The organism is Pseudalkalibacillus sp. R45 (assembly GCF_052246725.1).
GTDB lineage: Bacteria > Bacillota > Bacilli > Bacillales > Fictibacillaceae > Pseudalkalibacillus.
This window is the reverse complement of sequence record NZ_JBQQCL010000009.1, coordinates 57672-169811: the sequence shown is the minus strand read 5'-3', so window position 1 is coordinate 169811 and position 112140 is coordinate 57672. Positions and strand designations below refer to the sequence as shown.

Genomic DNA, 112140 nt, shown 5'->3' with positions numbered 1-112140 from the left:
GAGCAGCCTTCCAAGCAAGTGAATCGTTTTGGGTGTTCTTTCCTCTCGTCCAAGCTGGTTTATTGATTTTTTCGCTTATAAAAGGAAAAGCCAGCTGGAAGAACCTCAATAAAAAATATGCGATGGTTGCTGTTGGAAGCGGAATTTTCATCTATGGCTTTTTTGCGGTCGGAAAGTTGCTGGTGACAATCTTCATCCCTTCCTTATTCATACAACTGGAAAATTTGTACAGGGTGATTTCACCTGAAACATGGTGGCACACCCTCCTCGTATTTGTGATCATCATACCAGCCGAAGAATGGTTTTGGAGAGGATATGTACAAAATCGATTGCACGGGACTGTAAGGTTTCGGGTAATTCTATCTGTTCTGTTGTACGGAGGGGCGCACCTAGCATCTGGGAGTATCTTGCTTGTATTAGCGGCGCTGTTTGCAGGATTTTCATGGGCAATCCTTTATGAAAAGACGAAAAACATCTGGGTGCCTTTGGGATCCCATCTTGTATTCGATTTGCTGTTGTTTGTGCTCTTCCCATTGTTGTAGGCTCAGTTGTATTTTCTAGTTTTTTTGTTTGGCTCTTTTCTAAAAGATTGTTGCTTTTGAGTCATTTTAAAAAACTCACCTTGTGCAAGTTGATTGGAGAGCAAGGTGCGAGACTCCTCGAAAATGAAAATCGCATTTTCTTCGTGCGATGTAACGCTGCCGAAGCTTTCCTTGTCCTGCGGGATCAGCGTGCCTACTACCTGAATAATCTCCTCGCAAGGCATGCGACGAGGAAGCTCGCTTCGACAGGACTTTCTTGTAGACGCAGGAGCACAAATGCTTCCTTGATAAGGAGACTCCTGAGGTCGCAAGGCAACGAGTGGGCTCCCCGCACGCCCCGCGGAAAGCGAGCATCCTGGAGCGTAAATCAACGACTTTTAAAGAAAACTTGGCGAGACCAAGCCTTTTGTAGGTCGAGCCTTAGTTGCCCTTATACTGAAGAAAGCATTTTATACTTTCTTTAAGTGCAAGAGCAACAAAGTTTGCGAAAACAGCCTTTTGTTAAAATCATCCCTTTCTACGGGGCAAACGACAAACGGACGCTCTAATGATCCTTGGCAATTCAAGGGGGCAAACCCGGTAACGGACACAGGAGACCTTATTTGGTCAATTTAATGGAAATTTACAAACTTAACGGACACCAGGGACCTTATTTCGCAAATATCATGGAAAATCAGCTACTTTGTTCACAAATAACGGCTCTGGTGTCCGTTAGAATCCAGAAACAGTGATTTTGTCTAAAATAACGGCTCTGGTGTCCGTTAACTATAAAAATAGCTGCTTGGTCTCGCCTGGCTCGATTTTCCCGCTGGAGTGTCGCAAATTTCGCTTGCAACAAAAAAAGGAGTGATCGTTAGAAGGTGGTTTCCCTTCGATCATTCCTTTCTTCTTTGTATTCGTAACGATAATCTTGTTCCCATTATTGCTGGATGGTAAGAGGTAAGTACTTGTTGATTTCACGAATGGTGCCATCTTTTCGGTAAATGACATGTTCGTACCCTTTTTGCTGCGCACGGTGTTTAGCAACTTCAATTGCGTCCTGCTGTGTAAGGTGCGTACTAGAGGATCGGTAATTCCCGTCTAAAATATTTGCCCACTTCTTCCCTCTTTTTACGGTTACAATCATTCTAGACATATTCCCACATCCTTTTCCAATTATTTTTAAGGTACTTTTATCCTACCACAGCATAGAGCACCCTTGTATTGGGAAAGTATGATGAATTTCATGCCGAAAAACCGTGTATTTCATCATGGATTTTCCCAATTTATTTTGGTTGTCGAGGTCTAAAGTTGCATTTTACCAGCACAAAGAGAGCTTAATGTTAAAACACGCATCAATGTGATCCGGTTGAAAAGTGATTTGGATACCCTCTGGGTTTAACTTTGTGGAGAATTCGGTTACGACTCCAGTGGACTTGATCAAGTCGTGGACTTTCTTATTCTGACTCAGCTCTGCTGCTTTTTTCAGTTGTTCAGCAAATCCTTTCCTTTCTGCCACTGTTTCAAGAAACCCCTGAAGTTCCTTGGCGGGAAGTAGAAAACTTTTTGCTGAGTACTTCAATTGGGTGACATCATTGGAATTGGTTGTGATCGGCAATCGCGGCACCCATTTCCCCCAGCCTGAATAACCGCCATAATAATCCCACTCTGAATCCGACATACGACTCACCGTCCTTTAACCCAATCTATTCAATTGAGGTTATCCATGTTTATGGCTCCAGTCAGTATTGGTAGATGCTCAGATTGGGACTTTCATTGATATATTTTGAGTTTGAACCGATATCCCCGTACTTTGCACCGATATATTCTGAGTTTGCACCGTTAACGCCCCACCACAAGAAAAGAAACCGCCCTGCTGGACGGTTTCCTCATCTCTATTTTACATCATATCCTTGATCTTCAATTGCTTCTTTCATTTGTTCTTCTGTAACCTTGCCTTCTGCGTAATCAACGTGTGCTTTCCCTTTATCAAGATCAACTTCAACACGCGTTACTCCCTCCAACTCTTGCAACGCATTCGTTACAGCCTGTTTACAATGATTGCATGTCATCCCTTTTACATCAAGTGTCTTTTCCATGTTATTACCTCCTATAATAGTGGTGTTTATAGTTTCACTCTCTTCAATCGAAGGGAGTTACTTACGACTGAAACTGAACTGAAGGCCATCGCAGCTCCTGCAACCCATGGTGCCAACAGACCGAGGGCTGCAACGGGAATGCCTGCTGAATTATAAAACAGTGCCCAGAACAAGTTTTGACGGATATTCCTCATCGTCTTTTTACTTAAGACAATCGCTTTCGTAAGAAGTTTCAAATCCCCTCCGACAAGGGTGATATCCGCTGTTTCAATTGCAACATCCGTACCTGTTCCGATTGCCACTCCGATGTCGGCTAGTGCAAGGGCAGGCGCATCGTTGATTCCATCGCCCACCATCATCACCTTTTTACCCTGTGATTGCAATTCACGTACTTTTTCCGACTTATCTTCCGGCAGCACTTCAGCAAAGACTCCTTCAATTCCGATTTGATCTGCAATCGCTTTGGCAGTGCGTTCATTATCACCGGTTATCATATAGACGTCTATACCCATGCTTTTCAATTGTTCGATAGCTGTTTCAGATGTTTCTTTGATTGTATCAGCGACAGCAACCAGAGAAACTAGCTCATTATTGATCGCCATCAGCATGACCGTCTTCCCCTCATGCTCCAATTGTTTGATTCTGTTTTCATGCTCAGAGGTCGGGATGAGATGTTGTTCCATCAACTTCCGGGTTCCCACCAGCACCTTCCGATTTGAAAGATCAGCTATGATTCCATGGCCGGGCACAGCCTCAAAGTTATCTGCTTCAAGCATGTCAACCTGTTGTTCTTCACCATAAGCAACAATCGCACCTGCAAGAGGATGCTCTGAGCCTTTTTCAGCTGAAACAATCAGGCTTAACAAATCATCGTCCTCTTTCAATGGGATCCAGTCTGTCACTTCAGGTTTCCCTTTTGTAATCGTACCTGTCTTGTCAAACAAAACCGTATCGATCCGATGAGTCCCTTCTAAAAACTCTCCACCTTTAAACAAAATCCCCTGTTCCGCCCCTTTTCCCGTTCCAACCATAATGGAAGTCGGGGTTGCGAGACCAAGCGCACAAGGACACGCGATGACAAGTACTGCAATTGCTGCCTCCAGGGCAGTTGTCACTTCTCCTGGTGCTGCGAAAACAAACCAGATGAAAAATACAATGACACTGATCGCAACGACGATCGGCACGAATATTCCAGAGATGACATCAGCCATCCGCTGAATCGGAGCCTTGGATCCCTGGGCTTCCTCAACGACCTTGATGATGCCGGCAAGTGCTGTATCTTTTCCGACTTTCGTAGCTTTTATTGTCAAGGTGCCATTTTTATTGATGGTCGATCCAATCACTTTATCCCCGCTGTTTTTTTCAACAGGGATCGACTCTCCTGTAATCATTGATTCATCAATCGAAGAATGTCCTTTGACGATTTCACCATCTACTGGAATCTTTTCTCCAGGCTTTACAAGTAAATGGTCACCTACCCGGACCTGATCAACTGCAACTTTCCTTTCAACGCCGTTTTCAATGATCGTAGCGTCTTTCGCCTGAAGATTCAGCAATGATTTGATTGCGAGAGTCGTACGTCCTTTCGCAAGGAATTCGAAATATTTCCCTACTAGAATCAACGTGATCAGGATGGCACTTGTTTCAAAATACAATTGAGGTTCATATCCTGGCAAATAAGCCGAACGCAAAGCCTCAAGCAAACTATAAAAGTAAGCGGCGGAGGTTCCCAATGCAACAAGCACATCCATATTCGCGCTTTTGTTTTTGAGTGCCCGGTATGCTCCGACATAAAACGGACCGCCGATATAAAACTGGACCGGTGTTGCTAATGCAAATTGCAGCCAGGGGTTCATCAAGATATGAGGGACAGGAATTCCTATATCAATCGGTAGATGCCCCGCCATCGTATACAATAATGGTGCTGAAAGAAGAATCGAAAGTATTAACATTCGTTGCTTTTTCTTCAGTTCCTTGTCTTTTTTCTCCTCTTTCGCTTCTCTGTCTTGTTTAACTTCAGCACTGTAGCCCAGATTTTCGATTTTCTCAACGATATCTTGTTGGGTAACGAGACCAGGTTGGAATTCAACTTTTCCTGTTTCTGTCGTCAAATTGACATGGATGCTTTTTACCCCATCCATTTTACCGACCACTTTTTCGATACGGTTTGAACAAGCAGCGCATGTCATACCATAGATGTCTAGGTCAAGTCCTTCTGTCGGTACATCATAACCAAGCTTTTGAATACGCTCAATGATATCTGTCGTTTGCACAGCATCCTGATCGTATTTGACTGTAGCTTCTTCAGTGGTCAGGTTGACGGAAGCCTCTACACCGTCCATCTTATTCAGAACTTTCTCGATACGGCTTGAACACGCAGCACATGTCATACCCGTGATCGGTATCTTTTCGTCCTTCATAGGTTTTTGTCTTTCAAGTGCTTCACTCATGTGTACACCTTCTTTTTGTTATGACTTCGAAAACTGCCTTACGACTTTCATCAATTCCTCCATATATTCATCGCCATTACCCGATTCGATCGAATGCTTGACACAGGTATTCGCATGTCGCTCCATTAACGAAAAACCAACCTGCTTCAGAGCGGAATTGATAGCAGAAATCTGTACGAGGATATCCATACAATAACGATCGTCTTCTACCATCTTGTGCAAACCACGAACCTGGCCTTCAATCCGCTTCAGTCGATTTAAAATCCGGTTCCGTTCATCTTCTGTTCTTGGAATGATCGGGGAATCATGATCCATCATCGTGCCACCTCTTTCATTTGAATTTTTTATTAATTGTTGTATTTGAATACTGATTGAAAACTTCTTTGTATTTACTATACCCCCCTATAGTATGATAATGCAACCATTTTGTTTATAGCATCTGGATATTTATGTCTGAATTGGGAAGGTTAATAATTAGCTTATCTACACAGATGGAGTGATCATCGTGAGAAGGAAACGGAATCGGAAGTATATTGGTAAGAACAGTAGCAACCAAGAAATGAAATCCTATGAAACAAATTTGAATGGAACAACAAAAATCATGTTCGAGGATAAAGACCAGAATATAGAATACTTGAAAAATGCATTCTTCAAAACAGATGATTTTGGTTCACGAACGATCACTTTCAACAATCAGAAGTATACGCTCCTTTTCATTTCGTCATTAGTAGACAAAAATATGATCAATGAACTGATTGTCAAACCAATGTTAGAAGCACATGAAGGTTCTATCCCTGATATCGTGACGACTGCCCATATAGAAGAAACAGATGATCTGACAGATGCTGAAAGGGGCCTTATTAAAGGGCAATGTGTCATTCTTTCGGACAAAGAACCAAAGATTTACCTCGTCAATGTATTTTTGACTAAGTTTCGAAATATCAGGGAACCGACTAATGAATATGTCATCCGTGGAGCGCACGAAGGTTTTATTGAAAGTTTAGAGATTAATATCTATCTCATGAGAAAGCGTATTGAAAATCCAAATTTGATTGTGGAATATATTACTATAGGAAAAGTAACCAATACCAAGTTAGCCATGATGTATCTGAAAGATATGGCAGATCCCGATCTTGTAGAAAGAATTAAAGGGAGACTAAAACAAATCAATACCGATTCAATCCAAACACCTGGTTATATTGAAGAGTTCATTGAAGAATATCCATGGTCACCATTCCCCCAATCCCTTAATACTGAACGTCCAGACAGGGCTACCGGTAACATCATGGAGGGAAGGGTAGCTTTATTGATGGAAGGGAGTCCAACTGCCCTGATCATGCCTGTAACATTTTTCAGTTTCTACCAATCTCCAGACGATTACAACAGCAGATGGATTGTCGGAACATTTTTAAGAGCACTTCGCCTCGCCAGTTTCATAATTGCAATTGGACTTCCGGCACTATATATCGCACTTGTCTCATTCAATATGGAAGTCATCCCGATTGAACTGATTTTTTCTGTAAAAGAATCCTTGGAGTTTATCCCTTTTCCTCCATTGATTGAGGCTTTCATCATGCAATTGACATTGGAATTACTTCGTGAAGCAGCAGTTAGACTTCCAAGTCCAATTTCCCAAACAATCGGTATCGTTGGTGGATTAGTCATCGGAACTGCTGTCGTTCAAGCCAACTTGATCTCGAACGTCATGTTGATTGTCGTTGCCATTACCGGAATAGCCTCGTTTGTAGTACCTTCTAATGAAATGACGACAACGTTACGGTTGCTAGGTTTCCCACTTATGATATTAGCCTCTTTATTCGGGGTCGTCGGGATTGTATTCGGGATGATGGTCTTACTGATTCATTTATGCCGAATGGAACCATTTGGGCATCCATACTTTGCTCCATTTGCTCCATTTCACCTTAAAGATATTAAGGATACAGTCATACGGTTGCCAAGATGGGTACTGAATACCAGGCCATATGATGCTCGTCCACAGCATTATCGTCAGGTATGGGAATCTAGGAGATGGAAAAAGGATGAAGAATAAATCAGAAACGATTACAAGATTTCAGTTGACTTACATGATCATACAGACGCAAGTCGGGGTAGGTTTGTTAAGCTTGCCGTATTCTGTCAATCAAGCAGCTGGTAGTGATGGTTGGATTTCTGTCATCATAGCAGGTGTGATCATCCAAGTCCTCATCCTAATGTTATGGGGGTTAGGAAGACGTTTTCCGGATAAAACCATTTTCGGAATCGCCGAATTGGTAGCTGGCAAAACTATAGGTAAGCTAATCGGCTTTGCGTATGTGGTATATGGTATCGCCGTATGTACACTCATTCTGATCTTATATCTATACATCCTTCAACATTGGGTACTGAATTCAACACCTCGTTGGGTCCTATTGATAATAATGATTTCTACCTGTTGGTTTCTAGTGAAGGACCGCGTAAGAATCATCGCTAGATTTTATATGTTTGTCATGGTTCTAGTTCCCTTTTTGATTTTTTTTACGATCATGGCCTTCCCTAATGTCATGGAATATCGTTACTTACTTCCGGTTGGCGCCTCTGGAATAATGAGTATATTGAAGGGAGCACATGCGGTATTGATTTCAATGCTTGGTTTTGAAATGCTGCTCTTATTATTCCCTTATGTACAGGCGAATGACCGGCAAATACTTAAATCCGTTTGTATTGCAAGTGGTTTTACAACAATCCTGTACTTATATCTCGTCTTTATAAGCTTTGTGGTCTTTTCACCAAGAGAAATCAAATTAGTACCGGAACCTATTTTGTATATGTTAAAAGCAATCACTTTCCAAATTGTAGAACGAATTGACTTACTGTTCATCGCTATATGGATTGTTGTTGTGGGGACTTCTTTCATCAGTTATGTCCTATTTGCAGCAAAGGGGATGCAGCACATCCTAAAAAAGAAAAACCACAGTAAAATGCTATATATCATTTTTCCGATTGCTTTTGTTGGATCACTTATTCCCCAAACAGATTTTCAGATTGCATCATTCAGTAAAATAGTGGAGTATTCGAGTTATTTTTTTATAGTGGTGGTACCTGTAATTTTATTGCTTCTTTCTATGGTACAGTCTAAATTGAGGAATAGGAGAGCACGATAATGAAGAAATATTTACTTTGTATCATTCTGATGTTACTTCTCCTTACTGGCTGCTGGGATCAACGGATGATAAAAGATTCACGCCTTGTCTACGCTACCGCTTTTGATCTTACAGAGGATGATAAAATAAAAGCTACATCCGTCATGAGAGGATTCATAGCCGCTGGTGAAAGTGGCGGTGGTACACCCCGGAATGAACTCGTAAAGGCCACAGGTGTTAATTTAAGGCAAACACGAATGAATATAGACCATAAAATTGCCAATACATTCAACCCTTCTAAAAATAGGGTTTTCTTGTATAGTGATGAAATTGCAAAACAAGGTCTTTATCCTTACTTGGATATTTTTTATCGTGATCCAGAAAGCCCATTAAACTCTAAACTGGCGATTACGGAAGGAGAAGCAGGAAGAATTCTAGACTTGCGTCAAAAAGAAAATACATTGATTGGTGAATTCATTGAAGAATTGATCATCAGTGGAGAAGAACATACAGTCGTCCCGAAAATTGATGTCCAAACTGTATGTCCTGTATTCTTTGATGAAGGAAAAGATCCATATATACCTTTTATACAATTAAATGAAGACACTGAGAATGTAAGCCTTAAAGGAGTCGCTCTATTTGATGATGACAAGATGACTGGGTCACTTGATGATGATGAATCTAAGCTGTTACTAATCCTCCATAATAAAACACGAAAAATCACGAGAATTATTCAAAAAGTGCATGAAAACGAAGAACAGGAAATTGAAAACTATGCAAGCCTCCATGTGAGTGAAAGCAAATCGAAAATGACTGTCACACCATTATCAGATGGTTCAATAACAGCCTCCTTCCTTGTAAATATGTCAGTTGATTTAGTTGAATACCCACTCGACAAATTGACGTCCCACAAAAAAGTCGAACAATTGAACAAAAAGTTGTCTGAAGGTATCACGAAAGATGCTAATGAAGTTTTAGACAAATTGAAGGAAGCCAATAGCGATCCATTTGGTATCGGCCGTGAATTGATGGCTTTCCACCCTGAAGTATGGAGAAAACTGGATTGGAAAAAAGAATATCCTGAAATAAAAATGGACGCAAAAGTCAATGTAGAGATCACAAGTCATGGAATCATCAACTAGAGGATCATCCAGAAAAAAACACTCTATCGTGGTTTTGCAACGATTCCATTATGGACTTTCATGTAGCCATGCCGCAATATATCAAAGCCTGACTGATAAAGGTATAATCCCATTTGCCGGATGTCCATCAATTCCCGATATGTATGGTTCATCACATCGGACATGACGTGATAATACATTCTGGACTTCCATTGGTTACGAGGGGTTGTCATGATCACATATCCCCCAGGTTTCAAAAAACGGCGATGGAAATCAAGAATTTCTTCTTTATAGGCATCGGGTACGTGCTCTAATAATCCAACACTGATGACGATATCGAATTCCTTTCCATATTTGAGGTTCCGGATATCCTCAACCACATATTCGATGTCCATTTGGTGTTTATACCATACCCGTGGGCTTCCGGTCTCAGGGTTTTCTCCTAAGAAAGGGTATGTATCAGGGAATTCAGCAAACCGATTCGTCTTGCAATAGTCATCATAATCAACCATGACCACTTGACCGCCTGGATACATCGCTTGCAGCTGCATCGCTTCGTATCCTTCAGCTGCACCGAGAAATAGAATGTTCGGTTTTTCGACATCAAGTCCTTCGAATAGAGCTCTTTTCCCTCTCGGATCCCAAATACCGTCCTCGATCCGATGGGCATAATTCCAAAGAGATAAGCGTACTAGATCTCCGATTCCATGTTTTACTTCATGGAGTTTAAACTGTTTCAGATGATTTTTCAGGTTTTCTTTTGCTTCGTTTCGTTTTTTCGGAACATCCTTCACAAACCATTCATGAAATGACCGGTTGAAATATTCCCACGACGTTTTTACCGGCATCGTCTGCTTGTGTTCTTTTTCCCAATCCGTACGATCAACAGACATTTTCTTTACTTCATAGGGTTTTCCGATCTCTTTCCATGTCAACTTCGACCAATCTTTAACGACGTTCGCATTGAAAAATCGGTCTGTCCTCTCATTTCGAGGATTCCTGAGATCGATACGATAGCTGGCTAGCACATCAGTAAAATCAAAATCGTTTTCATCATAAGGTGTAATTCTCGGACGCTTTTCTGTATGAATGATGGTCATACTCGTTCCTCCGTCCCTTTTGTTTCTTATCTTCCATATTACACGCACAAGAGAAAACGAGTCAATCTATAATTTGGAATCTTCTGACTATTAACGTTTGTATCGAATGATAAGGTGGAATAAAACGAAACTTATCAACAGGATCCCCAAAGCCAGGGTTGTATTTTTAACAAGTGGAACATCAAACTGCTCGACCGCAATTCCAAAATAAGCCCATACAAAAACAAGCGGATAGACAATGTCCTCATTCTTGAGGGAAAAGATCAATGCAATCAATGCACCAACAACTAGCATGGTGACTGACCATGTTGCATCAGATAATCCCCACCTGCTCCAGTTATTATAATCCAGAACGATACTTGCATTGGATATCGTGGCGACAGATACCCATCCTAGGTATACCGAGAAAGGTAACCAATCCATCAAGCGCCGTCCGGAGGATCGCTTAATCAGCGAGTAAAGGATGATCAGTGATACCAGCAGCCCTACCATGACAGCAAATGTCCAATTGAAGTATTCATAATGCCAGAGTAAGATCCAGCTCGTATTCAACAACGAACTGATGATAAACCATAATCCTGTTTTCTGAAAAACATTGTGGTTTACACTTTTTGGAAACAGCAGATAGACGAGCCAAATTGCCAATAAAATATATATGACTGACCAGATGGAAAACACATACCCTGCAGGCGTGAATAAGACATCGAAACGGTCAGAGATCTCCTCCGTCGTCTGACCGTTTAAAGGCAGGATGTTGGCATAAGCATTCATACCCACCATTAATAGATAAGAAAGTACAGAAAGAATGTACAAGACGATGACCTTTTTATTCATTTCTTTCACCTCTACCACTTTACATACCTCTTATCAGTATGTCTTATTCTCACTTTTTCTCCACACCGTGTAAAATCATTTGGATTGTCTCTTCGATCGCCTGTACCTCATCCCATTCACTTTCTGGAAATAGGATGAACTTGCCGAACAAAAGACCGATGATTGAGGAAGCAGTAAAACGGATGATCGACTTTGGCGGTAAATCGATGATCTCCCCTTTTTCTTGAAAAGGAATAATGACAGATTCAATTCTCGATACCACTTGTTCCATGACTGTTTCACTGAAATGCTGCCTCAATTCAGGATGAAATGGGATTTCCTGCAGCAAGATCTTCACAACTGATAAATGCTCCTTGATGAACGTCAACCGATTCAGTAATAAAGCCCTAACAAATTCCTCGTAGGATTGGAAGTTCTGTTTAAAGACCTTTTGAAAGTCTTTTATAAGCAAAGGCGCTATCAATTTGGCCATCACCGGGGCTACGATTGACATGAGCAGATCCTTTTTCGTTTTATAATGACGAAAGATCGTCCCTTCAGCAACACCAGCCTTTTTTGCGATCTCTGACGTAGAAGAGGCAGCATAGCCTTTTTCAGCAAACACCTCAATCGATGCCAGCAAAATCTTCTTCTGTTTCTCTGTCATCTTTTCTTCATCCATCAGGTTAAAAAAATCATCCACCCAATTGTTCACATCCATACACGTTACTCCTTTGAAAGATAGTCAGTGTTGTTTCGTTTATTTCATCCATTCAATTTTAAAAGCTTCGGTATTTCCGTAAAGCGAAGATATTCGCAATTGAAAAGAATAACGAAAAGCCAAGTAAGACAGCTAGATCCGTTGCAATCTCTTCGAATCCCAGCCCTCTAATCATAACATCCCGTAACGCATCTGCCGCATAATAAAGCGGAGTGATTGGACCGATCCAGCTCACCCAATCCGAAATCGCTTCTAGATCGAACAGACCCGAAAAGAAAACCTGCGGCACAATCACAATCGGAATGAATTGGATCATCTGTAATTCATTTTGCGCGAAGGCTGACAGCAGCGTTCCGAGTGACAAAGCCGTGAAAGCACATAGCAACGTGACAGCTAACACCCAAATGAAGTCACCGATCATGAGCAGATCAAGGACATAGATGGAATAGAAAACGATCAGCGTCGATTGGATAAGTGTAAAGAATCCGAATCCTAACAGATAGCCGATGACCACCTCTGTTTTTTTCACTGGACTTGCCATCAATCGTTCCAATGTTCCACCCGTACGTTCTCGTAAAAATGATACTCCTGATAGCAAAAAAACGAAAAAGAATGCAAAGAACCCGATCAGAACCGGTCCGAAATTATCAAAGCTCGTCATATCCTCAGAACCATAGTAGTATTCAACTTCTGGTTCCATCACATGATTTTGTGGCTGCATGGAACGCTGCATGACCGACAGTGCCATTTGGTTCTTGCCTGGGTCGCTTCCTTCAAGGATGATCCTGGGTTGTTGATTCTCTATTGTAATCCAAGCATCGAGACTGCCATCTTCGAATTTTTGTTCTGCATCCCTTTCATTCATTTCTTCAATCGTAATATCCTGCTTTTCCATCAGATTTTTAATCGGTTCCGGAACGTGTTCAACCCCGATCGCAGGGACAACTTCCTCACCATTGAACACAAGTGAAATGATCGTCAAAATCAGTAAAGGTGCAACCAGCATCATCGCCAGCGTTCTTTTATCATGTACAAACTGCTTGATGATCCGGACCGTGAGCGCTCTAACCCTCATGTTTTCCACCTCCGTAATGTAAGAAAGCTTCCTCGATTGATTCAGATTCCGTTTCCTCTTTTAACGTATCTGGTTTTCCGGCTGCAATGATGGAACCATCCCGCATCATCGCCAGGCGGTCACACTTTTCGGCTTCATCCATTACATGTGTGGTCACTAGGATCGTCATCCCCTTTTCCTTCAGCTTATAAAACTCATTCCAAATCGATTGCCTGAGGACTGGATCGATGCCGACGGTCGGTTCATCCAAGACGATCAATTTCGGTTCATGAAGCAAAGCGACTGCCAATGAAAGTCTGCGTTTCATTCCGCCTGAATAATTTCGGACAAGCTTCTTCTTATGTTCTGTAAGATCCACCAGCTCAAGAACTTCTATAATCCGCTCCTTTTGTTTCTTACCTTTCAAACCATACATCGCTGAAAAGAACTTGAGATTTTCATTCCCGGTGAGGTCATGATAGAGCCCATCGGTCTGTGCCATATAGCCGATCTGTCGGATCAGCTTATGGGAAGGCATTTTTTCGTTGAACAAGGAAAACGCTCCACTTGTTGGTTTTTCGATACCCGCAATCATTTTAACAAGGGTCGTCTTCCCTGCCCCGGATGGCCCTAACATTCCAAAAATCTCTCCACTTTCCACACGTAATGACGTATCCTTTATGACAACTGTTTTCCCGAACGCTTTCGTCAAGCCCTTCAGTTCAATCACTGTTGACTCGTTCATGATTTTCACCTCTCTAGATTAAATATGAGTGATTACTCACTTTATTTTATTCGATATCCATCTGATGTTTCCTCTTTCTTTTATCAAAAAAAGATACGGGTTTTTCATACTGATTTCTGGAATTTTGGTCCATTTTCCTGAATTAGTAAAAAGTTCCTACTCCACACCTATACGAAAACGTCAAAACGCAAAAAAAGCACCCGCTCTCACGGATGCATTCCAAATTATCTTATTGATTTTCTACTGCAGTGTCTAAAGCCACCTCAATCATTTCATTGAACGTTTTTTGGCGTTCTTCAGAAGATGTGGTCGCTCCTGTAAAGACGTGATCGCTTACTGTTAGGATAGACAGGGCATTGACACCGAATTTGTTTGCCAAAGTGTAGAGTGCAGATGTCTCCATTTCTACAGCAAGAACTTGATAATCTGCTAATTTTTTCGCAAGATCCAACGTGTCGTTGTAGAAAGTGTCACTTGTGAATACATTACCGACTTTAACTTCCAGCCCTCGTTCCACTGCGTTTCCATATGCGCGATGAAGGAGATCAAAGTTCGCAGTCGGAGCAAAATCGATTCCGAAACGTTGCTGATTGGATGAAGAATCTGTAGATGCAGACATCGCAATGATCACGTCACGGACTTTCACATCCTTTTGATACGCGCCGCACGTCCCAACCCGGATCAGATTTTTCACGCCGTAGTTTTCAATCAACTCATGCGCATAGATTGAAATCGAAGGTACGCCCATTCCTGTACCCTGTACAGAAATGCGTTTTCCTTTATAAGTTCCCGTGAAGCCCAGCATTCCACGAACTTCGTTATAACACGTTACGTCTTCCAAGAAAGTTTCTGCAATGTACTTCGCTCTGAGCGGATCTCCTGGCAGCAGAATCGTTTCTGCAATTTCGCCTTCTTTGGCCCCGATATGAATACTCATTGAATCATTCCTCCTAAAAAATCTCATTCATTGGTGTCGTCACTGTTCATTAGGGTAACCGTTCTGAATCAATGCAATCCTACATTATTATAGTGCTTGGTCATCGACAGAATCAAGCCACTGCTCGATGTCAGCCACAACAGATTCTACACAAGTGCTTTCGAACGGTGCTTGAAGGTTAGCCATTTCAACGAGTTCTGTGAATGATCTGCTTCCACCTTGTTTGCATAGATGAAGGTACTCCGCCCATGCCTGCTCTTTATCTTCATTCGCTTTTCTCCAAAATTGCAACGCACAAATCTGAGCGAGGGTATAATCGATATAATAAAACGGCGTTCGGAAAATATGTCCTTGTTGATGCCAAAAGCCGCCCCGCTCCAAAAATTCATTCTCGGCATAATCTCGGTGAGGCAGATAGTTCCGTTCAATTTCCCTCCAGGCCGATTTACGTTCCTCAGGCGTTGCTTCAGGATGTTCATATACGTAGTGCTGGAATTCATCAACAGCTACCCCGTATGGAATGAACGTCAATGCCCCGCTCAAATGACTGAACTTGTATTTTTCCGTATCCTCTTCAAAAAACAGCTCCATCCATGGCCAAGTGAAAAACTCCATGCTCATCGAATGGATCTCTGCAGCTTCATAGGTTGGAAAGCTATATTCAGGAACGGATAGATGGCGGCTCGAATAGACCTGGAAGGCGTGTCCTGCTTCATGGGTCAATACATCGATGTCATGAGAAGTCCCAACGAAATTGGAAAAGATGAATGGAGCTTTATATTGGCTGATATACGTGCAGTATCCCCCAGAACGTTTTCCCCGTTTGCTTACGAGATCCATCAATTCATTGTCGTTCATGAAAGTAAAGAATTCATCCGTTTCAGGTGACAGCTCGGCATACATCTTTTTGCCGTTCTCGATGATCCACTCAGGATTCCCTTTCGGTGTCGGATTACCTGATTTGAAACTGAACGGAAGGTCATAGTATGCGAGACGATCAAGACCGATACGCATCTTTTGCCGTTCAAATAATTTCTGTGTGATTGGAACAATATGATCTTTCACCTGATTTCGGAATACACTCACTTCTTTTCCCGTGTAATCTGTACGGGTCAGTCGATCATACCCTAGCTCCACGAAGTTTTCATATCCGAGTTTCTTCGCGATTTCTGTTCTGACTTTTACGAGTTGGTCATAAAGATCATCTATTTTATCTTCATTTTCCACAAAAAATCCATATCGGGCTTTACTGGCACGTTTCCGCATCTCCCTGTCCTTCGATTGGACAAACGGACTCATTTGCGCCAGCGTCCGCTCTTCACCTTCAAACTCGATTTTTGCTGATGCGATCAACTTCGAATACTCAGATGCCAATTTGTTTTCTTTTTTCAAATCGTCTACGATTTCATCTGAGAAGGTTTTCAGGGTCAACTCTGCAATCTTGAACAGCTGAGGTCCCCATTCGTCTTCTAACTGAATGCGGAATTTGGAGTCCACAAGCTTTTTATAGAATTTTGATATGTATCCTTCATAAACTGGTGAATTGTCATCAAAGAAATCATGCTCCTCTTTGTAAAACTCATCGTTCGTGTCGATCGTATGGCGGACATGGCAAATATTCATCATCGACTCGAATTCATTTCGCATTTCCACGATGTTATCCAGCTGCTTCGACTGTTCTTGGAAGCTTCCAGCTTGTTCGAATTTTTCCAATAACGAAAAGAAATCTTTTTCAAACCTTTTCATATCGGGTCTTACATACTTATAATCTGAAAATCTCATATCCAAATCTCCTTTTTTCAAAATACTGGTCCATACGTCTTTCTACATATCGATATGGGAATCCTTCATTCCTCCTTTTCCCCTTCTCTCTGTTTGGAATGGAATACATCATAATAATAGAGCTTCGGGAGCCTTGAGTATACCCAATGGTCGTGCAAAAGAGATACTGTAACGAATGCAATCAACTGCCAATCTATATCCTTCATCAGTCCCTCCACCCTTCAGATCCAGTTCTTTCATTCTATGATTCCAACAGGATGTCTCATAATTGTATTTTTAATATAGGTTTTAATGTATAATAAGGGGACAATGTAGATTTTTTACAATTAATGGGGGATACGTTATATGAGCGGAAATTTGAATTTGATAGGTGAAAAAATAATTGAAAACCGGTTAGATATATTGAAAGAATCTACTGCACTACGGATGGAAGAGGAACCAGAACTTGTAGAAAAAATGATGTCCAGAAGATTGGTCTCTATGACGCAAGAAGAATCACAGGAGTTTGCTGCAACCTTCATTACATATTTGGGGGAGTCATTATTCAGTGACGAAAACGTTTATTTCAACCTCATAACAGAATGGGGTAAAAAAGCTGGACAGTTAGGGGTAAATGAAGGAATACCTTTAGAAGAATCTCTTGATGGATTACGCTTTTTCCGAAAAGCGATCCTAAATACAATCAAGAAGCAAGCAAATGGTACCGACGTTTTAACCATTGATGATGTACTTGATGCATGCGCTATCATCGATCCGTTGATTGATCGTTGTATCTACTGCTTCAGTCTCGCCCATCTTGATAACCATTACGAAACACTTTCTAAAGCACATGCGAAAGTCCAGGAACTTCAGATGCCGATCGTTCCAATTTCAGATGGTATTGCGGTGTTACCGATTATTGGAGAGCTTGATGAAGATCGCTCTCAATATATTCTCGAAAAAGCGTTGGAAGAAAGCAGCCGGTTGAAATTGCGCCACTTGATCATCGACCTGTCAGGTATTGTCATCATTGACACAATGGTAGCAAACAACATGTTCCGTGTCGTCAATGCTCTTAAACTACTAGGTGTCGATTCGATCATCACGGGTATGCGCGCGGAATTGACGCAGACGGTCGTATCATTAGGTATCGACTTCAAAGATATCTCTACATTCAGTAATCTTCAAAAAGCACTGGAATCAATCGGATTTTCACAGCATGTAGTAAAAAATTGATAGACAAGATGACCGGTATCATACTCGGTCATCTTTTTTACTTATGATGATGAAGCGGTGTTCAAGCGTTTCGATATAGTTTTCGTTTTCAATTGTTATTTCAATGTCAGCCAGCTTCTTCAAATGAGACTCGATTGTGAAGTTCGGAACCTGCCACGGGGATGCTTTCAAATAATAAAGGATTGCCCCTATATCGTAAAAACGGGAATAGGGGTGCGCCTCCTCTGCTGTTTCAATCGTAAAACCCGCCTTTTGGAGCTCCTCCCTTGCGTAGTCCAGGGACCAATAGCCAAAACCGAAATCCAGATTCTCGCCTAATAGGTCGTTCAACTTGTTATTGTCATTGCCACCGACCTGCTGGGTGATGAAAGTGCCTCCTGGTTTCAAGACACGAAAAACCTCTTCTACTGAATACGATTCATGTTTGTTGATGATCAAGTCGAACTGTTGGTCGTTAAATGGGAGCTGATCGTCTTCTCCCACTTCAAACACTTCTACACCAATCGGATTCAAGCGCCCTTTTGCAATCGGAAAATTAGGTGGATACCCTTCTGTCGCATAGGTCATTTCAGGCAGTGGCTGTAACTTGGATAGCAGCTCTCCTCCACCGGTCCCCATATCCAGCATACATTCAGCTTTTCTTATGAAAGGTAAAACTGTACTTCCATAGCTCCATGGCAGGGGTTCTGAACTGACCCTCCCAGTTTCGGAAAGGAAAGAAAAGTCCCAACCCGAAAAAGGCATCTCAGATAATTCCTTGTAATAGTCCAGTTTTTCTTTTGTACGCATGATTCACCTACTCTCTATGGCACGTTTGTTTTCAGGCTGTTTCAGCCAATATCGCAATCCTTTACCAGCGTGTGGTTCATCCGCATAGCGAGGAATGATATGGAAATGGGCATGGAAGATGAATTGATTGGAAACTTCACCGACGTTCCATCCTAACGTATACCCGTCTGGTCGGTACTTTTCGTCTATGTATCGTTTCGCTTTCTGAAGTAGATCGTTCGTAGCCTCCCATTCTTCTTTGGTGAGTGCAAATGCGTCTTTCTGATGGGCTTTCGGAACGATGACACCTGCTCCTAGTAAAACGTCCTGATGTTTTGGATGAAGTAAAAAGTAACAATGCTCATTCTCAAAGACAATTTGTTGTTCAGGATCTTTTCCTGGATTACAAAATGGACAATCTTTCATGTCAGCCTCCTCAATTGATGTCATTTTTCTTGGACTTACACATCATTAGTTCTGTTTCTGGTTCCAGAATCCCTCTTTTTAGTGGTGATCGAGCATTTTTGGAGGAGGTTGAGCGTTTTTGGGAGTGCTTCACTCAATTTTTTTGGGATCTTGAGCAATTTTCACGTGATCTTGAGCAAATTTATACCCTTCTTGAGCAATTTAGTAAAATAGAACTACCCCACTCATAACTGCAACGTACCTTGCTCAACTATAAAATAAAAATAAAAAAGTCTGGCATTTGAGCAGCTTCCTAGTCTAAAGCTACAATCAATGTCAGACTTCATCATCTTTATATTATTTTGTTTTTTGCCATTTCAGTTGTTTTTGCCTCGACTCGATAGTGCTCGAACCAGCCGACGATTTGTTCTAGTCTCGCCACTCTCATTGCTGGATCTCCTGAGCGTGAAAGATTGTGATCCGCACTTGGGAAACGAACAAAACGTGTCGTCTTATTCTGTTGCTTCAAAGCGACGAATAACTGCTCTGCTTGTTCGATCGGGCATCGATAATCCCTCTCTCCATGCAGAATGAGAAGTGGTGTCTCAATCTGCTTGACAAGCCGTATCGGCGAATGATACCACAACTTTTCAGGATCTTCTTCCATATGGGCGCCAATTTCACCCTCTGTAAAGAAATAGCCGATATCACTGACACCATAAAAGCTATGCCAGTTACAAATAGATCGTTGAGTGACAGCAGCCTTGAAACGATTTGTATTACCGACGATCCAGTTGGTCATGAACCCGCCGTAACTGCCACCGGTAACGAATAGCTGTTCCGGATCAATCCATTCGTAACTTTCAAGTGCATGATCCACACCAGCCATGAGATCTTCATAATCTCCGCCACCGTAATCGCTTCTGCAAGCATCAACAAAGGATTGTCCATAACCATGGCTTCCGCGCGGGTTCAGGTATAAGACACCGTATCCTTTCGAGGTCAACACCTGGAACTCATGGAAAAAAGTATTTCCATACATCATATGCGGTCCGCCATGTATTTCAAGTATGAGAGGATAAGTCTCTCCTTTTTTAAAATTATTCGGCTTGAGAAGCCAACCGTGGATGACCGTTCCATCCTGACTTGGAAATTGGACCGACTCCGGGACGGAAACTTTGATGTCATTCAAGAAAGATTCGTTATGGTAAGTGATCGGTTCTTCCATCAAACTATTGATGTCGTGGCGGACGATGTCACCTGGATGCGTAGGGGAACTGACAGCAAGATACACATCCTTCGTGCTATCATCTAAAGCATAATGGAAGATGTGCCTGTCCCCTTCCACAATTTTATCAACATTTCCGAATAGATCAATCGAGTACAACTCTGTATTTCCAAATTCACTCGCCAGGAAGTAGAGCGATTCGCTATTGCTGCTCCAGGTCAAGTGCGGAGATGGTTCCACAGCATGAAGGTCACTGATCATCATGTCCCCGACTTGGATATCAAGTTTTTCAGTCAAACATTGGGTTGTGGAATTTTCCCTGTCATAAAGGAAAATCTCACTGTACGTCGCCCCGCCAAATGTTTGATCATGCCCGACATAAGCAACGTACCTGCCATCTGGTGAACAGATCGGATGCGCAACTGTCCCATCCAGCTCTGAAATTCTGACGGGTGTGCCTCCGAATTCGTGATAATAAATATGCGAACGGCGATATGAGCCTGGTACGTCCTCATCGAACCTCGCGTAAACAATTCCCTTACCATCGTTTGTATAGCGGGCATTCACATGATCATGATCACCTTCGGACAAGTTTCTTACTTCCCGATCCTTTAGTGAAATTTCACCGATATGTAGGTAAGATTGATAGGTCAGTGCAGCTTTTCCATCTGCTTTATACTTCAATTTATCGACTACAATCGGCTTTTCTTCTTCATTATCCGTAATTGTGTAATGATAAAGAATCGAGTTTCCTTCTGGATGCCACACAGGATTGGAAACTCCATTTTCAACATTTGTCAGTTGCTCTGGTTCCCCCCCCTCAGATGAAATGAGCCATAATTGGTTTTTCCCGGTGCGGTTTGACAAAAAGAGCAACGACAAACCATCAGGTGACCATCTCGGAGAAGTTTCAATTGAACTGCCGCTCGTCCAACGTACAGACTTTTTCGTACCGACATCCAGCAAATGAATGTGCGATTGATACTTCTTTTCCCCATTAATTTCTTTTACGACATAGGCAAGGCGGTTTCCATCAGGAGATAATTGTGGATCACTGACAAATTTCAAGTTGAAAAGATCTTCAATGTTTATTCCATTTAACTGATCCATCTTCAAAAGCCTCCTTTTAACTCGTTGGTTATGATTTCATTTTTGGATCGAAAGCATCTCGCAAACCATCACCGACAAAGTTGAATGCCAGTACTGTAATCAATATCATCACTCCTGGGAAGATCGGATACCAAGGAGCGGTATACATGATCGTTATGTTTTGTGCATCCTGAAGCATGTTCCCCCAGCTTGGTGTCGGCGGCTGCACTCCGAGACCTAAGTAACTTAAGGCTGACTCAGCCAATATGATGATACCGACATAGAGAGTTGCCGTAACGATTACCGGTCCCATTGCGTTCGGTAAAATGTGCGAAAAGATGATTTTTGAGCTTCTTACGCCCATCGTTTTCGCTGCTAAAACGAATTCCCTTGATCTCAACGTCAAAAATTCTCCTCGGACTAGTCGGGCTGTCGTTGTCCAACCAAATAAAGCAAATGCAAGTATCAACATTGTAAGGCTTGGTTCAAAGATCGTAACGACTGTGATCAAAAAGAATAAGCTTGGAATCGATAGGAACACATCGACGACACGCATAAGAAACGCGTCAACGACACCACCATAGTAACCGGCAATTGCCCCGACAATGGTCCCTATGAAAATAGAGACAGTTACGGAAGCAAAACCGACGAGTAATGATACCCTTGCCCCATAAAGCATCCTCGTGTACATATCTCTACCGAGTGTATCTACACCGAGCCAATGTTCACCATTCGGCGGTGTCAACCTCTTCAATAATTCCTGATTACTTGGTTCATAGGGTGTCAAATAAGGCGCGAATATGGCTGCTAAGATAATCAACATTAAAGTGATCAATCCGATTACGGCCAATTTATTTTTCATGAATTTTTCAATTGTAAGTCTTGTCAAGGTTTCAGGCTTTGGAAGTGGTTCTGGTGGAAGTGGCTCTGGGTGGACAGGTACACCAGGGCGTATTTGTTTTTCAGGCTGTGACATGTTTATCCCCCTTAATACTCAATTCTTGGATCGAATACCGCATAGAGAATATCTGCGACCAAATTACCTATCACAGTCAAGGTAGCAGCGATTACAGTAATCGCCATGATCACAGGATAATCACGCTGGAATGCAGCATCCACGAACAACAATCCAATACCAGGCCAGTTAAAGATTTTTTCTACGATTACAGTCCCCGCAAAGAACGAAGGCAGCAAAAGACCAAAAATCGTAATGATCGGAATCAATCCATTTCGCAGACCGTGCTTATAAACCACTTTCTTCTCTTTAAAACCTTTAGCACGGGCTGTCCGTATATAATCCTGCTTCAACACTTCCAACATACTTGTCCTTGTATAACGAGTAAGAGCGGCCATATCAGCTGTGGCCAGTACAAAGGCAGGCATGATCAGATGAAGAATCCGATCCCAAAGACTGAAAGGTTGATTGAGTGTAGCTATACCACCCGTCGGTAACCATCCTAATTGAACAGCAAAAAACATGATCAATACTAATCCTAGCCAAAAGTTTGGTGTAGCAAGTCCCAAGAAGGACGTGAACGTAACCGAATAATCCGTCAATGAATAGGGTTTACGTGCTGATAATATTCCGAATGGGACAGATATCAGTATTGCGAGAAATGTTGAAACCAGCATCAGGAAAAGGGTATTTGGGAGGCGTTCCATAATTAGATAAGAGACATCTGTCCCTCGTCTGATAAGGGATTGACCAAAATCACCTTGCACCATATTCCCTACCCACTTCAAATATTGAATATGAACTGGATCATCCAAACCATACTTTTCGATGAATGCTTGTTTATCGGAAGGCTTGATTTTTGGATCCATCAAAAGCGTGGTCGGGTCACCTGGTGCTAATTGGATGATTGCAAAAGATAAAATCGAAATACCAATTAATAATGGGATCGCCATCAGTACACGGCGAATGATATATGAGAGCATTTACACATCCCCCTTCATCTAAGTTCTAGGAAGCTAAACATTGATTCGCCCAGCATTATGTATAGGCGGAAGTTTTCTATTTAAAGAAAGCTTTGCAAAGCCAAGCCTTTGGCGCAGGCTGAGCTTTAGCTGCACTTATATTGAAGAAAGTATTTTATACTTTCTTTAAATGTAAAAGAAGAGATGGATAAAGCACATCAATATGAGGCTCTATCCATCCTCTTTCAAACAATCAAATGATTATTGTTCCAACCACCATTTTTCAATCTGATAGAACTCGCTTGACGGATGATGTACATGACCTTTCAAGTTTGCAGCTAATGCATAGTGGTCATTTGGATAGTACAAGAAGGTATATGGTTGTTGCTCTGCGATACCTGCCTGGATTTGACCAATGATATCTTTACGCTCTTCTTGATCAAGCACTTTCGTATTCTCTTCCATCAACTTGTCCAAGTCTGGATCAGAGAAAGCAACAAAGTTAAGTCCTGCTTCAATTTCTTTTGAGTGCCATAGAGCTGTCGGGTCTGGATCAGTTGACAGGCTCCATCCTAGAATGACAGCGTCAAAATCCTTTTTCTCGGTAACTTCTTCAATGAAAGCACTCCATTCCATGATGGTAGGCTTCACTTCAATACCGACTTCCTTCAATTGTTCTTGCGTAACTTGAGCAATCTGTTCACGTGCTTTGTTACCCTGGTTTGTCTTCAATTCAAAAGAGAATTTCTTTCCATCTTTTTGTAAAATACCGTCGTCACCTGGCGTCCAACCTGCTTCTTCGAGAAGTTTCTTCGCTTCTTCAACGTTATAATCGAATTTAGGTACATCTTCATTGTATGCCCAGCTCAAAGGACTTTCTGGAATATGAGCGATTTCACCGTCGCCTCCAAGTACCGCTTCGATGATCGATTCACGATCGATTGCCATTGTCAAAGCTTGACGGACTTTTTCATCCTTGAACATGTCATTTGCCATGTTCCAGCCAATGTATGTGTATGCAAGTGAAAGTTCTGTTGATAAATTGATATTTCCTTCATCAGCTAACTTTTGTGCTGTTGCAAGATCTTGTGACTGGACTGCAGCTTCATGTACATCCCCAGCTTGCACCTGAGTCATCAAGGCATTTGCATCTGGTACGATCTTGTAAGTGATCGTGTCTAAGTATGGACGTCCTTGGAAATAATCTTCAAAAGCTTCAACTTTGACGTATTGTCCTTCTTTCCATTCCACAAATTTGAAAGGACCAGATCCTACTGGGTTTTTCGTATTGAATTCATGTTCTCCAAGCTCAGCGATTGGTACGTCCTTCAAAATGTGCTCAGGCAGTATTCCATAACTTAATGTTCCAAGGAACGGAGCATACGGTTCACTAAGTTTGATCTTGACCGTAGTATCTCCTTCGGCTTCGATAGATTCAATTTTTTCAAAATCAGAAGCACGTGCGCCTGAATAATCCTCACTTAGCGGGATGCTGTACGTGAACACGACATCATCAGCAGTCAATGGTTCACCATCATGGAACGTAATCCCTTCATTCAACGTGATCGTCCACTCTGTACCATCTTCAGAAGTTTCCCAATCCTTCGCGATGACACCTTTAGGCTCCAAGTTTTCATCATATGTGATCAATCCGTCGTAAAGCCAACCGGAAATATCCGAACTGGAAATATCAGTTGAGTAGAGGTCATTGAAAAGGGTCGGAGCACCAATGGATCCGACTATGATGTCACCGCCTTGTTGTGGTTCACCAGTAGCCTCTTCAGTTGCTTCACCATCATCGGTGCCATTGTTTCCTTCATTGCCCTCCTCAGAATCCGGATTTGCATTACAAGCAGCCAGGAACAGTGAAAACACAAACGTCAATACTAATAGTAGATGGAATTTCTTATTACCCTTCATTAACTAAACCCCCCTTAATTTTTAAAAGACTCAGACTTACAAAACACGAAAACGATTCTGCTCTCCCCCCTTCACGTAGTAAAAATGTCTACACTCTATTCATAGAGATGACAAGCAACATAGTGATTCGGGTGTACCTCTTGGAACTTCGGAACTTCCTGCTTGCAAATATCCATCGCTGCAGGACAACGTGTATGGAATACGCATCCCTTTGGCGGATTCGATGGGCTTGGCAAGTCTCCTGATAGGATGATCCGTTCCCTTTTGACCTGTCCTTTTTTCCTTGGCACTGGTACAGCTGACATCAGGGCCTGTGTATATGGATGTAATGGCTCCCTGTACAAATCATGTTTATCAGCCAATTCCATCATATTTCCTAAATACATCACACCCACACGGTCGGATATATGACGGACGACACTTAGATCATGAGAGATGAAGAGATATGTAAGGTTGAATTCATCTTGTAAATCTTCCATCAAGTTGATGATTTGTGCTTGAATGGAAACATCCAATGCCGATACGGGTTCATCTGCAATCATCAAGTCTGGATTGAGCGCAAGAGCCCTTGCGATTCCGATCCGTTGACGCTGACCACCTGAAAACTCATGGGGATAACGATTTGCAAACGAAGGATTCAAACCGACAGTATCAAGTAACCGATCGACCTTCTCCTTCCTTTCCGCCGCATAACCGGATTTATGAGTTTTAAGCGGTTCCATGATGCTCGTCCCAAGCGTTTTCCTTGGGTTCAATGATGCAAATGGATCCTGGAAGATCATCTGCATTTGCCTTCTGACGGATTTTCGAAGATCTCCTTCCGATAATGAAGAGATATCTTGATTATTGAAAAAGATCTTTCCACTGCTAGGTTTATAAAGCCGGATGATTGCTCTTCCCAATGTAGACTTTCCACACCCAGATTCACCTACTATTCCCAGTGTCTCACCTCTTCTAAGCTTGAAAGAGATTCCATCGACAGCTTTCACATGACCGACTGTCTTTTGCATGAGCCCTGCCTTTATTGGAAAATGCATCTTTAAGTTATCTACTTCAAGAATGGTTTCATTTGTTTGGTCTGAATTCGGATTAACGGTGAGTGTATTGCTCATTCCCTGCATTTCCAGCCCCCTTTTCATCCTCGTACAAGAAACAGCGTACTGCTCTTGTTCCATATTTTTTCTCTAGTAATTGAGGTTGTTCTGAAAAGCAACGATCGAATGCATGTTCACATCTAGGTGCGAAGCGACACCCTTTTGGCATCTCCTCAGGAGTTGGTACATTTCCTTTGATTGGATTAAGCCTTCCGATTTCACCATCGATGTCAGGTACTGATGCTACAAGCCCCTGGGTATAGGGGTGCAATGGTTCTTCAAAGATGTCATCAACAGTTGCTTGTTCGACGATTTGTCCAGCATACATGACAATGACTCGCTCCGCTAATTCGGATACGACACCCAAATCATGCGTGATAAGGAGTATGGAAGTATTCACTTTTTTGGATAAATCTTTCATGATGTCTAGGATTTGTGCTTGGATGGTAACATCGAGTGCTGTGGTAGGTTCATCAGCAATGAGAAGCTTAGGATCGCAGCTCATGGCCATGGCGATCATTACACGTTGTCTCATTCCACCTGAGAGTCGATGAGGATAGTCTGATATGATAGATTCTGCTCGTGGAATACCGACTAGTTTCAATAGTTCGATAGCTTGTTGTACTGCTTTCTTCCGCGGTAATCGTTTGTGGTATGTAATGACTTCTACAATCTGTTCACCAATTGTCAAAACCGGGTTGAGAGAGGTCATCGGCTCCTGAAAGATCATCGAGATATCGTTCCCGCGTACTTTACACATCTCATTTTCAGAGAGGTCAACTAAATTCTTTCCTTCGAGATAAACATCGCCCTCTACGATTTTCCCGTGAGGTTCCGGTACAAGGCGCATGATCGAAAGGGAAGTCATGCTTTTTCCACAACCGGATTCTCCAACAAGTGCCAGGGTTTCTCCCTTATGTATTTTAAAATCAATTCCATCTACTGCTTTTACCGTTTTCCTTTTGTCGAAAAAATAGGTCTTTAGATTTGAGACTTGTAATAGTTCCTCCAAACAGCCAAACCCCCTTTAAGTAGTACCTTCGACGTGTTTTTTGTCTAATGTGAAAATTTTCAAACTTTTTGAATTATTTTAAAACATTATAAAATTATCCAATGGAACATTCAAGATGTTTTTTAAAGAAAACGTAATCATTTGTAATTTTTGTCAAAAAAAGCTCTTCCTTTTTCAAGGTCAAAAGAACTAAATTCCCTTTAATATCAACATTTTTTCGAGGCATATAAAAAGATGCAAAAAATAATTTTTGCACCTTAAAAATCGTTCGACATTTATCTTGGTAAAGCGACAGATTTCCCTTTCTTTCGGGTTGTCGTTGTCAAATGACGTACCATTATGATGGTCACGAAAAGGAAAGAAATGGCTCCAAACCCGATGACCATATATTTGAATCCGATTGTATCTAAGAACAGTCCAGTCAAAAGCATCAATGCCTGGAAAATGATATTATCAACCATTCCTTTGATCGAGAAGAAGCGGCCGTGGTAATCCGATGGAACTTCTGTTTGGAAAATGGTCGTCACTACTGGAAAAAGTGTCCCTGCCGCCAGACCGAAGAGACCGAAGGAAAAGATGGACATCATAGGATGATCTGCTAAAAATAACGTTGTCTGCGCTGTAGCAATGATGAAAGTGATTGCAAACATATACGTCAGTTTCGGATTATCTTTGAAAAATTTGCTGGCCAAGAAAGTACCGATGAACACGCAAAACCCTTCTGTCGTGTAAAGGATCCCTTTTATACCAGGGTTATCTTGAAGCTCACTGATTTCGATTACCATCAGGTTGAATCCTGCTAAAAACAAGAATGCAGGCATTAACAGGAAGATGCCATACACCACCATCGGTTGTTTCCTGACAATCGGATACAATTCCCGTATCGTAGTGATGAAGTTTTCCTTTTTCGCTTTTTTGTCCACTTTCTTTGGCTCTTCATCCACTTTGATGAAAAAGGTACTGATCAGAAGAAGCACGTAGGAAATGAGAGTAACCGTATAAAGAGAAAAAAGGGACATCCCAACGAGCATCACACCACCAAGTGCCGTTCCTACGATCCTTGCCCCTGTGAAAATATTGACGTTCACACTGTTCGCTTCAAGAAGCTGCTTTTTTGGAACAATCAACGGGATCATGGTTTGCATGGCAGGATTGGAAAACGTGCCGGATATCCCGATCACGAACGTGTATGCTAACATCCACCATACCGAGTTTTCCGAAATCGCCATGTACATGAATAGAATTGCGATACACCTGGCGATACCAGCGTAAATCAAAATGTTCCTCTTGATGCTTCGGTCGATCACCCGTCCAGCCATCGGAGCAAGAAATATACCCACTAAAAATCCAGATAAAATGATGAGTGCTTGTAAAAATGATGATTCTACATTCTTCTGTAAGAACTCCAGATTTCCAATGATTCCAACCCAAAGTCCTGTACTTGAAACCGCTAAACCGAACATGAGCAATATGAAATTACGGTTTCTCCACACGGTCGTCTATCTCCTCTCACACGATCGAAAAATATTTCGAGTCTCTAAATATATAATCCTATTATAAAACGGGATCAATAATTTTGCACCACTTTTATTGGTCAATTCGATATTTCAGATTGTTCAGTTTTTCCTTGCGGGCCATGCATTTCTCCAAATTAATATCATAGACGTTTGCGAGCGCATTCACATAATCCAGTACGTCATATAATTCTTCTTCGAATGTCCCTTTGATCGAATCCCCCATTTGTCTTTACGAATGACTTCGGATCATTCACCGACCTCTTCGACCAATTTGAGATAATAGCCGATTTTATTTTCAGGGTTGAAATCTTTTTCCCTTATGTATGCCTGTACTTCTTTAAGTGAAAGATTCACTATAAAATCGCTCCTTCTTTATGCTCCAAGATGATAGCGGTTTATGAATTCAATGAATTGTTGGATTTCCTCATTTGTGTCCTTCTGGATCAGATAGGTATGAGCAATCGGAAGTTGTAGCGCATCTGTATGTATTTCCAGGATTCGCCCTTCTAGCAGTTCCCTTTTTACAGATGATCGGGGCAAAAACGAGAAACCGATCCCTTCTTCAATGAACCGTTTCGCCACATTCACCTGCGTCACGACCATTGTTCTGACAGACGGTTGAAGCATCCTGACCCTGGAAACCAGGTCATCCCAATACAATGGGTGATTGTGTGTAAGGAGCACATCTTGACTCAGTAATTCCTGCAATTCTATCGGCGGACTCGTTTCACTGTCCCCTCCGTCATGTGCTGCAACTGTGATGACGGGATCCTCATATAAAGTGACACAATGTAACCCTGGGTGGATCGCCTTTGTTCTCGAGATACCGAGATCCGCCTTTTGCTCATAGACGAGTGAACTGATTTCATTTGATTCGGCAACTTGGATCCCAACCTCTATGTGTGGATGTTCATTCATGAATTCCTTTACTACATATGAAAGTATTGAAGCTGCAATCAATGGTGAGACTGCAAGGGTCAATTTCCGCTCATAGCCTTGCTGCCAGCTGGACAGTGACTCCATTCCATCATTAAATGAACGTAACATAGCATGCGCAAAGGGCAGGTAGTGCTTGCCAGATTCGGTTAAAGAGATATTCCTTCCATTCTTCTTGAATAATTTACACCCTAATCCCTCTTCAAGATGGTGTATATGAACGGTAATCGTGGGTTGTGAGATGAATAGTTTCTCAGAAGCGACCCGATAGTTTTCATATTTTGCTGCGATGACAAATGTCTGTAACCACCGTATTTGCATGCGTCCCTTCCCTCCTGATTCATTATGATACTTAATCGATCATAGATTAATTGTTTATTAGTATTAATCGTATGCTCATTTTACAATAGAATCAAGAAACATTTACCAAAGGAGTGATCTAGATGATCAAAGAAGGTTTGGATGGTATTGTTACAGCTCAGTCAACCATCAGCTTAGTGGATGGTGAAAAAGGTTTACTGGTTTATCGGGGGCATTGGGCTGAAGAGATTGCTAAAACAAAATCATTTGAAGAAACAGCCTATCTCTTATGGAATCAACAGCTCCCCACAAACCAACAACTCGTTGATTTTAAAGCAAAAATGAAAGCCCAGCGGTCATTGACTTCTACAGATGAAACAATCCTGAACAGCCTGCCAATGGATATGGATATGATGAGCGTCATCAGAACGATTTTATCTTCTAAGGGTACGACGGATTTTGGGTGGCCATCAACCATTGGGCAAGGCACTCGGATCACCTCTATAATCCCTACGATCATCGCGTATCGGCACCGATCCTTACAAGGACTTGATCCGGTAGAGCCTGATCAAAAACTTGATCATGTGGCCAACTATCTGTACATGCTAGAAGATAAAGAACCGAAAGAATCTCATGTTAAAGCGCTGACTGCATACCTTATTCTAACCATGGAGCATGGTATGAATGCTTCGACATTTGCAGCGAGGGTCATCTCATCCACACAATCCGATCTCGTTTCATCCATAGCCGGTGCGATTGGTGCGATGAAAGGACCTCTTCATGGCGGCGCTCCCTCAGGCGTGATTGATCTCCTCCAAAATATCGGCACTGTCGATCATGCAGAGAATCATTTAAGACTATTATTAGAGCAAGGTGAAAAATTAATGGGATTCGGTCATCGGGTGTATAAGACCCAGGATCCTCGCGCAAGGGCACTTAGAGCAATCACTTCAGAGCTTGCAGAAGATGACCCGTGGTTTGACCTGGCCAATCAGGTGGAGAGGATCGCGATCAAGCTGCTTGAAGAATACAAACCAGGTAGAAAACTGTATACGAACGTAGAATTTTATGCAGCCGCAATTTTGAAAGCACTAGCTTTACCGACAGAGCTATTCACGGCAACGTTTACGATGAGCAGGGTGGTCGGCTGGATCGCCAACGTGTATGAACAAAATGAAAACAATCGCATCATCCGTCCTTCGTCCCTGTATATCGGACAGATGCCGAAGTGAAAATGATGCAGAAGCCCCTCAAAACTTTTTAGAGGACACCAGAGACGTTATTTGTAAAAAAAGGATCTAAAACTGCTCGGATATACCCGAATAACGGACCAGTTGTCCTCTAATTTTTGAGAAAACCACTTTTTGTCACACATAACGGAACAGATGTCCTCTAATTTTTCCGTATCCCTCTGGCAGATGGAACATCAACTTTGTTTTAACGCAAAAATTTCACTTACCCAAAACAGCTTTTCAGAATAAAGAATGGACTCAAACTTCAATTTCATCGATGTTTTGGGTCTTCCTACTCTTAAAATCATTTTGCCTCAGGATCGTTATGCATGTACCCGAATAGATAACCATTTACATCATGCGCATACGCGACATATCCCACCCCAGGATAGGCATTTTCGGAACGACAATTCTCCCGCCTTCCGCTTCTATTTTAGATGTATACTCGTCTACTGAATCTACATGGATCACATTGACGGTACGTGTTTCTCCGTCTGGTGACTTCATCAATCCTCCATCGATCCCATCCGCCTCTTCTCCTGTTTGGACAAGCCAATAATCATCCGGCCCATCCCATTTTTCCACTTTCCAACCGAAAACGTTTTCTAAAAAATTCTGCAGACTTCTCCGGTTCCGGGACTTGAATTTCAAAATGTACGACTCCATTCATTTTACACCCTCCTGCACCGCGTTAGAACATATGTTCGATATAGTATTTAGACATCTACCTGATTAGTTCCTGCAAAATGCTTATCTTTTTTTCTGTAAAATGTTAATCTTTATTAAAATCACGTTTACATTAAGAGAGGAGCAACTGTATTGACTACGAAAACGTATCATCGCTCCGTCTGTCCATTGGACTGCCCCGATACATGCAGTCTTCTAGTAGAGAAAGAAAATGGAAAAATAACGAAAGTGGATGGAAATCCGGATCACCCTGTCACAAAAGGGACGATCTGTCATAAAGTACGGAAGATGCCTGAACGGACCCATCATTCAGATCGCCTTCTCTATCCGATGAAACGAACAGGAAAAAAGGGTGACTTTTCGTTTGAACGGATTACATGGGACCAAGCGTATGAAGAGATCACCTCACGTTTCAAGAGAATCGTCGAGAAATACGGAATTCAAGCGATCCTTCCGTACAGCTTTTTCGGGAATATGGGGATTATCAATAGTGAAGGCATGGACCGACGATTCTTCAACCGTCTGGGAGCACGTAACCTTGAACGTACCATCTGCAATACGGCAGGAGCTGAAGGATATAAAGTTACAATGGGGAAAGCGGTTGGAATCGATCCTGAAGAAACGATCCATTCCAAATTGATCATCGTCTGGGGATGCAATTTGATCAGTACGAACCTCCATCAAGTGATATACGCAAATAAAGCGCGGAAAAATGGGGCTAAGATTGTCGTCATCGATGTGCATCGGAACCGTACTGCCAAATGGGCGGATCACTTTTACCAAATCAAACCTGGTACAGATGATGCACTCGCACTCGGCCTCATTCATCTTCTCATAAAAAACGAATGGATTGACCGCCCGTTCATCGACCGCTATACGAGTGGATATGAGAATTTGAAGAAACGCGCAGAGGAATACCCCCCTGAGAAGGTTGCTGCGCTGACAGGCTTGAAGATCGAGCAATTGCATGAATTGGCCGAAATGTATGGCACGATTTCACCTTCGTTCTTACGGATCGGGAATGGACTTCAGCATCATAAAAATGGCGGTCGGAGTACAAGGTTGATATCCTGTCTCCCTGCTTTGACCGGTCAATGGGGAAAGACTGGCGGAGGGGCATTGAAAGGGAATGCAGGATACGCCGAGTGGAATACCTACAAACTCCAACGGCCTGACCTTCATCCGAACCCTGCAGGTCCATCGACGAATATGAATCAAATCGGCCTAGCGCTCCAAGATATGGCCAATCCGATCAAAGCCCTATTCATTTATAACAGCAATCCTGCTCAAGTCGCGCCAAACCAGAAACTCGTCCGGAAAGGATTGATGAGAGAAGATCTATTCACCGTGGTGCACGATCTGTTTTTGACAGATAGCTGCCGTTATGCTGATATCGTGCTTCCCGCGACGAGTCACTTTGAGAACCTGGATATATACAAGTCATACTGGCATCTATATCTCCAGTTGAATGAACCTGTCATGGCACCATTAGGAGAATGCAAATCGAATTTCACTCTCTTCAAAGAGCTAGCTGTACGGATGGGCTTTGAGGAGGAATGCTTTCAAGATACCGAGGAAGATATGATCCGTGACGCGTTGGACAACAGCAGTAGTCCATACTTGAACGGCATCACCTTTGAACAGTTGAAAAAGGATGGCTGGGCGAAATTGAAGCTGGATGAGACAACGACCTTTCCTGAAAAAATTCCAACAGCGTCTGGAAAGATTGAGCTGACGTCTTCAGTGGATCGGCTGCTCGATCAAAGGAAACAGCCTGAAAACAAAGGGAAGCCTTTCCAACTTATTTCAGGTCCGAATCATCAGTTTCTCAATTCAACATTTTCAAATCAGAAAAGCTTACAGGCACTTGAGAAACCTGTCGTTTATATCCATCCATCAGATGCAAAGCCTCGTAACATTCAATCTGGTGATTTCATTGAACTGTTTAATGATTTAGGCTCTGTCTGCATGCATGCAGAGGTGACAGAGGATGTTTCAGAGGGTGTTTTGGTCACGCAAGGATTATGGTGGGATGATGAGGGAAAAGAACGGTACTCCATCAATTTCCTTACCTCAGATGAACTATCTGATCTCGGTAAAGGAGCGACCTTTTTCAGCTGTTACGTAGATATAACCAAAGCCTAAACATATGGGGTTGACCAGAATGAGTGGCAGACACTTCATTTTTGGTTCAACCCCATTCATTTTTTCTTATATTCATACGTGTATTTAAAAGTTCCCTTTTCTTTCAACAATGAAAGTTCATGAATCACTTTGTGTTTTATAAGTGGGTATTTTTGAAGCAATACTTCGCTTAAACTGTCCTGAAAATCAATTTTGTACGGTTCAATTCCAATCAGCAGACCTTCGACATCCATGTGCTCAAGCATATGGAAAAAATGAAAGTTGTGCGCCGAATATCCCAAACTCATCGCATGCATATCTTTCAAATCGAATAAACTGATATCTCCAGGCTTTCGATCATTCCCAACTGCATCGATCACGATGAGAAACGGACATTCTTCAATGACCTGTAAACAATATTCAACATCCGTTTCCCCAACGAAAAACTGAAAAGATGAAGCTAGATTTTCACGTTGGAGATCTTCTACCAGATAGATTCCGATTCCATCATCCATCATCAGTCGGTTACCCAACCCTAATACAACGCGTTTTTCCATCTTACAACACCTTTATCGTTTTCGTTTCTTTACCTGGTCTGTAGACATGGGTCGCACAAGACATACATGGGTCGAAAGACCGCAGGATCCTGCCAAGTTCAACCGGGTGATCCGCATCCATGACAGGGGTGCCGATCACGGCCTGTTCTGCTGTCCCTTTAGTGGATTTATCAGTTGCAGAAAAATCCCATGCAGATGGTGTGATGATTTGATAAAAAGAGAGCATCTTCTGATCGATTTTGACCCAATGTCCAAGTGAACCTCTCGTTGTTTCAACAAGACCGGTCCCCTCCGCACTGTCGGGCACCTGCCATTGTTCTTGAACGGATACATTCGGTATGATCTGATTGAGCAGCTCTGTCATGATTTCAGCTACTTTTTTCGCTTCGAAAGACCTTGCAATCGTGCGATCCATCGCTGATATGCCATTCCGGTATTCTCCGCTCAGCCACAGTCTGGCCAATGGCCCTACTTCAAAAGGGCGATTTTTATATCGAGGGGCTTTCACCCATGTGTAGGCATTTGATTTTTCCATATCAGGATCCGATATAGTTTCAAGGGGTCTGTATGACTCTTTCCCCTCATACCAGGAATGATCGATTTTTTCAGTTATATGTGCTTCATTGAAAGGTTCGATTTTTCCATCCATGTAGACAAGAGGTTTCGTATACAAGGTCCCTAAATCTTCGTAATCATTGAAAGCACCAACCGACATCAGGTTACCCGGACCTTTTCCAAGCTGGAAGAGTTCAGGATAATGATCAGCAATGATATAAGTGTCTGGAATCAGCACAGTTTCGATGAATTCTTTCACTTGTTTCAGTATCGATTTCGCCTTGATGATTTTGTCAGTCGAAGCAGGGGTCGAAAACCCCCCTACAAAAATCCCGTGATTATGAGGAGCTTTCCCGCCGAAAACCGCCAGCATCTGATGGGCAAGCCTGCTGATCGGCAGCGACTTGAAATAGTGGTCCACAAGCTGATTGTTCAGTTCCTTCGATAATCTGTAATCCTCATGATCATTTGAATACAACGGGTGATCTGCTGGCATCTTCACATAATCCGGAAGAGAATATTGATAAAAATGACGCAGATGGTTTTGCAGGAACTCACAACCATGGATGAAGTCCCTTAAGTAGCGTCCCTGTTCTGATGGCTGAACATCGAGCGCATCTTCTAAAGCAAGAGAGGATGCTACAGAATGCGCACAGGAACAAATGCCACAAATCCGCTGTGTAAGATAGATGGCATCAAAAGGATTCCTTCCTACCATCATCTGTTCAAATCCTCGGAAAAACATACCCTTCGTCAGCGCATCCACGACTTTATCCTTCTCTACTTTCACATCTATTTCAAGAAAGCCGCTGATCCGAGTCAAAGGATTGATCACGATTCTTCTCGCCATGTAATATTACTCCCTTGTCGTGTCATAGGTTACGAACGGTGCCATCTGATCTGGAAAACCGAATTGCGAGCATCCGATACAGGTGCTGGCTCCGATCGGCCAATTCACATATCCGTTCCATTTCCTTGTCGGACAATCCACTCGTGTCACAGGCCCCCTGCATCCAAGCTTGAACAGGCAATAAGGTTCACCGAGAGTCTTTGAGAAGATTCCCTTTTTGAAATAATCAAGTCGAGGGCAACGATCATGAATCAACGTACTGTAAAACAACTTCGGACGATCTCGGTTATCAAGTTCAGGTTCGCCATACATCAGCAGGTGTGCCAAAGTGCCAAGAAACCAGTCTGGATGGCAAGGGCAGCCAGGTAGTTTGATCACTTTCCGGTTCAAAACACTCTGCAACCCGACAGACTGCGATAGATTCGGTTTCGCGGCAGAAGGTCCGCCATCGACGGCACAGGCCCCGATTGCTATGACATGCTTCGCTTTTGCACCAAGCATTTGTACGGCTTCCAATCCGGTCAACGGCTTTCCTTTCCATCTTCCGACGATGTGATAAAGTCCATTATTCTTCAATGCAACCGCACCCTCTACTCCGAGGATGAATTCTTCATCTCCTTCGGCAAGCTCCATGAGCCGGTCGATCGCATTGCTCCCTTCTGCCACCATGAGGCTGTTGCTGTAAACCAGATCAACCATCGACGTGATCATATATTCGAAATCCGGATTCGTGCCATTCAATAAAGAGATGATGTTTCCGGAGCACCCGTTCAATTCCAGCCACACGATTTTTTGCTTTTTTATCTTATCCTCGTTCAACTGTCTGTTTGCTTCTTTTACAAGGCGCTCAGCGATCGCTTCATTTGACATCGGCTCCGGTGGCAGCACAATATTCTCATCACTCAATCTACTAACCTCCCTATTGGTTTCATAGTGCTTAGAATCCATTGTTGTCCCGCATGGCAGGAGGCGAATTCTTGTGTAAGATCTTTTCCAGCTGTCAGGCCGAAATGGCTGGCAGCTGACCAGGCTGCATTATTGGTGACATCATAAACGATACCGTTCACCGCCACATAAGCCGGTTTTCCGTTTTTTCCTGTGAACTGTGCAAGTTGAGCCCTTGTAAAAGTCTGGTCAGGAGCCGATTGTTGATTAGGGAGGGCTGCAGGTGGGTGTTGATTCGGCACAGTTGGTTGAGTAGGTAAAGTTGTATTTTGATAGTTTGGTGTTATTGTCATTGCTGGTTGAGCCAATAGCCCGACTAAGAATTGAAGATTGCTTGTTTTGTTCCATAACTGATTCAACAACAGATTTTTCATATAAGGATCCTGAGTCGAATAAAGCATCCGGATCAAATAATTCACTTCAGAAAAGATCGCATTGATCTGAGATTGGATAAGCTGATCATTGGGCATACGTGTCCCCCTCCACATGTGGATATGGGCTATTTTATTCAGCCGAAATCTTCTTCGTGTCACACGATATCCCATGCGCTCATGAAGTTGTCGGTCAAACGGTCAAAATTCAGTGACAGAGACCGTTGTTGCTGAAACCCTGCTCTTTTCCAATTTAGCCTGGATCGTCTGAAGCTGTCCTGACAAATCTGCTGCGTGGATCTCTGCCTGTTTGAATTCTGAAATAAGTTCATCCAATTCTTTTTGTTCGATCAGCTTATTCCATTGAGTGAGACTATCATAAATACAGTGTGTCATTGCCTCGAGCTGTTGGAGCGATAAGCTCATTTCTTCATGGTTGATCGTCGTTTTACACATCTGTACGCCTCCTTATCAACAGATCCTTGGTAAAGGCTCCCCTGAAAGCATGCCGAGTGATCTTGTGCCTCCAATTACCGTCTTCAAATAAATGTCGCCATCTCCTTCACTGACAAACCCGATGTCCTCTGCATCCTGACAGCCGGGCTGTGATTTCAAGAAACGGACCAATTGCTCGGCTTCATTTTCTGAAACAAAGGTCAGGACTTTCCCTTCATTTGCCAAATAATAAGGATCCATCCCGATCAATTCCAATGCTCCCCTGACTGCTGGCTGCATCGGAATCTTCTCTTCAAATAGAGTCAGATTCACATGACGTTTCACAGCAATTTCTTTTAATGTCGTGGCGATCCCGCCTCGGGTCGGGTCCCTCATGAAACGGATCGATTCAAATTCGTTCAGCATCTTAGTGATCAGATGGTTCAATGGTCTGCAATCACTTTCGATCGAATTGGATATCGGAATGTCCAATCGATCGATTAACACGGATACCGCGTGCTCAGCAATCCCTCCATTAATGATGATATGGTCACCCGGCTGGATTGATTCATAACCCAGTCGTCCAGGTTTTGAAATCGATCCGATACCTGTTGTATTAATGTAAAGTTGATCACATTTTCCTCTCTCAACCACCTTTGTGTCACCAGTAACGATTCTCACACCTGCTTCTTTAGCTGTTTTGGCAAGGGAATGGACCACTTTTTTCAATGTATTCATTCCGAGACCCTCTTCCAGGATGAACCCGACTGATAGATACTCAGGCTTCGCACCACTCACAGCCAAATCATTAACAGTACCACAAACTGCGAGTTTTCCGATATCACCACCAGAAAATTCAATTGGATTGATCACGAATGTATCTGTACTGAACGCTAAATGATCGGCTGCGATATTCAAGATCGCGGCATCTTCTTGCTTTTGTAATTCCTGATCGCCGAAGGTACTCATGAATAATTCCTCAATCAGCTCATGTGTGAGCGTTCCACCGTCTCCATGTGATAACAAGATCGTTTTCATTTACATTCTCCTAGCTGTTACAGTCGATTCTTTATCCCGTTCAAATTGATAATAGGTCGAACATGTCCCTTCAGACGAAACCATGCATGGACCGATCGGATTGTCAGGACGGCAAGCTTTATTGAACAATTTACAATCAAAAGGACTTTCTTTCCCCTTGACGATCTCTCCGCATCTGCATCCTTTGGTCGTCCGAGTCTTCGGTTTCTCTACATGAAGTTTGGCATTCGCATCAAACTCACTATACGCTGCCGAAATCCCGAGACCGCTTGCTGGTATTTCACCAAATCCACGCCACATCGTTGAACGTATGGCAAACACATCCTCAAGCATTTGTTGTGCTTTCTGATTCCCCTGGTCTTTGACACTCCGTTCATAATTATTGGCAACCATTCTTTTTGGTTTTTGCAACTCCTTCGTCAACAGAAAAACCGAGGTCAATAGATCGACCGCATCAAATCCACCAATCACTGCAGGCACATTCGCTTTTTCCAGATTACGCCACCCGATTCGCCCAACAATCACAGAAACATGACCCGGTAAAAAGAACCCATCGATTTTATGGTCGGGATCTCCGATGAGGACTTCGACTGCTGGCGGAGTCAATTTATGTGCAGAGTGGACAAAATAGTTATCTATCCCTTCTGCTTTTGCTTTTTTGATACTTACCGCTATACTAGGGGCAGTCGTTTCAAAACCAACTCCGAGGAACACCACTCTTTTTTCAGGATTCCGTTTTGCAATGTCAACGGCTTGTGACGGTGAATAGACAACTCTCACATCAGCTCCAGCCGCACGCTCCTGATAGAGTGTTGATTTTGTGCCAGGCACCTTCATCATATCGCCAAAGGTAGTGACGATTACGTCTACCAGTGCTGCATATGCAATCATTTGATCGATATCACTTTGATCCGTTACACAAACCGGACAGCCTGGGCCACTGATGAGCTCAACATAAGGACGGAGGACTTCTCTGACACCAGTTTTCGAAAAGGAGACTGTGTGAGTCCCGCATACCTCCATGATCCGGATTTTCCTGCCCAATATTCCGACCGTATGTTGCAGTTGCGGTTCAATCGTTTCAAAAAGTTCTTTGAACAACTTTCCATCTCGGTACTCCAAAAGATTCATCCGTCAATCATCTCCCGCCATAACTGTAAAGCATCCTCTGCTTTCATCTGATCAATGACCTGGATTGCTTCTCCTGCATGGACGAGTATATACTCGCCCACCTCCACTTTTTCCAATAAAGATGTTCCAATCACCATTTGGCTGCCTAAATAATCGACAGTCGCTTGCCATTTTGATTGGTTGATAGAAATAACTTTAGCTGGTATGGATAGACACATGATTCAGCTTCCACCTCCATAAGGCCGAGACTGCTTGGCCAAGCGCGATGCCACCATCGCCGCAGGGTATTTTTTGATGCGTATGGACGATAAAACCAGATTGTTGCAACCGTTTTTTTGTATACAGCAAGAGATATCGGTTATTCCAGACTCCCCCGCTCAAAACCACCTCCGAGATTCCCGATTTTTCATAAGCGTTCCTGACCCCGTCAAGAACCATTTCCCCGATCGTATGATGAAACTTAAGGATGATTTCTGACTTCGGGATGCCAACTTCCAGATCTTCGATTAAAGTTCTAATCATGTCACTGATGTACCATTTACCGTTCTCGGAAACGAATGGATAACTGTTAATAGATGTATGGGGAAAATGATGATCTATGCCAACGGCTTCAATTACTTCACTTAAAAGCACAGCCGCTTCTCCTTCGTATGCCGCTTCTTCACATAAACCGAGTATCGAGGAGATCCCATCAAAGATCCGTCCCGCACTGCTCACCTTTGGAGATTTGATGGATCCTTCCAGCTGAGCACGTATGAATGGCAGCTTATCTGCATGCTGTGGGAACAATCGTTTTACTGTCTCATTGAAATATCGTTCATTCTCACTTGCTTCGTAAACTAACGAAATACCCACCATCCATGGGTTTTTGATGCCATGTTCACCACCTGGCAGAGTTAGTGGATTTAAATGATGAATTCTATCGAAATCGAGATAATCTCCGGTAAGGATTTCGAACCCCCACATCGTTCCGTCCCTGCCATAGCCAGTTCCATCCAGTATGCAACCGATGACTGGCCCCTCGAGCATATTTTCTGCCATACACGAGGTCATATGGGCATGGTGATGATAGACAGGGGCAACTCTCCTATTAGAGGTCTCTATTATCCTGTTTGAGATGTCATAATCGGGGTGCGGATCATAAGCGATAATGTCCGTTTTTATATCCAATAGTTCCGAAAGATGCTGGACCGCTTCTTCATACGCATCCATCTGTTCGAGATTGTCGATATCACCAATATGTTGACTAAACAGAGCCTTCCCCTTGAATAAAAAACAGAATGTATTTTTCATTTCTGCGCCAGCACCAAAAACGATCGGCTGGTTCCATTCGAACTCATTCAATGGAAGAGGAAATGCGATTGCTTCAGGGACGATACCTCTTGAACGCCTTATCGGAACAAATTTTCCGTCAAATACTTGGCCGACTGAATCATCAATACGGGTAGCGATCTCCCGGTCATGCAATAGAAAGAAATCCGCAATACCCTTCAATTGACTAAGTGCCTCTCCATTCGTATGAGCAATCGGATGCCCGCTTTTATTTCCACTTGTAGCGACAATGAAATCAACGGATTGTGTAAGCATGGCATGTAACGGCGTATACGGCAGCATGATTCCGATCCTATGCAGACCAGGAGCAATCAAGTGAAGCGGGAGTTTGTTAGAAGCGCAAGGTTTCGGTTTCAATAACAGGATCGGCGCTGCCGGAGCTGTCAGCGCTTCTTCCTCCTCGTTTGAGACATGGAAAAACGCATTGATGGTATCGATGTTTGCCGCCATCAATGCGAGAGGTTTCCGGGGTCTTTGCTTTCGTTGCCTTAACCGTCCGATTGCTTGCTCCTCCATGGCGTCACATAGTAAATGGAAGCCGCCGATCCCTTTCATAGCGATGATTTTTCCTTTTAAGAGTTGATTTATTGTGAAATCGAACCAATCCTCAACGACCACACCGTCATGTTCACAGATCGAAACTGAAGGTCCGCATTCTGGACAAGCGATCGTCTGCGCATGAAAGCGACGATCGTCAGGAGAATCGTACTTCCGCTGACACTGTGGACACATTGGAAAAGGATCCATTGTCGTATGAATACGATCGTAAGGGAGCGACCGGATCGCACTGTATCTGGGGCCACAATAGGTACAGCTTGTGAATGGGTAACGATAGAACCGACTTGTTTCATCCACAAGAACTTCGCGGGTACATGCCTGACAGCTTTTTAAATCAGGTGGGAATATGAGAGGTGCGTGTGCGGATGTCTCACTTGGCAATATCGAAAACGTTTCATCTGCCTGAACAGTTAATTGAATGCCCTCTATATTTGAAATTGAAGCAGGTCGATTGATCGTGTATAAATCTTGAGTGAATTCAGTGATCATTTGAGGAAGACCTTCAATTTCAATGATGACTTCACCCGATCTATTCTGTACAAATCCTGTCAGTTGATGTTTGACAGCAAGATTATAAACAGATGGCCTGAAACCGACACCCTGGACAATTCCGTTTACTATCAACCTTTTCCGTTCAGGCAGGCATTGCTCTTGATCTTTTCCTCGAGCCAGTTCACCCATTTGTCGATCCCTTCCCCTTCTAAAGCTGACATTTTAAAAAGTTGTGCCTTCCCATTGATTTTTTCCAAATCAGCTGAAAATTTGTTTTGATTGAATGGAATATAAGGAAGCAAATCGGTTTTGTTCAAAAGGACCGCATCTGCCTGTTTGAAAACTGATGGATATTTGTTGACCTTATCTTCGCCTTCAGTCGTACTTGCCACAGCAATACGATAGTGTTCACCAAGATCGAAATCACTCGGGCATACGAGATTTCCGACATTTTCAATGATCAATAGATCCAAATCATCCAATTGAAAATTCGATAGGACGTTTTGGATCATATCTGCATCAAGGTGACAAGCCCCATGTGTATTGATTTGTACGGACTTCACATTGTGGGCAGCAATCCTTTCAGCGTCTAATGTCGTAGCGATATCCCCTTCAATTACGCCTAGCTTAATATTTTTATCGCTGAGGAAATCGATTGTTTTTTCGAGGATTGTAGTTTTTCCTGCTCCTGGCGAACTGATCAAATTAATAGCCACAATTTGATGCTGTCTAAAAATTGTACGGATTTGACTGGCGATTTTCTGGTTTCCTGCAAATATTGAGCGATGGATATGATGTTGTTGCTGCATAGATCATTCTCCTTCAAAGTAATCGATTTGAAGATCCCTTCCTTCTACCTCCACTAAAGTTAGAGAGGCGGATTCTGCAATACTCCCTTCTTTTAGATACTCAAAAGCAAATTGCATCGCATCCGGTAGCACCACCAATTCTTTCCCCACATTAACTTTGATTTCTGTTATTTTAGTTATCTTTTCTTCTTCTGCTGCTTGTCTTATGATAGAGAGAATTTCCATCATCAATGACACTTCATGCATACTTTTCACCTGAATTCGGTTAAATTCTATAGTTATTCACTTCATTTTATGAGGAAATTCACTTGATAATGACAAGCCTCCACTTCTCAATAAAAATGAGCATGCGATTTTTTACCATTAATTTCCTTGAATGGTTTTCCTATTTTCTCAAATACTTAGATTGAAAGGTACATAATTACCTTTTCGCAATCTAGAACGACAATTGAAGGAGGCTATTCAAATGGCACAGCAAGGAAACAATAACCAATTGGTAGTTCAAGGTGCAAGAGCAGCAATCGACGCTATGAAGAGCGAAATTGCTGGAGAGTTCGGTGTACAACTTGGGCCAGACACTACTTCTCGCGCTAACGGTTCTGTTGGTGGAGAAATCACTAAGCGTCTTGTACAAATGGCTCAACAACAAATGGGCGGAAGATACTAATCAACCCCGGGAAGAGCATCCAGCTTCATGCTGGATGCTTTTTATTTGGCTTTACTTTCCTTAATTGTTTTAGAGTCTATTTTTATAATGTTGGAGGGAACACAGATGAAAGCGGTCAAACGGGAATATAATGAGTTCAGTCGGTCAATTGACAAGATGTCAGAAGGCCTTGATGCCATCATCGAACTTTTTAACGATATTGAAGAAGATAAACCGATCATCCAGCTAGATGATCGGGTCCTATCCGATTTAGAAGAAGCGAAAGAAAAATACGGAGAGGAATTCATCAACAAAAAAATGAACAACTTGATCAGAGAAGCATTATCCTGGCTTGCTGCAGAAGAAACAGATGAAGAAGAGGAATAAGAACGTCCTCTTGCGCTGAAATCGAGGTGAAAACCTGGCAAAGCCAAGCCTTAGCGCAGGCTGAGCCTTAGTGCCCCTTATATTGAAAAAAGTATTTATACTTTCATTAAATGTTAAGGCTGTTTTCGCAAACTTTGTAGCTCTTGAAAGTCGTTGATTTCCACTCCAGGATGCTCTCTTTCCGCGAGGCGTGCGGTGAGCCCGCAGGACAAGGAAAGCTTCGGCAGCGTTACATCGCACGAAGAAAATGCGATTTTTATTTTCGAGGAGTCTCGCACCTTGCTCTCCAATCAACTTAGGTGAGTTTTTAAAATTGACCCAAAAGCAACAATCTTTTAGAAAAGAGCCAATGTTAAAAAGGTGACCCCGCACAGGATCACCTCATCATAATAGATCGTTACACAGTTTTAGATTTTTTCAGAATGCCAGTCAAGAAGGCTGTAAGCAGCGCTCCTGCTAGAATTGCGATGATATAAAGGATAGCGTTCTCCACGGTCAAGATGACGAACAGCCCTCCGTGTGGTGCCGGCGTTGCGTTGCCGAAAAGCATCGCAAGTCCCCCGGCTAAGGCTGAGCCAGCAACCGAAGCTGAAATCACCCGAACAGGATCCGCTGCTGCAAATGGAATCGCAGCTTCTGTTATGAATGAAGCTCCGAGAATATATGCCGTTTTTCCTGCTTCCCGCTCTTGTTTGTTGAAGCGGCTTTTGAAGATTGTAGTCGCAATGGCCATCCCGAGCGGCGGAACCATCCCACCTGCCATGATTGCAGCCATCGGTCCATACGTCCCAGCTTCAACGAGTGCAATTCCAAATGTATAGGCGGCCTTATTGATCGGACCTCCCATATCAATTGCCATCATACCGCCAATTATGATGCCCAGTAAGACGGCATTGCCTGTTCCTAAACTGCTGAGTGAATCCTTCAACCATTCATTGAATCCGCCAAGTGGTCCAATTATAACGTTCATCACTACTCCTGTGATCAAAATACCGAATAACGGATAGAGCAAAACCGGTTTCAAGCCTTCAAGGGATTGAGGCAGGTTCTGGAACAGCTTTTTCAACAGTACAACTGCATAACCCGCAAGAAAGCCGGAAATCAACCCACCGAGGAAGCCTGCACCCCCATTGGCTGCCATCAGTCCACCTACTAGACCAGGAGCTAAGCCGGGACGATCTGCGATACTCATTGCAATGAATCCAGAGAGGACAGGAACTAGTAAGAAGAATGCATTATCCCCACCGATTGTCATGAACAATTTTGCAATAGGATTGTTTCCATCGATATCAATCAGAAAAGATAGCGCGATCAAGATTCCGCCTCCGACAACAAGAGGAAGCATGTTTGAAACACCGTTCATCAAGTGCTTGTAAAAACCGCTTCTCCCTTCGGAGCCTTCAGAATCCTTCGCTTCTCGGCTTGAAGAAGAATCTCCTTGATAAATGGATGCATCGCCTTCAGCAGCTTTTTTCAACAAGCGTTCCGGTTCACGGATTCCATCAGTGACAGGTGCTTGAACGAGTGGCTTTCCTACGAATGGTGCAAGATCGACCTTCGTACTCGCAGCTACAATGACGCCTTCTGCTTCTTCGATATCTTGTTTCGTCAGTTCGTTCTTCACTCCGCCGGAACCGTTCGTCTGCACCTTGATGTCATAACCCAGTTCTTTCGCTTTGGCCTTCAAGTTATCTGCAGCCATGAAGGTGTGGGCGATTCCGGTTGGACAAGCGGTTACAGCAACAACCTTCTTTCGCGCCACTGTGTCATCGCCAGACGCTGTGCTGTCCTCCTCTTCTGTTTCAGCATCCCCTTCACTTTGTTCTTTTTCCTTGAACGCATTGAAGACATCCTCTTCTTTTTCAGCCTTCAGCAAGGTTTCCTTGAACCCGGGTTCCATCAGGTAACTCGATAATTTTGACAAGGCATTCAAATGTTCATTATTTGCCCCCTCAGGAACCGCAATCATAAAGAACAGATGACTAGGTTGGCCATCGAGAGCTTCATAATCCAGTCCAGCACCTGAACGGCCGAAAACGATACTTGGCTCGTTGACTGCACTGCTTTTTGCGTGTGGAATCGCGATCCCTTCGCCAATACCGGTCGTGCTCTCCATTTCCCTTTTTAAAATCGCTTCCTTGAATGTGTTTAGATCTGAGATTTTACCAGCTTGATGAAGTGCACTGGATAGCTCATCAATCACGTCGTTCTTACTTTCAGCTTCAAGTTTCAACAATACTTTCGATAGTAAATCAGAAATAGCCATCTCATTCTCCTCCTTTTTCGAATTCCCGGACTTGAATCGTTTTAAAAAGTTCTTCGACTTCGTTTTTCTTACAAAATTCCATCGAAAAGGCCGACGCACTTCCAGCTGCCACACCATATTGGAAGGCTTCAATGATATTCGAACTTTGTAAATAGTTTGCTACAAACCCTGCGACTACTGAATCGCCTGCACCAACGGAATTTACAACAGTTCCTTTGGGAACATTGCACAAATAACTTCCGGAGGCTGTTACGAGCAGAGCGCCATCCCCGGCCATTGAAACAAGGACATTCTCCGCTCCCGCACCCACCAGTTTTCTCGCATACTTCTCTGCGTCTTCACTGTTATCGATCTCGACATTGAATAAATCAGCGAGCTCATGATGATTCGGTTTGATCAGGAATGGTTTCGCTAAAATCGCCTGGTTCAACGGAACGCCTTTCGTATCGACAATCACCTTTGTCCCGTCTGGAACCAGTTCAATCAGCTCCCTGTAAAAAGAAGGTTCCAGTTTTTCAGGCAGGCTTCCCGCGACCACGACGACATCGTCATGAGTGATTGCGTTGAACTTGTTTTTAAGCAGATTTAGGTGTTCGGCTTTTATCTCTGGCGATGGTCCGTTGATTTCTGTCTCATGTCCAGATTTGATTTTCACATTGATCCGTGTGTCTCCATCAACCTTGACAAAATCCGTATGGACCTCTTCCTTCTCTAGAGCTGACTTGATGAAATCGCCCGTAAATCCACCAGTAAAACCGAGAGCACAGGATGGTTGACCTAACCGCTTAAGGACCCTTGAAACGTTGATTCCTTTTCCACCTGGGAAGGTAGCGGTATCTTCGCTCCTGTTGACTTTCCCAAGCTCCAAATCTTCAAGTCCTACGATATAATCCAACGAAGGATTGAGTGTCACTGTATAAATCATTTTTTCACCACTTTTACCGTTGTTGTATTTTGAAATTCTCGTAAAATCGCATTGTCATGTTGATTAGTGAGGATCGCTGCAGCTTTAGTGTCCGCAACTTTCGAAAAAGATACCTCTTGGAATTTCGAGTCATCTACGACTACAAAAGGTTGTTTGGAAAGTTCCAGGGCAAGCCGTTTGATACGTGCCTCCTCTGGGTCCGGTGTCGTGAACCCGTGTTTGGAGTGGATACCATTCATCCCGATGAAGCATTTATCGAACCTGAAAGCCTTGAGCGTATCCTCTGCTTGTCCACCGATCAGGGCTCCGGTTTTCGACTTCGCACGGCCTCCTGTCAAATGGACTTCGACTCCGATTTCGATAAGCGGATCAACAAAATGAAACGCATTCGTCACCACTACCACATTTTTATTTTCCAAATGGGATAAGATTTGCTTCGTTGTCGTTCCAGCATCAATGAAAATACAATCGCCATCTTCAATAATGTCCGCTGCCGCTTTTCCGATTAGAGCTTTTGCTGATTCATTGAGCGTTTGCTTTTCCGCCAATTGCGGTTCATATCGATTGTTGTGGATATGTGAAGCACCACCATGAACGCGTTTCAGTTTCTCGTCCTGCTCCAGTTTCTCAAGATCGCGACGGATTGTTGAGATAGACGCACCAGTATGTTCACTGAGTTCATGTATGGATGCCGTCTTTTGTTTTTTCAATAAGGCTAAAATGATTTCATGCCGTTTCGTTGTAAGCACTTTCACACCACCTTTAGTTTTAAGATAAATCATTATCGATCATATTTCAATCATTTTCAATCAATTTCATTCACAAACTATCATTTTTTCTTTTAGGGAGAGGTTTTAGCTCTCTGTGCATGGGATTTCGGTAGCGCGAACTCGATCGATCCCCGTCGTTCGGCCGATAAATCGCCATTATCGACAGTATAACCGCTCATTTTGGTCGTAAAGACAAACACTAATACACAAATCTCCCCAAACAAAAAAAGCCCTCAAAAGGGGCTTAGACTCAATTCATTTTTCAACCTGGTTCACATTCATTCGTTTCCATGAAGTATCCGCATTCAGGGCATATTTTTTTCGGTTCCAGCTCGATGGAATATTCGATTCGTTCACATTCCTCACAGGTATATTCAAACATCCCCCACACCTCGCATTTATGCTATGACCTGTTATTCCTTGATCGACCAATAATATAATTCGTCATCTTCAGCTATTTGTTCCATGCCGATCTTTTCCAGCACCCGTATGGATGGTCCGTTCGTTTTCAAACAATCCGCTTTCACTTGGGTCACTTTTTGTTCTTGAAAAAGCCAACAGATGAGACCGCTCGCCATTTCCGTGGCAAAGCCTTGGCCCTGTTTTTCAGGAACAATGCTGTATCCGATTTCTACAACCCCATCGGAATCAGGACCACCTTTACAGCCCATATCTCCAACGATGAGCTCAGTCACTTTTTCAATAATCAGTCCGCTCCAAACCGCTTTTGATGGATTTTCCCTCAGCTGTTCTAATTTCATAGGTAGAATCTCTGCATAATCCTTCATCGGCCAATCTTCATGAGCTTCGATGCCAAAGTGTGGTTTCAATTTGGTTTTATCTGTCAAGATTGCATCAACAAGTTCAAACTTAAAATCAATCATTCGCAACCGTTCTGTTTCGATATTCGGCATAGTGATCCTTCCCCTTCAACGACTATCAGATACTTCTATTATAACGAATACTGTATAATTTTGGATACTTCTATTTTTCCTTGTATCTGAATTTGATTGGGGCGGCTAACAATCTACGATATTGCTTTCGCTTCTTCAACAGATCGCTGCTTTGGATGAAGAGCATTGAAAAAGCCTCCCATAGAAAAACCCATCCACCCACTGTCAGTCCTTGAAGGATGATCTGATCAACCACTTCGGACTGCATCGAGGTTTTAAAATATAAGGACACGGTTGTAAAAAGAACGGAAATCAAGACGTACGACAGGGTTTTCCTCCATCGGTCCGACAACTTCTTTTTCATGATGTGATAGTTATAATCAAAATAATTGCGGATCCCCTGGACAATGGTCTTTTCCAGGTTCGGCTCTTTCTTTTCATCTTCAATATTAAACCGTAAGACAACGCTTTTGTTGAGAGCGATGTCTTGCGAACAATCCTCCAAAAACGACTTCAAGCTAGAATCCAAATCACGCAAATTATAAACAGAGGAATCCCAATTATTGAAGATATCATCATAATCTCTGATTGCGATCTCGATAAAATAATCCCCTGCTTCCGGATCGATGGTGTAAAATTGATCAAGGTAGCTCTTCGTTTTCAAGATGCTCTCCCCTTTCTCTTAATCATGTTTTCCCTTAAACCAATTCATTAAAAATAGATAGACAATAGAGGATTCATTCCATTATTGTAGAAATAGACTGCAAAGGGAAAAAAGGGAGGGTTTATTTTGAGCGATTTCACATATACAATAGACATCCATGCGCCAAAAGAAACTGTATTCGACTGTATCAATGACAATGAAAAACAAAAGATTTGGATGGAAGGGTTGCAAGAAACCTATTATGCAGGTGTGTATGATCCTGAAAATCCGGTGGGCACGAAGTTCAAACAGAAAATTAAAGAAGGCGGCCGTGTGGTTGAATATGATGGTGAAGTGATTGCTTATGACCGTCCTGATCTGATCGCTGTCAAAATCGGCAATCAGAGTTTTTCGGTGAGTGCTTATTATGAACTATCCGAAACCCCAGAAGGGACACGTCTGGATTATCGTGCGGAAATGGGTACAGCCAATACGTTCACTAAAATCATGGGGTTCTTGTTCGGTTGGTTGACAAAGCGCATTCTTCACAAACAAATGACGAGTTTGAAAGAGCTTGCAGAATCGGAAGCGAAGGTAACGGTGTAAAACTGTTGATCTCTCAACAGTTTTTTTCTCATTTAAAGAAAGTATAAAATTCTTTCAGTGTAACTAAGGCTTTGCTTTGCCAGGTTTTCTTTATCAACATCACGATCACGCACATAAAGGAGGTTGTCGTGAAAACGTCTCAACATCCCCTTTCAATAGGAACAACAAGAAAATACTTAGACATTTTAAAGGTAAAAGAAACTTCTCAAAAAGATTTACATTATTTGCGGGAATTGCTCAGGGCTCATTTACATACGATTCCCTACGAAAATTTCAGCAAGTATCATTACGTCCAAAATGGTGTAAGTATGCAGTACATATATGACACTGAGGAATTCATCAATTGCTGCGCCAATTTGGGGTGGGGAGGAACTTGCTATCCATTGAACATCCATTTTGCAAAACTTCTCAACGCAATCGGATACAATGCCTCGCTGGTCCGCGTCCGCACCGGACATGTGGCGATCATGGTCCACTACGAACAAGAACAATATTATGTCGATGTCGGCTATGGCGCCCCGCTCTTCTCCCCCGTCCAGTTGCGTGAAGAAGGTCAGTTACGGATCAAGAAACTTGGAGAAGAAATTTTCATAAAGAAAGTATCCCCATCCCTTTTTGAAATTGACAGACATGCTGACGGGAAATCATTCGTAAAAAAAGAAATCGATTGGAGACCCCTTTCCCTCGAGGATTTTGGAGCAGATATCGAGCATTCCCATTTGGATGAATCCGATAACATCGTGATGAGGAGATTGAGCGCCACCATCTTCAAACCAAGGTATTGCTATTATTTGAACAATGAAACCATCACTAGAAAGAATGAATATACGAAAGAAGTATCGAAATTCACCGATCGTAAAAACTGGGCCGCCAATGTGTATCAGGTATTCGGCATTGAAGAGGAAGCTTCATTAGGTGCAGCAGCCTTTTTAGAAAAACGGGGTGTGAAACTTTTTAAAGATTGAAACGACGTCCATGAAGATACGTACGAAGGGAGAACGTCAGATGGACAACAAGAGCATACCTTTTAACATGGAATTCACATTTGATAAGGATTTACGAGAAAAACCGGTGGATTTCGAGAATATGAAAAGCGGCGTGCACTATATGATTGAACAGATTGAATCGGTTAAAGATCCTGATGCAGAGGCAAGGCTTTATGGGGAAATAGGGGTATACTCGCGGATCATCGGTGAACTTGATGATAGTGAACGGTTTTTACAAACGGCGATCAACCTACATACCCTCAGGAAAAACCTATCATCGGTATTTATCAACCAATTGAGACTTGCTCATACATATCAATGGCAAAGGGAATTCAACAAAGCGAACAAACTCTTCAATGAATTGATAAAAAAGGTACACGATCATTCTCGGTATGAACCTTATAAAGACTTTTTGTATCAACACTATGGCAAATGTAAATATGACGAGAGTGAATTCGAAGCAGCCTACTCCCTCTTTCAAGTAGCACTGAAAATCCGTAAAGAGAAAGGAGACTACAGCCTTGTCAGATCAACTGAAGTCTCCATCAATCGATGCAAAGAGATTTTAATGCTGCCTTAATCCGAAACGAAAGCTGACCTAAGATGGTACGGTACTCTACTGAGAGCGGTACGATAATAGGGTCAGTTTTTTTATGCTAGATGTGCAGCGGCCTCTTCCTTTTTCACAGCATCGTGTTTGTCACAACGGACATAACCTCGATACCGCTGTTCAAGCAACTCTCCAAACTCAAATAGTGCAGTTTCATTTCCAACACGACTCATCACCTGCACCGAAATCGGCATGCCTTTCGAACTTTCACCGACCGGTACAATCAATGATGGCAAACCCCACGTATTTCCATACGCGATGAAAGGCATATAGCGCAGGAACGTTTTTTGGAAGGAGAAAAGTTCTTTGTACAATTGCCCATGCATTGGGGCTGGCGAATGATAAACGGGCATCACGATCAAACGGCGATCAAGATATTTCCGAAGTCTGTCATCACCTTTCTTTAAGAGCTCCCGCAGTGTATTCAACCGTCTGCCGGATGGTTTGAACATGCGTGCTCCGATCATCGCCCAGGATAAATAAGAATGGATATCCGAGCGTGTGTACTTCGATTTCAAAAATTCCCTATACAGACTCGGTTGTCTTTCATTCACCATCAAATGTTTTCGTAAAGCTTTCGCCCCGTCCATCGACATAAGCTGCTGCCAAATGAGAGTAGATTCTTCAAATAAAGGGGGTTCATCCACCTGCATTGCAAAATCCTGCTCAAACTCTTCTTTTATCGAACGGATGAGCCTGCCAGTTTCAACACCTAGAGGACACGCGTAAAACTGTGGTACAACAAGCTCAAAAGAACTTAAATTTGTGGATGTTGGTTGATGGTTTGCAATTATATTGTTGAGGAGTCGGGTGTCGCGTACGCTTTTCGCCATCGCTCCGATACCCAACATACGCTTTTGCTCTTCAAACTCCACATATGGGTAATTTCCCTGTTGAGAGACCTGATCATTCCCAGATTTAAAACCGACCACACCATTGAAGTGGCAAGGAAACCTGAGCGAACCACCGATATCTGCCCCAAGCCCGACAGCTGCTCCACCTGCGCCCATCAAGGCACCTTCTCCTCCGCTTGATCCGCCAGCCGTCGCTTCTAAATCCCACGGGTTGTTCGTCCGGCCATATAATGGATTATCGGTCTCCTGGTAAAAACATAGCGAAGGTGTATTTGTTTTGCCTAGAATGATCGCACCTTCTGCTTTTAAAAGACGGACAACTTCAGCATCCTCATCAGCTACCCAGTCCTTGCGATGCATCAGGCCACCTGTCGTTTTCATCCCTTCCACATTGAAGGATTCCTTGATACTGATCGGTACACCAAACAGTTTTCCTTTCGCATGCCCTTCCTTCAAAAGGTGATCTGCTTGCTGTGCTTCTTTCCGCGCAGTTTCAAACCGATCCTCTGTCAGGCAATTCAACTTTGGATTGATCGCTTGCAGGTGCTTGATATATGTTTCAACAGCCTGTTCAGAGGTCCATTTCCCATCCTTGATCCCAGCGGCTATTTCCGACGCATCCATATCCAAGATTGACATAGAAACCCCACCTTTTCCGCCTTTTATGGCTATTTTTCTTTCTTTCGTGTAAAAAGAAAGCATCATGATGTGAGATTCTAAGTTCCGATTAAAGGTGAATATTGTAAAACATTCCATTATGGATATATACGTGAAGAATAGGAAACATTCCTCTATTCTAGATGAAAAAGCTGATTGGAGGAATGTGCAGTCTGCTTTCCGTTTCACTGACACCAGAGTTTGAAATGGGCACTTTGGGGGATTCTGTTCACTTTTGGAGATATTCTGTTCACTTCCTGAGATAATCTGTTCACTTTCGAAGATATTCTGTTCACTTTTCCGTTTAATTTGGTCACTCTAGAAATTTTCAGCACTGGAGTGTCGGTATGAAGCATTCATAGAACACTTTCGTCTCGGTTATTCTATTCACCCCAGAACATCATCATAAAAAAAAGAGCGGGGACCTCTCCACTCTAAATATAATCTATCAATCCAGTTCGGCGTACATTTTCTGCAGTGCTTCAATTCCCAACCGCTCGGATTCCTTTGCTTTTTTCAACAGTCCAATCGCACGTTCACGGTTTGCAGGCTCATTCGGCTCCCCACCTACAGGGAACGGAAATATATTTCTAAATTCCAAAAGCTGTTGCGCCACGTCCTCATAGTGATCACTAGCTATACCAGCATACGAAGCCACAGCATCATTCTCATCCTGCCACTCTGAACGAACATCTTTCAGAAACTTCGCAGCAAACCGTCTCGCATCATACAATACAGCGATATTATAGGCATTCCCGAACGGATGAACTTCTCCTTTTTTAAAAGCTTTCACCCAAGCGTCGTAGCCTTTCAAACCGTTTTGAAATTTCATAGGCACCGGACAGCCTTCTTCCTCCTCCAAGGCATGAGTAAGAATGATGTCAAGTGCACCTTTCAATCGTTTCACCTTACTGACTTCAAAATAATTCGTAATTGTCATGATGAAAAGTTCCTTCAATTCACCATTTCCCAGTTTCTCATAAGCGATAGGACCGTGCTTTCCTGTACCGTCCATAGCATAGAGCTCCTTTTTGTCATCATCGTACCCGTAGATGATTCCGAACTCTGGAAGGAATAGATCCCATGCGATCACAGGCTGTTCTTTATCGATGCTCTCTTGAATCTTGCTGATAGCAAGTGTCAGTTCATCGGGAGTCGGCGGTGTGAAGTCTGAAGTTCCATAGCTTTCGAACCGTACTCCAATGTTCCCCAGCGCTTTTTTGTTGTAAGCATCCCAGTCAAATGCTGTGGGTCCGGCCACGTCGACCTTTTCCTCATTGACGTTCAACCGGAATGCATAACCTGTATATCCCATCAACTCCACTAATGAAAGTTTTGTCTTCGATTTAGTGGCTCGATGAATTGCAAACGCCATCGTTGTCCATGTTCCTTCATAGCTTTCACATGCTAATTTTGATTCTGTACTTTCCATACAAACACCCCTCATTAATTTTCGAGATCAAGCACTTTCCTTCTCGGCTTTTCCAGTTCACGTCTCAGTTGGATGTGCTCGTCGATCCGGACACGAATCCGTTCATTGCGGAGCTTCCGTCTGGAGCGTGATAGATGGTTATAGACATTGCTCGTTGTCGTTTCATACATTGCAGCAATCTCTTTCGGTGACAGCTCCTTGAAAAAGAAAGCGATGAACATGTTCCGCTCAGTGGAAGATAAACAGTAGAGCAACTCTTGGATCCCTTCAAGTGTCACCTTTTTCATCAGTTTCTTTTCAGGATCGATTTCATAATTGGCTTCAAGTCGATAAGATAGATGCCTGAGAATTGAATCGAAACAATCAGTCTCAGTTTCTTTCAACATACTTGAGACAGGCTGTTCTCTTCGATAAGGTCCTCCTCTTCTCAGTTTCATATAAGCCTGGTTGCGTACGATCTTATGGAGCCAGCCCTCAAACTTTGCAGGATCCAACAAGTTTCCGAGTTTTAAAAAAGCGTGGATCAAAGCCTCTTGGACAATCTCATCTGCCAGGTCATGTTTTCTACTAGCGGAAATCGCGTATCCATACGCACTAGCCCGATGTCGTCTGACCAACTCACCAAATGCTTCGTCATCGCCATGTTGAGCTCGCTCCACCAACTGCTGATCTGAAACGTCCCTCTCTTCAACGTCAATCTGCTCCAAAATCATATGCTCACATCCCCAACCTCTGTTCGTGTCTCCCTATATAGATGCCATTGCCCGCTCATTTCTATCAATCTTTATAAAATTTCTTCTTAATCTCGAAAAATCCCCCCATTCATGGAGAACGAGGGGAATGATTTCAGACTGACCCGCTTTTGTCTTTCGTGTAGAAGAAACGGGAAACCACGACTCCTGTGGCTCCGACAATCATGAAGAGGATTGCACGTACGACGATCGAGACATTCGGTAAGTCGATGAAAATCAACTTTCCTAAAGATAAAAAGATGAGAATGATACCGACGATCCGGACCGCCTGGTTGTTCCGTATCACCCCATACACGATTCCGCAAACCGCATAGACAATCCAACAGAGGGTCATCGTCAGATATTGCGTGTTCACCGATTCATATTTTGTGAAAACATAGCTTAATTGACTGATATAGGCAAGGAGTGCAACAGCTGTCGTCCCGAATAACAGTCTTCGAGATTCGTTCGGTATAATTTCGATATCCTTCTTAGCCAGGTACGTCAGCAACCACAATGTTGCAATCAGCACAGTCCAGCTGTACATCTGAGCAGAATTCAATTCTTCAATCTGCACAGTGATCGTATGCAAAAGTCCGATGATATACACAAACGCACCGCTCCAAAGCTGCAGCTTGAGCTTATTGATCAGTCCGATATAGATCGCCGCTGTTCCCTGGAGCAACAGAATGATTGCCAGTTCACGTCCAGTAAAGACCTCCATGAAATAAAACAGCATACTCAGCAGCAAAATCGGGAAAATAACTGTACTGGTGTGGGTGATCTTTTTTAAATGGACATATCCGTAAACAATGATATATACGATTGCGATTCCGAGCAAGATTGTTGGCCAATTGCTGCGGTCGAAACCTTGATACATGAAACCAAGACTCGCTAGAGAGCTGATGAACAAGATAGACTGCTGAACTTTCGGATACACCTTATAGCTTAAAAATACCCCTAGTAAAACAAGATGCTGCAAGAACATGCCGTAGCTTAAAATTTCAAGGTCTCCTTTAGCAACTGGGTAAATCGGTAAAATAGCAAATACCAGGTAAAGCATGAGGACAACCGGTAAAAGGACCATTGCGACGACGTGAAGCTTCGAATACTTTTTCCACAATGCGAATCCGAGCATGATGATGGAGAAAATCGTCTCATAGCTTACGAAAAACCACGTATTGGCAGTATTGCTGTCCAATAAGAACGGAATGAAATAACCGCCGACAGTCGCAAGCACTGCGAGCACCTCTGACCGATGACGGATTGCGAAATAGATACCGAGTCCGATCCAAATTAGATTCATACTGAATGCTGCCGACAGTCCAATGAACCCATATAAGACATGTGTTGCAAACGTCGTAACCACGAGGACTGTGACTGATCCACCTAAAAGCACCTGCCCCAGCGCATTTCGTCCTTTTCTGATCTGCAGCTCTCCAACCAGGATCAGAGCGACTCCTGCTACAAATCCGAGGATACAACGTACCGCCTCATTGATGATTCCTACCTCCGATGCTGCCTTGAATCCCCATATGACGCCTAACAATAAGACAAAAATAAAAATCCTCGGTAACCAAATTTGACCGATGACCCGTTCCCAATCCATCGGTTCTTTTGGAGGCTCCCAGGGAGGAACATCATCCACAGAGTGACGAGTATTCTTTTTGGATACATCTCTTTTTTGCACAGGTTGAACGGTTTCCCCCTGGTCCACCCTTTTATGTGACTCAGTTTTTTGAATCTCACTTAATTGATGCTCAAGTTTTTTGACACGCTCTTCCAACTCTTTTAGCCGTTGTTCTTCTGACATGTACTCACCTTCAATTTTAAAAATCTGTTGCTGATAGCGCTCACCTCTACTTCCACAAATTGTATGGATCCTCCTCTTTTTTTATCACTGAAAATTTAACCTCCGATAAGACATTGCAATACAAAAAGGAAAGAGGTATCATAAGGATATTAACTAATGCAAACGCTTGCACTAATTTAATAATGACTAAGTATAAAGAAAAGGCTTTTTTCGCAAACTTTGTTGCTCTTGAAAGTTGTTGATTTCCGCTCCAGGATGCTCGCTTTCCTCGGGGCGTGCGGTGAGCCCGCAGGACAAGGAAAGCATCGGCAGCGTTATATCGCACGAAGAAAATGCGATTTTCATTTTCGAGGAGTCTCGCACCTTGCTCTCCAATCAACTTGAACAAGGTGAGTTTTTGAAAATAACTCAAAAGCAACAATCTTTAAGAAAAGAGCCTAAGAAAAAGAGACAGCTTTGCTTTAGAGGAGAGAAATATATGGCTAAAAAATGGTGGAAAGAAAGTGTTGTTTATCAGATCTATCCGCGCAGTTTCAAAGACAGCAATGGTGATGGGATCGGCGATATTCAAGGCGTGATTTCAAAATTGGATTACCTGAAGGATCTTGGCATTGATGTTATCTGGATTTGCCCGATCTATCAATCTCCTAACGCCGATAACGGCTATGATATCAGCGATTACAAAGGTATCATGGATGAATTCGGCTTGATGGAGGATTTCGATCAATTATTGGCTGAGACTCATGAACGCGGAATGAAATTGATCATGGACCTTGTCGTCAACCATTCCTCTGATGAGCATGCATGGTTTATCGAATCGCGGAAATCAATAGACAACCCATATCGTGATTACTACATTTGGCATTCTGGGAAGGATGGCCGCGAACCGAATAATTGGGAATCGATTTTCGGCGGTTCTGCCTGGAAGTATGATGAGAAAACGGATGAGTATTACATGCATATTTTTGATGTAAAACAGCCTGATTTGAATTGGGAAAATCCAAAGGTCCGTGAAGAAGTTTACGATATGATCAATTGGTGGCTTGATAAAGGTATCGATGGTTTCCGTGTCGATGCAATCAGCCATATCAAAAAGGTTCCCGGATTCCCTGATATGCCGAACCCCGAAAATAAAAGATACGTCCCTTCCTTCGATGGTCATATGAACCGTGAAGGCATCGATGTCTTCCTTCAAGAATTGAAGAAGGAGACATTTGATAACTATGACATCATGACCGTCGGCGAAGCCAATGGTGTGAAAATTGAAGATGCGGAAGATTGGGTAGGTGAAGAAAATGGGTACTTCGATATGATCTTCCAATTCGAACATATGGGGCTTTGGGAGAAAGGAAATGACACGACATTCGACCTGATCCATTTTAAAAAGATCCTGACTGATTGGCAAAAGGGATTGGAAAATCGAGGTTGGAATGCACTCTATCTTGAAAATCATGATCAGACCCGCTCGGTTTCCCGTTTCGGCGACGATCGGAAATATCACAAGGAATCCGCAAAAGCATTGGCTACCTGTTACTTTTTAATGCAAGGTACACCTTATATCTATCAGGGGCAAGAGATCGGGATGACGAATGTGAAGTTCCCTTCTATTGAGGAGTACAATGATGTCGGGATGCTGAATTTTTATAAAGAAGGGCTTCGTGAAGGGGAGACACATGAAGAACTGATGGAGGTCATCTGGACGAAAGGCCGTGACAATTCCCGGACACCGATGCAATGGAACGATAGTGTATACGGTGGATTTTCGAATTCCAAACCGTGGCTCGGCGTCAACCCGAACTACACCGAAATCAATGTGGAGAACCAACAGGATGATCCGAATTCTGTCTTGGCCTATTACAAAAAATTGATCCAGGTGCGTAAGGAAAACGATGTGCTCGTTTACGGAAATTATGATTTATTATTGCCGGAGCATCCGAAGCTTTATGTCTATAGCCGTATGGTTGATAAACAAAAGGCTTTGATCATCACAAACTTATCCAACAATGAAGCGAAGTTTGATTTTAATGAGGTAAAAGCTGGTCCGGACAGAAAACTTATCCTCACGAACTATGATGAAATCGACGAAAGTGGAGATGTTGTAACCCTCAAACCTTTCGAAGCTCAAGTGTATCTGGTTTAATTTATAAGGAAAGGGCTGACCGATTCGCTGGGTCAGCCCTTCAAATTTACCGATTGCTGCTCTCAAAGAGGTGGAACTTCATGCCATAGGGGTCAGCAACCATGATGCTTTTCTCATTGTATTCCTTCGTAACTTTGCATCCCTGTTCCAACAACAGCTCTTTCATGCCCTCAAAATCATCGGTCGAAAACTCGAAATAAACATTGTTGTCATCCGCTTTTTCCATATAAAAATTCATTCCGTTGAAGGATAATTTTGTTTCATTATTCAGGGTTCTTTCAGGTTTCATACCGATTATTTTTTCATAAAATTCAATGGCAACAGGGTAATTTTTCACCTGGATCGCGACATTATTGGTCAGCTGTAGTGATGACCTTTGATTGATTTTACGGTTCGGCTGAAAGGAGCCCTCACGACCTGGCAAAAGTTCGAATAAAGGCCAAACCGAACAGAAGTCATCTCCTGGGCCGAGGGGTGCGTCTGCATAATGAAAGATTTCACCGTTTTCGTTTTTACGGAAAGTAGAAACGCCTGGATGATAGGAGCCATCTTTTTCATAGCCCATGTCTACTTTAAAGGTCGTCCCTTTCGTCGAAACCATCGGGAACCTCCACCCGCGTTCTGCTGCTATATCCTCCTGGTCACTTGGTTCATCCGGGGAACTTACAACAAAGGCAGCCCGTTCGATCAGATGATGATAGACACCATTAAATCCATCAGCCCATAACGTGCAATAGTTACAGCCCTTCCCCATATTATGGATGACAATCAATTCGTCCTTATCAAGGAACAATTCCTCAAGTGTTACTTCTTCATTTTCTTTATTTCTGAATCTGTAGTTTTCAACCCGCTCTTCAGGTACTTCTCTTCTCAATTCTGCCAGCTGTTTTTTCTTTTTTAGGAGTTCTTCACCTAATTGGTTGATTTCTTCAATCAAGGTTTGCGCTTGCATAAAAATACCTCCTAACAAATTTAGAATCCACTAGGTAAATTCTGCATCGATCAGGAGACTCCTTTTTTAAAATGTAAAAAGATGGTTTGAATTTTTGTCAGTAAATTTATTTAATAAAGCCATGAGAAAAAACGATGAAATTACTGAATGACCACTTCTGGCCAGTGATTTTGCTTCCCTCTCCTTAGATCCCATCGAATCATGCGGTCGCGTTGGAGGTTCGCCATATCATCAAAAGGCATGGAAGTGGTTCTGATCTTTTTTAGTCGTGCTTCATATCTTGAATGTTGTCTCAATTCACGAAACCCTCCAAAGTTATTATCATCCAGTGCCCAAACTACTCGTTTGATGTTAGCTAAATAAATGGCACCAGAACACATGACACAAGGCTCGACAGTCGTGTACAACGTGAACTGACGCTCATTAGAGGTTTTTATCATTGCTTCCCTTGCTTTGCGAATCACATCAATTTCTGCATGAGCAGTGGCATCCATTTCCGAATGGACACGATTTCGTCCACATGCAAAAATTTCACCTCTTCCATTGCTATCTAAAGAAAATACCGATCACATTCCATATCATTCATTATTTCAATTCTTTCCGCCACTTTTCAATCCTCCTGCCATCCAACTCGCCGTCACTGTATTTTTCAAAGCCTTGTTTTTCCCAAAACCGTTTTCCTGGTTTGTTTTTTTCTAAAATAGCCAGTCGGATCTCAGTGTGACCATAGCTTTTCAATTTCTCTTCTAAAAGCGCATAAGCCGAACTCGCTAAACCTGTTCCTTGAAAATCACTATGTACGACAAACAAACCGATCCAGGGGAAGCCATCCTTAGGATTCTCCGGTAAGTAATCGATAAGTCCGGTCATATCCTCCCCATATTGAACGATCCAACGCATCGATCCTAATTGTTCGCTTTCCTCATGCTCCTTTAAAACATCAGCATCATCCATTAAAGACTTATCAGTTGACCAGAGGTTAAACTGCGGGTTCGAGTTCATGATCTCCAGCTCGGTTTGGATCATGCTTTTATTATTCGGTATGAATTTAACCATTCTTCCCTCTCCTATTACTTTAGCTCCTTAAAAAATCTTCTTCGGCATTTGTATCCTTTTTTCCTTTAATCACCTTCACTTCGTCATCGATAAAATCCATTTCTTGAAGTCTATAACACGATCAAATTGTGGAGCGTTCGATGTACCAGTAATAATTAGAGGCGTTACAGAATCGGCTTTGTGCAATGATCCATGCCCACCACCACCGATGTGTGTCGGAGTGTGGGAATCGAAAAACTCGTACCCTGGTTCGGCATCCACGATGATGAATAGTCCTTCATGGGAATGCAGTGCACCAAAGAGTCTTGCCAGCCCATCCGGATAATCACCATAGTCAATCTTGCGTCCATTGTTTATTGTAAGATCCATTGCTGAGAAATCACCGTCCAACTCCCACGATTGACCATACTCATCTACATAATTGCTGCCAGGGGCGAAGGTCAGCATTTTATCCGAACCCGGAGCTATTACATGATTTTTCCTTTTATTTTTCCAGGCGATGAAGCCGATCCGCTCATCTTTTTTCAATTCAGTAACCACATCTTCTACGAGTACCCGCTCATCCTTTAGATAGATGTAGGCCATTCGCTCGTTTACTGCCAAAACGATCTGATCACGTTTCTCCAGGGGACTTCCGATTTCCCAGATGTGGTACTTTTTTAAAAGGGATCGCAGTTTAATGAGAGCATCTTGTTTGTCATCCTTTATCTTCGATTGAGCACTATCCCCGTACACCAGCCAGGTGACTTTTTCAATCGCTTCATCCCAACTATCATACAAATTCAGTATAGATTGTAACTGCTCATCGAACTTAGCGATGCCTTCGAGATCCATCGGCCCTTTCTCGTGTACAGATTGATCCATATCTGAAAAATATGCGAGTGTGAAAGCTGGGAGCTGGGCCTTTTTAATCAGATGCTCCACTTCTTTCGCCGAAAATTTATCATTGTAGCCCATCGCCTGCCAAGCATTGTTATTCAACCGGTTTTTTGGGTTATGGTATGAGACAGCACCTAACGATAATATAGGTGGACCTTTCACTGTAGTGTTTTGGGGAATCATATTAAAAATTTGTGCAACCTGAGGGATCTGCAGTACATGCTCTTTTTTTCCTCTGAAAACGAGCCCGTTGATGGATGCGGAATCTTTTTCATTGTTGGACAATTCCTCATATAGGGTTTGCGTGTCACCATTCAAATGGCTTTTATTCAAGTTGATCAATCCATCTTCAACAACCTGGTTGACGCCAAGCCGGTAAATCTCCCCTTTTCCGCTACCGTAATTGATCAAACGATTCTCCGCTTCATCAAACCAAACGAGTCCTGGCACCTCATGCTCATTCGGATGGGTTCCTGTCAAAAGTGTACTGTCAATAGTTACTGACATGGTCGGATAAGAGCTGATCACTTCAGATCGCAGCTGTCCTTTTTCGATCAAAAATTCCATTGCTGGCGCTTTGCCTTTTTCAATTGCTTGCTGTAAAGGTTTCTCCATCAACGAATCAACCAGTAAAAGCACGACTGGCTTGGAAGACGAACCACCTGAATTTTTCTCGAGGGCTTTTGGTGAAGTGGCAAACCCGAACACATATATGGAAAATACAATCAGTAAAATACTGATAATAAATAAGCTGCGTTTTACCATTAAACATTAACATCCCTTGTCAGTAATTTATTCTTAGGGTACCCAGATTGCTTTATCCTATTTTTCGCCTTTATGCTTATTACATGTAAAAATGGGATTGTTCTACTAACATGTTGGGGTCACGGAAGAACACAATAAGTAATGTCTTTCGTTCACTTGAGTAAGGGAGGTATTTACAAAATGAACAGAAGAAACATTCAATGGCTGCCTATCATCGCATCTGTAGGTATTGGAGCTGCTGCTTACAACATGATGTCAGGAAAACAAGGTGGCCAATTGCAAAACATGATTCCAGGAATGGGAACTATGGGTGGCATGGCTGCTGGTCAGTCTAACCAAACAACGAACCAAATGCAGTAACCTAAACGAAGTACTGACTTGAACCGGGTCAGTACTTTTTTTAGTGAACGTTAGGCAAACTTTAGTAATTTCGGGGCAACTTGAGCAATTCAGTAAAATAGACCCGCATCCTAACGTGCAAACCTAAACCTAAACGCGTCACCACCCCAATCTTTTATCCCCAGTACAACACTCACGCTTAAGCACTAATAGTAAAGCACATAAGCTCTTCTGACAGCCTTCGTCTTAGGCTTTTTGTGTTGATAAAAGGAAGAATTGCGCGCAATTCTTTCCATATTTGAATGGGTGGGAGTCATCTTGAGCAATTTCAAAGCCTTCTTTTACACCTACAAAAAAACCACCCGAAACGGCGGGCGGTTTTCAAGCAAGATGACATTCAAGTCCCATGGGTCCCCATTCAGACTCGAACACAAAGCCTGTCTCTGAATGGTAATCCAATGTCAATTCATCATCAAGATTCCGTTTTGTAAAATGATCGACGTAGAACTCGACCCCTTCTGATCGGATGACTGAATCACTCTTTCGTGAATCGTCTTCAATCAATTTGAATTTCATCATCGTTCCGCACCCACCCTGCATTTCAGCATCGATACGGAGAATTTTATCTGTTGCCAACTTCAGCTTTTTCAGTTCGTGAAGTGCCATTTCCGTTATTTTGAGGTTCATCATGATTTCCTCCTCCCAGTCGATTTACAAGACCGGTTTTTGAGAATAGCCGCTCTTTCACCTTCTGACCTGTCGGCGTGATCGCCAATCCTCCTAATGCTGTCTCTTTTAGAGGGCGTGGCATGTTCTTACCAATATCATACATCGTATCGATCACTTCGTCACATGGAATTCTACTTTCCACTCCAGCGAGTGCCATATCTGCTGAAGAAAATGCAATCGAGGTTCCGATGACATTCCGCTTGATGCATGGTACCTCAACCAACCCAGCGACAGGATCACAGACGAGCCCGAGCAAGGATTTCATCGCCATTGCTGTAGCATGAACCGCCTGCTTTGGTGATCCACCTTTTAATTCCACGATCGTACCTGCTGCCATCGCAGTTGCTGAGCCGACTTCCGCCTGGCAACCGCCTGCTGCACCGGAGATGAACGATCGGTTAGCTATGATATAACCGAGCATACTTGCTGTGAACAACCCCATGACCAGATCATCTAGCTCCATGTCGGTATTTTTATGAAGGGAAAATAACACACCTGGCAAAATCCCAGCAGCACCAGCTGTCGGGGTAGCAACAATCACACCCATGCGAGCATTACTTTCTGAAGTTGCCATTGAGCAAGCCATGGCATCACTAATGATCGAACCTGATAAAACGTCGCCCGCTTCAATATAGGCTTTCATTTTCACGGCATCACCGCCGGAAATTCCGCTCGGTGCTTCTGATGCGTCCTCTAACCCTTCTTCAACTGCATGCTGCATCTTCATCAATCGCTCTTTCATCATGTCGAAAATCTCTTGCTTCGATTTTCCCGATTTCACATGCTCCTGCTCGATCATCGCTTCAGCTATCGTCTTATTTTCACGTTCGCAAAAATCGAGCAGATCGGCTGTTGATTGGATATCCATACCGCTCATCTCCCTTTCATGCAACCTCTTCGTCCATACGTCGGACCATCTTTTTCAAATCGTCAAACGTGCTTACAGGTATATCTAATTCCCTGTAATTGTTGATCCTGAAAATTTCAGCAAGTCCTCCGCCTACAGACGCACCACCGATGACTATTTTCCGGGTTCCCAGTTGAACGGTCAGAATCGCGACATTCGGGTGATCGAACTCCTTGCAATTTTCCTCTAACACAAACTCATAGTTCAGATTGGCATCTGAGGCAAAATCATATGCATGTTTGATTCGAGTATCTTCTGTATCGAAGCCTAGCAAACCGCCAAGGATAGCTTTATCTGTACCATGTCCTTGATAAGTTTCCGCAAAAGAATCGAATAACTTGATTTCAACATGGTCCGGCACACCGCCTAAAAGTTCATAAGCCGCTCTGCCGATCCAAACCGCGCCTGCTGTATGTGAACTTGATGGACCAACCATGATCGGCCCGATTATATCAAAACAACTATTGTAGCCCATTGTAATGCCTCCTTCTCAAAGAGAGCTATTTTTTTACACAAAAAATAAAAAGGACAAAGAAGGTGATTTCACCCGCTCTGTCCTTTTTACCTGAGAGATTATTGGTTACCCCTTTGGTGGCTTTCGCGCTCTCCAGAGATGCGTCCGATCGCAGTTCGTTTACCTGAGAGATTTGTTCCATGGTTTTCTGGAACTTGCTCCTTCGGTGTCGGAATGTCCGACTCTCCCACGATCTTCATTCGCATATATTCATTTTATACCATTATGTCGGATTTCGACCCTATTTGTCAATCGTTTTAGAAACCGCTTACACTTACCAATGTGAAAAAGGAAAGTCGCCACGAATATCCAAATGCGACGTGGCTAATCTTTCCCGTGTTCTAACCAGTAATGATTTCTTCCTTCAACTCAATGTCTTTGATTTCAGCTTTCGGCATGAGTATTTCTTTTGCATTGAATTCTTTTAAAGGAGCCTGCTTTTTGATGCGATTAGGTGCATCCGGATTGGCCAAGGCGGTTGTACCAAGGCTGATAAAATCCGCTTGATCTTGATCAATCAGTTTCCGTGCTTTCTCCTGCTCTCCTAATCCCCCATTAGCTATGACCGGGAGACGACTGAATACTTTGGCTGCCTCAGCCAGCGTCTTCGTTCCAACTCCAAAGCCTGGTTCAGAACCATCTCTATCTGTAACGTGAATGTAGTCGAGGGTGGTTTCACCAAGCTTTGAAAAAATCGTAAATGCGTCTTTCTCACCATTCGGCCATTTATATTCCTGATCAGCCACTTTCCCTTGTGAGATTCGAATCCCCACCATAAAGTCATCTCCAACTGCTTGACGCACAACGTCGATGATTTCAAGCATGAATTGAAGTCGTTTTTCAAGGGAGCCACCGTATTGGTCCTGTCTATGGTTCAAATAATCGGTCAAGAATTGATCAAGTAAATAGCCATTGGCTCCGTGGATTTCGACACCATCAAATCCAGCCTCTTTGGCATAGATAGCTGCCTTTACAAAGGAATTCTTCACATTTTCAATTTCATCCAGCGTGAGTTCTTTCGGCTCTTTATACGGACCAGATCCACCGTAGAAAGGGAGCTGCTCTCCTTTTGGAGTGATTGATGAAGGAGCGACCGTTTCATTTGTAAAACGGTTCCCTTGTGCTTGACTCCCAGCATGCATGAGTTGTGCGATTATTTTAGACCCATGATGTTGAACTGTTTCAACAATAGATCGCCATGCCTCCATTTGTTTTTCGTTTGCGATCCCAGGTTGGTTGTGATAACCCTGGCTGTAAGATTCATCAAGATAAATCCCTTCTGTGATAATCGTACCGAAACCACCTCTTGCATATCGTTCATAATACTTTTCCATCCGATGATTTGCTAGTCCCTCGCCTTCCGCACTCACACGGGTCATCGGTGCTACCATATAACGGTTCTTTAATTCAACTTTACCTAGTTTTCCTGTATTAAATAGTGGATCCATCATTCATCCCTCTTTCTTTAATAAAGTGAGTAGATATACTTTTTTATCAGTTAACGTTACAGTAACAGGCGTTCTATACAGTATCAAACAATCCGCTCAATAAAGAAAACTTGGCACCACCAAGCTTTAGCACAGGCTGTACCTTAGTTGCGCTTATATTGAAGAAAGTATTTATACTTTCTTCAAATATAAAAAAAACACCCATCAAGGGTGTCATTATGTATGGCTGGGCTAGCTGGATTCGAACCAGCGCATGACGGAGTCAAAGTCCGTTGCCTTACCGCTTGGCTATAGCCCACTAATGTTGAACACATCTTCTATTATGATTATTATTTTAAAAAATATGCGGAAAAATTTCAAGATTTTACACGTGAATGATGGGCGTCGTCAAGGGCAAATTAACCTTGAGGTGATGATAGATGAAATTGGTCGATGAAATTTATAATACCTTCAAATACCATTTTTCAGCTGATGAAGAAGATATGTATCCAATCGTCTACGGACTGATGGAAGCCAAATCACGAGAAGAAATTTTCGAGCAACTAGAAGAACTGTCCAATGAAGAATTGAATGAAATGGTCACGCTATTTATACTAGAACAGCTACAGAGAAAATTAGCAGAAGAAGGCATCGGCCGTGTAACCCTTGGGCAGGATTACACAGACGATTTTATTCAATAACAAATTACTGTTATTGCTGGTATTCCTGTGCTGCTTTAAAATCTTTTTTGTACCTATCAAACAAAGAGGTCATCCCAACCCCAAATATCGCTGATGCAAATGATTGATAACCTTTTAAAAGCAAATCCACAATAAGGATTGTAAGCAAAAAACCTATAAACAGCGCATATAACCCGAACACATCTTTCGTCTGAATGAGCTTTCTCCATTCGTTGATCAGTTCAAAAAATAGAATAAGTCCGAGCATGACCCGTTCCAATAACAAGTCCTCAGGGTTGGGCATTCCGAAGGGAGTGACTAACCATTGTAACAAAAGTAAAAACAGGACGATGTTCCAGTTGATGTATTTATTGATATGATCCTACCTTCCTGATTATTTGATGTTTTCTTCGCGAACCAAACCATACCCCAGGGCATCAAGTGCTTGCTGTAAAGAAGTATAAATATTCAATTCCTGAAGATCGATACCCAAATTCACAGCTGTTATTGCAACCGCTGAGCGTATTCCAGTAATTAAAGCTTTGACACCAAGGAGTTTAAGCGTAGTGACCAGTTGGAAAATATGATGCGCAACCATCGTGTCAACAACAGCAACACCAGATAAATCGATGACCAGGCGCTCTAATTTCAACTCCTCGCAACGTTCCAACGCTTTTTCTTGTATGGATTTTGCACGATTTGTATCAATATCACCTATGAGCGGCAATACTGCTACACCTGAAAACAAAGGTACGACCGGTACGGAAAGTTCTATCAATGTATTTTGGTACCTGTTTGCGACTTCCAGGTTGTATTCTACATAACTTTTGCTGTATCCAAATACCGCCTGGTCCAATACAGGATCCAAGCTGTTCGCTACTTTAATGATCGTTTCCCCACTTAGCCTTTCTTGTTCTGCAATCTCCGCAATGTACATCCAAATCGCTTTTCGATAATAAAATGTATTTTGAAGAGCCTCAGTAATCGGTACCTCTTTCACGACAGCTTCTTTTCCTTTCTCGCTGCCCCAACTGATCGCTTCATTGAAATCAGCAGGATCACTTTTTTTCAAATTGGTACCGATCAATTCCACCAAACTCAATGCTCTCTCTTCCAAAGCATCCTTCATAAAGAATTCATTATCGGATTGAACAGCTTCCAATCGTAGCCTGACGATATCATCAGCAATCTTCTGTTTATTTTCTAGTATTTTTTCTGCTACAAACGTAACCCTGTCAGTCTCTTCGACTTGATTCATATCGTTCCTACCCCTTTATCAAATAATTTTCTACAATAGTTTTCTTCAAGAAAACCCAATAACCCTGCAAAAATTTTCAAGTGCCAGGCACCATTTCAAACCCCTTGGCACACAACACGTTCTGATTGGTGCCAGGCACCGAATTGGAGTGCTTGGGGCTCTAAGGGCTTCATTCGGTGCCTGGCACTTTTAACGTTTTTTTGCCGCTAAGATTAGGCATAGCGGTATCCGTTTGCGACGTTCATATTCTTCTAGTGAGCTGAACTGGTGCCGTTCAGGGGTCCCTTCTTTCAGATTTTCCAGCGAAAACCCTGATTGGAGTAATTCGTTGACATATTGTTCTGTGGTGCGATGATATTTCGTAACGGGTTGGTTGATCCATGGTTCTGTTCGTTCACCTTGGCTAAAATAATCATCCACAATCCAGTCTGTACGTTGTTTTCCGTCAGCGCTCTTCGTTGAAGCTGTTATAACAGGATGTTGTACACTGAACACAAAACTTCCCCCGTCTTTCAAACCATGATGGACTTTTCGAAAAAGCTCCGACACATCAGCGAGGTAATGGAAGACGAACCTTGAAACAACCAGATCATACGTGTTCGCTTCAATCTGTATTTCATTAAGATCAGCTCGCTCTAAGGTTGCTGTTGTATCCATTAAATTTCGTTCAGCCTCTTCAATCATCTTCTCTGATCCATCCACCCCATGATAGCTAGAAGCTCCTAAAGAAAGAAGATCTGCCCCGAACTGGCCATCGCCACAGCCAAACAAGAATGTTCGTACCGCCAACTTCCCTGATCAAGGACATCAATGCTGGACCTTCCAGCACATTATTTGGACTTTCTCCTCTATTTCGCCTTTTTTGAAATTGTACAAGAAATCCTGTTGATCATAATAGGAAGAGCCGCTCATACATTAATCCCCATTCACTTTTACATCGATTAAGAAAACACGCTCAGAAAATGCACCTCGTTTTTCAGCTTTGCTTTTCCGCACTGACTCCAATTCATCGACCGTGAAGCCACGTGCTTCTGTCAACGCATGAATGACTTCGATCAAATCAACTAATTCTTCAAGTACGTCTTCAGCATCTGCTGCCCCCTGATATTCCTTAAGTTCCTCAAACGCTTTTTCCTCTAGTGCTTTTATGTACGCCGTTTCATCCAAAATACGAGTCTGGTATGAATCCCCGCTCTTTTCAATCATTTCAGGAATCCGATCTCGAACCAATTTGTTATATACCGGCAAAGCCATCGCCCCTTCAGTTTTTTTACCTGCTCCAACTATTCCACTTCCATAAATGCACTACCCCATTCGCTGATGCAATGCTTTAATTCAAACCTTCGAAAGGATAGAAGACTTCAGTTCCATCTTCCAAAATCACACTCAGTTGTTGAGCCTTAAAACTAACCTCTTCACTCAGCATAGGGAGGTGCCAGTAAGAGGAATTAACATCGGTCCTGACGCTGAAGTCACCGTTTTGGAACCTGATCTGTTTGATTTTCATTGGATCAACATAACCATACAGAAATCCCTTATTGTTTATTGAGATCACACTGAAATTATCGATTCGAAAAATCGTATCCTCAGCACGATTCATGATAGCCGGGGCACTTGAACCATCCAATCCCCAACCAAGTATTCCTTTAGAATAGTGATCACCGTGAATCATTTGATCAGATTGATAAATCACTAAATGATCATTGGTGGAAATAGGAACAACGTCCAGGACATCCTTCCCCTCCAACACTTTTTCAATTGAAGAATTCTGAAAATACGTGTAACCCCAAAGGGCAAGTGAAACACCAAGGAAAATCCCGATTATTCGTATCACACGCTTATTCATCACCAGGAACCTTTCCTTTTCCTTCGATTATTTCCACCTCAATCGTCTTATCCCCATTTTCCTTTTCCTCCAATAAATCGAGAACTTGAACATCCTTCTTTCTGTTTTCCAACTTATCCTCAGAATAAGTCAGAATTTCTTCAAAATAGTCAGTGGACTTTCGGGTAGGTTTATAAAAACGGCTCCCTTTTCCATCTTTAAATTCAATGAAACCCATGCTTCCATCTTCTATAAGAGTCATTCCAAACCCATCAAATTCTTTACGAAGTCCATAATAGATTTTGATCGTTTTGAGTTCGAGTGTGTTACTCATCTTAAATATATCTGCTACTTCATTCTGTGTTGCTTGTTGAAAGCTTTTACCTTCCAATAGTTGATAGAAACGACTGATATCATCATGATCGTCCAGTCGAAAGCTTCCTTCTTCCAATAAGCTGATTGATACTTCTTCAATATCGCTTACATCGATTATATCTTCAAATTGCTGGGCTGCTCCTTGAGAACATGCAGCCAATAATGCCAGCACACAAACTAAAACTATGTATCTAAAAATAACCCCTCCTCCTTACCGCAGTTCTCGTTCCATGAATTTCAAATACCAGGGAAATTGTCGTCTGCCGAATGAAGTGTGGAATGGCAGCTCGATCGTCTCTTCTTGAGTACTCCACTGCATTTTCACCTTCAAAGTGCTCTGTGGACCTTGTTCAAATAGATCGTATAAGAACGGTTCAACTGATTTTTGTGGGAGTTGGACGTACACCTTGCCATCATGAAGGTCACTGGTTTCAGTCACATCTGTCCCTTCAACCGAATAGGTGAAGTTTTTTGGCGGATCATCGTTCTTAAAGTTGACTACCATGACAGATTGTGGATCTGTATACATATCTTCATTGTGAAAAGTGACGGCATAAAAGGTGATCTCCCAATTGTCACTTGGCTGTTCCGCATAGTGCTCTTCCTCACCTTTTTCAAACCCATACACCTGACCACCATAACCTTTCCCAAAGTGCAGGGTTACAGCGGGAAGCAAGATTGCTACAAGTAAAGCCGAAACAACCACACCGATTACACACCAAATCATTTTACGAGTCATGATTTCACTTCTATTAACTTCTGGAGTAGTTTCATATGCATTTTAGCTTGATCGAGGATAGAAAACTTACCTTGCTTACATTTGGAGAGGATATCATCCCGTTCACTTAAGGCCATTTGATGAAGAGTAAGATTTATTGTCCCCATTTCCAGTGCATAGTCAAGTTCATGGTCATCTTTAAGAATGATTTCACCCGAAGGTAATACGACAATATCGAGGAATAGATCATCCATCCAAGGTACACCATTTTCATCCAGTCCAACTTCAGAGCAAATATCGATATACCATTGTATGATTTTGCCATCTACATCAAACATAGTCGTCACTGAATGATGCATGTAATCTGGAAACTGCTGAAGCCAACTATATCCTTGGTCCACAATACAAAGCTCCTGTTCGCCATACTGTACATTTAACGGTTCTTTTATCTCATCCATTTTCAATAAAGTTATGTATCCTTTAAACGATTCCGTATCAAGATAGTTTTGAGCGTAGCGTCTTTTTGTGATTCTCTCCCAATCTTTACGGTCCCCGGATTTCCTCTTCAGCAAAACCCCTCCTCCTTTTATGCTACTTTGTCTTATTCTGATAGACTGCCTGATTTCTTAATACTGAAAACTGGTAAACCGAGATTACAAGACAGATTAAACTCAAGAACCATAGCAGTACCGAGGTTCCAATTAATAATGAATTTTCCCCAGAAGCCATAACAAGTGAATAATCTGTTGCCAATACTTTTGATAAAAAGAATATGGCAGCATAGTTCAAACAGATATGGATTAGAATCCAGACAAACGCGGATCGTTGTTGCTTATCTTTAAACATCATAAATAAGATAACTGAAAATATTGCAGCTAGACTCACTTTCAATAATCCAAAAACCACTGCTTCTAATGGCACCTCTCACCCACCCCTTTTCTATATTGTACCATTTATTGGTTTGTTCCTCAGAAATTTTCCAATTCTATGCCTCTTCCCTAACACCTTTCAACGAACTATGATAATATTTTCCTAGAGGAGGGATTTTTTATGAAAACGTTTGAGGAAAAGTTGGATCAATATGCTGAACTCGTTGTAAAAACCGGATTGAATATACAAGAAGGACAACGCTTGTTGATCCTTTCTCCGATTGAAGCAAAAGAGTTTACGCGAAAAGTTACAAAATATGCTTACGCTAACGGATGTAAGCGCGTTTATGTTGACTGGAAGGACACCGTAACTTCCCGTTACCACTTGGAAGGTGCATCTGAAGAAACATTGAAGAATGACCTGCCTCAGTGGGAAATTGACAAGTATACTAGTTTCGCAGAGAACAATGATTGCTTGTTGAACATTACAGGAGACGATCCTAACGCTTATGGGGGAGTTTCACCAGAACGCTTGATGTGGGTACAGAAGAACCGCGGCGAAAAGCTGCAAAACTTCTCAAAAGCACAGCTTAACGGTGATATTCACTGGGCAATTGCAGGTGTCCCTACAGCTGGCTGGGCGAAAAGTGTGTTCCCTGATAAAAGTGAAAGCGAAGCAATCGAAGCCCTTTGGGAAGCGATCTTCAAAACGGTCCGCATCGATCAGGAAAATCCTGTAGCCGCTTGGGAAGAACACGGTAAAACACTTTCGGAAAAAGTAGATTACTTGAACGAGAAGCGTTTCAAAACGCTGCATTATAAATCCGAAGGTACAGACCTTACAATTGACCTTCATCCTGAACACCTATGGATTGGCGGCGGTCATGAATCGACTTTCGATACGTCTTACATACCGAACCTTCCGACAGAAGAGGTATTCACGACACCACATAAAAATGGTGTGAATGGAACTGTTTCAAGTAAAAAGCCTTTATCCGCAATGGGGAATCTCATCGATAACTTCAGCTTGACGTTTGAAGACGGAAAAGTTGTCGATTTCAGTGCGGAAACGGGTTATGACACGTTAAAACAATTACTTGAAATCGATGAGGGCATGAAGTTTCTAGGAGAGGTAGCTCTTGTACCATACGACTCGCCGATCTCAAACAGCGGAATCATTTTCAACAACACGCTCTATGATGAAAATGCATCCTGCCACCTTGCAATCGGAACTTCAATTACCATGTCTGTAAAAGATGTCGGTAAACTATCCAAAGAAGAACTGGAAGAACGCGGTGTCAACCAAAGTCGTGGCCATACCGACTTTATGATCGGATCAGCTGACCTGGATATTGTTGCTGAAACAAATGACGGTGAAAAAGTACAACTTTTCAAGGACGGAAACTGGGCGATCTAAGATCATTCTTTTACAAAGTCAAAAATATAACTGCAGTTACAGATGCCGTAACGGACAATTTGAATTTAGAGGACATAGGAGACCTTTATTTGCTTCAAAATGACTTATTTCTCAAAATTAGAGGACACCAGAGACCTTATTGAGGAAAAACGAAGGGAAAGCACCTGGATTTAACCTAAATAGCGGATCATTTGTCCTCTATTTTTCCAAAACATCAATTTTTGTAACAGATAACGGAACAGATGTCCTCTAATTTTTGTTGCTGGCTGCCTTTTGCATTCAATATGAGATAATGTTCGTTGTTGATTTTTAAAAAAACGGGACTGCCACCAGAGTTCAAGCTACTACTTCTGGTACAGTCCTTTTTTTAAGCAAAATCGAATATCTCAACTTGCAGATCGTCATCCACTTCTATCAGTTTCCCTTTCCCATTCGTTCCTTGTTTCGCCTCATGATGACAGGTCTGGCAATAGGAATATGCCAGGTTCGGTTGATAGCCAGCCCTCAAGATATCTTCGACCGATTGAATGCCATAGCATTTGGAGCATTGAAAATTCCAGAATCGTTTTTCTCTTCCATACAAGTGAATTCCGTGCATTTCCCATTCATGTATTGAGTATTTTTGCATTGCCACTTAACACCTTCCTCACCATCCAATCTATTTTTTCATCAAATGTTTTAGAACAGTGCCATGGTCATGACGTCAACTTGAATGTTAATTGATCAATATAAATCATATATGAGAGAAACCTATAGATTTGATTAACTTTTTAAAAAGAAAAGACAGCTACATATTTTGCAGCTGTCATGATCCTTTCTTAGTATATTTGAGGCTACCTTCGACTAACAATCCGACCTCTAACCCTAATAAGGTTCCTGCTTGGACCTGGTCAATAAAGAAAACTTGGCAAAGGCAAGCCTTAGGCGTAGGCTGAGCCATTAGTTGCACTTATACTGAAGAAAGTATTTTTATACTTTCTTTAAGTGAAATAAAACCAAGTCCAATCCCTATCATTAATGCTCCTCCAATAATCAACTTCCCTTCACCCCTTATAGATCAAGTCTTTCTACTATGTACGGATGGGATTTTTTAAAGTTTCAGTTAGAAAGGGTCAATTCAATTCGAGATGATCTTGTGTAAACGTATATGCACCTGTTGACTCAAGAGCAACAAGTTGATCCAGGTTCATCGGATTACAAATTAACTGTCGATCCAATTGTTGTTGATTAACGAGATGACGATATTGTGCAGCCCTGTTAACTTTGGATTCCATGACGGCTTTCGTCACTTGTACCGGAACGGTTTTGTTGTTCGTCAACACAACCTGACAATGCTCTGTATAAAGTGGCAGGATTTCTTTCACATGACTATGAGCGATCCAAATGCACGATTCGCTCTTTGATGATTGAGTCGGAAAGAAAAAGATTCCTCCACGGTTACAAATCATGATCGGAACCATACGACTGAACTTTGTTACATGGATTGCGCCGTCCACTCTACCTTGTAAACTCGAACCATAGTACAAGCAGCTGTCTTTCATGATTTCAATCGGTTTCTGCTGGACAATCAATTCTCTTTCGGATTCGATCACCAGCGAATGCAGATTTCCAAAAGCATCAAAGTGCGGCAGAATCACCATCGTTTCACCATTAATCAAATACTCTTCGCCATTCATTTTCCCCATAAATAAATCCCCCCAAAGTAATGATATGTTTGAAGGTCTAAGGTGCAAAACACGCTTAGTCTATAATCCCCTTTCCTATTAGATAGGATTATAGTACCATATAATGTAAATTTAATGTATAGTTTTTTGAATTTTATTTATAATTTTAATATTTTATACATTTTTTCCGTGGTTATGGACGATATCATCTGGAGAAAACAGCGTCATTGTATGATTAGGAACAAGGTTCATACCAATTCCGTTATTTTCTCCTTTATCGTGTCCGAAGTTGCCTCAGGTTCGGACAGTCTTTTGCTTTTTCCCTCGCTTACTGTCCGAAGTCGCCTCAGGTTCGAACTATGGCAACAAAAAACTACTACATTCAATTTGATGTAGTAGTTCTTATTTTCATCCTTTTAAATAGTCGCGCTGTAAAATACTCATGATATAGGAATCTTGCCACTTTCCATCATGGAATCGTGTTTCCCGGAGGTGTCCTTCAACCTCGAAGCCTATTTTCTCATACATCCTTATTGCATGTGTATTATCAGCGAAAACCCTCAGTGAAAGACGGTGCATGTTCATTTCCTTGAATACGTATTCCATCAAAATCTCCATGGTTTCTTGACCAAAACCTTTCACGCGAAATTCACGCTCACAGATCGCAATGAAACATTCTGCATTTTTATGATAATGATTGATGTTGAATAAACCCACATACCCAATCGGTTCTTCAGCTTCAAGATGCATAATGATGTAGTTTTTACGATTGTCAGCATGAAGCATACCTTTCAGATTCTCTTCAACTTCATGAAAGGATAGTGAGTCGATGAACGGATTCACCAGCGGGGCGATTTCCATATCATTTTGCCATTTATAGTATGTCGATGCGTCCTCTATTTTCATTTTACGTAACTTGATTCTTTCCCCTTGAAACAACATGTAACCGACCTCATCTCTTTATATAATCAGTTTGAACTTAGGTTTACTCCTTCAGTAGTTTCCATGCTTCTTTTGTCTTTACTATTCAGCTTTTTAATTTGTGAAACAGCGAGCCAGACGAGGAAAATCAAAGATAAAAAAGCATAGATGCCGAAATATTGACCAACTTGCTGGATTTCTGTGATTGCTTCTGCCATGCTCGTTTCAGTTGAACCGCTATCAACCAAAAACCCAGAAAACGCTAGTAAATTATTCAATGCATGACATATGATCGGTACCCATATGTTCTTCGTCTGCAAGTAGAAAATACTCAGGAAAACACCAAGGGTGAAATGGCCGATCATTCCGCTATTCATATGGATCAAACTGAAAATCGCTGAGGAAACCACTATCCCCGCTACATTTCCGTACTTATAACGAAGCTTTTGCAGTAAAGTACCTCTGAACACTAGTTCTTCAACTATGGGTGCAACCAATACGATTAAGAAAAAAGAAGGGATAGATGTAGCCGATACGAACGACTGAGTCGCGTCCCCGTCCTCCAACATTTCAATCAGGAAGTCTGGAAGTAAAAAAGAAAATAAATAAAAGATGAAGGTCACGGCTGCGAGCGAAAATGTCAGATGATAAATCGTGAACAGTGCCTTTTTCCCTATTCCATTCGATTTTTGAATCGGTTTAAATAGATCTTTCACACTCATATCATGCTTATGATAAGCTCTTCGCAACCACAGGATTGCTACCCCATAGAGGACAAATTGGGAGAACGTGATGAAGCCCGTCATTGATCCACCTGTGCCTATTGAATATGTAATCCCTGAAAAAATCAGAATCCCCACTGCTAAGACATACCATAAAATCAAATATCGAAACTTCATTTGTGCAAATCGGTTGTCCATTTATCGTAAAACTCCATTCATCCTAATTTAATGGTATAGTTTAATCCTTCTGTTTCCTCTCAGTTAGAGAAAACTTGGCAAAGCCAAGCCTTAGTGTAGGCTGAGCCATTAGTTGCACTTATACTTAAGAAAGTATTTTTATACTTTCTTTAAGTGTAGAATTGTGAGATACACCAAAGCGCTGATCCCGAACATTCCAAATACAAGAGAAATATAATCAGTACCCGTATATGGATATAAATAGGCGAAACTGTAAACTTCACCCACTACGAAAAGAACAAGCAACAGCCATACCCAATATTTTGATAAGAACTTTTTCATTATTCCCACTCCTACGTAATATGTAATACGATTTCAATTGCTGGAGGTTTCACCAACCATCTTATATGTATCGCTTCAATGACCATAGTTTATCTTGCAAAACTTATTGGTTCCCCCTTCTTCTAACTATATCTTCTCTATTTTTATCGGATTGCCTTTTACTATTTTACAATTTAAAGAAAACTTGGAAAAGGCAAGCCTTAGCGCTGGCTGAGCCTTAGTTCCTCGAAAAAGCGATCGCTTTTCCTTCGTGCGGTGTATCGCTTCCGAAGCCAACAGCTTGTGCTTTTATATTGAAGAAAGTATTTATACTTTCTTTAAATGAGAAAAAGGACTGGTTTCCAGCCCTTCTGATCAATAATTTCCTGAAATTATCCGCCTATTTCATCCCTTTTCCTTTTGTCAGATGGCATGGCACTCCATTACCGACCGCACCGGGCTTCGACATTCTCTCCATATAGCTGATCCCACGAGCGCATTGAGTTTTACAGGCTATACACGTCTCACTGGTCACCATTTTCATTGTATGTTCATACTTGTTTACGCTCGATTCGTATCTTGAAACTTTCTTGTTTGTCTTTTTGGCTGGTGTCTTGGCCATGCCTGAACCCTCCTCCTAAAACGTTCCTACATCTTATGAAGGAGAGCCCACACGCGTCACCCATTTAACCAAAAAGCAGACTAATAAAAACGATGAAGGTCAATACAACGGATAAGGAAGCACTGAAAAAGATGGTAAGAATACTCCGGAAAGCTGCTTTCCAATTATCGATTGAAAACATCCCGATCACACCCAAAAAGAATGCTAACAGAGCCAGAGCAAGCATGAGCTGATAACCGATGGAGGGCTGTAACACTTGAAGGAAGAGTGACTGAGTCAAAAACAAACCGAAACAGACAAACATAATTAGAAAGGACCATATATTCAGGGTTCTACTCATAAGCTCTCTCCTTTTTCAGATTGGTTATTACGTATTTTCTCCCTTGATCTCGCTCTTCCTCTAACAATCGATAGTAAAATTGCGACATGTTCAAGCAAAAAAGAGACAAAAAAAGAAAGACCTCAGCAGCAGGTCTCATAAAAACATAGCATTCATCATGTCAACGCGTTCAAAATCAAAATTGTGACAGTAATTACCCCAATCGTGTACATACCGAACTGCAACATCAACCCAATTGCCTTTTCAGGTTCCATTCCCATTTCCCCTTTCGCTTTTTGACCTTTCTCGATCATTGACGTCACAACTTTGTCTCTTTAGGAAATAGGATGTCTGAAATCAGCTTGTCTCAAACGGACTTTTTTAAAATTCATATTTTCTTGGTATAACGTCCTAATTTGACCCTCCCACGGCTAAAGCCGCAAGCTGAACCTTCGGTCCAGTGGGATTCTCGAATGATTTTCCGTCCTCAGGCCATTTCTGTTTTGGACAACCTTCAAGATCAGGGTGTGCCATCACCCCTCCTAAGACAGGGCCTATAGCCTCTTAGGCTGATCGACATTGACCATCGATCACAGGTGCATGACGAATATTCATCGCCCCCACCCGATCCCGGTGGGTGTGGTAGCCGCACCGGCATTTGTATGAACGGTCTTTGATTTTGTTCCGAATGCCGCATGATGGACAGGTTTGACTCGTGTATTTGGGATCGACATATTCGAGTTTGATTCCTGCGAGCGTTGCTTTGTATTCGATGAAGGACGCTAAACGATAAAAGGTCCAGGTGTGAAGGTTCTTTGCATTTTTACGGCTTGTTTTTGCCGTCTGGCGAATATTCGCCAATTGTTCCAAGCGTATGATTGACACCTGCTGTTTAATGGCGAAATCGACAATTTGTCGACTCACCTTATGGTCTTGGTCCTTCATCCAGCGCTGCTCTTTATTATTGAGCTTTTTGATGGCAGTGAGTTTTTTCTTTCGTCCGAGCTGTTGTCGTTTGGATTTGAACATCCGTCGAACATACTTGTTTCGTCTTCCGTTTCCAAAAAATCGTGTCTTCTCGTCTTCGGTTACCGCAACAGCAGGGACTTTCAGACCGAGATCGACACCCATGGTTTTGGTGTCCGTATTTTGTTGGATAGTGATCTCTATTGAAAACTGAGCGATCCATTTGTTTGCTTTTTTTGTGATGCGGAGAGTTCCGCGTTTATAGGAAGCAAGTTTGGTGATGATGTCTCTCGTGAAGAAAGCCTTGATGCGGATACGTTTCGATTTTCCATTGATCAGCAACGGTATCGAAATGGTTGCAGCATCAAACGTGTAGTTCTGATTGTTCCAAAGGATGCAGGGTTTCTTTAAGATGGGGATGATTCGATACTGGGATTTCCTTGCATTCCGAAAGACACTTTTTGCATCCCGGATCGCCTGATTTTTGACAGCACTGGGTAGAGGAGCATTTACATGTTTGGAGGTTTTTCGGGTCGGTTCTTTCGCTTTTACCATTTCAGCTACAAGCGCATTGATCGTGGCAATATACGTGGTGCTCGAGCGACTCAATAAATCACTTTGATTTTGATTAGGCAACAGTTTCACTTGGACCGTGACCGTCTGTGACATGTTTACCCCCTCGTTTTTTGTTCTTCGAAATCCCGTTTTTTGGTTCTTTTTGTGTGTCTATATCCACCATTATACCAAACGTAAGTTCGTATCAAAAGAAGAAAAAAATGATTTATTCGCTTTCATCTCATCCCTAAAGGAGTGGGCTTTCCCGCTCCTTTAGGCTGTAATATTCCTATGTTGTGGTAAATAGACTTTTAAGGATAAGGAGGGATTCAAATGCCCAAACGGTTTATTTCACCTGTCTCAAGAGAAGAACCCTCTTACCCTGATGAGATGTTAGCCATCATCCGGGAAGGTCTGCCAACTACTGCAAACCCAAAAAAGATCATCATTCTAGGTGCTGGGATGGCTGGTCTCGTTGCTGGTTCTCTATTGAAAACAGCCGGTCATCAAGTTGTAATCCTTGAAGGGAATGACCGGGTCGGCGGTAGGGTCTATACACTCCGTGAACCATTTACAAAAGGGAATTACCTTGATGCAGGGGCGATGAGAATCCCAAATACGCAACCATTGATACTTGAATACATTGAGAAGTTTAAGCTGCCGGTCAACGAGTTCATCAATAGCACGCCAAACGATCTTCTTTATGTCAATAACGTGCTGACACGGAAAAAATCGTATGAAGAAGACCCTGGAATCCTCCAGTTTCCAGTACAGAAAGCCTATGAAAATCAAACTGCATTTGCCATTTTTACCGAAGCAGTCGAGCCGTTTTTCGAGTTATATCAAAATGCGACACCTGCCGAACGGAAGAAACTCAGAGAAAAATACGATCAGTACTCGTTTGAAACCTTTTTGAAAAATAATCCTTTCGGGAGATCCCTCAATACAGAAGAAATCCGTTTCATCCAGGTTCTATTAGGTATAGAAGGATTCCCTGAACTATCATTCAGCGATATTGTCACAGACATCGTCACGAACTTGTACAGTGCAGATCTGAAATATTTTGAGATCAAGGGTGGAAACGACCGGCTCCCCTGGTCGTTCATGCCTCAACTGAAACGAAATGTTTTCTTCCACCACCTGGTTGAAAGAATCAATCAATATTCGGATGGGGTCATCGTTTCGGGTAAAAATCCTTTGACGGGTCAAAAGCAAGAAGTAAGAGGAGATTATGTCATCACGACCATCCCATTTTCGATCTTCCAATTCGTCCGGGTTGAGCCGTATGAATCCATGTCTTTTTATAAAAGAGAAGCGATCGCTGAACTGAATTATGTCGATTCGACCAAAATCGGCCTTGAATTCAAGCATAAGTTCTGGGAAAAAGAAAAGCTTTTCGGTGGAAGCCTGACTACTGATCTCCCAACGCAATTCGCCTATTACCCAAGTCATGATATCGGCGTTCCAGGACCAGGCGTTATGCTGGGCAGTTATTCATGGGGAGATAACACCTCATTATGGGATGCTTTACCTGAAGGTAGACGGATTTACGAAGCACTGAAAATCCTTTCCTATGTACACGGACCTGTCGTTTTTGAACAATTCCTCAATGGCACTTCCTTCAGCTGGGGACAAAATCAATTTTCCGGTGGATGTTTCACATTATTTAAACCTTATCAATATACAGAGTTTGATGAAGTGATCAAAATGCCGGAAGGGCGGATCCATTTCGCTGGGGAACATACCTCTTCTTTCCACGGCTGGATCGAAGGTGCGATTGAATCAGGTATTCGAGCAGCAGTAGAGGTAAATACGCGAACACTTTAAGAATGCCGTACCCTGTACAATCATTTCTATGACTGGTATGGGTTTTCATATGGATAAATAAGCATGATTTTTCCATTCGAGTTGTCGTATGAGGCATTCACACGGACACTTGAACCTGTTTTAGTATTCTCTTCTCCTTGTTGACAATGAGAACGCTTCTCAATTATACTACAGATATTGATAATCATTCTCAATTGATAAGTTCAATCTAACAGGAGTGGTAGTGATGAAGCGTGTATTGATTCTGTATGCAAGTATGTCAGGGAATACTGAAGAAATGGCCGACCTCATTGAACGTGGATTACGTAATGACACCATAGATATCGTCAAAAAACAAATCGATATCGATGACATCTCAGTAGATGAATTGAGAACATATGATGGGCTCCTAGTGGGTTCCTATACCTGGGGAGATGGAGACCTTCCTGATGAGATGGAAGACTTTTATGATGACCTTGAAGATGTGAATCTATCAGGTATTCGTGCTGCAACATTCGGATCATGTGACTCCATGTATCCTCAGTACGGTGCAGCAGTTGATATTTTGCAAGACAAGCTGTCTGAACTTGGAGCAAAAATCATACTAGAAGGATTGAAAGTCGAACTGGCACCAGAGGATGAGGATGAACAAGCATGCCTTAATTTCGGAAAAGGATTTAGGGAAGCCATGGTTAATGATCCGAACTGAATCTCTATGAATTCGATTACCTTATTAAGTCGCACCATTGCTAATTATGATCATATAAACGATGAAAATGAATGAAACAGTGACCCAAATTGTTGGAAGAAGTGTTTTCTCGTCCTCCCTTACAATTTTTTTCGCTAATTTGACACTCCCACGGCTAAAGCCGCAAGCTGAACTTTCGGTCCAGTGGGATTCTCGAATGATTTTCCGTCCTCAGGCCATTTCTGTTTTGGACAACCTTCGAGCTTAGGGTGTGCCATCACCCCTCCTAAGACAGGGCTTATAGCCTCTTAGGCTGATCGACTTTGACCATCGATCACAGGTGCATGACGAATATTCATCGCCCCCACCCGATCGCGGTGGGTGTGGTAGCCGCACCGGCATTTGTATGAACGGTCTTTGATTTTGTTCCGAATGCCACATGATGGACAGGTTTGACTCGTGTATTTGGGATCGACATATTCGACTTTGATTCCTGCGAGCGTTGCTTTGTATTCGATGAAGGACGCTAAACGATAAAAGGACCAGGTGTGAAGGTTCTTTGCATTTTTACGGCTTGTTTTTGCCGTCTGGCGAATATTCGCCAACTTTTCTAATCGTATAATTGACACATTATGTTTGACTGCGAAATCGACAATTTGCCGACTCACCTTATGGTCTTGGTCCTTCATCCAGCGTTGCTCTTTATTATGGAGCTTTTTGATGGCAGTGAGCTTTTTCTTTCGTCCGAGCTGTTGTCGTTTGAATTTGAACTTTCTTCGAACGTACTTGTTTCGCCTTCCGTTGCCAAAAAACCGGGTCTTCTCGTCTTCAGTGACCGCAACAGCCGGGACTTTCAGACCGAGATCGACACCCATGGTTTTGGTGCCCGTGTTTTGTTGGGTCGGGATCTCTATCGAAAACTGAGCGATCCACTTGTGAGCTTTTTTCGTGATGCGGAGGGTTCCATGTTTGTGGAAAGCAAGTTTCGTGAGAGTGTCTTGCGTGAAGGTAGCGTTAATGCGGATACGCTTGGATTTTCCGTCTACTATCAATGGTACTGAAACGGATCCCTCATCAAACGTGTAGTTCTGATTGTTCCAAAGGATGCAGGGTTTCTTTAAGATGGGGATGATTCGATATTGGGATTTCTTTACTTTCCGAAAGACACTTTTTGCATCCCGGATTGCCTGATTTTTGACAGCACTAGGGAGAGGAGCATTTACATGTTTGGAGGTTTTTCGGGTCGGTTCTTTCGCCTGTACCATTTCCATTACAAGCGCATTAATTGTTGCAATATACGTGGTGCTCGAGCGACTCATTAAATCACTTTGATGTTGATTAGGCAACAGTTTCACTTGGACCGTGACTGTAAGTGACATGTTTACCCCCCTCGTTTTTTGTTCTTCGACATCCCGTTGTTTTGGTTCTTTTTGTATGTCTATATCCACATTATACCAAACGTGTGTTCGTATTGAAAGAAGAAAAGAATGATTTATTCGCTTTCATCCCACCCCTAAAGGAGTGGGCTTTCCCGCTCATTAAAGCTGCAATAATTATACAGCACAAAGAAAAAGGCTGTTTTCGCAAACGTTGTTGCTCTTGCACTTAAAGAAAGTATAAAATACTTTTTTCAGTATAAGGGCACAAGCTGGTGGCTTCGGAAGCAATACACCGCACGAAGAAAATGCGATTTTCATTTTCGAGGCGTCTCGCACCTTGCCCTCCAATCAACTTGCACAAAGTGATTTTGTAAAATGACTCAAAAGCAACAATCTTTAAGAAAAGAGCCTAGAAAAAAGAGCGTACCGGAATGGCCGCTCCTATAAATCCTATTCGTGTTTCTCCCCGCACAACCCTCTTTTTTCAAATATCTTAATAAAGGTTCTTATAGTATAGGTTCTGTTTTTCACAACTCCCTAATAAATACGTGGAACTATACTCATTTTCATGGGGCAATCCGCAACCCCCTCCCTCAATACGATTTCATGATTCTCCTTTAATCGCATATAAATGGATGTGGGGGTGTTGATATGCAGAAGAAAACAGGGAAAGTAAATTGGTCTAAGTTTTCAAATGAAGTGGACCATGTCCTTGGTGAGGATTTCTGGAATGACCTCCATCATGTCATCCCGAAGCGGGGGCCCTCCTATGATATGTATGAAACAGATGCAGAAGGAATTATCATTTTTGAATTACCAGGCTTGCGATCGATTAATGAAATCAAAATCAAACAACATGGAACCCATCTTATTCTTCAAGGTAAGATCGATTATCATTATCCCGTTCCACAGGATAAGCTTATCCAAAATGAACGGTTTACAGGGAATTTCAAGAGATCAGTATTAGTCCCTTTCCATTACACTCCAGAAAAAATCACTGCCCGATACAAAAATGGTCTGCTCGAAATCCGAATCCAAAAGGAACAGAATGAAGATGAAATCATAATCGATATGGATGAAGACTGATTAATAATCGATCGGAATATCGTTGACCGTGTCATCGTTTGTTTTCAATAATCTTACTTCGACAAAAGGATGTTTATATTGTGCTTTGAAACCTCTCTTTGCAGTTGGGCCTGGGAGTTGGATATATTCTGACTGTCCGTTTGGAAGTCCAGAGACTATCAATCTTGAATTACCTAAAGAGATTCGCAATTGTTTTATATCTATGCCATCAGCCACCTGAAGCTTGACAACATAGTAATTCATCAACTCAACCAACTCGTGGCGAAGCCCATTTTGGTTTGGAGATACAGTATTCAATGAGTGTGGTTGAATGTAAGCACTTTGATTACCAACAGATTGTTGTATCGTTTGCTGAATATATTGTTCAAGCCATGACATATCCATATTACTTTTGTCATTCGTCCATTTCATCGGATCATCCAAAAATTGATTTATGAGTTTACTGTAATCGAACATTGGTCATTCTTCCTTTCAAACATTTACATTCGGGAGGTGAAAAATATGACGCCTCATATCAGATTCAACAATTTTACGATCGATAATGTTTCATCTTCCTCTGGTGTATTTTCAGGTGATAACTTTCAAAAGGATTTCACCTATAAAGGACGTAAGTATGAAGGTCACGGCTCGATAATCGGTGATCGGAATGTAATCATCAACAACAAACATTTGATTAAGAAAAATCAATCCGAACAGGAACGTCCATAATGTGGTTATTTAAAAGGGTTAGAAAGAAAACGGAAATAGAAGATTTAAAGAATCAAATCCATACATTAAACCAATTGCTTGAATCAAAAAAACAACCGATCGAGTATCATTTCCATATCAATCAAATCGATATTCATGATCCCACACTAGAAGAACTGAACTTCAAGCTTGATCAGATCGATATTGAAGATTTAAGTGGCGCATTGAATGTCGGAAATAATTTCGGTGTAACTGTAAAGGACAGAAAAAATAAAAAGAAGTGTGGCTCAGATGATTCTGAAATGAAAGCAAAAGCTACAAAAAACGGATATTCATTCTCTTTCAACTCAAAGGAGGAATGAAACAGATGCTTTCACCTAATTTTTTCATCCATACGATTCGAATCGGTTCGGTTGAAGGAGCGTCTTGTGTAAATTTTGGAAACAATGCTCCAAGCGGCTTTGAAAGCTATAAAAAGCTTAATCAAGGATTCGGCTCCATTAGTGGAGATAACAACTCGATTGAAGGACTCCGATCCTTATTAAGTGATTCGGCTATACTTGATATGCTGATCAACAGTCAAGATCACCAACTCCCCGAGTGGACTCAGGAAATTATAAGAGAGAAGTTAAAAAAGGAAAGTTAATCTACCTCCCCTTTTCCTTTTTTATCTTCTGATTGATATTGATAATTTCGGATTGGCATATCGATCAAATCGTTATCATATACGACATTGATGTTTTGGAAAAATAGATTGTTTTCACCGATTGCTGTCCCTAAACCATAGTTCTCCTTTTTCTGTGTAGTCCAATGCGTTTGGGTATTCTCTCCGTTAAAAACACCTGAATTATCACTTAGATTATTGATGTTGATTGTATCGAAAATAATATTCATAATGAAAACCTAATATTGGATATTTGGCTGTGGATTCACGACTTCTGGATTCGTGCTCGGTGTATCGATCAGGTCATTGTCAATCAATGTATTGAAATTGTTTATCGCAATGACAAACCCAATTGGCATACCGGCTGCAAAGTTGTTTTTCCCTTGCCAGTTCCAATCCTGTTGGTTATTTTGACCTGTTGCGATTGTTGCGTTTTCATTAACGGCATTGACTGCAATTTGGTTGAACACAACCGATACAGGCATGTTATTCCCTCCTAACAAACCTCTGTATGGTTACCCTATTCGCTCGTCAACATAATGGTGCATCTCTATTCAGGTCTCATGCCTGTCTTCCACAGCCTATCTTTTTAACTGTCATCTTTTTCTTATGAAACAACCTTTTTTATATAAAATAACATTTGCTCCGCGTTTAAAAGATGAAAAATCATATGGTTTTATTGCTTTATAGAATGCTTTACTACAACCTGGTTTCATTCTGTCATGAAGTTCGATAATCACAATTTTCACCTTGTCTAACCAATTTTCATACCCTTGTGAAAACAGCTCTTTCTCTGCACCTTCAATGTTCAACTTCAGAATGTCAATCTCATCAATTCCGTAATCTGCTAAGATCGATTCGATTGTGACAGCTTTAAACGAACCTGGTTCGTTTTGCTCGGTTTCCTCGACCATCATCCCCCATTCCCCTAAACCTACATCTTTTACTCTCAAATACGTATTCTTGTTCCATAATCCCGAATGTAACGCTTCAATTTGATGGTATGGCGCGATATTCTTCTCCATCACCTCTATGTTGGTTGGGTCTGATTCGACAGCTATCACTTTTGCCTGCGGAAACTGTTCAGCAAAAAACACGCTGCTATACCCCACATTCGCTCCACCATCGATAATCCACCTCGGGTCGAATGTCAGCTTCGGCAAATGATATTCTTGGTCATGAAACACATATTTGAACGTACTGAAGTCAGTAGAGTTGTTTCGGAAATACATCATCTCATCTATTCCTGGTGCCTTGATGGCATTCAGTTGATATTTTTTCAATGCAATACCTCCCTTTTAATATTTTTTACAGTTTATGATATGAGAGGTATAGCGTGTATCGTATCCCCAATTAGTTCCTGGGGTTAATATTTCCAGAATATATTTAAAAATTTCCATTGACTTGAGAATGATTATCATTATAATTGTTGTTGAGAATCATTTTCAGTTTATTACATAAAAAAGGAGATTCATCATGAAAACAACAAGGTATTTTTCATTTATTTCATTCATCCTGATGTTAGCGCTTGTCGTATCAGGTTGTGGAAATTCGAATAAAGACGATGCTGGTTCTGATTCAAGCAGTAGTGATATGAAAGAAGGCGGAGAGGTCAACCTTTATACAAGCCGTCATTACGAAGTGGATGACAAAATCTTTGCAGACTTCACTAAAGAAACTGGGATCAAGGTGAATATCATCAAAGGTGAAGAAGATGAATTGATTGAACGATTGGACCGTGAAGGAAAAGCAACAAAAGGCGATTTGTTCTTTACTGCAGATGCGGGACGATTAAACCGAGCAAAGGAAAAAGACCTTCTACAAAGTGTAGATAGTGAAACGTTAAGCAAGAATATTCCTGAAAATCTGACTGACATGGACAAACAATGGTTTGGATTGACAAAACGCGCACGTGTCATCGTATATTCCAAAGACAAGGTAGATCCATCAGAGCTTTCAACTTATGAGGATCTTACAGAAGACAAGTGGAAAGGAAAGGTATTGATCCGCTCTTCAGAAAACATTTATAATCAATCCCTGGTAGCTTCATTCATCGCTCTAAATGGTAAAGAAGATGCGAAAAAATGGGCACAAGGAATTGCTGATAACATGGCAAGAGATCCTAAAGGCGGAGATCGCGACCAGGCGAAAGCCATTGCTGCCGGCGAAGGGGTTTTAGCTGTCATGAACACCTATTATTTTGGGCAAATGCTTAATTCTGAGGATCCTGAAGAAAAGAAAGTAGCTGAACAGCTTGGTGTATTCTTCCCTAACCAAGATACAACTGGAACACACATCAACGTCAGCGGAATCGGCGTGACGAAACACGCAAAAAATAAAGAGAACGCGATCAAGTTGATTGAGTATCTATCAAGCAAAAAAGCACAAGGTGACTTTGCAGAAGCAAACTATGAATATCCAGTGAATGATGAAGTTAAGCCAACTGAACTTCTCCAATCATGGGGAGAATTCGAGGAACAGGACCTTAACCTTTCTGAGCTTGGTAAAAATAACGCAGATGCTGTTAAAATCATGAATGAAGTTGGCTGGAAATAACGTCATGGGCAGTGCCGTATCACAAAAGTGGTACGGCTCCTGCTGTCTACTTGATGACATCTAGAAATGCTTCCAGGGTAGTGAGAGGGTGGAACCGTTGTTAATGCTTCGTAAGGCTAAAGCACAATTAAATAGCTGGGCAATTTTGAGTTCCATGTTTTCAATTTTGATCCTTCTCCCCGCCCTTCTTATCCTATTACAGCTTTTTTCAGAATCAAATGATAATTGGGAGCACATCAAGGAATTTCTCTTAAAAAGTTACATCTTCAACTCATTGACGATCGTGTTGTTCACAAGCGTATTCACAGTTCTGATCGGCGTTACTGCCGCATGGCTGGTTACTGCCTATCAATTTCCGTTTCAACGCTTTTTCAAATGGGGATTGATTTTGCCCCTTGCGATACCTCCATATATTGGAGCTTATACGTATCACGGGATCCTCAATTACACGGGAGTCATACAAACGACGCTTCGTAATCGATTCGAAATGGAAGTCAATCAAGCCTATTTCGATATCATGACCATGCCCGGCGCGATTTTTATTTTTACATTGTTTCTTTTTCCATATGTTTATATCATCACCAGGAGTTTCTTAGAGAATCAGTCTTCTTCCCTAGTTGAAAATGCGCGTCTGCTTGGGAGGAATCCAATCGAGGTATTCATACATGTGGTACTGCCAATATCTCGGACCGCGATTGTAGGTGGTGTCAGCTTAGTTATATTGGAAGTATTGAACGATTACGGTGTGGTCAAATACTTCGGTATCCAGACGTTCAGTACCGCGATCTTCCAAGCCTGGTTCGGGATGGGAGATATCAATTCAGCAATCAAGCTTGCAGGGACTTTGATGATGATCGTGATTGGAATATTGATTCTTGAGAAGATATTCCGAGGCAGGAAGCAATTCAGTTATTCAACATCTAAAGTTCAGCCTTTACAGCCTGTACGTCTGGAAGGGTGGAAGAAATGGACGATATTCGGGTATTTCTTCTTGATTTTCAGCTTAGCTTTTCTTATTCCGATCTTACAGTTAAGCAATTGGATGCTGATGACGTATAAGGTGATCTGGTCCACTGTTTTCATCGATTTGATATGGAACTCAATATTCGTGGCATTTACTGGAGCAGTGATGATCATATTCGTTGCGTTGATCATTGCCAATTTCACAAGACTGTCGAATGGCTTGAGTAGCAAAATATTTTCCAAAGTCACTGTACTGGGATACTCGATTCCAGGGGCAGTCATTGCAATTGGGGTACTGACCTTGTTTCTCGCTCTTGATAAAAAGGTATTCGCATTATATGAACTGGTTGGAGCAGATCCTACGTTTGTATTAAGCTTAAGTATCATCATGCTTATCTTTGCCTACGTTGTACGTTTTCTAGCAGTTGGTTACAACTCGATCGAATCTGGCTTCGAGAAGGTTGGAACAACGTTTACAGAAGCATCAAGAACCTTGGGTATGAATATTACCAAGACGTTCTTTAAAGTCGATATAAGGATGATTAAAGGGGCTATAGCAGGTGGATTCATATTAGCGTTTGTTGATATTTTAAAAGAATTACCGCTAACCTTGATTTTACAGCCTTTCAACTTTTACACCCTAGCGACGAAAACATTTCAATATGCTAGTGATGAAAGAGTCCATGAAGCATCCGTTTCTTCCCTGATCATCATTTGTATAAGCGGATTATCCATCTATTTCTTACACAGAGTATTAGAAAAGGAGCCAAGCTGATGTTCATTCAAATCAATGAGTTGAATTTCAATTACAGAAATGCTATAAAACCAATCTTCAATGATTTTTCTCTTGGATTCAAACAAGGAGAAATTACGGTGATTTTAGGGGAAAGCGGAAGTGGGAAAAGCACATTGTTACGTTTAATTGCTGGTTTAGAAATACCGAACAGAGGATCCATCAGCATTGATGGCAAAACGATGACGGATGCTACACATTTCGTCCAGCCTGAAAAACGTGGTGTAGGTATGGTATTTCAGGATTATGCTCTCTTTCCCCATATGACTGTTTCTAAAAACATTCAGTTTGGGCTTCAAAAGATGAACCGAGAAAAGAAGAAGGAACGTGTAGCGGAATTATTGGAACTAGTTGGTATGCAAGAGTATGTGAATCGGTATCCTTATGAATTGAGCGGAGGACAACAACAAAGGGTTGCCTTGGCAAGGGCGCTTGCTCCAAACCCTTCCTTAATCATGTTTGATGAACCTTTCAGCAATTTAGATACGAACCTTCAGCACAAAATCCGTGATGAATTACGGGCAATCATCAAAAAGGCAGGCATCACATCGATTTTCGTCACACATGATCAGGAAGATGCACGTGTAATAGCAGATCGTATCGTCATATTGAACGATGGTGAAGTCGTAAAAGTCGAACAGCCAGAAAGCATTTTTCATAGTACCAAACGACGCCAATCCCTTACACTGGTTTAAATCGATCAATACAGTCTAATAAATGCACCTAACTATAGGGATTGAGTTGAAACCACCCGTTTATATAAAATTAGAGGACAAATGATCCGCTATTTAGGTAAAATCCAGCTTATTTCCCTTCGATTTACATCAATAAGGTCTCTGGTGTCCTCTAAATTCTAGTTGACACAAAAATGACGGGTCTCCCCGCCATTCTGTTGGTTTTCTTCTATGATGATTTCTTACTGTTGCTGCTATTACTACTGCTACTACTACTTTTCGAATCTGATATTTTCCCTAAGAAGAAGCCATCTATTTGCTCAAGCTTGCCTCTCCAAAGAATTTTCCCTTTTGATGGGGTAGGTTTACTGTCGCCGCAATAAACACGGGTATTCTTCATATGGATGAAGTTCGCTTCTCCACCCTCATGTGAATCAGCAGCTTCACTTGCCTCAGAAAGATCCTCACTAAGTTTTTGAGCAATTTCGCTGCCATCCTCAAGTTTACCGCTAAGCTCTTCAAAGTATTCTTTAGCTGAAATCATCGTTCCAGATATGACAGAGCCATTTACATTCAATGTAATATCCAATGAGAAATCACCAGTATTGGCTGCTTTCACAAAGTATTCTAGTATACTATCTTTTGGCGCAACTGAACTCACAATAATCGCTCCTTTACTAGTAGTAACTTATGCTGAGGTGTCATCTTCACTGGTTAATGACGTATCTTCCTCTTCTTCATCCTCTTTTTTTGATTTTTTAGATGTCGTTTTCTTCTTTCCGTTTGTCTTTGTTGATTTTTTAGTGCTATTTTTCTGCTTTACGCCTTCCTCTTCTTCATCTTCTTCGTCGTCTTCATCTTTCGCATTTTTTGATTGTTTTTTCTTGGTTGAGTTAGTCTTTTTCTGACGATTAGACGTTGTTTCCTCCTCTTCCTCTTCATCTTCTTCATCTTCGTCTGCTTCAGTTTCTTCTTCGTCTTCCTCTTCGCTTTCAAGGAATTTATTCATTTTCTCCTCTAACGATTTCAATCGATCCTGGAGCTTTTGATTTTCTTCTCTTAAATCTTCCAGCTCTTCAGTATCAACCTCTTCAGCTGTGGCACTTACCTCTGTTTCAGCACTTTCTTCAGACTCATCGCGATCTCTGTTCAAGAAATTCGTAGTAGATGACTTAAGGCTCTGGGCAGCTAATTTTGATTTTTCTTTTGCTGCACGACTTAGACCCATGCTTTTGTTTTTTAATGCTTCTTTATCGACACGTGCCCAGAGTTTCTTTCCGTTTTCAGGTGTTGCAAGATATCCGACTGTAGCTCCTAGGATTCCTCCTGCTACGGTCCGTTTGATCGGTCCACCTGTCACCATGTTCTTAGCTTGTTTTGATTTGTCTACCATACTTTTCCCCTCCATATATTATTTAGCTTTATTAACTCACGATGTAAATTTCTTTCTATATTTGGTTGAAACGAAATTTGCGACACTCCTGCGGGATAAGCGAGCCCGGTGAAAGTCCACAGCGAGGAACTCGTGAGGAGGCTCGCTGTTCGCCCCGGAAAAGGAGTGAATTTCGCCAAAATCAGCAAAGCCATTATTTAAGATCTTTAGCATTCAATCGATTTGTATGATTAACGTTATTTTCAAGTTTATCTAGTCTCTCTTTTAATTCCTTGTTTTCATCTTCTAGAGCTTTTGTTTGATCTTCTGTTGCTTTTGAACTCAAGTAAGGATCCGTTTCCCACCAATCCATACCGATTTCCTTCGCTTTATCAACGGAAGCAACAATCAAACGGATTTTGATGGTCAGTAATTCGACATCGGCTAATCCTACTCGGATATCACCTGCAATGACCACACCTTTATCCAAGACCTTTTCTAGAACATCGACAATTGTATGTGATTGCACTGGATGTTCAACAGCCATTGTTTATCCCTCCTTGGTCCTTTTACTGGACCCATTAAAAACAAAACTTATTATTGTCATACCGTTAATAGGAATTCCTTCTATCGAAGCAGGTTTCCTAATGGACCTAAATCTATATTCAAATCTTCAGCATCAAGGCCAAAGATGTCTTTTAATTCTTCCATTTTTTCTTCAAGATTCATCAGGGCTACACCGAGGTCTTCAATCTGTTCATCAGTAAGATTTCCCCCTTCTACCCGTCTCATTGCATGCCGTTCAACGATCTGACGTACTAATTCGATTACAGTCATGACTAATTGTGCCAATCCTTGTTCAGCATTATCAGGGTCAAGGTTGATCCGTGAATCATTTGTTTGAGTCTCCGATTGCATCTGTCAGTTCACCCCTTTGTTTTTCAAAGTTCTCAGATGATAAATGATTATTTTGTTGAGATTGTACGAGTGTTTCTACTGAGGAGATCAATACTCGCAAATCCAAATACACCAGGTCTACGCCTGCAATTGATATGATGATATCTCCTCTGATTGCCACTCCTTTATCAAGAATGACGTCTAAAATATCTATAAGTGCAATATCCTTATTTTCAATCGATTCTTTCATTCCTCTATGTGACATCCTCAGATCCCTCTCTTCACGAAAAGCTGGAAAAATGATAAGCAGGCCACGGTCCTGATGCTTCAAATCTCCAACCTTTCTGTCCTAATTCCTCTTCTAAACGTTTGACTTCTTCTAGATAGGAATCAACTTTATCGACTGGAAGCAGAAACACACTATTCCAAGTCATGTTTTCTTTCAGACCTGTGACGTCTTTACTCCAGTTTCTTTTGACTTCTGCTTGAATGGCAAATGCCTTAAGCTTTTCATGTAACCCATCACAAACACGGTTTTTCTCATTTTCAAGTTCCGATTCAAGCAACTCATCTATTTTTTTCTTTTCGAAAAACTGCCTTCCTGGAGTCATGGTACTGATTTCTTTCCGTTTCGCTTCTATTTCGTTATTGTTTTTGCTTACATCCTGCTTCAATTTTTCATCTTCGCAATAGATTTTAAGGTTCCATTCTTCATTTCCCTCAAGTGTTTTGAAAGTTTGTTCAATCTTACTTTCACTTGCTTCGATCGTCCCTCGTAAGCTTTGTTCGTTTTTATAAATCGTGCAGAACTTCAAAGGGATGATGGTATATTCCTTGTATAATGCAATAAGTGTTTCATGATGATGAAATGCCTTTTCCTGTAGCCATTCCATGTCACTATCGATTTTTTCTTTGATGTTTTCTTCGGAATACTCTTCAGAGTCAAGGTTACATACAACCGCGGTGATCTTATTGAGCTGTATGGTGTAAAGCTCAGATTCACCATCAAAACCCTTAAACGATGGAAATGTTTTTTCTGTTGCTTCTGTTGTTGGAATTAAGCCGTATAAATAGATGAGTTGAGCCATTTCCATTACCTCATTCCTTCTTCTTCGTCATTTCTTCCCATTGTTCCATTTCTTTTTGTTTTGCAATTTCATACCTTTGTAACAGTTCCTCTTCTTTTTCTTTATAAACATCCTCTGGTATTTCCTCGAGTTCATACATCATCTGAAGCTGAATAAGCTTTTGCTGAATTGTTGGAAGGTCATACAGTTCCTTGTCGACTTCCTCTTTCACTTTTTCACCGACTTTGATGACAAGATTCATGGGTGAGGTAACCAGTTTGTGCAGCATCAGCTTTCCTCAACGCTCAAGCGTATGTTGACGAAATTATAAGCTGGCCATGGACCTGTATAGTTGAAATCAACCTTATCCTTCCATTTTTCATGCGCTTCATTCACCTTTTGATCGAATACTTCCTCCTGGTTTCGATCAACTAAGAATGAGGCATTCAAGAGCATTTTTTCACCGAGAGGATCATTTGCTTTTGCAGCTTCAGCTGTTTCCTCCAGAGGAGCAAAAATTTCAGTTTTGATTTCATTCTGAATTTCGGTAACCATCTTTTGAGCCATTCCGCCTAGTTGAATACGCTCATAATAACTTGCTGCTTCTGATTTGCCGCGGACAGCTTCCGCTTTCTTAACAGCTTCAGGATTTTCATTGACCTTTGATTCTAGCCATTCTTTTTTGCCAATGACTTTCAACCCCAGTTCTATTTTCCCTTTGATTTCAGGGAACAGTTTCTTAAATTGTGGATAAAGATTTTCAAGAAGGACCTTTACATCATCCTTCGTTTTGAAGACATTTCCAAAACTGATCGGAATTACGGTATCTTTCTGATCCATTACTTTCGAAACAGTATTTTGATGAAACATCAGGTTTTCCTTGTTGGGGTGGTAGATTTTCATCGGGACTTCGGCACACACCATGGCAGCATCTTCATGCCGTATTGTGAATATTTCTCTTTCTCTGCCTTCTATTTCAACTGTACCGAACTCATCTTCTTGATCAGTTTGGATCCCGCAAAATAGATATATCCCCTGTTCTTCTTGCTCAGCCATCTTATCTCTCCTTTTTCATGCCCACCGTTTTATATATTGCTGCATTCTTTTAGTATCAATTCTTCTGCCGCTGCGCGAGGATCATCTGCGTCAATACATCGACTCATCGGATAACTGAGAATATCAATACATAGCCGTTGAAATTCCTCATCCTCACCATCGATCGGAATATCTTGTTCTAATGCGATCCTTCCAATCATAATGGATGATCGAATGCTCGGCACATTGCTATTGTCTTTCGAGCATTTGTCCCGTAAATTAGAGACGAGAATCGTAATCGCCCTTGCGTCATCTTCATCGATTCCAAGCTTTTCAGAAACAATTTCAGTTTCCCCATCAATACTCTTGTAATCCACAAATATCGTCACCAATCGATCCAACAGGGCATCCTGGGTTTTATAAACACCCGCGTACTCTGCAGGATTACTTGTGAATATCACTGAAAACTCTGGATGAACCCGATAGAAGGGCTCCGTATGCTTTGAACCGTATAATGGAAGTACACCTTCTTCCAGAATGGATAAAAACAGGTTGTTCGTCGTTGGCTGAGAACGTGTAAACTCATCGTAAACAAGCGTATAGCCATGCTTGACTGCTTCAAGCAAACGACCGTCCTCCCATGATTCCGTTACAGTCTCATCCTTCTTATAAACCCTGCGTACATACTGATCAACGACCTTTTTACTTGTATAGCCTCTAAAATCGCCAATCAAATCCTTATTGTTCAGTTCATGATTCCCGTGCATGACCATGACCGGTCTTTTTCGTTTCTTCGCAAGAGCAAGTGCAAGCGATGTCTTCCCTGCACCTGTTGGCCCTGTGAAATGGATCGGATATCCAGCTTTCAAGTATTGCATGGAGCGGGAAAGCAACTGTGTTGTTTCTGGATCCTGAATTAAATCTCGTGAGTCTTTCTTTATCTGTTCTTTCAATACAGCCATTGAAGCCTCCCTCTGGTTACCTCCTAGACTTCAACATCGATCGCGCTTCTGAAGCGGATATCCTGTCTCTTAAACGAGGTGACCTCTTTTTCTTTATTGACCAAGACTTCATAGGTACCAACCATTTCGTCTTTTGCGTATTTTTTCATATATTCTTTTTCTTCAATTACTTCGATTGTGACTTTCCAACCTTCATCCTCTGCTGCCTCTACAGATGTGATCTTATGCGGAGGAGCAACATGCTCTTTGAAAAAATCACCGACATTCTTCATGATCTCTTTGATTTCCATAGTCGCCTCCACTTAGTCTTTTGATTTATGAAGGGGAGGGCTTCGTTAAAGCCCCCTCACCTCTAAATACTGAATTGTGCATTTCTGCGTTCATTCGTTTGTTGCGGTAATCCTTCTTCTTCTACTTCATCTCTTAATAGGCCAACTGCTTCCGCATAACGTAACCACGTGTCCACACTTGCAATGACAACGCGTGCTTCAACAGTTAAAATCTCAATACCTACAACAGAAACTCTTGCAAATGCATCGATGACAATTCCCTTATCGAGAATTCTGTCGATTACTTCCGCTAGACTTGAACTATCTGTACTTTTTTGAACAGCCATTGTTACATTCTCCTTTCACAATCTTAGGTTTTACGAACCTAATGTCTTGATATCAGTTGAAGATTTGATATCCGTAGAGCTTTTGATATCCGTAGAGCTCTTGATGTTCTGGGAACTTTTGATATCGTTAGCCCCCTTGATATCTTTAACGCCTTTCAATTTCGTTCCGTTTTTGTTCGAATTGGAGGAAGAGATTTTTTCTTGAAATTCTTGCCCCGCTTCTTTCACTTTGGCTAATTTTTCCCGGACAGATAACAGAACGTCTTGTACCTTGTCCTGTGCTTTGTCTGCTTTACCATGTACTTTTTCTGCGTTTTGTTCTTTTGCATTTGCTAATTTTTCAGACGCTTCATCCGCTTTTTCCTGAAGATCATTTGTCATCTTCTCTTTGGCTTTTTCTTTCACTTCATCCTTCACCTTCTCTTTTACAGATGAAGGTGTTTTCTCAATAGCCTTGCTTACTGCTTTTTTTGCCACCTTTTTTACAGGTTTATCAGTCATGGAATCCCCCCTTTAAGGTGGGTCTCACTATTTTTTATCATCTAACAATGCATTCAATTTTTCTTCGATCCTCTGCAATTGGTCATTTAGATTTTTATTTTCTTCTTTCAATTCGTTGTATCGTTCATCTGAATCAGCTCTAGACTCCTTTACTTCTTCGTCCTCCGTGCCTTCATTGAGTAAGGCACCAGGTTTCAGAAGCGTCCCTTCGTATTTACTCCAATAACCTGCAGCGGTTTGACGCAGAGCCATCATAGCTTGCTCAGTGATCATTTGCTGAGCTGTCCTGCGCAGTTCATTTCCTGCAGCTCTGACCACTTCGGATTGTCCTATATTGCTTACGACCTTTTTCCCGGTACCTGGACTTGAAAGAAGACCAATGCTAGCACCAACAACTCCTCCAATGATGGCAAGATTTATCGAATTTGGCTGCGTATTCGTGGATAGAGTATTTTTTTGTTTATCTGTCATTACCTTTCTTTTCCCTTCTATTAGTGATCTTCATCAATTAGAGTTCTGTCAGTTTCAATGATGATCAAAAACTTAATTGTCCTTGTCGTTCGTTCCCTTGAACCCATCCTTCCTCTTGGACATCATCGCGAAGCAATCCTACTGCATTCGCATATCTCAACCATGTATCTACACTTGCGATAACGACTCTTGCTTCTACGGTCAATATTTCAATTCCCACGAGAGATACTCTAGCGAACGCATCAATTACGATTCCTTTATCTAATATCCTGTCAATGACTTCTGCAAGACTTGAACTATCCGTACTTTTTTGAACAGCCATACTGACATTCTCCTTTCGATTTAATTTTAGAGTGATAAAGGGTCTAACCAATTTAATATTTGAATGTTAGAGGGAGTATACCCCCTTTGATTTGGTATTAAAACCACCGTTGGATAAAGGTGGAAAAGATATTCCGTTTTTTTCATATAATATTGTCGAATAATATTTTCTTGTAATGAAAGTTTCCCCATGTTTAAAGGAATTTTAACGGTTTCTATTTTGAGAATAAAACAAACGTAACAATTACATTACAAAGTAATAAATTGGGAACCGATGATCAAATTGGTTTCAGGATTATGAATAATTGACAATTTTTGAGGATATCAGAGGATAAGTGAGAATATTCAAACTTTTCTAATCTCTAAATTCTATATAGCTTTATATTTGAATATATAACCAAATTTGGTCTTTGTACCCTGAAATCGAGTCCCCTATACTTATAAGATAGTTCTTTTGTCACTCAAGCTGATTCCTTTCAAAAATACTTTCCGTCTTTTTTTATGTATAAAACTTTTAAGGAGGTTCAAAAATTGAAAAAAATTTCGTTATTTATCTTGATCGCCACAATGTTTTTATTAGCGGCTTGTGGAAATAATTCAGATGCTGACAGTGATGGCTCTACCCTTGAAAGAGCGAAGGAAGAAGGCAAAATCACAGTTGGTTTTGCAGGTGAAAATCCATATGCATATGAAGACGAAAATGGAAAACTTACCGGGGAAGCTGTTGAAATTGCCCGGAAAATTTTCAAAGAGATAGGCATAGAGGAAATGGAAGGTGAGTTAGTAAAATTCAGTTCTTTGATTCCAGGGCTGAAGGCTGGAAAGTTTGACGTCATTACTGCTGGTATGTACATAACACCTGACAGATGTAAAGAGGTTGCATTTGGGGAACCAGAATACAGTATCGGGGAAGCACTCGCAGTACAAAAGGGAAACCCGTTGGATCTTCATAGCTATGAGGATATAGCTAATAATCCCGATGCTAAAATTTCAGTCATGAATGGTGCCATCGAAATCGATTACTTAAAGGCTGCTGGAGTTAAAGAAAGCCAAATGGAAATCGTATCTGATATTCCAGCGAACATTTCATCACTTGAATCCGGGCGTGTCGATGCAATCACGATGACTGGTCCTACTCTTGAAGCTGCTCTCGAAACAGCAAATGCAAAGAATATCGATCGAGTGGAAGATTTCGCACAACCTACTGTGGATGGAGAAAGTGTTCGTGGGTATGGTGCCGCAGCGTTTAACCCGTCAGACGAAGAACTTATCAATGCTTACAATAAGGAGCTCGAAAAATTGAAGGAATCTGGAGAACTATTAGAAATCATTAAACCATTCGGCTTCACAGAAGAGGACCTGCCAGGAGATAAGACAGCAGAAGCTTTATGTGGCGAATAGGCTCCATTCTCATATAGCAAGTACGTTTTTGAGGCAGGCGCTCTTAAAAAGGAGGGCCTGTTCTTTTCTTAAGTTCATTTTCTGTGAAAGATTAGGTCCTTACGATCAAAATTGAAGGATGTGAGACAACATTAACGTTTATTTGGACATTTTAAATAAATTATTACCTGCAGGATGGATGACGATCAAAATATTAGTTACAGCTGCAGTATTGACCTATTTGATCGCTTTCATAGCCGGTCTAGGCAGAGTATCGCAGTTCTCCAGCATACGGACCTTGACCATGCTTTACGTTGAATTATTCCGAGGCACCTCCTTACTCGTGCAAATGTTCTGGATCTTCTTCGCTTTGCCTGCTTTTGGGGTTGAATTTTCAGCCTTCTGGGCAGGAGTTTTAGCATTGAGTCTAAACTACGGAGCTTATGCTTCTGAGGTTGTAAGAGGCGCAATCCTGGCGATTCCCAAAACACAGACAGAAGCTTCCATCGCGTTGAATATGACTCGATGGCAACGATTGAAATTAGTCATTCTACCCCAAGCATTCCGGATCATGCTCCCAGGTTTGGGGAACAACTCGATTGAACTCCTGAAAGGAACATCCCTTGTATCCCTGATTACATTAGGGGATCTCACCTATCGTGGCTTGATCATCCAAAATACGAACCTCAGCTACACGGTTCCTGTGTTCATTCTCTTATTAATTCTCTATTTTATAATCGCTTTGCCACTTATCATCATTGTGCGGCGACTAGAAGCTAGAGCATCGAAAGGAGTGGCGAAGGCATGACTTGGGATTGGGCGTTCGCAATAGAAGTTTTCCCGGAAATATTCAATGTAATCTGGCTTGTAATCGGAATAACATTTGGGGCTTATGCAGTAGCCCTGGTATTTGGCCTGATATTGACCTTTGCCCGGCGTTCCAGCTTCAAGCCTCTATCTTGGATTGTGTACGGATTTATTGAATTTATACGGAGTACTCCTCCGTTAGTCCAACTATTTTTTGTTTATTTTGCCTTACCGTTGATCGGCATTTCTCTTAATAAATATGTTGCTGGAATCCTTACCCTGGGAATCCATTACAGTACGTATGTGTCGGAAGTATACCGTTCTGGGATTGATTCAATTGAAAAAGGGCAATGGGAAGCTGCAAGAGCATTGAACTTTACCAAATCACAGACTTGGTTCAAAGTCATACTTCCTCAAGCCATCCCCCCTGTGATTCCTATGCTTGGAAATTACTTGATCATTTTATTTAAAGAAACGCCACTTTTAATGGCAATCGGGGTAGTTGAATTTCTACAAAAAGCATTCTTGATTGGAGCAGATCACTTTAAATACCTCGAACCATTAACCATTGTAGGTTTACTATTTCTTTTGCTCAGCTACCCATCTGCTTTACTTATCAACAGACTGGAAAAATGGTCGAATCAAGCTTATGGAAAGGGCAGCCGTTAAAAAAATAACCCAACCTAATGATTGATGAAGAGAAAGGACGGACCAATGACAAATAATGCAATTCAAAATCAACCACTTGTTAAATATGAAAAGGTTACAAAGAAATTTGGTGATTTAGAGGTTTTAAAAGGACTAGACCTTGAAATCAATCCTGGAGAAAGAGTCGCATTGATCGGCCCAAGTGGTTCAGGGAAAACTACCATCATCAGAATGTTAATGACACTGGAGGAACTTACTGATGGCGTCATAATGGTAGACGGTACACCCCTATGGCATAAAGAAGTGAATGGGAAGTTGGTGCCCGCTGATGAAAACCATTTACGCAAAATCCGAGGGGATATCGGTATGGTTTTCCAACAATTCAATCTATTCCCCCATATGACGATCCTGAGAAATGTAACTGAAGCTCAAATCCATGTGAAAGGTACTCCTAGGGATGAAGCTGAAAAAAGGGCAATTGATATGCTTAAGAAGGTAGGGCTTGGAGAAAAAATCGATGCTTATCCTCTTCAATTATCTGGCGGTCAACAACAGAGGGTTGCCATTGCCAGGGCAGTGGTCATGCAGCCGAAAATCATGCTGTTCGATGAGGTCACTTCTGCGTTAGATCCTGAGCTCGTTGGGGAAGTTCTACAGGTTATAAAAGAAATTGCAAAAGAATCGGATATGGCCATGATTCTCGTCACACACGAAATGGATTTTGCAAGGGATGTAGCCGATCGAATCGTCTTTCTGCACGATGGACTGATTGAAGAACAAGGAAGCCCTCAAGAAATTTTTGAAAACCCACAAAGCCCTAGACTTCAATCCTTCCTTAAGCGGTTCTTGAGTACTTAATTCATGATCGAGCTATCAAATACCATGGATACAGGGGCATCAAAAAACAAGTAGCGGGATTTCATCGCTACTTGTTTTTCTTTACTTATTCATACTGGAAAGAAAATCGCCTAATGGATCATCGTCTTCTTCAACCTCATCTTCTTGTTGCGATTGAAGTTCATTTTGCAGGTTCTCTAAGTTGATTCCATCAAGGTCCTCATCGTTTTCTACCCATTTCTGTGCTACATCTTTATCTTTACCGGAACTGTACGCGTCTGACTGGAAGCTTGTCAATGCAGCGGCTGCCTCATCTTCTTGTAGATATAGAGCTTCATCAATATCGATTGAACTGCTGTTCAGTGATGCGAGAAGCGTCGTAGCACGCATGGGATCATTAATCAAATGGAACAGGATGCTTCCGAGCAACGCTTCTGAGTGCTCATGCTTGATCCAATTCCTCTGTGCTTTTGTCAACTGCTTTGGCAAAGGGATTGTAATCGTTTCTCTCTCTTTCGCAAAGGTTTCGTTCACTCCTTGCAATACATACTGCGCTATTTTACTAGAAAAGTTTCTTCTCTCAGTTTCTTTTAGCCTTTGCAGTTGTTTTAAAAGATGATCCGGTGTATCTGAGGGTACACGAAACGTGATCGTCTGCCCCCGTTCAACACCTTTTTTTGAACCACTCATACACTCACCTACTTAGCTGATGCAGTCGCTTTCTTTTCATCTTTCGTCTCTTTTGTGTTCTTACGGATGAAATCTGAAATCAATTTATAGTATGCGTTTGCCATCATCCAGACACTTTCGTTCTCATCCTCAAAGAATTCAATATTGAATCCGTCCAAATTATTATTCAGCGTCTTCAAATAATCCTTAAGCACCGCAGATCCCCCACCTACGAAATAGCAAATCTCTGTTTGGGAATTACGCTGCCAAACGTTTCGCAAATAACGATATTGTTTTTTCGCAAGTTCCAAGAGGATCCGGTCTGTTATGTCATGGACATTCGTACGGCTTCCTTTTACCATGATGTGATGACGATTGTTCTTTCTAGTGATGATATCGACCACATCTCGTCGGCTGTCCAGTTCTACTCCGTGCTTTGTTAAAATTTCATCCCGGATTGCCTCAAGTGATTCTGCAACACCCAGGTTGAAACCTTGTGCTTTATCATCATCCACATTCCGGTTACGAATGACTGCGATATCTGTCGAAAGTCCTCCGATATCTTGAATGAGGATTTGTTTGTCAATCAACTCTTTATTAATGATGTTGAGATCATTATCCATTACTAAATTGACAAAAGCGGCGAATCCTTCTGGATATACTTTTACTTCATCGAATTTGATATTCACTTTCAATCCTTGATAACGAGGGGTCACCAGGAATTCAACCTGGTGTACAGAACCCAACAATTGAGAACGGTAGCCGACATCTTTCCCTTCCTTGACTTCCCTAAGTGGTAAACCTGTCCCCAGCGTATAATTCGCTTCAATTACTTTTTTATTGTCATTGCTTTCTTTCCTGCCGTAACCCACCGCGTCTAATGCGATTGAAGCAAACAACATGATCAATGTTTGATCTTCTTCTGATTTACTGCTTCCTGGATCCAACTCTGTTGAATTACTCGTTTTTGTCGCCAAATTACCCACACGATAAACGGCATTGTTTTCTTTTAGCGCTGGAGAATGGACACGGATATGTATATTATCAATCGGGTCTTTTTCGTCCAATTCCTCAATTCCAATGACAGGACGATCTTCCATATCTCTCGCAATGACATTAGGAATGTACAAAGCATTTTCAAGTTTTCCAAAGTTCGCTTTTACTGCATCATTACCAACATCAACTGCAGCAACTCTTGATTTAGTCATACTAACATTACCCCTCTCAGAGAAAAGTATTTAATAGATTAAACTTATTAGACAATCGACGAATAGTCAATGTGTCTTTTTTCGTGTTCTTTTTCGTGTACATGTACACATTTTGCAAACACTTTATATATCAGTATGTGTACAGATTTGTTTACTTGTACACGTTTTTGTATACTTTATGTTTACTTTTTGTGTACATGTATACATTTTTGTGTACATTCCATTATTTAGTAGATTATTCCTCTCCCCTACTCTCTAGTAAACAATATAAAATGAAGATAAAGTCGATTATTTGTGCCTTATGTTGTAATTTATTGTCATATTTACAGAGTGATATGACATGAATAGATACAGAGAAAAGATTTGATAGTGGGGCTGGAAGGGGTGGATCGAAGTTCGATTTGAAATATACGATAAAACCAGTGCAATATAAGATATTTTTAATTTTTTTGAAAGGATGTGTTGGTGAATTGATGAAGAGGTGCAAATGCATAAGAATAGGTCTATTAGATTACAAAAGAGGAAGAAGACTCAATTAATTATTGGGATAATATTATAATTAGGGGTATGCTGGTAAGCCGTTGTTAAAATGAAAAAAATCGTGCAGAATGATAATGAGAGAATACCTAAATAACACACCATAAATAGAATGCAAAAACTCCCCTCCTATTCCGCTGAACAGGAGGGGAGTAAATGGTTGAATATTGTTGATTCTTTCCTAGTTAGCGGATCGGAATTGATCACTTTCTGTCGAGCCTGTGAGTGCGGTTGTAGATGAAGTACCCCCTGAAATGACCTTAGCTACTTCATCAAAGTAACCCGTTCCAACTTCACGTTGATGCCTTGTTGCTGAATATCCGTATTTTTCGCTGTTGAATTCAGCTTCTTGCAGCTCAGAATATGCAGCCATTCCTCGATCCTTGTATTGTCTTGCCAATTCAAACATGCTGTGGTTTAAGGCATGGAAGCCTGCAAGAGTGACAAATTGGAACTTATATCCCATGTTACCAAGCTCTTTCTGGAATTTAGCAATCGTCAGATCATCTAATTTAGCTTTCCAGTTGAATGAAGGTGAGCAATTGTATGCAAGTAGTTTACCTGGATATTTTTCATGAATTGCATCAGCAAATTGTTTCGCTTCCTCAAGGTTCGGTTCGGATGTTTCACACCATACCAAATCTGCATAAGGTGCGTATGAAAGTCCCCTTGCAATCGCTTGATCAATGCCCGCCGTTGTACGGTAGAATCCTTCTGGTGTGCGTTCACCAGTGATAAAATCTGCATCCACCGGGTCGATATCACTAGTGATAAGATCTGCAGCGTTCGCATCCGTACGAGCAACAATAATCGTCGGTACCCCCATGACATCTGCTGCGAATCGCGCTGATATCAAGTTACGGACGGAAGTTTGAGTTGGAAGCAAGACTTTCCCTCCTAAATGCCCGCATTTTTTCTCAGAAGATAATTGATCCTCGAAGTGAACACCAGCTGCTCCTGCTTCAATCATACTCTTCATAAGTTCGAACACATTCAACTGACCACCGAAACCGGCCTCAGCATCTGCTACAATCGGAGCGAACCAATCAGTATCATCCGATCCTTCCATACACTGAATCTGATCAGCACGTTGCAGAGTCTGGTTGATCCGTTTCACAACCTGAGGAACACTATTGGCTGGATAAAGACTTTGGTCAGGATACATATTGCCTGAAAGGTTTGCATCGGCAGCAACCTGCCACCCGCTTAAGTAAATTGCCTTCAACCCTGCCTTAACCTGTTGCATGGCCTGGTTCCCTGTCAAAGCACCAAGAGCGTTGATATAACCATCCGAATTAAGGAGCTTCCAAAGCTTTTCCGAACCATGTCTTGCTAGTGTATGTTCAATTTCAATTGAGCCTCTTAAACGTACTACATCCTCACCTGTATAGGGTCTCGTAACCCCTTTCCAACGTTCATTATTCTTCCAATCGCGCTCTAATTGTTCGATCTTTTTTTTAATCAATGATATATCCTCCCTTATCTTTATCAGCTTAATTTTAGGTAAGCTTGAATCATCCATTTTGATTCACGAATATCCTTGGTTTTCTGTAACAAATCAGAGTCTTTACCGACATGGGTTTACTAGGAATGTCACTTCTAAACGTTTAATAAATTGATATTTCTTTCCTCGATTACTTTTTTGTTATGACCATTAAGTATTCATATAAAGAAAACTTGGCAAAGTCAAGCCTTAGGCGCAGGCTTAGCCTTAGTTGCGCTTATACTGAAGAAAGTATTTTATACTTTCTTCAAGTGAGAAATAGAAAGGACGAGGTTCCCCTCATCCTTCTATTCTGCTTTCTTAGACAAGCAGTGCTCACACTCCATGAAATATGACTCAGCCTGTTCCACGATCGTCTGTCCACATTCAGGACATTTTTTCTTGGGCAAGTTTTTGAAAAATTGAACCGGATTTTCCAAAGCCATTTGTAATTCCTCCTTTTTTGTTTTAATTCCCTATTTCTTTTTCTGTTATAGTACAGTATACATAAATCATATTATTTTGTGTACCCATTTTTTGATTTTTTTGAAATTTATTAATTTATTACTTAAAACCCTGTTATATAGGCTTTTTTGTATTCAAAAAATTTTTATAGACAACTGGTTCTGTTATATTACAGAACCTTGATATTAAAAATGACCATAAAAAAAGCTCCATTAAGGAGCTGTTATATGACAACAATATTAGATGATTCATTCTAAGATTATTCATAACAAATATGGGAACCTGGTAATACCAGGCATACTTTTTTATAAGTGAACTGATTATTGATAAGATTAATCAGTAACTATATAAAAGAAAGAAGTGAGAGTATGTCATCAGAACAAACATTCATAGGTATTCCAGTTTCGGTATTAGATCTTTCTCCTATCTTAGCTGGTGGTACACCCTCTGACTCTTTTCAAAATACAGTAGATTTAGCACAACATGCTGAAAAATGGGGATATAGACGGTATTGGCTGGCAGAACATCACAATATGCCAGCAATTGCGAGTTCTGCTACCTCAGTAGTAATCGGTCATGTTGCTGCAAACACTTCTTCGATACGTGTAGGCTCAGGTGGGATCATGCTGCCGAATCATGCACCACTTGTGATAGCTGAGCAATTCGGGACCCTGGAAACATTATTTCCTGGAAGGATTGACTTAGGTCTAGGAAGAGCACCTGGAACTGATCAGAGAACTGCATATGCACTAAGACGACATCACAAACAGGATGCTCAAGACTTCCCAGAGCAGTTAGAAGAACTTCGCAGCTACTTCGATCCATCGAAAACTAATGAAAACATGAAAGTACGAGCTTATCCAGGTGAAGGATTGGACGTTCCAATCTGGTTATTAGGGTCAAGTGGTTTCAGTGCTGAATTGGCTGCACGAGAAGGCTTACCGTTCGCTTTTGCCAGCCATTTCTCACCCAACAACACTCTTCCTGCACTAGAGGTATATCGCAACTATTTCGAACCATCCGATGTACTTAAGGAACCTTACGCAATGGTAGGTGTCAATGTAATCGCAGCTGATACGGATGAAGAAGCACAATGGTTGGCAACTTCATTACAACAACAATTTTTAAATTTGATACGAAATAGGCTGGGTCCGCTACAGCCTCCTGTGGAAAGCATGGAAGGAAGATGGACTGAATATGAAAAGGCAGCATTGCAACAACAATTAGGAGGCTCTATCATCGGAAGTCCTGAAACTGTAAAAGAAAAGCTTAAGAGGTTTCTTGAGGAAACGAATGCAGACGAACTGATTGTTGCTTCTCAAATCTATGACCATAAAGCACGGTTACATTCATACGAAATACTCTCAGAAATTATGGATGCCTAAAGAAAACTTCGCACTGCCAAGCTTTAGTGCAGGCTGAGCCTTAGTTGTCCTAATATTGAAGAAAGTATTTATACTTTCTGTAAATGAAAAAGAAAGGAGCCTGTTGAATTGAATTTTCAACATGGCTCCTTCTTCTTGTTCAATTCGTTCTCAACCTAAAGATTTCAGATAATGACAGACGGTTTCTATTCCAAGCGTAAAGTTTTCTAAATGGAAATGCTCGTTTGGTGCATGGAGATTTTCGGAAGGTAAACCAAAGCCCATCAGTACAACTGGAGCATCCAGTACTGTTGAAAATACCTCTACAATCGGTATGGAGCCACCATCTTTAGGGAATAGAGGTTGCACACCATATACCGTTTCATATGAATCTGCCGCTTTTTGTATCATCGGATTCTTGGAGTTTAGTAAGACAGGCGCAGCTTGGATCGATTGTTTCAATACAGCCTTTGAACCTGCGGGTTTGTTGGTCTCGACATGCTTTTTAATCTTTTCAAAAACGGTTTGTGGATCTTGCTTACCAACAAGACGGCAGCTGATCTTTGCACTCGCCTCACAAGGAACAATCGTCTTGATCCCTTCTCCCTGAAATCCAGCAGTAATCCCGTTTATTTCAAGTGTTGGCCGAATGCCGGTTTGTTCAAGGAAAGTAAACCCTTCTTCACCAAATAACGCTTCCAATCCTAACTCTTTCTTCTTCTTCTCTTCATTAAATGGAATAGCAGCCACTTCCTGCTTCAATTCTTCCGTAGGATCTGGTACTCCTTCGTAGAATCCTTCAACGGCTACTTTTCCATTTTGTTCGTGTAAGGAGTCTAATAGTCTAACGAGATTATGTGCAGCATTTGGAACTCCTCCGCCATATACACCAGAATGAAGATCGGAGTTTGCTGTTTTCACGAAAAGTTCCAAAGCCAGCGCCCCCCGAAGAGACGTACAAATCGCTGGTTGTCCTCTTTCAATGAACGAAGTATCGGAAATAAGCACTGCATCACAAGATAGCTTGTCTGTATGTTGTTTTATGAAAGGGGGCAGATTCGGGCTTGCCTGTTCCTCTTCGCCTTCGATGCAAAGCTTTACATTTACTGGCAGTTTCCCGTCTTCATCCATCAACGTTTGAAGGGCTTTTACATGAATGAAAAGCTGGCCTTTATCGTCTGTGGCACCTCTTGCATAAAGCTTGTCATCTCTTACTTCAGGTTCAAACGGAGGCGAATCCCATAATTCTATCGGGTCCGCCGGTTGAACATCATAATGGCCGTATATCAATACAGTAGGCTTATCGTCCGCGTGCAGCCAGTCTGCGTAGACAATTGGATGTCCCACTGTTTCTACCATTTCAATGTTTTCCATACCGATCTCTTCAAGTGATGCAGCGAGCCACTCTGCCGCCATTCGCACATCCTCTTTATGCTCGGGAAGCGTTGAAATACTCGGTATCTTTAAAAACTCTTTCAATTGTTCGATATATGCCGTGTTATGTATTATCTTAGAATCTTTCACACTGTTAACCTCCTTGAAAAATACTGATCCATATTTATAAGTATAACAGTAAAAAAACCCACAGAAACGTTCTCTGTGAGCTTTTTTGTATCATCCTCTAAAATTGTCCTATGGGTTCTTGTTTGCTTCTCTCATTGCCTTTTCAGAAGTTTGGTACGTATACCCGGTCAAATCCCACTTCCATAAATCAAAGGTGACTGACCCAGACGCTGAAAAGTGGATAGAAGCGTTCTTTTTATCGGGAAAAATCCGGGCAGTAAAGACTTCCTCACCCTCATTAACAAAGACCTCGATGGAAGAATGATCGATGAACAATTGTAATGTCTCTAGCTTCGATATCTGACAACTTCTTGATTCTATAGACTTATTGTCAACGTTCTTCCTTTCAAGGGTAAGCACTTTTGTTTCGTTTTGATAAATCACTTTTGCATAGTCGAATAGATCGATTTCAAAGCGGTTGAAAGCATCTGCGTCCCCAAACTTTAAAAATACTTCCATGACAGCCCCATCAAGTTCAGAAAGATGCAGCGATTCGTCATTTACCTTGAGATCTTTCTTTTGAAAAAGGTTCCGTCGCATCTTTTTAAGTTCTTTCACAGGGCTTTGACGGATTTTCCCCTTTTTTACGCGAAGTTCTCTCGGAATGGTCATATTGTGGATCCATTTATAAGCCCGAGTTGGCTGTTTTTCTTCATCCTGGTCTGGAACCCCCATCCATCCGATTAATATTCGCCGCCCTTCATCATCTAGAGTAGTCTGTGGAGCATAAAACTCAAAACCACGGTCAAGTTCACAGAAAGGACCATGATGAAGAACAGCACGATCATAGTCAAGTTCACCAATAACATAGCCCGATTGATGAACATTGTTATAGTGAATGCCTTGTGATCCCAGGCCTTGGGGAGAAAACATGAAAACATCTATATCATCCAAATGGAATAAATCCGGGCACTCCCACATATAGCCAAGATAATCGTGTTCTTTTGAGCTTGAAATTTCGCCTTTCAACTCCCAACCCATTAGATCATCTGACGTGTAAAGGACTGCACACCCAAGTTGTTCCTTTGTTTGAGCGCCGATTATCATATACCATTTATCTTGATGTTTCCATACTTTAGGATCACGGAAATGGGCTGAATACCCTTCTGGCAAATGGATGACGACTCCTTTTTTCTCAAAATGGATCCCATCCTCGGAGACAGCTAAACATTGATAGGTCTCGCGTTCTCCCTTATCATTTTTGACATTACCCGTATAGAATACGTTCAGTTTTCCCTCATGGTTGACTGCACTTCCGGAATAACAACCATTTTGTTCATACCATTCACTTGGCGTCAGTGCGATCGGTTGCCATGTCCAATGAATAAGGTCGCGAGATGAATAATGTCCCCAGAACTTTGCTCCATGTCCTGTTTTAAACGGCATCCATTGGAAAAAAACATGAAACTCGCCTTTCCAATGGATGAGTCCATTCGGATCGTTCATTAATCCTACCGGAGGCATCAAGTGATAATCCAGGCGGTATGGGTCACTATCCACTACCTCTTGATATTTTTTTATCTCTTCATAAGCTTTCTTTCTTAATGAGCGGTCCTTGTTCTGCATGATACCTCTCCTCTGTCTATCTGAATGTTGCTACATTACCAATAGTAAGAAGACCCTGTATCTGGACAAGGTCTTCAATACCTTATAAGCTTTTTAAATTTGGCTGTTTTCGCAAACATTGTTGCTCTTGCACTTAAAGAAAGTATAAAATACTTTCTTCAGTATAAGGGCAACTAAGGCTCGACCTACACAAGGCTTGGTCTCGCCAAGTTTTCTTTAAAAGTCGTTGATTTCCGCTCCCGGATGCTCGCTTTTCGCGGGGCGTGCGGTGACCCCACTCGTCGTTTTGCGACCTCAGGAGTCTCCTTTTCAAGGAAGCATTTGTGCTCCTGCGTCTACAAGAAAGTCCTGTCGAAGCGAGCTTTCTCGTCGCATGCCTTGCGAGGAGATTATTCAGGTAGTAGGCACGCTGATCCCGTAGGACAAGGAAAGCTTCGGCAGCGTTACATCGCACGAAGAAAATGCGATTTTCATTTTCGAGGAGTCTCGCACCTTGCTCTCCAATCAACTTGCACAAGGTGATTTTTTAAAAATAACTCATAAGCAACAATCTTTTAGAAAAGAGCCTTAAATTTTTATGCTGTTTCTTTCTGAACTGGTTTATTTTTTTCCGAATAGCCAATGACCCATGTCAGACCGAACGCCACAGCTATTGAAACAAGATTGACGAGAATATAGAGCAGGATTTGGTCATTTAAGAACAATAGCGTACCTGGGATCACTGTGATCGCCATACCCGTTGCTTTCAGTCCGAAAAGTG

The 112140-nt window shown here is 41.8% G+C and carries 131 protein-coding genes, 1 tRNA gene and 2 riboswitches (2 of these 134 running past the window's edge); of the genes, 31 read left to right on the top strand and 101 right to left on the bottom strand.

All coding sequences use genetic code 11. The annotated features are described in order from the left end of the window. A protein-coding gene (locus ACTWQL_RS16305) for a lysostaphin resistance A-like protein (RefSeq protein ID WP_443143480.1) crosses the window boundary here: on the top strand, window positions 1-542 show its 3' portion. It extends 55 nt beyond the left edge of the window; 542 of the gene's 597 nt are visible here — the last part of the coding sequence; its start codon lies beyond the left edge, outside the window; it ends in the stop codon at window positions 540-542. A 2-nt stretch (window positions 543-544) separates the two neighbouring features. Here the strand turns inward: ACTWQL_RS16305 and ACTWQL_RS16300 are convergent, their stop codons facing one another. The 6 genes from ACTWQL_RS16300 to ACTWQL_RS16275 all read right to left on the bottom strand — a co-directional run bounded on the left by ACTWQL_RS16300 (window position 545) and on the right by ACTWQL_RS16275 (window position 5385). Next, window positions 545-766, bottom strand: a complete 222-nt coding sequence (locus tag ACTWQL_RS16300) for a hypothetical protein (protein WP_443143479.1) — start codon at window positions 764-766, stop codon at window positions 545-547. Window positions 767-1461: 695 nt separating this feature from the next. Continuing rightward, a complete protein-coding gene (locus tag ACTWQL_RS16295; protein ID WP_221563614.1) occupies window positions 1462-1677 on the bottom strand; it encodes a DUF2188 domain-containing protein in 216 nt (71 codons plus the stop codon). A gap of 162 nt (window positions 1678-1839) precedes the next feature. After that, complete coding sequence (locus ACTWQL_RS16290; RefSeq protein ID WP_443143478.1) at window positions 1840-2202, bottom strand: hypothetical protein; 363 nt, start codon at window positions 2200-2202, stop codon at window positions 1840-1842. A 214-nt stretch (window positions 2203-2416) separates the two neighbouring features. Next, complete coding sequence (gene copZ, locus ACTWQL_RS16285; RefSeq protein WP_443143477.1) at window positions 2417-2620, bottom strand: copper chaperone CopZ; 204 nt, start codon at window positions 2618-2620, stop codon at window positions 2417-2419. A gap of 26 nt (window positions 2621-2646) precedes the next feature. Continuing rightward, a complete protein-coding gene (locus ACTWQL_RS16280) occupies window positions 2647-5070 on the bottom strand; it encodes a heavy metal translocating P-type ATPase (RefSeq protein WP_443143476.1) in 2424 nt (807 codons plus the stop codon). An 18-nt stretch (window positions 5071-5088) separates the two neighbouring features. Further along, the gene (locus ACTWQL_RS16275) at window positions 5089-5385 is read right to left on the bottom strand and encodes a metal-sensing transcriptional repressor (protein WP_443143491.1); all 297 of its coding nucleotides are present in this window, start codon (window positions 5383-5385) and stop codon (window positions 5089-5091) included. Between the two features lie 190 nt (window positions 5386-5575). On the opposite strand from ACTWQL_RS16275, the gene ACTWQL_RS16270 reads away from it, so the two are divergent. The 3 genes from ACTWQL_RS16270 to ACTWQL_RS16260 are packed head-to-tail and all read left to right on the top strand — an operon-like array spanning window position 5576 to window position 9331. Beyond that, window positions 5576-7120: a spore germination protein gene (locus ACTWQL_RS16270; RefSeq protein WP_443143475.1), complete on the top strand. Its 1545-nt coding sequence runs from the start codon at window positions 5576-5578 to the stop codon at window positions 7118-7120. Next, window positions 7110-8210: a GerAB/ArcD/ProY family transporter gene (locus tag ACTWQL_RS16265; RefSeq protein WP_443143474.1), complete on the top strand. Its 1101-nt coding sequence runs from the start codon at window positions 7110-7112 to the stop codon at window positions 8208-8210. Before ACTWQL_RS16270 ends, ACTWQL_RS16265 begins: the two co-directional genes overlap by 11 nt. After that, a complete protein-coding gene (locus ACTWQL_RS16260; RefSeq protein ID WP_443143473.1) occupies window positions 8210-9331 on the top strand; it encodes a Ger(x)C family spore germination protein in 1122 nt (373 codons plus the stop codon). The genes ACTWQL_RS16265 and ACTWQL_RS16260 overlap by 1 nt, the downstream gene beginning before the upstream one ends. A 23-nt stretch (window positions 9332-9354) precedes the next feature. On the opposite strand, the gene ACTWQL_RS16255 is transcribed toward ACTWQL_RS16260, so the two are convergent. The 8 genes from ACTWQL_RS16255 to ACTWQL_RS16220 all read right to left on the bottom strand — a co-directional run bounded on the left by ACTWQL_RS16255 (window position 9355) and on the right by ACTWQL_RS16220 (window position 16668). Further along, on the bottom strand, window positions 9355-10410 hold the full coding sequence (locus tag ACTWQL_RS16255) for a class I SAM-dependent methyltransferase (RefSeq protein ID WP_443143472.1): 1056 nt from the start codon (window positions 10408-10410) through the stop codon (window positions 9355-9357). Between the two features lie 90 nt (window positions 10411-10500). After that, entirely contained in the window at window positions 10501-11244 is a 744-nt protein-coding gene (locus ACTWQL_RS16250; protein ID WP_443143471.1) for a TspO/MBR family protein, read from the bottom strand. Window positions 11245-11293: 49 nt separating this feature from the next. Further along, on the bottom strand, window positions 11294-11944 hold the full coding sequence (locus ACTWQL_RS16245) for a TetR/AcrR family transcriptional regulator (RefSeq protein WP_443143470.1): 651 nt from the start codon (window positions 11942-11944) through the stop codon (window positions 11294-11296). A gap of 58 nt (window positions 11945-12002) precedes the next feature. Then, entirely contained in the window at window positions 12003-13019 is a 1017-nt protein-coding gene (locus tag ACTWQL_RS16240) for an ABC transporter permease (protein WP_443143469.1), read from the bottom strand. Beyond that, entirely contained in the window at window positions 13009-13743 is a 735-nt protein-coding gene (locus tag ACTWQL_RS16235; RefSeq protein WP_443143468.1) for an ABC transporter ATP-binding protein, read from the bottom strand. The genes ACTWQL_RS16240 and ACTWQL_RS16235 overlap by 11 nt, the downstream gene beginning before the upstream one ends. A 229-nt stretch (window positions 13744-13972) precedes the next feature. After that, window positions 13973-14680 (bottom strand): purine-nucleoside phosphorylase, encoded by a 708-nt coding sequence (deoD, locus tag ACTWQL_RS16230; protein WP_443143467.1) that lies wholly within the window; start codon window positions 14678-14680, stop codon window positions 13973-13975. A gap of 87 nt (window positions 14681-14767) precedes the next feature. Then, window positions 14768-16462 (bottom strand): M3 family oligoendopeptidase, encoded by a 1695-nt coding sequence (locus ACTWQL_RS16225; protein ID WP_443143466.1) that lies wholly within the window; start codon window positions 16460-16462, stop codon window positions 14768-14770. A gap of 65 nt (window positions 16463-16527) precedes the next feature. Then, on the bottom strand, window positions 16528-16668 hold the full coding sequence (locus tag ACTWQL_RS16220; protein WP_443143465.1) for a hypothetical protein: 141 nt from the start codon (window positions 16666-16668) through the stop codon (window positions 16528-16530). 139 nt (window positions 16669-16807) lie between these two features. On the opposite strand from ACTWQL_RS16220, the gene ACTWQL_RS16215 reads away from it, so the two are divergent. Further along, window positions 16808-17677 carry an STAS domain-containing protein gene (locus ACTWQL_RS16215; RefSeq protein ID WP_443143464.1) on the top strand — a complete coding sequence of 290 codons (870 nt, stop codon included), beginning with the start codon at window positions 16808-16810 and terminating at the stop codon, window positions 17675-17677. An 18-nt stretch (window positions 17678-17695) separates the two neighbouring features. Here the strand turns inward: ACTWQL_RS16215 and ACTWQL_RS16210 are convergent, their stop codons facing one another. Both ACTWQL_RS16210 and ACTWQL_RS16205 read right to left on the bottom strand, forming a co-directional pair. Continuing rightward, window positions 17696-18466 (bottom strand): class I SAM-dependent methyltransferase, encoded by a 771-nt coding sequence (locus ACTWQL_RS16210; protein WP_443143463.1) that lies wholly within the window; start codon window positions 18464-18466, stop codon window positions 17696-17698. Between the two features lie 3 nt (window positions 18467-18469). Beyond that, window positions 18470-18871 (bottom strand): HIT family protein, encoded by a 402-nt coding sequence (locus tag ACTWQL_RS16205; RefSeq protein WP_443143462.1) that lies wholly within the window; start codon window positions 18869-18871, stop codon window positions 18470-18472. 17 nt (window positions 18872-18888) lie between these two features. Here ACTWQL_RS16205 and ACTWQL_RS16200 point away from each other — a divergent pair, with 17 nt between their 5' ends. Next, window positions 18889-19101: a hypothetical protein gene (locus tag ACTWQL_RS16200; protein ID WP_443143461.1), complete on the top strand. Its 213-nt coding sequence runs from the start codon at window positions 18889-18891 to the stop codon at window positions 19099-19101. A 101-nt stretch (window positions 19102-19202) separates the two neighbouring features. Here ACTWQL_RS16200 and ACTWQL_RS16195 read toward each other — a convergent pair whose 3' ends face one another. The 9 genes from ACTWQL_RS16195 to ACTWQL_RS16155 all read right to left on the bottom strand — a co-directional run bounded on the left by ACTWQL_RS16195 (window position 19203) and on the right by ACTWQL_RS16155 (window position 29884). After that, window positions 19203-21188, bottom strand: coding sequence for a S9 family peptidase (locus tag ACTWQL_RS16195; RefSeq protein WP_443143460.1), 1986 nt, complete (start codon window positions 21186-21188; stop codon window positions 19203-19205). Window positions 21189-21216: 28 nt separating this feature from the next. Next, window positions 21217-22143 carry an oligopeptide ABC transporter permease gene (gene opp4C / locus ACTWQL_RS16190; protein ID WP_443143459.1) on the bottom strand — a complete coding sequence of 309 codons (927 nt, stop codon included), beginning with the start codon at window positions 22141-22143 and terminating at the stop codon, window positions 21217-21219. 11 nt (window positions 22144-22154) lie between these two features. Then, window positions 22155-23105: an ABC transporter permease gene (locus ACTWQL_RS16185; RefSeq protein WP_443143458.1), complete on the bottom strand. Its 951-nt coding sequence runs from the start codon at window positions 23103-23105 to the stop codon at window positions 22155-22157. A 240-nt stretch (window positions 23106-23345) separates the two neighbouring features. Beyond that, a complete protein-coding gene (locus ACTWQL_RS16180; RefSeq protein WP_443143457.1) occupies window positions 23346-25004 on the bottom strand; it encodes a peptide-binding protein in 1659 nt (552 codons plus the stop codon). A gap of 95 nt (window positions 25005-25099) precedes the next feature. Beyond that, window positions 25100-26116: an ABC transporter ATP-binding protein gene (locus tag ACTWQL_RS16175; RefSeq protein ID WP_443143490.1), complete on the bottom strand. Its 1017-nt coding sequence runs from the start codon at window positions 26114-26116 to the stop codon at window positions 25100-25102. After that, entirely contained in the window at window positions 26094-27110 is a 1017-nt protein-coding gene (locus ACTWQL_RS16170) for an ABC transporter ATP-binding protein (RefSeq protein WP_443143456.1), read from the bottom strand. The genes ACTWQL_RS16175 and ACTWQL_RS16170 overlap by 23 nt, the downstream gene beginning before the upstream one ends. 275 nt (window positions 27111-27385) lie before the next feature. Continuing rightward, window positions 27386-28603: an MFS transporter gene (locus ACTWQL_RS16165; protein WP_443143455.1), complete on the bottom strand. Its 1218-nt coding sequence runs from the start codon at window positions 28601-28603 to the stop codon at window positions 27386-27388. Between the two features lie 94 nt (window positions 28604-28697). Then, window positions 28698-28850: a hypothetical protein gene (locus ACTWQL_RS16160; RefSeq protein WP_443143454.1), complete on the bottom strand. Its 153-nt coding sequence runs from the start codon at window positions 28848-28850 to the stop codon at window positions 28698-28700. Window positions 28851-28999: 149 nt separating this feature from the next. Continuing rightward, a complete protein-coding gene (locus tag ACTWQL_RS16155; protein WP_443143453.1) occupies window positions 29000-29884 on the bottom strand; it encodes a LysR family transcriptional regulator in 885 nt (294 codons plus the stop codon). 122 nt (window positions 29885-30006) lie between these two features. On the opposite strand from ACTWQL_RS16155, the gene ACTWQL_RS16150 reads away from it, so the two are divergent. Continuing rightward, a complete protein-coding gene (locus tag ACTWQL_RS16150; protein ID WP_443143452.1) occupies window positions 30007-31095 on the top strand; it encodes a citrate synthase in 1089 nt (362 codons plus the stop codon). A 351-nt stretch (window positions 31096-31446) separates the two neighbouring features. Here the strand turns inward: ACTWQL_RS16150 and ACTWQL_RS16145 are convergent, their stop codons facing one another. Further along, window positions 31447-31761 (bottom strand): VOC family protein, encoded by a 315-nt coding sequence (locus ACTWQL_RS16145; protein WP_443143451.1) that lies wholly within the window; start codon window positions 31759-31761, stop codon window positions 31447-31449. A 153-nt stretch (window positions 31762-31914) separates the two neighbouring features. Between ACTWQL_RS16145 and ACTWQL_RS16140 the strand changes: the two genes are divergently transcribed. After that, complete coding sequence (locus ACTWQL_RS16140; protein WP_443143450.1) at window positions 31915-33927, top strand: molybdopterin-dependent oxidoreductase; 2013 nt, start codon at window positions 31915-31917, stop codon at window positions 33925-33927. Between the two features lie 56 nt (window positions 33928-33983). On the opposite strand, the gene ACTWQL_RS16135 is transcribed toward ACTWQL_RS16140, so the two are convergent. From ACTWQL_RS16135 to ACTWQL_RS16085, 11 genes are all read right to left on the bottom strand, one after another. Next, a complete protein-coding gene (locus ACTWQL_RS16135) occupies window positions 33984-34463 on the bottom strand; it encodes a hydrogenase maturation protease (protein WP_443143449.1) in 480 nt (159 codons plus the stop codon). Window position 34464: 1 nt separating this feature from the next. Next, the gene (locus ACTWQL_RS16130) at window positions 34465-35868 is read right to left on the bottom strand and encodes a nickel-dependent hydrogenase large subunit (protein ID WP_443143448.1); all 1404 of its coding nucleotides are present in this window, start codon (window positions 35866-35868) and stop codon (window positions 34465-34467) included. Between the two features lie 6 nt (window positions 35869-35874). Continuing rightward, window positions 35875-36774: a hydrogenase small subunit gene (locus ACTWQL_RS16125; RefSeq protein ID WP_443143447.1), complete on the bottom strand. Its 900-nt coding sequence runs from the start codon at window positions 36772-36774 to the stop codon at window positions 35875-35877. After that, complete coding sequence (locus ACTWQL_RS16120) at window positions 36771-37283, bottom strand: cytochrome b5 domain-containing protein (RefSeq protein WP_443143446.1); 513 nt, start codon at window positions 37281-37283, stop codon at window positions 36771-36773. The genes ACTWQL_RS16125 and ACTWQL_RS16120 overlap by 4 nt, the downstream gene beginning before the upstream one ends. A 102-nt stretch (window positions 37284-37385) precedes the next feature. Next, window positions 37386-37640, bottom strand: coding sequence for a hypothetical protein (locus tag ACTWQL_RS16115; protein ID WP_443143445.1), 255 nt, complete (start codon window positions 37638-37640; stop codon window positions 37386-37388). 15 nt (window positions 37641-37655) lie between these two features. Beyond that, window positions 37656-38657, bottom strand: a complete 1002-nt coding sequence (hypE, locus tag ACTWQL_RS16110; protein ID WP_443143444.1) for a hydrogenase expression/formation protein HypE — start codon at window positions 38655-38657, stop codon at window positions 37656-37658. Continuing rightward, window positions 38658-39788 (bottom strand): hydrogenase formation protein HypD, encoded by a 1131-nt coding sequence (gene hypD, locus ACTWQL_RS16105; protein WP_443143443.1) that lies wholly within the window; start codon window positions 39786-39788, stop codon window positions 38658-38660. After that, window positions 39785-40006, bottom strand: coding sequence for a HypC/HybG/HupF family hydrogenase formation chaperone (locus tag ACTWQL_RS16100; RefSeq protein ID WP_443143442.1), 222 nt, complete (start codon window positions 40004-40006; stop codon window positions 39785-39787). Before ACTWQL_RS16100 ends, hypD begins: the two co-directional genes overlap by 4 nt. After that, the gene (hypF, locus tag ACTWQL_RS16095; RefSeq protein ID WP_443143441.1) at window positions 39984-42359 is read right to left on the bottom strand and encodes a carbamoyltransferase HypF; all 2376 of its coding nucleotides are present in this window, start codon (window positions 42357-42359) and stop codon (window positions 39984-39986) included. Before hypF ends, ACTWQL_RS16100 begins: the two co-directional genes overlap by 23 nt. After that, window positions 42299-42979: a hydrogenase nickel incorporation protein HypB gene (hypB, locus tag ACTWQL_RS16090; RefSeq protein WP_443143440.1), complete on the bottom strand. Its 681-nt coding sequence runs from the start codon at window positions 42977-42979 to the stop codon at window positions 42299-42301. The genes hypF and hypB overlap by 61 nt, the downstream gene beginning before the upstream one ends. Window positions 42980-42982: 3 nt before the next feature. Beyond that, complete coding sequence (locus ACTWQL_RS16085; protein ID WP_443143439.1) at window positions 42983-43225, bottom strand: hydrogenase maturation nickel metallochaperone HypA/HybF; 243 nt, start codon at window positions 43223-43225, stop codon at window positions 42983-42985. A 220-nt stretch (window positions 43226-43445) separates the two neighbouring features. Between ACTWQL_RS16085 and ACTWQL_RS16080 the strand changes: the two genes are divergently transcribed. Together ACTWQL_RS16080 and ACTWQL_RS16075 are read left to right on the top strand one after the other, a co-directional pair. Beyond that, complete coding sequence (locus tag ACTWQL_RS16080) at window positions 43446-43646, top strand: alpha/beta-type small acid-soluble spore protein (RefSeq protein WP_261132312.1); 201 nt, start codon at window positions 43446-43448, stop codon at window positions 43644-43646. 105 nt (window positions 43647-43751) lie between these two features. Further along, window positions 43752-44012 carry a hypothetical protein gene (locus tag ACTWQL_RS16075; RefSeq protein ID WP_443143438.1) on the top strand — a complete coding sequence of 87 codons (261 nt, stop codon included), beginning with the start codon at window positions 43752-43754 and terminating at the stop codon, window positions 44010-44012. 397 nt (window positions 44013-44409) lie between these two features. Here ACTWQL_RS16075 and ACTWQL_RS16070 read toward each other — a convergent pair whose 3' ends face one another. From ACTWQL_RS16070 to ACTWQL_RS16050, 5 genes are all read right to left on the bottom strand, one after another. Beyond that, window positions 44410-46278, bottom strand: coding sequence for a PTS fructose transporter subunit IIABC (locus ACTWQL_RS16070; RefSeq protein WP_443143437.1), 1869 nt, complete (start codon window positions 46276-46278; stop codon window positions 44410-44412). Between the two features lies 1 nt (window position 46279). Beyond that, complete coding sequence (pfkB, locus tag ACTWQL_RS16065) at window positions 46280-47203, bottom strand: 1-phosphofructokinase (RefSeq protein WP_443143436.1); 924 nt, start codon at window positions 47201-47203, stop codon at window positions 46280-46282. After that, a complete protein-coding gene (locus tag ACTWQL_RS16060) occupies window positions 47200-47952 on the bottom strand; it encodes a DeoR/GlpR family DNA-binding transcription regulator (protein WP_443143435.1) in 753 nt (250 codons plus the stop codon). Before ACTWQL_RS16060 ends, pfkB begins: the two co-directional genes overlap by 4 nt. 434 nt (window positions 47953-48386) lie before the next feature. Then, window positions 48387-48887, bottom strand: a complete 501-nt coding sequence (locus ACTWQL_RS16055) for a GNAT family N-acetyltransferase (protein ID WP_443143434.1) — start codon at window positions 48885-48887, stop codon at window positions 48387-48389. Between the two features lie 70 nt (window positions 48888-48957). Then, the gene (locus ACTWQL_RS16050) at window positions 48958-49530 is read right to left on the bottom strand and encodes a hypothetical protein (protein ID WP_443143433.1); all 573 of its coding nucleotides are present in this window, start codon (window positions 49528-49530) and stop codon (window positions 48958-48960) included. A 126-nt stretch (window positions 49531-49656) separates the two neighbouring features. On the opposite strand from ACTWQL_RS16050, the gene ACTWQL_RS16045 reads away from it, so the two are divergent. The 3 genes from ACTWQL_RS16045 (at window position 49657) to ACTWQL_RS16035 (ending at window position 51681) form a co-directional block, all read left to right on the top strand. Further along, the gene (locus tag ACTWQL_RS16045) at window positions 49657-50115 is read left to right on the top strand and encodes an SRPBCC family protein (protein ID WP_443143432.1); all 459 of its coding nucleotides are present in this window, start codon (window positions 49657-49659) and stop codon (window positions 50113-50115) included. 128 nt (window positions 50116-50243) lie between these two features. Continuing rightward, a complete protein-coding gene (locus ACTWQL_RS16040; RefSeq protein ID WP_443143431.1) occupies window positions 50244-51080 on the top strand; it encodes an arylamine N-acetyltransferase in 837 nt (278 codons plus the stop codon). A 40-nt stretch (window positions 51081-51120) separates the two neighbouring features. Next, window positions 51121-51681 carry a tetratricopeptide repeat protein gene (locus tag ACTWQL_RS16035; RefSeq protein ID WP_443143430.1) on the top strand — a complete coding sequence of 187 codons (561 nt, stop codon included), beginning with the start codon at window positions 51121-51123 and terminating at the stop codon, window positions 51679-51681. A gap of 71 nt (window positions 51682-51752) precedes the next feature. On the opposite strand, the gene ACTWQL_RS16030 is transcribed toward ACTWQL_RS16035, so the two are convergent. The 4 genes from ACTWQL_RS16030 to ACTWQL_RS16015 all read right to left on the bottom strand — a co-directional run bounded on the left by ACTWQL_RS16030 (window position 51753) and on the right by ACTWQL_RS16015 (window position 57198). Then, the gene (locus ACTWQL_RS16030; protein WP_443143429.1) at window positions 51753-53204 is read right to left on the bottom strand and encodes an amidase; all 1452 of its coding nucleotides are present in this window, start codon (window positions 53202-53204) and stop codon (window positions 51753-51755) included. Window positions 53205-53670: 466 nt separating this feature from the next. Then, the gene (locus tag ACTWQL_RS16025) at window positions 53671-54654 is read right to left on the bottom strand and encodes a hypothetical protein (RefSeq protein WP_443143428.1); all 984 of its coding nucleotides are present in this window, start codon (window positions 54652-54654) and stop codon (window positions 53671-53673) included. A 14-nt stretch (window positions 54655-54668) separates the two neighbouring features. Then, entirely contained in the window at window positions 54669-55367 is a 699-nt protein-coding gene (locus tag ACTWQL_RS16020; RefSeq protein WP_443143427.1) for an RNA polymerase sigma factor, read from the bottom strand. 133 nt (window positions 55368-55500) lie between these two features. Continuing rightward, window positions 55501-57198, bottom strand: a complete 1698-nt coding sequence (locus ACTWQL_RS16015) for a DUF2339 domain-containing protein (protein WP_443143426.1) — start codon at window positions 57196-57198, stop codon at window positions 55501-55503. Window positions 57199-57676: 478 nt separating this feature from the next. Here ACTWQL_RS16015 and ACTWQL_RS16010 point away from each other — a divergent pair, with 478 nt between their 5' ends. Further along, a complete protein-coding gene (locus ACTWQL_RS16010) occupies window positions 57677-59338 on the top strand; it encodes a glycoside hydrolase family 13 protein (protein WP_443143489.1) in 1662 nt (553 codons plus the stop codon). Window positions 59339-59384: 46 nt separating this feature from the next. Here the strand turns inward: ACTWQL_RS16010 and ACTWQL_RS16005 are convergent, their stop codons facing one another. The 4 genes from ACTWQL_RS16005 to ACTWQL_RS15990 form a co-directional block, all read right to left on the bottom strand. Beyond that, window positions 59385-60290, bottom strand: a complete 906-nt coding sequence (locus tag ACTWQL_RS16005; protein ID WP_443143425.1) for a DUF899 family protein — start codon at window positions 60288-60290, stop codon at window positions 59385-59387. A gap of 140 nt (window positions 60291-60430) precedes the next feature. Then, complete coding sequence (locus tag ACTWQL_RS16000) at window positions 60431-60820, bottom strand: nucleoside deaminase (protein WP_443143488.1); 390 nt, start codon at window positions 60818-60820, stop codon at window positions 60431-60433. Between the two features lie 55 nt (window positions 60821-60875). Then, window positions 60876-61346: a GNAT family N-acetyltransferase gene (locus ACTWQL_RS15995; protein WP_443143424.1), complete on the bottom strand. Its 471-nt coding sequence runs from the start codon at window positions 61344-61346 to the stop codon at window positions 60876-60878. A 75-nt stretch (window positions 61347-61421) separates the two neighbouring features. Continuing rightward, window positions 61422-62990, bottom strand: coding sequence for an alkaline phosphatase family protein (locus ACTWQL_RS15990; RefSeq protein ID WP_443143423.1), 1569 nt, complete (start codon window positions 62988-62990; stop codon window positions 61422-61424). Window positions 62991-63170: 180 nt separating this feature from the next. Here ACTWQL_RS15990 and ACTWQL_RS15985 point away from each other — a divergent pair, with 180 nt between their 5' ends. Beyond that, on the top strand, window positions 63171-63350 hold the full coding sequence (locus ACTWQL_RS15985) for a hypothetical protein (RefSeq protein WP_443143422.1): 180 nt from the start codon (window positions 63171-63173) through the stop codon (window positions 63348-63350). 360 nt (window positions 63351-63710) lie between these two features. Here the strand turns inward: ACTWQL_RS15985 and ACTWQL_RS15980 are convergent, their stop codons facing one another. The 5 genes from ACTWQL_RS15980 to ACTWQL_RS15960 form a co-directional block, all read right to left on the bottom strand. After that, window positions 63711-64019, bottom strand: a complete 309-nt coding sequence (locus ACTWQL_RS15980) for an iron-sulfur cluster biosynthesis family protein (RefSeq protein WP_443143421.1) — start codon at window positions 64017-64019, stop codon at window positions 63711-63713. After that, window positions 63952-64926, bottom strand: a complete 975-nt coding sequence (gene sdaAA / locus ACTWQL_RS15975; protein ID WP_443143420.1) for an L-serine ammonia-lyase, iron-sulfur-dependent, subunit alpha — start codon at window positions 64924-64926, stop codon at window positions 63952-63954. The genes ACTWQL_RS15980 and sdaAA overlap by 68 nt, the downstream gene beginning before the upstream one ends. Before the next feature lie 16 nt (window positions 64927-64942). Next, window positions 64943-65440, bottom strand: coding sequence for a serine dehydratase beta chain (locus ACTWQL_RS15970; protein WP_443143419.1), 498 nt, complete (start codon window positions 65438-65440; stop codon window positions 64943-64945). Between the two features lie 67 nt (window positions 65441-65507). Continuing rightward, window positions 65508-65581, bottom strand: a riboswitch (glycine riboswitch). After that, window positions 65582-65679: riboswitch (glycine riboswitch) on the bottom strand. Between the two features lie 141 nt (window positions 65680-65820). After that, complete coding sequence (locus tag ACTWQL_RS15965; protein ID WP_443143418.1) at window positions 65821-66927, bottom strand: oxidoreductase; 1107 nt, start codon at window positions 66925-66927, stop codon at window positions 65821-65823. Between the two features lie 223 nt (window positions 66928-67150). After that, window positions 67151-67225, bottom strand: a tRNA-Gln gene (locus ACTWQL_RS15960). Between the two features lie 121 nt (window positions 67226-67346). Between ACTWQL_RS15960 and ACTWQL_RS15955 the strand changes: the two genes are divergently transcribed. Next, entirely contained in the window at window positions 67347-67607 is a 261-nt protein-coding gene (locus ACTWQL_RS15955; RefSeq protein ID WP_443143417.1) for a DUF6154 family protein, read from the top strand. Window positions 67608-67617: 10 nt separating this feature from the next. On the opposite strand, the gene ACTWQL_RS15950 is transcribed toward ACTWQL_RS15955, so the two are convergent. The 9 genes from ACTWQL_RS15950 to ACTWQL_RS15910 all read right to left on the bottom strand — a co-directional run bounded on the left by ACTWQL_RS15950 (window position 67618) and on the right by ACTWQL_RS15910 (window position 72683). Continuing rightward, entirely contained in the window at window positions 67618-67920 is a 303-nt protein-coding gene (locus tag ACTWQL_RS15950) for a hypothetical protein (protein ID WP_443143416.1), read from the bottom strand. A gap of 60 nt (window positions 67921-67980) precedes the next feature. Then, the gene (locus ACTWQL_RS15945; RefSeq protein ID WP_443143415.1) at window positions 67981-68844 is read right to left on the bottom strand and encodes an STAS domain-containing protein; all 864 of its coding nucleotides are present in this window, start codon (window positions 68842-68844) and stop codon (window positions 67981-67983) included. A gap of 189 nt (window positions 68845-69033) precedes the next feature. Next, window positions 69034-69633: a class I SAM-dependent DNA methyltransferase gene (locus ACTWQL_RS15940; protein ID WP_443143414.1), complete on the bottom strand. Its 600-nt coding sequence runs from the start codon at window positions 69631-69633 to the stop codon at window positions 69034-69036. 126 nt (window positions 69634-69759) lie between these two features. Next, on the bottom strand, window positions 69760-70092 hold the full coding sequence (locus tag ACTWQL_RS15935) for a nucleoside triphosphate pyrophosphohydrolase (RefSeq protein ID WP_443143413.1): 333 nt from the start codon (window positions 70090-70092) through the stop codon (window positions 69760-69762). Between the two features lie 82 nt (window positions 70093-70174). Further along, window positions 70175-70693 (bottom strand): hypothetical protein, encoded by a 519-nt coding sequence (locus ACTWQL_RS15930; protein ID WP_443143412.1) that lies wholly within the window; start codon window positions 70691-70693, stop codon window positions 70175-70177. Next, complete coding sequence (locus ACTWQL_RS15925; RefSeq protein WP_443143411.1) at window positions 70683-71216, bottom strand: hypothetical protein; 534 nt, start codon at window positions 71214-71216, stop codon at window positions 70683-70685. The genes ACTWQL_RS15930 and ACTWQL_RS15925 overlap by 11 nt, the downstream gene beginning before the upstream one ends. Before the next feature lie 39 nt (window positions 71217-71255). Next, window positions 71256-71783, bottom strand: a complete 528-nt coding sequence (locus ACTWQL_RS15920) for a hypothetical protein (protein ID WP_443143410.1) — start codon at window positions 71781-71783, stop codon at window positions 71256-71258. After that, a complete protein-coding gene (locus ACTWQL_RS15915; protein ID WP_443143409.1) occupies window positions 71780-72334 on the bottom strand; it encodes a DUF402 domain-containing protein in 555 nt (184 codons plus the stop codon). Before ACTWQL_RS15915 ends, ACTWQL_RS15920 begins: the two co-directional genes overlap by 4 nt. Window positions 72335-72353: 19 nt before the next feature. Continuing rightward, the gene (locus ACTWQL_RS15910; protein ID WP_443143408.1) at window positions 72354-72683 is read right to left on the bottom strand and encodes a hypothetical protein; all 330 of its coding nucleotides are present in this window, start codon (window positions 72681-72683) and stop codon (window positions 72354-72356) included. 129 nt (window positions 72684-72812) lie between these two features. On the opposite strand from ACTWQL_RS15910, the gene ACTWQL_RS15905 reads away from it, so the two are divergent. Further along, window positions 72813-74048 (top strand): aminopeptidase, encoded by a 1236-nt coding sequence (locus tag ACTWQL_RS15905; protein WP_443143407.1) that lies wholly within the window; start codon window positions 72813-72815, stop codon window positions 74046-74048. Window positions 74049-74415: 367 nt separating this feature from the next. On the opposite strand, the gene ACTWQL_RS15900 is transcribed toward ACTWQL_RS15905, so the two are convergent. From ACTWQL_RS15900 to ACTWQL_RS15855, 10 genes are all read right to left on the bottom strand, one after another. Continuing rightward, window positions 74416-74676 (bottom strand): VVA0879 family protein, encoded by a 261-nt coding sequence (locus ACTWQL_RS15900; RefSeq protein ID WP_443143487.1) that lies wholly within the window; start codon window positions 74674-74676, stop codon window positions 74416-74418. A gap of 484 nt (window positions 74677-75160) precedes the next feature. Then, a complete protein-coding gene (locus ACTWQL_RS15895; RefSeq protein WP_443143406.1) occupies window positions 75161-75733 on the bottom strand; it encodes a competence protein ComK in 573 nt (190 codons plus the stop codon). Between the two features lie 387 nt (window positions 75734-76120). Further along, window positions 76121-76654: a GNAT family N-acetyltransferase gene (locus ACTWQL_RS15890; protein ID WP_443143405.1), complete on the bottom strand. Its 534-nt coding sequence runs from the start codon at window positions 76652-76654 to the stop codon at window positions 76121-76123. Window positions 76655-76680: 26 nt separating this feature from the next. Further along, entirely contained in the window at window positions 76681-77553 is an 873-nt protein-coding gene (locus ACTWQL_RS15885; RefSeq protein WP_443143404.1) for a lysostaphin resistance A-like protein, read from the bottom strand. Window positions 77554-77691: 138 nt separating this feature from the next. Continuing rightward, complete coding sequence (locus ACTWQL_RS15880; RefSeq protein WP_443143403.1) at window positions 77692-77874, bottom strand: hypothetical protein; 183 nt, start codon at window positions 77872-77874, stop codon at window positions 77692-77694. A 379-nt stretch (window positions 77875-78253) separates the two neighbouring features. Then, complete coding sequence (locus tag ACTWQL_RS15875) at window positions 78254-78475, bottom strand: hypothetical protein (RefSeq protein ID WP_443143402.1); 222 nt, start codon at window positions 78473-78475, stop codon at window positions 78254-78256. Between the two features lie 64 nt (window positions 78476-78539). Further along, entirely contained in the window at window positions 78540-78815 is a 276-nt protein-coding gene (locus ACTWQL_RS15870; protein WP_443143401.1) for a hypothetical protein, read from the bottom strand. A gap of 155 nt (window positions 78816-78970) precedes the next feature. Continuing rightward, complete coding sequence (locus ACTWQL_RS15865) at window positions 78971-79108, bottom strand: putative holin-like toxin (protein WP_443143486.1); 138 nt, start codon at window positions 79106-79108, stop codon at window positions 78971-78973. Between the two features lie 97 nt (window positions 79109-79205). Further along, on the bottom strand, window positions 79206-79328 hold the full coding sequence (locus tag ACTWQL_RS15860) for a hypothetical protein (RefSeq protein WP_443143400.1): 123 nt from the start codon (window positions 79326-79328) through the stop codon (window positions 79206-79208). A 30-nt stretch (window positions 79329-79358) separates the two neighbouring features. Further along, window positions 79359-80429: an RNA-guided endonuclease InsQ/TnpB family protein gene (locus ACTWQL_RS15855; RefSeq protein WP_443143399.1), complete on the bottom strand. Its 1071-nt coding sequence runs from the start codon at window positions 80427-80429 to the stop codon at window positions 79359-79361. Window positions 80430-80648: 219 nt separating this feature from the next. Here ACTWQL_RS15855 and ACTWQL_RS15850 point away from each other — a divergent pair, with 219 nt between their 5' ends. After that, window positions 80649-82142 (top strand): flavin monoamine oxidase family protein, encoded by a 1494-nt coding sequence (locus ACTWQL_RS15850; protein ID WP_443143398.1) that lies wholly within the window; start codon window positions 80649-80651, stop codon window positions 82140-82142. Between the two features lie 226 nt (window positions 82143-82368). Next, window positions 82369-82830, top strand: a complete 462-nt coding sequence (locus ACTWQL_RS15845; RefSeq protein WP_443143397.1) for a flavodoxin — start codon at window positions 82369-82371, stop codon at window positions 82828-82830. A gap of 134 nt (window positions 82831-82964) precedes the next feature. Here ACTWQL_RS15845 and ACTWQL_RS15840 read toward each other — a convergent pair whose 3' ends face one another. Next, on the bottom strand, window positions 82965-83087 hold the full coding sequence (locus tag ACTWQL_RS15840; RefSeq protein ID WP_443143396.1) for a hypothetical protein: 123 nt from the start codon (window positions 83085-83087) through the stop codon (window positions 82965-82967). A gap of 30 nt (window positions 83088-83117) precedes the next feature. Beyond that, window positions 83118-84188 carry an RNA-guided endonuclease InsQ/TnpB family protein gene (locus ACTWQL_RS15835; protein ID WP_443143395.1) on the bottom strand — a complete coding sequence of 357 codons (1071 nt, stop codon included), beginning with the start codon at window positions 84186-84188 and terminating at the stop codon, window positions 83118-83120. A gap of 651 nt (window positions 84189-84839) precedes the next feature. Between ACTWQL_RS15835 and ACTWQL_RS15830 the strand changes: the two genes are divergently transcribed. Then, the gene (locus tag ACTWQL_RS15830; RefSeq protein WP_443143394.1) at window positions 84840-85274 is read left to right on the top strand and encodes an Hsp20/alpha crystallin family protein; all 435 of its coding nucleotides are present in this window, start codon (window positions 84840-84842) and stop codon (window positions 85272-85274) included. Here the strand turns inward: ACTWQL_RS15830 and ACTWQL_RS15825 are convergent, their stop codons facing one another. After that, window positions 85275-85730 carry a hypothetical protein gene (locus ACTWQL_RS15825; RefSeq protein ID WP_443143393.1) on the bottom strand — a complete coding sequence of 152 codons (456 nt, stop codon included), beginning with the start codon at window positions 85728-85730 and terminating at the stop codon, window positions 85275-85277. Between the two features lie 45 nt (window positions 85731-85775). On the opposite strand from ACTWQL_RS15825, the gene ACTWQL_RS15820 reads away from it, so the two are divergent. The 3 genes from ACTWQL_RS15820 to ACTWQL_RS15810 are packed head-to-tail and all read left to right on the top strand — an operon-like array spanning window position 85776 to window position 86607. Beyond that, the gene (locus ACTWQL_RS15820) at window positions 85776-85982 is read left to right on the top strand and encodes a hypothetical protein (RefSeq protein WP_443143392.1); all 207 of its coding nucleotides are present in this window, start codon (window positions 85776-85778) and stop codon (window positions 85980-85982) included. After that, window positions 85982-86323, top strand: a complete 342-nt coding sequence (locus tag ACTWQL_RS15815; protein WP_443143391.1) for a hypothetical protein — start codon at window positions 85982-85984, stop codon at window positions 86321-86323. Before ACTWQL_RS15820 ends, ACTWQL_RS15815 begins: the two co-directional genes overlap by 1 nt. Before the next feature lie 5 nt (window positions 86324-86328). Then, window positions 86329-86607, top strand: a complete 279-nt coding sequence (locus ACTWQL_RS15810) for a hypothetical protein (RefSeq protein WP_443143390.1) — start codon at window positions 86329-86331, stop codon at window positions 86605-86607. Here the strand turns inward: ACTWQL_RS15810 and ACTWQL_RS15805 are convergent. The 3 genes from ACTWQL_RS15805 to ACTWQL_RS15795 all read right to left on the bottom strand — a co-directional run bounded on the left by ACTWQL_RS15805 (window position 86604) and on the right by ACTWQL_RS15795 (window position 87908). Continuing rightward, window positions 86604-86855, bottom strand: coding sequence for a hypothetical protein (locus ACTWQL_RS15805; protein WP_443143389.1), 252 nt, complete (start codon window positions 86853-86855; stop codon window positions 86604-86606). The genes ACTWQL_RS15810 and ACTWQL_RS15805 overlap by 4 nt on opposite strands. 9 nt (window positions 86856-86864) lie before the next feature. Next, window positions 86865-87110 (bottom strand): hypothetical protein, encoded by a 246-nt coding sequence (locus ACTWQL_RS15800; protein ID WP_443143388.1) that lies wholly within the window; start codon window positions 87108-87110, stop codon window positions 86865-86867. 111 nt (window positions 87111-87221) lie between these two features. Then, window positions 87222-87908, bottom strand: a complete 687-nt coding sequence (locus tag ACTWQL_RS15795; RefSeq protein WP_443143387.1) for an FkbM family methyltransferase — start codon at window positions 87906-87908, stop codon at window positions 87222-87224. Between the two features lie 193 nt (window positions 87909-88101). On the opposite strand from ACTWQL_RS15795, the gene ACTWQL_RS15790 reads away from it, so the two are divergent. The 3 genes from ACTWQL_RS15790 (at window position 88102) to ACTWQL_RS15780 (ending at window position 91632) form a co-directional block, all read left to right on the top strand. Then, window positions 88102-89181, top strand: a complete 1080-nt coding sequence (locus ACTWQL_RS15790; RefSeq protein ID WP_443143386.1) for a Fe(3+) ABC transporter substrate-binding protein — start codon at window positions 88102-88104, stop codon at window positions 89179-89181. Between the two features lie 103 nt (window positions 89182-89284). After that, on the top strand, window positions 89285-90919 hold the full coding sequence (locus ACTWQL_RS15785; protein ID WP_443143385.1) for an ABC transporter permease: 1635 nt from the start codon (window positions 89285-89287) through the stop codon (window positions 90917-90919). Beyond that, window positions 90919-91632 (top strand): ABC transporter ATP-binding protein, encoded by a 714-nt coding sequence (locus tag ACTWQL_RS15780; RefSeq protein ID WP_443143384.1) that lies wholly within the window; start codon window positions 90919-90921, stop codon window positions 91630-91632. Before ACTWQL_RS15785 ends, ACTWQL_RS15780 begins: the two co-directional genes overlap by 1 nt. Window positions 91633-91840: 208 nt before the next feature. On the opposite strand, the gene gvpU is transcribed toward ACTWQL_RS15780, so the two are convergent. The 14 genes from gvpU to gvpA (ACTWQL_RS15710) form a co-directional block, all read right to left on the bottom strand. Then, window positions 91841-92272: a gas vesicle accessory protein GvpU gene (gene gvpU, locus ACTWQL_RS15775; RefSeq protein ID WP_443143383.1), complete on the bottom strand. Its 432-nt coding sequence runs from the start codon at window positions 92270-92272 to the stop codon at window positions 91841-91843. Between the two features lie 27 nt (window positions 92273-92299). Beyond that, window positions 92300-93004, bottom strand: coding sequence for a GvpT/GvpP family gas vesicle accessory protein (gene gvpT / locus ACTWQL_RS15770; protein ID WP_443143382.1), 705 nt, complete (start codon window positions 93002-93004; stop codon window positions 92300-92302). A gap of 193 nt (window positions 93005-93197) precedes the next feature. Further along, complete coding sequence (locus ACTWQL_RS15765; RefSeq protein WP_443143381.1) at window positions 93198-93530, bottom strand: gas vesicle protein; 333 nt, start codon at window positions 93528-93530, stop codon at window positions 93198-93200. An 80-nt stretch (window positions 93531-93610) separates the two neighbouring features. Beyond that, a complete protein-coding gene (locus tag ACTWQL_RS15760) occupies window positions 93611-93901 on the bottom strand; it encodes a gas vesicle protein K (RefSeq protein ID WP_443143380.1) in 291 nt (96 codons plus the stop codon). Then, window positions 93876-94145, bottom strand: a complete 270-nt coding sequence (locus tag ACTWQL_RS15755; protein ID WP_443143379.1) for a gas vesicle protein — start codon at window positions 94143-94145, stop codon at window positions 93876-93878. Before ACTWQL_RS15755 ends, ACTWQL_RS15760 begins: the two co-directional genes overlap by 26 nt. Window positions 94146-94161: 16 nt before the next feature. After that, window positions 94162-94968, bottom strand: a complete 807-nt coding sequence (locus ACTWQL_RS15750; protein WP_443143378.1) for a GvpL/GvpF family gas vesicle protein — start codon at window positions 94966-94968, stop codon at window positions 94162-94164. Window positions 94969-94978: 10 nt separating this feature from the next. Next, on the bottom strand, window positions 94979-95236 hold the full coding sequence (locus tag ACTWQL_RS15745; RefSeq protein WP_261131321.1) for a gas vesicle protein GvpG: 258 nt from the start codon (window positions 95234-95236) through the stop codon (window positions 94979-94981). Next, window positions 95236-96003, bottom strand: coding sequence for a GvpL/GvpF family gas vesicle protein (locus tag ACTWQL_RS15740; RefSeq protein WP_443143377.1), 768 nt, complete (start codon window positions 96001-96003; stop codon window positions 95236-95238). The genes ACTWQL_RS15745 and ACTWQL_RS15740 overlap by 1 nt, the downstream gene beginning before the upstream one ends. Before the next feature lie 29 nt (window positions 96004-96032). After that, window positions 96033-96944 carry a gas vesicle protein GvpN gene (gene gvpN, locus ACTWQL_RS15735; RefSeq protein ID WP_443143376.1) on the bottom strand — a complete coding sequence of 304 codons (912 nt, stop codon included), beginning with the start codon at window positions 96942-96944 and terminating at the stop codon, window positions 96033-96035. A gap of 23 nt (window positions 96945-96967) precedes the next feature. Next, window positions 96968-97234 (bottom strand): gas vesicle protein GvpO, encoded by a 267-nt coding sequence (gvpO, locus tag ACTWQL_RS15730; RefSeq protein WP_443143375.1) that lies wholly within the window; start codon window positions 97232-97234, stop codon window positions 96968-96970. A gap of 62 nt (window positions 97235-97296) precedes the next feature. Continuing rightward, window positions 97297-97560 carry a gas vesicle structural protein GvpA gene (gvpA, locus tag ACTWQL_RS15725; protein WP_221567456.1) on the bottom strand — a complete coding sequence of 88 codons (264 nt, stop codon included), beginning with the start codon at window positions 97558-97560 and terminating at the stop codon, window positions 97297-97299. 30 nt (window positions 97561-97590) lie between these two features. Further along, window positions 97591-98061: a gas vesicle protein GvpQ gene (gene gvpQ / locus ACTWQL_RS15720; RefSeq protein WP_443143374.1), complete on the bottom strand. Its 471-nt coding sequence runs from the start codon at window positions 98059-98061 to the stop codon at window positions 97591-97593. Between the two features lie 27 nt (window positions 98062-98088). Then, the gene (gene gvpT, locus ACTWQL_RS15715; protein ID WP_443143373.1) at window positions 98089-98532 is read right to left on the bottom strand and encodes a GvpT/GvpP family gas vesicle accessory protein; all 444 of its coding nucleotides are present in this window, start codon (window positions 98530-98532) and stop codon (window positions 98089-98091) included. A 64-nt stretch (window positions 98533-98596) separates the two neighbouring features. Further along, entirely contained in the window at window positions 98597-98854 is a 258-nt protein-coding gene (gene gvpA, locus ACTWQL_RS15710; RefSeq protein ID WP_443143372.1) for a gas vesicle structural protein GvpA, read from the bottom strand. A gap of 566 nt (window positions 98855-99420) precedes the next feature. Here gvpA (ACTWQL_RS15710) and ehuB point away from each other — a divergent pair. The 4 genes from ehuB to ehuA all read left to right on the top strand — a co-directional run bounded on the left by ehuB (window position 99421) and on the right by ehuA (window position 102546). Next, a complete protein-coding gene (gene ehuB / locus ACTWQL_RS15705) occupies window positions 99421-100254 on the top strand; it encodes an ectoine/hydroxyectoine ABC transporter substrate-binding protein EhuB (RefSeq protein WP_443143485.1) in 834 nt (277 codons plus the stop codon). A 130-nt stretch (window positions 100255-100384) separates the two neighbouring features. Next, on the top strand, window positions 100385-101041 hold the full coding sequence (gene ehuC, locus ACTWQL_RS15700) for an ectoine/hydroxyectoine ABC transporter permease subunit EhuC (RefSeq protein WP_443143484.1): 657 nt from the start codon (window positions 100385-100387) through the stop codon (window positions 101039-101041). Then, a complete protein-coding gene (gene ehuD / locus ACTWQL_RS15695; RefSeq protein ID WP_443143371.1) occupies window positions 101038-101709 on the top strand; it encodes an ectoine/hydroxyectoine ABC transporter permease subunit EhuD in 672 nt (223 codons plus the stop codon). The genes ehuC and ehuD overlap by 4 nt, the downstream gene beginning before the upstream one ends. A 45-nt stretch (window positions 101710-101754) precedes the next feature. Then, window positions 101755-102546: an ectoine/hydroxyectoine ABC transporter ATP-binding protein EhuA gene (gene ehuA, locus ACTWQL_RS15690; RefSeq protein ID WP_443143370.1), complete on the top strand. Its 792-nt coding sequence runs from the start codon at window positions 101755-101757 to the stop codon at window positions 102544-102546. Window positions 102547-102627: 81 nt separating this feature from the next. Here the strand turns inward: ehuA and ACTWQL_RS15685 are convergent, their stop codons facing one another. From ACTWQL_RS15685 to yhfH, 4 genes are all read right to left on the bottom strand, one after another. Beyond that, a complete protein-coding gene (locus ACTWQL_RS15685; RefSeq protein ID WP_443143369.1) occupies window positions 102628-103215 on the bottom strand; it encodes a hypothetical protein in 588 nt (195 codons plus the stop codon). Window positions 103216-103223: 8 nt separating this feature from the next. Further along, window positions 103224-104402 (bottom strand): Alp7A family actin-like protein, encoded by a 1179-nt coding sequence (locus ACTWQL_RS15680; RefSeq protein WP_443143368.1) that lies wholly within the window; start codon window positions 104400-104402, stop codon window positions 103224-103226. Between the two features lie 718 nt (window positions 104403-105120). Then, window positions 105121-106404 (bottom strand): isocitrate lyase, encoded by a 1284-nt coding sequence (aceA, locus tag ACTWQL_RS15675; protein ID WP_443143367.1) that lies wholly within the window; start codon window positions 106402-106404, stop codon window positions 105121-105123. Between the two features lie 326 nt (window positions 106405-106730). After that, the gene (gene yhfH / locus ACTWQL_RS15670) at window positions 106731-106868 is read right to left on the bottom strand and encodes a protein YhfH (RefSeq protein ID WP_221567469.1); all 138 of its coding nucleotides are present in this window, start codon (window positions 106866-106868) and stop codon (window positions 106731-106733) included. A gap of 387 nt (window positions 106869-107255) precedes the next feature. Between yhfH and ACTWQL_RS15665 the strand changes: the two genes are divergently transcribed. Next, entirely contained in the window at window positions 107256-108272 is a 1017-nt protein-coding gene (locus ACTWQL_RS15665; protein WP_443143366.1) for an LLM class flavin-dependent oxidoreductase, read from the top strand. Between the two features lie 150 nt (window positions 108273-108422). Here ACTWQL_RS15665 and ACTWQL_RS15660 read toward each other — a convergent pair whose 3' ends face one another. The 3 genes from ACTWQL_RS15660 to ACTWQL_RS15650 all read right to left on the bottom strand — a co-directional run. Then, window positions 108423-109775, bottom strand: a complete 1353-nt coding sequence (locus ACTWQL_RS15660; protein ID WP_443143365.1) for a dipeptidase — start codon at window positions 109773-109775, stop codon at window positions 108423-108425. A gap of 108 nt (window positions 109776-109883) precedes the next feature. Beyond that, the gene (locus ACTWQL_RS15655) at window positions 109884-111380 is read right to left on the bottom strand and encodes a glycoside hydrolase family 32 protein (protein WP_443143364.1); all 1497 of its coding nucleotides are present in this window, start codon (window positions 111378-111380) and stop codon (window positions 109884-109886) included. A 575-nt stretch (window positions 111381-111955) separates the two neighbouring features. Next, window positions 111956-112140, bottom strand: partial view of a sucrose-specific PTS transporter subunit IIBC gene (locus tag ACTWQL_RS15650; protein WP_443143363.1) — the 3' end only. 1225 nt of this gene lie beyond the right edge of the window; 185 of the gene's 1410 nt are visible here — the last part of the coding sequence; its start codon lies off the right edge, out of view; it ends in the stop codon at window positions 111956-111958.

Excerpts from the sequence above, each read along its gene's own strand:
- ACTWQL_RS16300 (WP_443143479.1), bottom strand. The coding sequence starts at position 766 with ATGCCTTGCGAGGAGATTATTCAGGTAGTAGGCACGCTGATCCCGCAG.
- ACTWQL_RS16295 (WP_221563614.1), bottom strand. The coding sequence starts at position 1,677 with ATGTCTAGAATGATTGTAACCGTAAAAAGAGGGAAGAAGTGGGCAAAT.
- ACTWQL_RS16290 (WP_443143478.1), bottom strand. The coding sequence starts at position 2,202 with ATGTCGGATTCAGAGTGGGATTATTATGGCGGTTATTCAGGCTGGGGG.
- copZ (WP_443143477.1), bottom strand. The coding sequence starts at position 2,620 with ATGGAAAAGACACTTGATGTAAAAGGGATGACATGCAATCATTGTAAA.
- ACTWQL_RS16280 (WP_443143476.1), bottom strand. The coding sequence starts at position 5,070 with ATGAGTGAAGCACTTGAAAGACAAAAACCTATGAAGGACGAAAAGATA.
- ACTWQL_RS16275 (WP_443143491.1), bottom strand. The coding sequence starts at position 5,385 with ATGGATCATGATTCCCCGATCATTCCAAGAACAGAAGATGAACGGAAC.
- ACTWQL_RS16265 (WP_443143474.1), top strand. The coding sequence starts at position 7,110 with ATGAAGAATAAATCAGAAACGATTACAAGATTTCAGTTGACTTACATG.
- ACTWQL_RS16260 (WP_443143473.1), top strand. The coding sequence starts at position 8,210 with ATGAAGAAATATTTACTTTGTATCATTCTGATGTTACTTCTCCTTACT.
- ACTWQL_RS16255 (WP_443143472.1), bottom strand. The coding sequence starts at position 10,410 with ATGACCATCATTCATACAGAAAAGCGTCCGAGAATTACACCTTATGAT.
- ACTWQL_RS16250 (WP_443143471.1), bottom strand. The coding sequence starts at position 11,244 with ATGAATAAAAAGGTCATCGTCTTGTACATTCTTTCTGTACTTTCTTAT.
- ACTWQL_RS16245 (WP_443143470.1), bottom strand. The coding sequence starts at position 11,944 with ATGGATGTGAACAATTGGGTGGATGATTTTTTTAACCTGATGGATGAA.
- ACTWQL_RS16240 (WP_443143469.1), bottom strand. The coding sequence starts at position 13,019 with ATGAGGGTTAGAGCGCTCACGGTCCGGATCATCAAGCAGTTTGTACAT.
- ACTWQL_RS16235 (WP_443143468.1), bottom strand. The coding sequence starts at position 13,743 with ATGAACGAGTCAACAGTGATTGAACTGAAGGGCTTGACGAAAGCGTTC.
- deoD (WP_443143467.1), bottom strand. The coding sequence starts at position 14,680 with ATGAGTATTCATATCGGGGCCAAAGAAGGCGAAATTGCAGAAACGATT.
- ACTWQL_RS16225 (WP_443143466.1), bottom strand. The coding sequence starts at position 16,462 with ATGAGATTTTCAGATTATAAGTATGTAAGACCCGATATGAAAAGGTTT.
- ACTWQL_RS16220 (WP_443143465.1), bottom strand. The coding sequence starts at position 16,668 with ATGAAGGATATAGATTGGCAGTTGATTGCATTCGTTACAGTATCTCTT.
- ACTWQL_RS16215 (WP_443143464.1), top strand. The coding sequence starts at position 16,808 with ATGAGCGGAAATTTGAATTTGATAGGTGAAAAAATAATTGAAAACCGG.
- ACTWQL_RS16210 (WP_443143463.1), bottom strand. The coding sequence starts at position 18,466 with ATGCGTACAAAAGAAAAACTGGACTATTACAAGGAATTATCTGAGATG.
- ACTWQL_RS16205 (WP_443143462.1), bottom strand. The coding sequence starts at position 18,871 with ATGAAAGATTGTCCATTTTGTAATCCAGGAAAAGATCCTGAACAACAA.
- ACTWQL_RS16200 (WP_443143461.1), top strand. The coding sequence starts at position 18,889 with ATGTCATTTTTCTTGGACTTACACATCATTAGTTCTGTTTCTGGTTCC.
- ACTWQL_RS16195 (WP_443143460.1), bottom strand. The coding sequence starts at position 21,188 with ATGGATCAGTTAAATGGAATAAACATTGAAGATCTTTTCAACTTGAAA.
- opp4C (WP_443143459.1), bottom strand. The coding sequence starts at position 22,143 with ATGTCACAGCCTGAAAAACAAATACGCCCTGGTGTACCTGTCCACCCA.
- ACTWQL_RS16185 (WP_443143458.1), bottom strand. The coding sequence starts at position 23,105 with ATGCTCTCATATATCATTCGCCGTGTACTGATGGCGATCCCATTATTA.
- ACTWQL_RS16180 (WP_443143457.1), bottom strand. The coding sequence starts at position 25,004 with ATGAAGGGTAATAAGAAATTCCATCTACTATTAGTATTGACGTTTGTG.
- ACTWQL_RS16175 (WP_443143490.1), bottom strand. The coding sequence starts at position 26,116 with ATGAGCAATACACTCACCGTTAATCCGAATTCAGACCAAACAAATGAA.
- ACTWQL_RS16160 (WP_443143454.1), bottom strand. The coding sequence starts at position 28,850 with ATGGGGGATTCGATCAAAGGGACATTCGAAGAAGAATTATATGACGTA.
- ACTWQL_RS16155 (WP_443143453.1), bottom strand. The coding sequence starts at position 29,884 with ATGCAAATACGGTGGTTACAGACATTTGTCATCGCAGCAAAATATGAA.
- ACTWQL_RS16150 (WP_443143452.1), top strand. The coding sequence starts at position 30,007 with ATGATCAAAGAAGGTTTGGATGGTATTGTTACAGCTCAGTCAACCATC.
- ACTWQL_RS16145 (WP_443143451.1), bottom strand. The coding sequence starts at position 31,761 with ATGGAGTCGTACATTTTGAAATTCAAGTCCCGGAACCGGAGAAGTCTG.
- ACTWQL_RS16135 (WP_443143449.1), bottom strand. The coding sequence starts at position 34,463 with ATGGAAAAACGCGTTGTATTAGGGTTGGGTAACCGACTGATGATGGAT.
- ACTWQL_RS16130 (WP_443143448.1), bottom strand. The coding sequence starts at position 35,868 with ATGGCGAGAAGAATCGTGATCAATCCTTTGACTCGGATCAGCGGCTTT.
- ACTWQL_RS16120 (WP_443143446.1), bottom strand. The coding sequence starts at position 37,283 with ATGCCCAATGATCAGCTTATCCAATCTCAGATCAATGCGATCTTTTCT.
- ACTWQL_RS16115 (WP_443143445.1), bottom strand. The coding sequence starts at position 37,640 with ATGTGTAAAACGACGATCAACCATGAAGAAATGAGCTTATCGCTCCAA.
- hypE (WP_443143444.1), bottom strand. The coding sequence starts at position 38,657 with ATGAAAACGATCTTGTTATCACATGGAGACGGTGGAACGCTCACACAT.
- hypD (WP_443143443.1), bottom strand. The coding sequence starts at position 39,788 with ATGAATCTTTTGGAGTACCGAGATGGAAAGTTGTTCAAAGAACTTTTT.
- ACTWQL_RS16100 (WP_443143442.1), bottom strand. The coding sequence starts at position 40,006 with ATGTGTCTATCCATACCAGCTAAAGTTATTTCTATCAACCAATCAAAA.
- hypF (WP_443143441.1), bottom strand. The coding sequence starts at position 42,359 with ATGGGTGAACTGGCTCGAGGAAAAGATCAAGAGCAATGCCTGCCTGAA.
- hypB (WP_443143440.1), bottom strand. The coding sequence starts at position 42,979 with ATGCAGCAACAACATCATATCCATCGCTCAATATTTGCAGGAAACCAG.
- ACTWQL_RS16085 (WP_443143439.1), bottom strand. The coding sequence starts at position 43,225 with ATGCATGAAGTGTCATTGATGATGGAAATTCTCTCTATCATAAGACAA.
- ACTWQL_RS16080 (WP_261132312.1), top strand. The coding sequence starts at position 43,446 with ATGGCACAGCAAGGAAACAATAACCAATTGGTAGTTCAAGGTGCAAGA.
- ACTWQL_RS16075 (WP_443143438.1), top strand. The coding sequence starts at position 43,752 with ATGAAAGCGGTCAAACGGGAATATAATGAGTTCAGTCGGTCAATTGAC.
- ACTWQL_RS16070 (WP_443143437.1), bottom strand. The coding sequence starts at position 46,278 with ATGGCTATTTCTGATTTACTATCGAAAGTATTGTTGAAACTTGAAGCT.
- pfkB (WP_443143436.1), bottom strand. The coding sequence starts at position 47,203 with ATGATTTATACAGTGACACTCAATCCTTCGTTGGATTATATCGTAGGA.
- ACTWQL_RS16055 (WP_443143434.1), bottom strand. The coding sequence starts at position 48,887 with ATGCCGAATATCGAAACAGAACGGTTGCGAATGATTGATTTTAAGTTT.
- ACTWQL_RS16035 (WP_443143430.1), top strand. The coding sequence starts at position 51,121 with ATGGACAACAAGAGCATACCTTTTAACATGGAATTCACATTTGATAAG.
- ACTWQL_RS16030 (WP_443143429.1), bottom strand. The coding sequence starts at position 53,204 with ATGTCAATCTTGGATATGGATGCGTCGGAAATAGCCGCTGGGATCAAG.
- ACTWQL_RS16025 (WP_443143428.1), bottom strand. The coding sequence starts at position 54,654 with ATGGAAAGTACAGAATCAAAATTAGCATGTGAAAGCTATGAAGGAACA.
- ACTWQL_RS16020 (WP_443143427.1), bottom strand. The coding sequence starts at position 55,367 with ATGATTTTGGAGCAGATTGACGTTGAAGAGAGGGACGTTTCAGATCAG.
- ACTWQL_RS16015 (WP_443143426.1), bottom strand. The coding sequence starts at position 57,198 with ATGTCAGAAGAACAACGGCTAAAAGAGTTGGAAGAGCGTGTCAAAAAA.
- ACTWQL_RS16010 (WP_443143489.1), top strand. The coding sequence starts at position 57,677 with ATGGCTAAAAAATGGTGGAAAGAAAGTGTTGTTTATCAGATCTATCCG.
- ACTWQL_RS16005 (WP_443143425.1), bottom strand. The coding sequence starts at position 60,290 with ATGCAAGCGCAAACCTTGATTGAAGAAATCAACCAATTAGGTGAAGAA.
- ACTWQL_RS15995 (WP_443143424.1), bottom strand. The coding sequence starts at position 61,346 with ATGGTTAAATTCATACCGAATAATAAAAGCATGATCCAAACCGAGCTG.
- ACTWQL_RS15990 (WP_443143423.1), bottom strand. The coding sequence starts at position 62,990 with ATGGTAAAACGCAGCTTATTTATTATCAGTATTTTACTGATTGTATTT.
- ACTWQL_RS15985 (WP_443143422.1), top strand. The coding sequence starts at position 63,171 with ATGAACAGAAGAAACATTCAATGGCTGCCTATCATCGCATCTGTAGGT.
- ACTWQL_RS15980 (WP_443143421.1), bottom strand. The coding sequence starts at position 64,019 with ATGATGAACCTCAAAATAACGGAAATGGCACTTCACGAACTGAAAAAG.
- sdaAA (WP_443143420.1), bottom strand. The coding sequence starts at position 64,926 with ATGGATATCCAATCAACAGCCGATCTGCTCGATTTTTGCGAACGTGAA.
- ACTWQL_RS15970 (WP_443143419.1), bottom strand. The coding sequence starts at position 65,440 with ATGGGCTACAATAGTTGTTTTGATATAATCGGGCCGATCATGGTTGGT.
- ACTWQL_RS15965 (WP_443143418.1), bottom strand. The coding sequence starts at position 66,927 with ATGGATCCACTATTTAATACAGGAAAACTAGGTAAAGTTGAATTAAAG.
- ACTWQL_RS15955 (WP_443143417.1), top strand. The coding sequence starts at position 67,347 with ATGAAATTGGTCGATGAAATTTATAATACCTTCAAATACCATTTTTCA.
- ACTWQL_RS15945 (WP_443143415.1), bottom strand. The coding sequence starts at position 68,844 with ATGAATCAAGTCGAAGAGACTGACAGGGTTACGTTTGTAGCAGAAAAA.
- ACTWQL_RS15920 (WP_443143410.1), bottom strand. The coding sequence starts at position 71,783 with ATGACTCGTAAAATGATTTGGTGTGTAATCGGTGTGGTTGTTTCGGCT.
- ACTWQL_RS15905 (WP_443143407.1), top strand. The coding sequence starts at position 72,813 with ATGAAAACGTTTGAGGAAAAGTTGGATCAATATGCTGAACTCGTTGTA.
- ACTWQL_RS15900 (WP_443143487.1), bottom strand. The coding sequence starts at position 74,676 with ATGCAAAAATACTCAATACATGAATGGGAAATGCACGGAATTCACTTG.
- ACTWQL_RS15895 (WP_443143406.1), bottom strand. The coding sequence starts at position 75,733 with ATGGGGAAAATGAATGGCGAAGAGTATTTGATTAATGGTGAAACGATG.
- ACTWQL_RS15890 (WP_443143405.1), bottom strand. The coding sequence starts at position 76,654 with ATGTTGTTTCAAGGGGAAAGAATCAAGTTACGTAAAATGAAAATAGAG.
- ACTWQL_RS15885 (WP_443143404.1), bottom strand. The coding sequence starts at position 77,553 with ATGGACAACCGATTTGCACAAATGAAGTTTCGATATTTGATTTTATGG.
- ACTWQL_RS15880 (WP_443143403.1), bottom strand. The coding sequence starts at position 77,874 with ATGAAAAAGTTCTTATCAAAATATTGGGTATGGCTGTTGCTTGTTCTT.
- ACTWQL_RS15875 (WP_443143402.1), bottom strand. The coding sequence starts at position 78,475 with ATGGCCAAGACACCAGCCAAAAAGACAAACAAGAAAGTTTCAAGATAC.
- ACTWQL_RS15870 (WP_443143401.1), bottom strand. The coding sequence starts at position 78,815 with ATGAGTAGAACCCTGAATATATGGTCCTTTCTAATTATGTTTGTCTGT.
- ACTWQL_RS15865 (WP_443143486.1), bottom strand. The coding sequence starts at position 79,108 with ATGATCGAGAAAGGTCAAAAAGCGAAAGGGGAAATGGGAATGGAACCT.
- ACTWQL_RS15860 (WP_443143400.1), bottom strand. The coding sequence starts at position 79,328 with ATGGCACACCCTGATCTTGAAGGTTGTCCAAAACAGAAATGGCCTGAG.
- ACTWQL_RS15855 (WP_443143399.1), bottom strand. The coding sequence starts at position 80,429 with ATGTCACAGACGGTCACGGTCCAAGTGAAACTGTTGCCTAATCAAAAT.
- ACTWQL_RS15850 (WP_443143398.1), top strand. The coding sequence starts at position 80,649 with ATGCCCAAACGGTTTATTTCACCTGTCTCAAGAGAAGAACCCTCTTAC.
- ACTWQL_RS15845 (WP_443143397.1), top strand. The coding sequence starts at position 82,369 with ATGAAGCGTGTATTGATTCTGTATGCAAGTATGTCAGGGAATACTGAA.
- ACTWQL_RS15840 (WP_443143396.1), bottom strand. The coding sequence starts at position 83,087 with ATGGCACACCCTAAGCTCGAAGGTTGTCCAAAACAGAAATGGCCTGAG.
- ACTWQL_RS15835 (WP_443143395.1), bottom strand. The coding sequence starts at position 84,188 with ATGTCACTTACAGTCACGGTCCAAGTGAAACTGTTGCCTAATCAACAT.
- ACTWQL_RS15830 (WP_443143394.1), top strand. The coding sequence starts at position 84,840 with ATGCAGAAGAAAACAGGGAAAGTAAATTGGTCTAAGTTTTCAAATGAA.
- ACTWQL_RS15825 (WP_443143393.1), bottom strand. The coding sequence starts at position 85,730 with ATGTTCGATTACAGTAAACTCATAAATCAATTTTTGGATGATCCGATG.
- ACTWQL_RS15820 (WP_443143392.1), top strand. The coding sequence starts at position 85,776 with ATGACGCCTCATATCAGATTCAACAATTTTACGATCGATAATGTTTCA.
- ACTWQL_RS15815 (WP_443143391.1), top strand. The coding sequence starts at position 85,982 with ATGTGGTTATTTAAAAGGGTTAGAAAGAAAACGGAAATAGAAGATTTA.
- ACTWQL_RS15810 (WP_443143390.1), top strand. The coding sequence starts at position 86,329 with ATGCTTTCACCTAATTTTTTCATCCATACGATTCGAATCGGTTCGGTT.
- ACTWQL_RS15805 (WP_443143389.1), bottom strand. The coding sequence starts at position 86,855 with ATGAATATTATTTTCGATACAATCAACATCAATAATCTAAGTGATAAT.
- ACTWQL_RS15800 (WP_443143388.1), bottom strand. The coding sequence starts at position 87,110 with ATGCCTGTATCGGTTGTGTTCAACCAAATTGCAGTCAATGCCGTTAAT.
- ACTWQL_RS15790 (WP_443143386.1), top strand. The coding sequence starts at position 88,102 with ATGAAAACAACAAGGTATTTTTCATTTATTTCATTCATCCTGATGTTA.
- ACTWQL_RS15785 (WP_443143385.1), top strand. The coding sequence starts at position 89,285 with ATGCTTCGTAAGGCTAAAGCACAATTAAATAGCTGGGCAATTTTGAGT.
- ACTWQL_RS15780 (WP_443143384.1), top strand. The coding sequence starts at position 90,919 with ATGTTCATTCAAATCAATGAGTTGAATTTCAATTACAGAAATGCTATA.
- gvpT (WP_443143382.1), bottom strand. The coding sequence starts at position 93,004 with ATGGTAGACAAATCAAAACAAGCTAAGAACATGGTGACAGGTGGACCG.
- ACTWQL_RS15765 (WP_443143381.1), bottom strand. The coding sequence starts at position 93,530 with ATGGCTGTTGAACATCCAGTGCAATCACATACAATTGTCGATGTTCTA.
- ACTWQL_RS15760 (WP_443143380.1), bottom strand. The coding sequence starts at position 93,901 with ATGCAATCGGAGACTCAAACAAATGATTCACGGATCAACCTTGACCCT.
- ACTWQL_RS15755 (WP_443143379.1), bottom strand. The coding sequence starts at position 94,145 with ATGTCACATAGAGGAATGAAAGAATCGATTGAAAATAAGGATATTGCA.
- ACTWQL_RS15750 (WP_443143378.1), bottom strand. The coding sequence starts at position 94,968 with ATGGCTCAACTCATCTATTTATACGGCTTAATTCCAACAACAGAAGCA.
- ACTWQL_RS15745 (WP_261131321.1), bottom strand. The coding sequence starts at position 95,236 with ATGCTGCACAAACTGGTTACCTCACCCATGAATCTTGTCATCAAAGTC.
- ACTWQL_RS15740 (WP_443143377.1), bottom strand. The coding sequence starts at position 96,003 with ATGGCTGAGCAAGAAGAACAGGGGATATATCTATTTTGCGGGATCCAA.
- gvpN (WP_443143376.1), bottom strand. The coding sequence starts at position 96,944 with ATGGCTGTATTGAAAGAACAGATAAAGAAAGACTCACGAGATTTAATT.
- gvpO (WP_443143375.1), bottom strand. The coding sequence starts at position 97,234 with ATGGAAATCAAAGAGATCATGAAGAATGTCGGTGATTTTTTCAAAGAG.
- gvpA (WP_221567456.1), bottom strand. The coding sequence starts at position 97,560 with ATGGCTGTTCAAAAAAGTACAGATAGTTCAAGTCTAGCGGAAGTAATC.
- gvpQ (WP_443143374.1), bottom strand. The coding sequence starts at position 98,061 with ATGACTGATAAACCTGTAAAAAAGGTGGCAAAAAAAGCAGTAAGCAAG.
- gvpT (WP_443143373.1), bottom strand. The coding sequence starts at position 98,532 with ATGACAGATAAACAAAAAAATACTCTATCCACGAATACGCAGCCAAAT.
- gvpA (WP_443143372.1), bottom strand. The coding sequence starts at position 98,854 with ATGGCTGTTCAAAAAAGTACGGATAGTTCAAGTCTTGCAGAAGTCATT.
- ehuB (WP_443143485.1), top strand. The coding sequence starts at position 99,421 with ATGTTTTTATTAGCGGCTTGTGGAAATAATTCAGATGCTGACAGTGAT.
- ehuD (WP_443143371.1), top strand. The coding sequence starts at position 101,038 with ATGACTTGGGATTGGGCGTTCGCAATAGAAGTTTTCCCGGAAATATTC.
- ehuA (WP_443143370.1), top strand. The coding sequence starts at position 101,755 with ATGACAAATAATGCAATTCAAAATCAACCACTTGTTAAATATGAAAAG.
- ACTWQL_RS15685 (WP_443143369.1), bottom strand. The coding sequence starts at position 103,215 with ATGAGTGGTTCAAAAAAAGGTGTTGAACGGGGGCAGACGATCACGTTT.
- ACTWQL_RS15680 (WP_443143368.1), bottom strand. The coding sequence starts at position 104,402 with ATGACTAAATCAAGAGTTGCTGCAGTTGATGTTGGTAATGATGCAGTA.
- yhfH (WP_221567469.1), bottom strand. The coding sequence starts at position 106,868 with ATGGCTTTGGAAAATCCGGTTCAATTTTTCAAAAACTTGCCCAAGAAA.
- ACTWQL_RS15665 (WP_443143366.1), top strand. The coding sequence starts at position 107,256 with ATGTCATCAGAACAAACATTCATAGGTATTCCAGTTTCGGTATTAGAT.
- ACTWQL_RS15655 (WP_443143364.1), bottom strand. The coding sequence starts at position 111,380 with ATGCAGAACAAGGACCGCTCATTAAGAAAGAAAGCTTATGAAGAGATA.